This window comes from Mesorhizobium sp. CA8 (assembly GCF_020164955.1).
Classification (GTDB): Bacteria; Pseudomonadota; Alphaproteobacteria; order Rhizobiales; family Rhizobiaceae; genus Mesorhizobium.
In genome coordinates this window covers 56,993-171,062 of the sequence record NZ_JAIUHG010000012.1, presented here as the reverse complement: position 1 = coordinate 171,062, position 114,070 = coordinate 56,993, and the positions used below count along the sequence as shown (strand labels likewise).

Sequence of the window (114,070 nt, the reverse complement as noted above, 5' to 3'; positions counted from 1 at the left end):
GATCCGACTGCATGGCAAACCTGCCAAGCAGGCGAGCCTTCTTGCCTCCAATCTTGACAGGGAACATGAGAGACTAGCGGAGCTTTCTAGACGGTCCGGCTTCAGGGGCGGCTTCCTTGATCATGCTGGCGAGTTGCTTGCGGAGGGAATTGCCTTCCAGTTGCCTTCCGTCATAGCCCTCACGTCGCAACCGCTCGCGCAATCCGTATAGATCCACGATGTCTCCCGAGCGGGCGAGTTCGAATGCGCGCTCAAGGGTCGTTTTGTTCGGGTTCATTAGCCGCCAATCAACCGGGTTTCTGTGGCAATCGGCACAAGGGCTTAGCTAAGCTATTGGAAGGATGGTGGGCGTGACAAGGATTGAACTTGTGACCCCTGCAATGTCAATGCAGTGCTCTCCCGCTGAGCTACACGCCCATCCGAAGCCGCGCATACACCATTTTTGATCCGGCGCGTCAATAGCGGGAATGTGGAAAGACGGCTTCCGTTTGTTGCATCGGTGAAGTCCCTGCCGATGCGAGCCTCGATGCAGGCCACAGACGGCTCAGGCGGCCTGCAGCATCTTCTCGACCTCGTTGACGAGATCGCGCAGGTGGAAGGGCTTGGACAGCACCTTGGCGTCCTTGGGCGCCTTGGAATCGGGATTGAGCGCGACCGCGGCGAAACCGGTGATGAACATCACCTTGAGGTCCGGATCGATTTCGGTGGCCCGGCGGGCGAGCTCGATGCCATCCATCTCCGGCATGACGATGTCGGTCAAAAGCAGCGAGAAAGGCTCTTCGCGCAGCCGCTCATAGGCGCTGGCGCCATTGTCGAAATCGCTTACCTGGTAGCCGGCGCGTTCCAGCGCCTTGACAAGGAAGCGGCGCATATCGTCATCGTCTTCCGCCAGCAGAATGCGTGCCATCATATCCCGTCCGAATCACCCGCCCCAAGCCTGCCGCCGGGCAAGGCCGTTAACCATCCTGTATATGAGGTGGGGCCGGTAAACATCAAGTGAATGAAGGGCATCCAACATCCGGTTCGAAGCGCGGTTTCGCCGCCTGAAATGCTGGACATGCCAGGCGCAAGGTGGCAAGTTTTGCGTCATGATGCAGTGCTGTTTCCTGGTTCGTACAAATTGAAGACGGCAGCCGAGGATTTTTCGGTCGTTCCACCCTTCGAAATCCGATCGGGCGCCGAACAGCGTGTCCCCTTCCTGTTCAACTCACCGCATAGCGGCCGCCACTATCCGGAGCGTTTCCTGGCCATGGCGCGGCTCGACCGCAACGCCATCCGCCGGTCGGAGGACTGCTATGTTGAGGAGCTTTTCGGCGGCGCCGTGCCGCTCGGCGCGCCGCTGCTTTCGGCCAATTTTCCGCGCGCCTATCTCGACGTCAACCGCGAGCCCTGGGAACTCGATCCACGCATGTTCGCGGAGCCGGTGCCGTCCTTCTGCAACATCCGCTCGGCGCGTGTCGCCGGCGGGCTGGGCACTGTGCCGAAGCTGGTCGGCGAGGGGCTCGACATCTATCCCGGCCGGCTGCCTTTGGCCGAGGCGATCGGACGGATCGAGGCGGTGTACAAGCCTTATCACGAGACGCTGAAGCGGCTGCTGGCCAGGACGCATGCCAGGTTCGGCTATGCCGTGCTGGTCGACTGCCATTCGATGCCGGCCTCGATCCGCGTCGGCGACAATGGCGTGCGGCCCGACTTCATCATCGGCGACCGGTTCGGCATCTCGGCCTCGCCGGCGCTCACCGAAACGGCGATCGGCCTGCTTGTCGGCATGGGCTATACGGTCGCGCACAACAAGCCCTATGCCGGAGGTTTCATCACCGAGCATTATGGCAGGCCGGCTCGGCATCTGCATGCGCTGCAGATCGAGGTCAATCGCGGGCTTTACATGGACGAGCGGACGTTCCAGAAATCGGCCGGCTTCGACGCTTTGGCCGATGACCTGACCCGCTTCTCGGCCGACCTGATGTCGATGCCCGACCATCATTTCGTCGGTTTGCCGCTCGCGGCCGAATGACAGCGCGGTCGGCGGGCCGAGTTCTCATAAACGCAATTCCGGAAGGAAAACCGCGTCACACTTTCCTGGAATTGCTCGAAAAAAAGACCGCATCGTTTTCACGACACGGTCGAAGTCTAGGGAGGAAACGCCCAAGGAGGGCATGGACAGGAAAACCTGTCCGATAACAAAATTATTGTGCGTCGCACAAATGTCAATCGACATCGGGGTTTTTTAATTCAATATGATGTGGAAATTCCGCTTCGGCGGTTCAGATGTGGCATTCGGGCAACAAAAAGCGGGCGCCTGACCGGTCTTCAAAGCGCCTGTTCTGCGAGAAAGAGCGGCTGGCAAGAGCCGCGATGGGGAGAGCGACTTGGATATCAGCACCGATTTCATGCGGCGCATCGCGCATGCCGCCGCCGCGGAAACCTTGCCGCGCTTCCGCAGCGAGGGAACGGTCACCAACAAGCTTGCGGGAAGCTTCGATCCGGTCACGGAGGCCGATCGCGAAGCCGAGCGCGTGATCCGCACGCTGATCTCCTCCGAATATCCCGAGCATGGGATTCTTGGCGAAGAGCATGGCAGTCAGAACCTCACCAGCCGGCATGTTTGGGTGATCGACCCGATCGACGGCACCCGAGCCTTCATTTCCGGCATCCCGGTCTGGGGAACGCTGGTCGGGCTGACCGTCGATGGCGACGCGGTCGCCGGCATGATGTCGCAACCCTTCACCGGCGAGCTGTTCTACGCCAACGCTTCCGGATCGCATTACGAAGGCCCGGGCGGCCCGCGCCGGCTCGAGACTCGCAAGACGACCGAGCTCGCGCAAGCGACGCTGTTCACGACCACGCCGGCCCTGTTCAAGGGGGATGCGCGCAAGCGCTACGACCAGTTCGAGACAAAGGTGCAACTCGCCCGCTATGGCACCGATTGCTACGCCTTCGCCATGCTGGCGGCCGGCAGCATCGACATCGTCGCCGACCCGGGCCTGAAGCCCTACGACATCGTCGCGCTGATCCCGCTCATCGAAAAGGCCGGCGGCGTCATCACCACTTTCGAAGGCGGGCCGGCTGAGAAGGGCGGCGACATACTGGCGGCCGCGACGCCCGAGCTTCACGCGGCGGCGATGGCGGCGCTGCGCGGCTGAGCGGGCGCGCGCTCAGAGAGCGTCACCGGTGCCGGGAATGAAGGCGTCGAAGGCGGCCAGGAGCTGCTCGCGATAGATGTCCTTCTCCTGCAGGATTTCGTGCTGGGCACCGTCGATCATCAACAGCGAGCCGACGCGCAGTTTCCTGGCATAGGCTTCCACCGCCTTGGTCGAGACCACCCGGTCGGCGCCGGCGGCGACGATCAGCATCGGCACCTTGATCCTTGCCATGAAATCCGGATCGCTGATGGCTTTCGCGGCCGCGGCTGCAGCTTTCAGCCAGCGGATGGTCGGGCCGCCGAGCGCCAGCTGCGGCCAGGCCTCGTAGATGCCGACATTGCGCCGGTAGCGCGCGGGATCCGAGGTCACCTTGTTCACCTCGAAAGCCGGCGGCACTTTCGGCCGCGGACCGAGCGCGGCGTAGAGCCGGCCGAGACCCAGCGCGCAGAAGATCGCGCAGACGCGTCGCACCGTGGCGATCGAGACCGGCAGGTCCGGCACCTCCAGAAAAGGCGCCAGCAGCACCATGCGCCGCACCCGGTTGACCATGGATGGCGAGGCAAGCAGCGCAATCACGGCCCCGGTCGAGTGGGCGAGGATGTAATAGGGGCCGCGGCAGTCGGGCAGCACGATCTCCTCGAAGAATTGCTCGAGATCACGCGCATAGTCGCGGAAGCTGCGGACGTAGCCGCGCTGGCGGTCGCGCAGCAGGCGGCTGGAATCGCCCTGGCCGCGCCAGTCGAGGATGGCGACGCCGAAGCCGCGATCGGCGAGGTCGCGGATGGTCTCGAAATATTTCTCGATGCATTCGTTGCGCCCGGTCAGCAGAACCACCGTGCCCTGCAACGGACGAGCGACCGCGGCGAAGACGCCGTAGCGGATCTTCTTGCCGTCAGGCGTGGTGAAGAAGCCGCCCGCGGCATTCTGCGGCGCGGGATTGTCCTCGGTCAGATGGAAAAGATCCGTCATTCGGCGTCGTTGCTTGTTCTTTGCTCGGATGGGCGAGGCGTCAGCATGGTGATAGACGGCCAGCCGGCAAAAGCAAAGCGTTGCGAGGATTTACGCGGCAAGCCGCGAAGAGGAAGGCCGGAAGTGCCTGCGGCGCACTTCCGGCCTCGTCGATCCGGGAGGAAGGGACGTTGCACCCGGTTCGGCCTCGTCGCGGCGCAGGGAAGGCGCCGCTTGTCTCTCTGTCTTGAGGCAATTCCGGACGGAAAACCGCTTCACGCTTTTCCGGGAATTGCTCGAACTTGGACAAAGCTAGCGCTGCTTGACTGAACGGATGCCGAAGCGATGGTTCATCCACCATTCATCAACGTGGCTGCATTGCGACCGCCACGAAAGCCTTGAAATGGGTTTTTGAGCTTCCCAAATGTGGGTTGCGGCCGCCGATTGTCGGGGTCGCTGGCCTATCCGGAACGCCTTGCGAGGGTTTCGCACCGGGTCACACACAAACCATGTTGCTCAACAGGAGAACACCTGATGCGTCACGTTGATTTTTCCCCGCTTTATCGTTCGACTGTCGGCTTCGACCGGCTGTTCACCATGCTCGACTCGCTTGGCCAGCCCGAGACCGCGCAGACTTATCCGCCCTATAACATCGAGCGGACCGGCGAGAACGCCTATCGCATCTCGATGGCCGTTGCCGGCTTCTCGGAAGACGAGATCTCGATCGAAGCCCACCGCAACGTGCTGACCGTCAAGGGCGAGCGCAAGGAAGAGAACAACAGCGAGGGGTCGGAGCTGCTTTATCGCGGCATCGCCTCGCGGTCCTTCGAGCGCCGCTTCCAGCTCGCCGACCACGTCGAAGTGGAAGGCGCCACGCTGAAGAACGGCCTGCTCTTCGTCGACCTCAAGCGCAACATTCCAGAGGAGCTGAAGCCGCGCAAGATCGCGATCACCTCGTCCTCGGACAAGGCCAAGCAGATCGAGGCCAAGGCCGCCGCGTAATCCGCGGGGTCCATCCTGGACAAAGTCTCCCTCCCGAGACGAAAGAGCGGCGCCGCGAGGCGCCGCTTTTTATTGTGCCACCGGCAACGGGTCTTTCTGGCTCTTTTGAAGCATGCAGCGGCGGATCATGAAGGACCATGTCCGATTTTTCCCTGCTGTTGACGGCCACCGTCGCAATCACTTTCCTGCTCGCCGGTATAGTCAAGGGCGTTACCGGCATGGGCCTGCCGACGCTGGCCATGGGCCTCCTGGGCACGATCATGCCGCCGGTGACAGCCGCTTCGCTGCTCATCGTTCCGTCCTTCGTCACCAATGTCTGGCAGCTTTTCGCCGGCCCGAGTTTTTCCGCGATCCTGCGCCGGCTCAGGCTGATGATGGCAGGCATTCTCGCGGGCACGATCATCGGCGCCCGGCTGCTCGCGAGCGACAACGTCAAATGGACGACCGCGGGTCTCGGCGCGGCGCTCATTTTTTACGCTGCCTATACATTGCTGGCGCGGCAGCCGTCGGTTCCAGAGAGGACAGAGCGCTGGTCTTCGCCGGCCGTGGGCTTCCTCACCGGTCTGGTCACGGGCGGCACCGGCGTCTTCGTGATGCCTGCCGTTCCTTATATCCAGGCGCTCGGCTTGAGCCGCGACGATCTCATCCAGTCGCTCGGTCTTTCTTTCACCGTCTCCACCATCGCCCTGGCGCTGGGGCTCGCATCGCATGGTGCGTTCGATGCCGGACATCTGGCGATATCCTCGCTTGCGGTGCTGCCGGCCTTGCTCGGCATGTGGCTGGGGCAAATTCTGCGCCAGAAGATCAGTCCGGCTACTTTTCGCCGCTGGTTCCTGATTTTTCTGATCCTGCTCGGCGTCGAGTTGCTGCTGCGGCCCTTTCTGGCCTAGCTGCAAGGGGCCTACTGATTATTTGCCGCAAGAACGGCTTCGACATTCCGCCGGTGAACGGCTTCGTATGGCGCGAAATACTCGGTCGCCGTGGTGGCGAGAATCTCGGCGCCGAAGGTCTGCAGATCCTGCTTGGCCAGGTCGGGGTCTTGTCGGCAGGCAAGCAGCTTTCGGACATAGGTCTCGGTGGCGGCGATGAGGCTTCTGTCATAGCCGCCCGCTTCGATTACCGGAAAGGAACCGTGGTTGGGCAGGATCCGGTCGAACTGCCAGCCGGCCATGCGCTCGAGGTCGACCAGATGTTCGCCCAGGCGTTCCGGTTCCGAGACATAGGTGACGGAGTCTTCCAGCGTGTCACCCGCCAAGAGCAGGCCGGCGTCGGGCATCAGCAGCGCCGTGCCGTCATGGCTGTGGATCTCGACCTGGCGCAGTTCGATGGCGATGGCTCCCAGCGTCAAGCGGAGGCTGTCGTCGAACGTCCTGTTGGGCAGCACGAGCGGCTTGATCGGCGGATTGCCGCCTTCGATATTAGTCCGGCCGCGTTCGAGCGCCGCGGCGGTGAGGCGGTTGGCGATGATCTCGCAATCCTTAAACACCTCGTTGCCGGCGATATGGTCGTCATGCCAGTGGCTGAGCACGACGCGTATCGAGGTTACGCCCATCTCCTCGAGGGTCCGCCGGATGAAGCGGGCATGGGGCAGGGAGATGTGCGTGTCGTAGACAAGCGCCTGCGATCCGTCGACGATCGCATAGGTGCCAGATGCCGAGCATATAGGCGCCGTCGTCGAGCCAGTTCGGCTCGTCCGACCAGATGCGGACGCCATCGACGCGGCCGTCATAGAAGCCGAGCACATTCGGCGCTGGACGGACCAGCCGCATCGTCGAGCCGAGAGGCGGCCTAGTCATCGGCTTGCTCCTCGACGGCAGCAAAGTCAGGCCAGCAACCGACCGAGACGGTCGACCTCTTCCGTCGTCGTGGCGAAGCTGGCGACGAAGCGGTAGATCGCTTCCTTGTCGCCGAGATGGCCATCGAAACCCTGCGGGACGCCCCATTCGTAGAATTTGGCGCCGGCCGCCTGCAGCTTGTCGGCGGTTTCGCGGGTGAGGATCGCGAACACCTCATTGGCCTGCGGCAGCCAGGCGAGCTTGCCGACCGGCGCGTCCTCGATGGTCTCGGCCAGGTGTGCCGCCATCTGATTGGCGTGCCTCGCCATACGCAGCCACAGATCGTCCGTCAGATAGGCCTCGAACTGAGCCGAAATGAAACGAGCCTTGGAGAAGGTCTGTCCGGCGCGCTGGCGCAGCAAGCGCAGGTCCTTGCCGACGTCCGGATTGAGGATCACCACCGCGTCGGCCATCCAGCAGCCATTCTTGGTGCCGCCGAAGGAGATGATGTCGACGCCGCTCTTCCAGGTCATTTCGGCCGGGCTGACGCCGGTCGCCGCAATCGCATTGGCGAAGCGCGCGCCGTCCATGTGCAGCGGCAGCTTATGGCGGCGGCTGACCTCGGCGATCGCCTTGACATCCTCGACGCTGTAGACCGTGCCGACCTCGGTCGCCTGGGTGACGGTGACCGCCATCGGCTGGCCGGCAGGGGCCAGATCCTGCGAATAGCGCTTGATGGCCCGGTCGAGAGCCTCGGGGTTCATACGCCCCAGCGGTCCCGGCACCGGCGCCATGCGCGCGCCGCCGGTGTAGAAACCCATCGCGCCGAATTCGTCGACATTCATATGCGCCTCGGAATGGCAGAGCGCGATGCCGCCTATGCGGTTCAACGCAGCCATCGAAAGCGCGTTGGCGGCGGTGCCGGTCGCGGCGAAGAAGACCTGCACCTCACGCTCGAAGATATCGCTGAAGCGGCGATAGACGGCGCGGTCCAGATCGCCGTCGCCATAGGCGACAGCGGTGCCGGCGGCATGGCGCGACAGGTTGGCCGAAATGTCGGGGTGGACGCCGGCCCAGTTGTCGGATGCAAAGAACATCGATAGGTCCATATCGTGATTGGCAAAAGCGGCTGGACTTGACCGCTTCGGCGGTCGAAGCGCAAGGGCCAATCGCCGGCAAAGCGGTGAAGCAGCCCGTCGCCTCGAAAGACTCGGACCAAAGCTTGCGCTTCGGACGCTCGTCACGAAATTTTGTGTCGCAGCGCGCCCAAGTTTTTTGTGAATCGGTCTTGTGCGGCTCTCTGATTTCTGCCATAAAAATTTAGGACAGTAGTGCTGTCTTATTTTGTCGCACAAAACAGGCTGGACTGGCGTATCATTGCTGGCATTCCGGCCATTGTCGCGAGCGGCGGGTAGACGGCCCGGCTCTGGCCTGTACGATACCGGATGCGAACCGGGCGTATAGCCGTATGGTTCGATGGATTTCGCGAGACGTGCAGCAGGATGAAGGGGAAGCATTCTCGCTTCCCAAGGCAAACCAGCGCCCTGAGACAGTCGGGGCTAAGGTGGAGAACGGAGGATAGGACGATGACGGAACTGACGCCATCTGCGATCAACGGCCAGGCCGCGCAGACGAAAGCGGCAGCCGTTAAAAATACCGTCCCGACCAAAGAGCTGCGAACTCCCAACGGCATGACCGCGCGGGGCCTCTACGATCCGCGCAACGAGCATGACGCCTGCGGCGTCGGCTTCATCGCCAATATGAAGGGCGTGAAGTCGCACGGGATCGTCGAGGACGGTCTGGCGATGCTGGAAAACCTCACCCATCGCGGCGCCGTCGGCGCCGACCCGCTCGTCGGCGACGGCGCCGGCGTGCTGGTGCAGATCCCGGACGCTTTCTTCCGCGAAGAAATGGCGGTCGTGGGCGTCGAACTGCCGCCGGCCGGTCAATACGGCGTCGGCCACTGGTTCATGCCGCAGGACGCGGCACTTCGCGCCCATATCGAAGAGATCATCGCCGAATCGGCGCAGTCGGAAGGGCTGCCGCTCATCGGCTTCCGCGACGTGCCGGTCGACAATTCGTCGCTGTCGAAGGCGCCGGATATCGTCGCCTCCGAGCCGTTCCATCGGCAAGTGTTCATCGGCCGCACGGCCGACATTCCGGACGACGAGGAATACGAGGCGCGGCTTTATCTGCTGCGCAAGGTGATCTCGGGCCGGATCTATGCCGAGAACGACAACAAGGATGTCGGCGCCTATTGCGTGTCGCTGTCGGCGCGCACCATCGTCTACAAGGGCATGTTCCTGGCCTACCAGGTCGGCGCTTATTACAAGGACCTCAAGGATCCGCGCTTCGAAACGGCGCTGATCCTGGTTCACCAGCGCTTCTCGACCAACACCTTCCCGTCGTGGAAGCTGGCGCATCCCTATCGCATGGTCGCGCATAACGGCGAGATCAACACCGTGCGCGGCAACAACAACTGGATGGCGGCGCGCCAGGCCTCGGTCGATTCCGAGCTGTTCGGCAACAACATCTCGAAGCTGTGGCCGATTTCCTATGAGGGCCAGTCGGACACGGCGTGCTTCGACAACGCGCTCGAGTTCCTGTTCCAGGGCGGCTATTCGCTTACCCACGCCATGATGATGCTGATCCCGGAAGCCTGGGCCGGCAACAAGCTCATGGACGCCGACCGCAAGGCTTTCTACGAGTACCATGCGGCGCTTATGGAGCCGTGGGACGGGCCTGCGGCGGTGGTGTTCACCGACGGGCGCCAGATCGGCGCCACGCTCGACCGCAACGGCCTGCGCCCGGCGCGCTATATCGTCACCGACGATGACCGCGTCATCATGGCGTCGGAAGCCGGCGCGCTGCCGGTGCCGGAGGAAAAGATCGTGCAGAAGTGGCGGCTGCAGCCCGGCCGCATGCTGCTGATCGACCTCGCCAAGGGCCGCATCGTCTCCGACGAGGAGATCAAGTCGGAGATCGCGACCAGGCATCCCTACAAGACCTGGCTCGCCAACACGCAGCTCATCCTCGAAGACCTGAAGCCGGTCGAGCCGCGCGCGCTGCGCAAGGATGTCAGCCTGCTCGATCGCCAGCAGTCCTTCGGCTACACACAGGAAGACACCAAGCTTCTCATGGCGCCCATGGCCACCACTGGCCAGGAAGCGGTGGGTTCGATGGGCACCGACACGCCGATCTCGGCGATGTCGGATAAGTCGAAGCTGCTCTACACCTACTTCAAGCAGAACTTCGCCCAGGTCACCAACCCGCCGATCGACCCGATCCGCGAGGAGCTGGTGATGAGCCTGGTGTCGTTCATCGGGCCGCGGCCGAACATCTTCGACCTCGTCGGCACGTCGCGCCGCAAGCGGCTCGAAGTGCGCCAGCCGATCCTGACCAATGGCGATCTGGAAAAGATCCGCTCGATCGGCCACACCGAGGACCGTTTCGACACCAAGACGATCGACATCACCTATGGCTCGAACGAGGGCGCCGCCGGCATGCAAGGCGCCATCGACCGGCTCTGCGAGCGCGCCGAGGCGGCGGTCGCCGGCGGCTACAACATCATCATCCTGTCCGACCGCCAGGTCGGGCCGGACCGCATCGCCATTCCATCGCTGCTGGCGACGGCGGCCGTGCACCATCATCTGATCCGCAAGGGCCTGCGCACCGCGGTCGGCCTCGTGGTGGAATCCGGCGAGCCGCGCGAGGTGCATCATTTCTGCTGCCTGGCAGGCTATGGCGCCGAGGCGATCAATCCCTATCTTGCCTTCGATACGCTGCTAGACATGCACAAGCGCGGCGAGCTGCCGGAAGAGGTCGACGAATACGAGGTGGTCTCGCGCTACATCAAGTCGATCGGCAAGGGCATCCTCAAGGTGATGTCCAAGATGGGCATCTCGACCTACCAGTCCTATTGCGGCGCGCAGATCTTCGACGCCATCGGACTGAAGTCCGATTTCGTCGAGAAGTATTTCACCGGCACGGCGACGCTGATCGAAGGCGTCGGCCTGGACGAGATCGCCACCGAGACGCTCAGCCGTCACAGCGATGCCTTCGGCAGCGATCCGGTGCTGCGCAACAATCTCGAGGTCGGCGGCGAATACATGTTCCGCATGCGCGGCGAGGCGCATATGTGGTCGCCCGATGCGGTGGCCAGCCTGCAGCACGCCGTGCGGCAGGGCTCCTGGGATACGTTCAAGGAGTATTCGGCGCAGATCGACAGCGCGACAGCCAGAGCGCAGACCATCCGCGGCCTGTTCAAGATAAGAACAGCGGAAGAGACCGGCCGCAAGAAGGTCGCGCTCGAAGACGTGATGCCGGCGGCCGAGATCGTCAAGCGCTTCTCGACTGGGGCGATGTCGTTCGGCTCGATCTCCAGGGAAGCGCACACCACGCTGGCGCGCGCCATGAACGCCATCGGCGGCAAGTCCAACACCGGCGAGGGCGGCGAAGAGGCCGACCGCTATCTGCCGCTGCCTGGCGGCGGCAAGAACCCGGAACGCTCGGCGATCAAGCAGGTCGCTTCGGGCCGCTTCGGCGTCACGGCGGAATATCTGGTCAATTCCGATGTCATGCAAATCAAGGTGGCGCAGGGTGCCAAGCCCGGCGAAGGCGGTCAGTTGCCTGGACATAAGGTCGACGCGACCATCGCCAAGGTCAGGCATTCGACGCCCGGCGTCGGCCTGATCTCGCCGCCGCCGCATCACGACATCTATTCGATCGAGGATCTGGCGCAGCTGATCTACGATCTGAAGAACGTCAATCCGGCGGCTGACGTCTCGGTCAAGCTGGTGTCGGAGGTCGGCGTCGGCACGGTCGCGGCGGGCGTCGCCAAGGCGCGCGCCGACCACATCACCATCTCCGGCTATGACGGCGGCACCGGCGCTTCGCCGCTGACCTCGCTCAAGCATGCCGGCAGCCCGTGGGAAATGGGCCTTGCCGAAACGCACCAGACGCTGGTGCTCAACGGCTTGCGTTCGCGCGTCGCGCTGCAGGTCGATGGCGGCTTGCGCACCGGGCGCGACGTCATCATCGGCGCGCTGCTCGGCGCCGACGAGTTCGGCTTCTCGACCGCGCCGCTGATCGCGGCCGGCTGCATTATGATGCGCAAGTGCCACTTGAACACCTGTCCGGTGGGCGTGGCGACGCAAGACCCGGTGCTGCGCAAGCGCTTCAAGGGCACGCCCGAGCACGTCATCAACTTCTTCTTCTATGTGGCGGAAGAGGTGCGGGCGCTGCTTGCCGAAATGGGCTACACCCATCTCGACCAGATCATCGGCGACACCGATCTCCTGGAAAAGCGCGATGTCATTCAGCACTGGAAAGCGCGCGGGCTCGATTTTTCGAAGATGTTCTTCAAGCCGGACGCGCCGCATGAGGCGCTGCATTGGACCGAACGGCAGATGCATCCGATCGACGACGTGCTCGACCGCAAGCTGATCGAACTGGCGAAGCCGGCGCTGGATGCCAAGCAGCCCTTGACCATCGAGCTGCCGATCCGCAATGTCGACCGCTCTGTCGGCGCCATGCTGTCGGGTGAAGTCGCCAAGCGGTTCAAGCACAAGGGCCTGCGCGAGGACACGATCAAGGTGAAGCTCACCGGCACCGCCGGCCAGTCCTTCGGCGCCTTTCTGGCGCGCGGCGTATCGTTCGAGCTCGTCGGCGCCGGCAACGACTATGTCGGCAAGGGCCTGTCGGGCGGCCGCATCGTCATCCGCCCGCCGGAAGAAGCCAAGATCGTCGCGGCTGACTCGATCATCGTCGGCAACACGGTGCTTTACGGCGCCACCGAGGGCGAGGCCTATTTCGCCGGCGTCGCCGGCGAGCGTTTCGCGGTGCGCAATTCCGGCGTGGCCGCCGTCGTCGAAGGCGTCGGCGATCATGGCTGCGAATACATGACCGGCGGCATCGTGGTCGTGCTCGGCAAGACCGGACGCAACTTCGCGGCCGGCATGTCGGGCGGCGTCGCCTATGTGCTGGACGAGAAAGGCGACTTCGCCGAACGCTGCAACATGGCGATGGTCGAGCTCGAGCCGGTACCGGAAGAGGACGACCTGATGGAGAAGCTGCTCCATCACGGCGGCGACCTCGACCACAAGGGCCGCGTCGACGTGTCGGGCGACATGACCAGCCATGACGAGGAACGGCTCTATCAGCTGATCTCGAACCACGTGCATTTCACCGGTTCGGTGCGCGGCCGCGAGATCCTCGACAACTGGCAGAATTTCCGGCCGAAATTCCGAAAGATCATGCCGGTCGAATATCGCCGCGCGCTGATCGAGATGGAACGCATGCGCATGAGCGTGGCGGCGGAATAGGCCTTCGGGCGCGGGCCGGGCAGATGACTTCCCGGCCGGCATCCTCACCAACAATCCTGACCCCGCGAGCATGACCCCGAAGTGGGAACCGGTTTTCGGCGAAGGTCATGCTCCAACAAGGTGCGGTTGCCATGGCAGCCTTAAGGGGTTAACGGGTGCGCGACAAAAAGCGTGCCTTCGGACAGCAGGGACTGGACTATGGGCAAGGTAACAGGCTTTCTCGAGATCGACCGGCAGGTGCACAAGTATCAGCCGGCCTCTGACCGCATCCGGCATTTCCGCGAATTCACGCTGCCGATGTCGGATAAGGAGGTCGAGAAACAGGCCGCGCGCTGCATGGATTGCGGCATCCCGTACTGCCACGGGCCGACCGGCTGCCCGATACACAACCAGATCCCCGACTGGAACGATCTCGTCTACAATGGCGACTGGGACAGCGCGATCCGCAACCTGCATTCGACCAACAATTTCCCGGAATTCACCGGCCGCATCTGCCCGGCGCCGTGCGAGGAAGCCTGCACGCTCAACCTCGAAGACATTCCGGTCGCCATCAAGACGATCGAGCAGGCGATCGCCGACAAGGCCTACGAGACCGGCCACATCCGGCCTTATCCGCCGGAGAAGAAGACCGGCAAGCGTGTCGCCGTCATCGGCTCCGGTCCGGCCGGCATGGCGGCGGCGCAGCAGCTCGGCCGCGCCGGCCATGACGTGCATGTCTATGAGCGCGAAAGCCGTCCCGGCGGGCTGATGCGCTACGGCATCCCCGATTTCAAGATCGAGAAGCACTATATCGACCGACGCATCGAGCAGATGCAGGGCGAGGGCGTGACTTTCCATTGCGGTGTCAATGTCGGCGTCGACATGAAGGCGGCCGATCTCATCGAGGAATTCGACGCGGTGCTCTATTGCGGCGGCTCCGAAACGCCGCGCCCGGCCGGCATTCCGGGCAGCGACTTCAGCGGCGTCTATGACGCGATGCCCTATCTCGTGCAGCAGAACCGTCGCGTCGGCGGCGAGCCGATCCAGTCGGTGGCCTGGCCATCGCACCCGATCATCGCCGGTGGCCAGCATGTCGTCGTGGTCGGCGGCGGCGACACCGCGTCCGACTGCATCGGCACCGCTTTCCGCCAAGGCGCGGTGCGCGTGACGCAGCTCGACATCCGCCCGCAGCCGCCGGAGAAGGAAGACAAGCTGGCGGTATGGCCCTACTGGGCGACGAAGATGCGCACGTCCTCCTCGCAGGCCGAGGGGGCCGAGCGCGAATTTCAGGTGGCGACGCTCGAATTCATCGGCGAGGACGGCCAGTTGACCGGTGTGCGCTGCTGCGAGGTTGACGACAAGCGCAAACCGATTCCCGGCACCGAGTTCGTCATCCGCGCCGATCTCGCCTTCATCGCCATCGGCTTTGCCGGTCCTGCGAGCGACAGCCTGATGAAAGAGCTCGACGGTAAGATCAAGGTCATCACCGACAGCCGCCGCTCGAAGAATGTCGAGGCGAACGACCACGACTACAGGACCAGCATCGACAAGCTCTATGCGGCTGGCGACGTGCGTCGTGGCCAGTCACTTGTGGTCTGGGCGATCCGCGAGGGCCGGCAGGCGGCGCGCTCGATCGACGAGGCATTGATGGGATCGACGGTACTGCCGCGCTGAGACCGTTTAGAAATTCTACTCCTGCGGCCAGCTGATGGTGTTTTCTGCGTTTCGGTGCTCACGTGCGTGAACGTAGCTTCGCTCCGGCCTTCGCCGGCCGAAGCACTCATAAGTGTCTCCGCCCTATGAAGGCTATGGCCGGTTCTCGAAAACACCACCATCTGACCCGCAGCAGCGAATTTCAGAAACGGTGTCCGAGCCGATGAGCTACTGATTGACGCCCGCCGCCGTGCCGGGTTGAGCAGCGGCGGTCGCCGGCGGCTTCGGCGGCCAGGAAAAATCATCGGCGCGTCCGGGCGAAGCGGTCGGCGCCTTGCCTTCCAGGATCAGCTTTTCACCAGGTAGATTCGGATCGGCCCTGGCCGGCTGCGCGGCGCCTAGCAGTTCGGTGCCGCCGTCGAGCGACGGATCGCCGAGCAGCATTGGCGCGGTGCGGTCGACGATGACAGGCGCGGCAGCCGGCTTCAGCGCTTCGACCGGGGCGCCGGCCGGCGCCGACACGGTCGTGACGCTTCCCGGCGCGGCCAGGCCGAGGATCTTTGCCAGCGGTTTTTCCGTGTAGAAAGCGAGCTTGCGCTTGCCGGCCTTGGTGACGTTGATGCCGTCGTCGGAACGCAGGCGAACCGGCTGGCCGTTGATGTCCGGGCCGGAGGTGACGAAAGCGCCGTTCTCGTCGACGAAGCCGTCCCATACATCGACGAATTCGCCACCGTGTTTCTCGGCGGCCGAGTGATAGATATCGTTGAAGGCGAGCATGTCGGAGTTCATCTTCGACACGCCGAAAGCCGGCATGCCGACCCACAGGAACGGCACCTTGGTGTCTTGTATGGCCTTGCCGAGCGCATCGGTGCGGCGCTCGTATTCCTTGGTCCAGTTCTCCGAGCGCGGCTGCTCGCGCACGTCGCCGACCTTCATCTGCTGGCGGTCGTTGGAACCCAGCATAATGATCACGGCCGCCGGTTTCTCGGTTTCGATCAGCGATTTTATCTGGGCTGGCCAATTGTAGACATCGTCACGAACGAAGCCGGACGAACCGTTGGCGCGCGAGACGATCCTGACGGCGGGATTGTCGGCAAAGGCCGTGTCCAGGCCTTCGGCCAGTCCGCCCGCCAGAAAATCGCCAACCACCAGCACGACGCGGGCGTCGTTGGTCTTCTCGACGATCGGCGTTTCCGGCTCCGCGGGCGGGCTCGGCTTGGCTTTCTTCTTCGGTTTCGGCCTTGGTTTCTGAATTTCGATCGGCGGCTCGATGCGTTCGCTGCGGCGCGGGAACAGAAGGTCGCGCAGCGACCAGCCACGGCTTTCCTCCTGCGCAAACGCGGGGGCGTGGAAAGCGCCGGCGGCGGTGACGACAAGCACGGCAAGGGCGAGAATCAGGACAGGCGCCCGGCGAATGCTCTGCCTGATACGCGCAACCGAAACCAAACACCTCTCCATCCCTTGGCGCATCACCAGACAGACATGGCAAAGTCATGCGCAAGCCGAAGCGCTACAGCATCCGTGCCGTCTTTGAAAGAACGCCTGGCGCTTCCGCAGGCTCTACTGCTTGCGAAGCCATTTGAGCACTTCCAGGCTCGGATAGCCATCCTGGGTCAGGCCAACCTTTGCCTGATAGGCCATGATGGCGGCCTTCGAGCCGTCGCCGATCTTGCCGTCGAACTTGCCGTCATAGTAACCGTGCTCGGAAAGCCGCTTTTGCAACTCCTGCCGCTCCTCGAAGCTTAGCTTGGTGAAGGGCCGCTGCCAGTCCTGCACTAGGCCGGGGCCGCCGGCGATCTCGTCGGCGAGCAGGCCGACGGCCAAGGCGTATTTGTCGGCATTGTTGTAGGCTTTGATCACCGAGAAATTCCTGATCATCAGGAAGGCGGGGCCACCCCGGCCGTCCGGCACTTTCAGCGTCGCCTTGTCGGTCAGGTTCCTGAACGGCTTGCCGTTGGCCCTGACGACGCCGAGCGCCTGCCATTGGGCGATCGTCTTTGCTCCGCCGGGCAGTTTGCCGGCCGGGATAGTGACCTCATAGCCCCAGGTCTTGCCGGCCTGCCAGCCGTTCTTCTTGAGCAGATTGGCCGAGGTCGCCAGCGCGTCGGGGATCGAATTCCAGATGTCACGCCTGCCGTTGCCGTCCATGTCGACCGCATAGCGCTGATAGCTGGTCGGAATGAACTGGGTCTGACCCATCGCGCCGGCCCAGGAGCCCATCAGATGGCTCTCGTCGATGTCGCCGGTCTGCAGGATCTTCAAGGCCGCGATCAATTGGGTGCGCGCATATTTCGAGCGCTTCGCGTCGCCATAGGCGAGCGTGGAAAGCGAACGTATGACATTGCGCATGATGTCGTCGCGCTTGAGGATCTCGCCATAGTTCGATTCCATCGACCAGATCGCCAGAAGGATATTGCGGTCGACACCGAACCGCGCCTCGATCCGATCGAGCCAAGGCTTCCATTTCTTCGCCATTGCCCGGCCGTTGGCCACCGACTGGTCATGTACGCGGTTGTCGAAATAATCCCAGGCGGGGGCGGTGAATTCCGGCTGGGTGCGGGCCTTTTCCAGCACGACCGGGTCGGGCTCGATGCCTCTCATAGCCTGGTCGTAGACAGCGCCCGAAACGCCGCCGGCCACCGCGGTGCCGCGAAAACCCGCGACCCACTGACGGAACCCGGCATCGGCGAAAGCAGGACCGGCGGGCACCAACAAGGCCAGCGCGAGGCCGGCGGCCGTAGCCAATGCCGTCAGGCGCCTCGCGGTGTTGCGAACGGACATCATTTCCTCCTTCGTCAAATCAGGAAGACCATTCAACGCCGAACCGGGTTAGTATTTAGTTTACCATAGGAGCCATCGGGAACGAAAAGAGGTATCGCGGCTTTTAGCTGTTACGTTCACTGCTCGCCGTTAATCCAACATTCCGGCGTGAAAATGATTCCGTCGTGAAAATGTTTGGGGGATTGCGGAGCGTGCCGCCGAGCGGATAATTGGCCGAAACGGAAGGGGGTGTCAGCATGAAGCGCGTTCGCAAGGCAGTTTTCCCGGTCGCCGGCCTCGGCACGCGGTTTCTTCCGGCCACCAAGGCCATCCCGAAGGAAATGCTGACCGTCGTCGACCGGCCGGTCATCCAATATGTAGTCGACGAGGCGCGCGAGGCCGGCATCGAGCATTTCATCTTCGTCACCGGGCGTAACAAGGCGGTTATCGAGGACCATTTCGACGTGCAGTTCGAGCTCTATGACACGCTCGCCCAGCGCGGCAAGGACGACCAGCTCGCGCGCCTGCAGCGGCTGCAGCCGGCGCCGGGACAGACGAGCTTCACGCGCCAGCAGGTGCCGATGGGCCTCGGCCACGCCGTCTGGTGCGCCCGCGAATTGGTCGGCGATGAACCCTTCGCGCTGCTCCTGCCGGACATGATCATGCAGTCGGAAAAGAGCTGCATGAGGAGTATGGTCGAACTCTATGCCGCGACCGGCAACAACATCGTCGCCGTGCAGGAATGCGACCCGGCGGAAGCGCATAAATACGGCATTGTCGGCCGCGGCGAGGACGCGCATCACGGCTTCCGCATCACCGGCATGGTGGAGAAGCCGAAACAGGGCACTGCGCCGTCCAACCTCTACATCAACGGCCGCTACATCCTGCAGCCGGAAATCTTCGGCATCCTGGAAAGCCAGGAACGCGGCGCCGGCAACGAAATCCAGCTGACCGACGCGATGCTGAAGCTGGAAAAACAGCAGCCTTTCTTCGGCTATCACTACAAGGGTCGCACCTTCGATTGCGGCTCGCCGGAAGGTTTCGTCGAGGCCAATGTCGCCTTCGCGCTGTGGCGCAGCGACATGAACGCAAGCATGGCCGGTGTCATCCGCACGCTGCTGGACGAGGTGCGGCCGGCGGAGCGCCGCGGCGCGGCGTTCTAGCCAATGCCGAGATTCAGGTGAGGCCGGTCTGCGAACGGCAGGTTCCTGCGCTTCGGTGCTCACGTACTTTGAGTACGCTCCGCTCCGGCCTTCGCCGGCCGAAGCCCTCATAAGTGTGTCCGTTCTATAAAGGCTTCGGCCGGCAAAGGCCGGTTCTCGGAACCCGCCGGTCTCGACTCGGCCTGACCTGAATCTCGGCATAGGCTTGGGCCGTTGCCGCTCTTCAGCGCTGGACCTTCAGTCCGAGATAGACGCTGTTGGCCGTGTAGTCGCGACCAGGCAGGTTGCTGGTCAGCTTCTCGGTCCTGACGCGGGTGGTAACCCCGGCATAGCGGTTCAGCCACCAGGTCAGCCCGGCCTCGGCGCTCAGGATCATGTCGTGGCCGTCGGAGCCAGTGTAATCGCGCCAATCGAGGCCTAGCGCTGAGTTCGCCGTCAGATTGGCGCGGATCTGGCGCTCGCCGGTCAGACGTCCGGAGTAGAGGATGTCGCCGCTCTCGTTTGCCGTTGTGGTGGTCTCGACGCTGGTCTTGCCGGTGAGGCCGATGATGGTGCCGCGCTCGGGCGACCATTTGAGGTCGGCATTGATGGACGGCCCGGCGATTGCCGGCAGGCGGCTGTCGTCGATCGCCTCGCGCAACCAGCCGACGGAGAATTCGCCCGATAGCTTCTCGCCCATGTCGAGCTCGAGGCCGGCGCGCGCCCCGAGCCGCTTCGAGGAGCGCTCAAAGCCGTCGGTATCGAGACGCTGATCATAGACCCGGCGGCCGAGTTCGACTTCCGTGAAGGGCGTGAGCGCCGGCGAAATCTCATAGCCGGTGCGCAAAGTGGCAGTGTAGAGCGTATTGTTGCGATCTTTCTGCGATATCGTGGCGCCGTCGGTGAGCTCGGCATCGCCATAGACGTCATGCGAGACCGCGCCGGTCAGCGTGTAACGCATCTTGCCGACACTCTTTTCGAGACCGAGGCTGCCGTCCAGGGTCTGGCGCAACGGCTGTTGGTTGACGCCGGCGATCGCGTCCGGCGAGGAGGCTGATTCCGGTGCTGCCTCATAGCCGAGCTTGGCGATGGCGCGCAGCTCGTTGTCGAGATCGACATTGAGCTGGCCTTCGATGCGGCCCTGCGCATCGTTGATCTTTTCGCCCGAGACGGTGTTGCGGAACTGGCCGTAGCCGGTGATCAGAGCCGAATTCTCGCGCCAGTCGGAGGTCGCGGTGAAACGCAGCGCCGTCTCGGACAGAACGGCGGATTTGCCTGTGCTGCTGGAATCGGCATTAGAGGTCGCGGTGAAGCCTTGCTCGAGCGTTGGCCGGAAGACAAAGGTGCCGACCTTGATGCCGGGAGCAGCGAAGGGATCCTCCTCCGGCTTGACCTTCCGGCCTTCGATGGATGCGGTGCGCTCCTGGCCTGGGTCGAGCTTCTGCTTGTCGACGCTGTCGATGGTGGAGGCGCGGCGGTTGCTGCCGTCGTCGTCGGTCGCCGCGGTGTCGGTCTGGCCACCGGAGGCGGCGGTCGCGGCGGTGGTCGTTCTGTCGGTGGTCTCACCCGCCTTCTTCTTGGCCTTCTTCTTGTCGGCGGTCTTGGTATTCGCCTTGGCGTCGGTCTTGGTGTCCTGCGTGCGCCGATTCGCCGTCGAGGGCCGGCGCGGTTTTGCCGGCTTTGTCGTAACGGCCAACGGATCGTCTGTTGCCTGCGGCTGGTCGAAGATGCTGTCCGGCGCGCCCGCCGCCGGATCATTATCGGGAACGGCGCCGGGGCTCGACGGCTGGTATGTCGTCGGCGCCGTGTCCTGGGCGGCCGCAACCGCAGGCGGGGCCTGATCCAGCGATCCTTGCGCCCGCAACTGCCTCGCCTTGCGCTGCTGGTCGGCGAGTATGGCCGATTCGGAGACCTCGCCGCGCAGCTCGGTTTCCTGCGAAAACGCAGGCACCGGGCGCAGCAAGGCAAGCGCGCTTGCCGTCAGCAGCAGTGCTGCAACGGCAATGCCCCTTCGACCGATTTTCGTTTCAGGCTGGCCCCCGGACATCGTCACCACTGCTTGCGCGGCGCGCTTGCGCCATACTTACCGAACCGTAAATGCGGATGGTTAACGGAGGGTTGAGAGAGCCGCCTCAGAGCCCCTCCAACCGGAGGCTAAGGCAATTCTGTTGGACAGGGACGCGGCAAAGCGCTAATCGCTTCGCCCATGCATGCGGGGTCCCCAGAAAGAAAGCAGCCGGACAGGCAGGCTGCGATCGAATCGGCGCTGAGAACGGTGGCGACGGAGCAGGCCGGCGTGGCGGCGCTGGCCACCGCGCTCGCAGACGGCCTGGCCGAGCCTTTTGCCGCTGCGATCGACTTGATCTCGCGGATCGAGGGCCGTGTCATCGTTACCGGTGTCGGCAAGAGCGGCCATATCGGCTCCAAGATCGCCGCGACGCTTGCCTCAACCGGCACGCCAGCTTTTTTCGTCCATCCGGCCGAGGCCAATCACGGCGATCTCGGCATGATCGCCAAGGACGACGCCATCATCGCCATGTCGTGGTCGGGCGAGAGCAAGGAATTGATGGGCATCGTCGCCTATTCAAGGCGTTTTTCCATCCCGCTGATCGCAATCACTTCCGGCGAAAACTCGGCGCTGGCGCGGGCGGCCGATGTGGTCCTGCTCCTGCCCGCCGTGCCTGAGGCCTGTCCGCATGGGCTGGCGCCCACAACCTCCGCCTTGCTGCAACTCGTCATGGGCGATGCGCTGGCGATCGCGCTGCTCGAGGCGCGCGGTTTCACGCCGGATCATTTCCGCACCTTCCACCCGGGCGGACAGCTCGGCGCCAATCTGGCCCAGCTGCGCGAGATCATGCATGTCGGCGAAAGGCTGCCGCTGGTGTCGTCGGGCACCGGCATGCGCGAGGCGATCCTGGAATTGTCGCGCAAGGGTTTCGGCTGCGTGGCGATCACCGGCGCCGACGGCGCGCTGGTCGGCATCATCACCGATGGCGACATCCGCCGCCACATCGCGAGCGACCTTCTTTCGATGAGCGTCGATCAGGTGATGACGAAGAAGCCGAAGACCGCAAGCCCCGACACGCTGGTGGCGACGGCGCTGCAGACGATCAACACCTCCGCCATCACCAGCCTGATGGTCGTCGAGGGCGGGCGGCCCGTGGGATTGGTGCATCTTCACGACCTGCTGCGCATCGGCGCGGCGTAAGACGCACTGATATTCAGGTGAGGCTGGTTATCTGCTCAAACAGCCTCGACAGTCAGCTCCAGGTCAGTATCGGCGGCTCCCGTCACGCGCACCTGCGTGCCGGCCGGCAGATCCGGGCCTGAGACGCGCCATAGTGTGTCGCCGAGTTTGATGCGGCCACGGCCGTCCTTGATCGGTTCGGCCAGGGTCGCCATCTTGCCGATCATTTGGGCGCCGCGGCGATTGAGCAGCGGCTGGTCGGTTGGATCCTGCCGCCCGCCAACCAGCTTCGAGCCGACATAGGCTGAAACCAGCGATAGTGCGAGAAAGGCGAGAACCTGGATTTGCCAGGTCCAGAACCCGGCGTCCCAGATGAGCAGCGATACGGCGCCGATGATCAGGGCGGCAATGCCGATCCACAGCATGAAGATACCCGGCGCAACGACTTCCATCACGAGCAGGGCGATACCCAGAACCATCCAGTTCCACGGGCCCAGTTCGGAAATAATGCGGTCGAGCATATGAGTGTGCTCCTTAAGACATCAATTCTCGCTCGGGCGAACCACCGGCGGTCGGGCGGCCTGCCTTTGCGCGCCGGCGGTGCCTTCGTTCCTGAAGACCTCCTTGGCGATCTCGCCAATGCCGCCGAGAGTGCCAATCAGCGAGGAGGCCTCCAGCGGCATCAGCACGACCTTGCTGTTCGTGGCAGAGCCGATCCTGGTCAGAGCCTCGGTATATTTCTGGGCGACGAAATAGTTGAGGGCCTGGACGTCGCCCTTGGAAATCGCCTCCGACACGACTTGCGTGGCGCGGGCTTCGGCTTCGGCCGAGCGCTCGCGCGCCTCGGCATCGCGGAAGGCGGCTTCTTTGCGGCCTTCGGCCTCGAGGATCTGCGACTGCTTGAGACCTTCGGCGGCCAGGATCTGCGCGCGCTTGTTGCGCTCGGCCGTCATCTGCCGCCCCATCGATTCAATGAGATTGGCCGGCGGATTGATGTCCTTGATCTCGACGCGGGTGATCTTGATGCCCCATGGATGCGCGGCTTCATCGACGACGCGCAGCAGGCGCTCATTGATGGCGTCACGGTTGGACAGCAGCTCATCGAGATCCATCGAACCCATGACCGTGCGGATGTTGGTCATGGTGAGGTTGAGGATGGCGTTCTGCAGGCCGGAGACCTGGTAGGCAGCCTGCGCCGCATTGAGTATCTGGAAGAAGGCGATCCCATCGACGCCGACGATGGCATTGTCGCGGGTGATGATTTCCTGACTGGGAACATCGAGCACCTGCTCCATCATGTTCATCTTGGCGCCGATGCGGTCGATGAACGGAACGATGAGATTGAGGCCGGGGCTTAATGTCTTGGTATAACGGCCAAACCGCTCAACCGTATAGTTGTAGCCTTGGGGTATTGTCCGAATGCCCTTGAAAAGCACCAAAACGACAAGTGCAACAAGAACCATAATCGCAATGTCGAAACCGCTAAAGCTCATTTCGCTTCTCCCTCAAAGGCGGCGACCTCACGGAATCACTTAAGTGTGTTTCCGCAACGTTACAATCAGTTGATCGTTAGCGAAGGCTTTTGCGCACCGGTTTCAAGCCTGTCGGTGAAGCCGGTCACACCCAGCCGGCGAGCTCGCGCCGCACCAGTGCTTCGATTACAGCCATGCCCTCGGCACTGTCGTTGAGACAGGGGATGTGGGCGAAGTTCTTGCCGCCGGCCTGATGGAAGGTTTCGGCCGCTTCACGGCCGATCTCGTCCAGCGTCTCGATGCAGTCGACGGAAAAGCCCGGATTGACGATGGCGATCGATTTCATGCCGTCCTTGGCCAGTTTCTCGACCGTGATGTCGGTATAGGGCTGCAACCATTCCTGCGCGCCGAAACGCGACTGGAAGGTGGTGATGAGCTGGTTCTCGTCCCAGCCGAGCCTTGCCCGCAGCAGCCGCGTCGTCTCCAGGCAATGCGCCCGGTACGGATCGCCCTTGTCGGAATAGGGTTTCGGGATGCCGTGATAGGATGTGATCACCACCTCCGGCACGAAATCAAACGTCGCGATGTGCTTCTCGATCGAAAGCGCAAGCGCCTCGATATAGACCGGCTCGTCATAATAGGGCGGCACGCTGCGGATCGCCGGCGCGTGCCTGATCTTCATCAGCGCACGGAACAGCTGGTCGTTTGCCGTCGCCGTCGTCGTCGCCGAATATTGCGGATAGAGCGGGAAGGTCAGGATGCGCTCGCAGCCCTGCTCGACCAGTCTTTGGACGACGCTTGCCGTCGAGGGACTGCCGTAGCGCATCGCCCAATCGACCACCACATCGGGCAGGTCGGCCAGTGCGGCGGCCAGCTTCTCACCCTGCGCGCGGGTGAACGTGCGCAACGGCGACTCGTTCATCTCCCGGTTCCAGATACGGGCGTAGTTGGCGCCGGACTTCTTCGGCCGGGTTGTCAGCACCAGCCCGTAGAGGATCGGATACCAGATCGCCTTGTTGAGCTCGATAACGCGCGGGTCGGAAAGGAATTCGCGCAGGTAGCGCCACATCGGCTTGAAGTCGGTGCCGTCGGGCGTACCGAGATTGACCAGCATGATGCCGATCTTGCCTGGCCTGACCGGTGCGGCGTCGGCGGACAGCGGACCGACTGCCTTTGCGGCTTCGGCATCGGTAGGATTGGCAAGCGTCATCAACAGTCTCCGGTAGCGCCGCGAAACTAGCGATGCCCTGGCGGGTTTCAATGCCGCGTCTGGCCGCACCTTACCGCGTTACGATCTGAAAAAGGAACACCCGCCCGGTTGCCTGAGCGGGTGCCATGGGTTCCGGATGACCGGTTACTTCGCGGCCGGCGGAATGGTCAGCGTCGCGCCGAGCGGCAGGCGGCGCGGCTTATAATCCTTGTTGGCTTCGGAGATGAGCTTCCACTTGGCGGCGTCGCCATAGGCTTTCTTGGCCAGGTCCCAATAGGTATCGCCGGCGGCGATGGTGTGGCTGGTTTCTGCCGCCTTGGTTTCTGTGGGTTCGGCCGCGGGAGCAGGGGTTGCCGGGGCAGCCTCGGCAGGCTTTGCCGGTTCCGCGGCCGGCGCCGCGGGCGCCGTCTCAGCCGGCTTCGCGGTCTCGGCGGGCGCGGCCGGAGCGGTTTCAGCCGAAACGGCCGGCGGGGTGCCGGCAATGTCGCTGGAACCGGAAGGCAGAGCCGGCATCGCCGGTTCGCTGTTTGCCGGCGAAGCCTCGGCCGGTTTTGCTGCCTCGGCCGCAGGCGCCTGGGTGGCGGCGGGAGCGGTCTCGGCAGCCTTTGCCGGTTCCGCAGGCTTGGCCGGCTCGGTCGCCGCCGTGGTTGCCACAATCTCGGTGATGCGGCCGTCGAGCTTGGGCGTGTAGGGCCGATGCGCGCCGAGATAGTCGGCCACTACCTGTTCGAGGCCGGGGCCGTAGTCATAGGCATCCGTCGCTTTCTCGGCGAAGACCTTATAGCCGTCGCCGCCCTGGCGGACATAGTTGTTGGTGGCGACGAGATACTGCTTGTCGGGATTGATCGGCGCCCAGGCGCCGTTCTCCATCACTTCGACCGATTTGACGCGGCCGGCATTGGGCGCGACCGACTTGTCGAAGGAATATTTCAGCCCGGCAACCTGCGGGAAGCGGCCGGCGCCGTCCTCGACCTGGCTGAGACCGCTTTCGAGGCCCGCAACCAGGTCCTTGCCGGAAATCTTGAAGGTCGCCAGCGTGTTCTGGAAGGGCAGCACGGTCAGCACCTCGCCCATGGTCACTATGCCCTGGTCGATCGAGGCGCGCAGGCCGCCACCATTCGAAATGACGATCTCGACGCCCTGGCCCTTGGTGCGGTCGAGGATGGCGTCGGAGACGAGATTGCCCATCTCGCATTCGCGCGCGCGGCAATTCTCGCGGCTGCCGTCGATCGCCTTGGTGGTCTCGGCCACCTCCTTGTTCTTCAGCGCCTCGATCGGCGCGCCGAGCTCCTTGATGCGGGCAAGGACAGCGGGATCGGGCGTGATCGACTTGTCGAGATGGATCGGGGCGCCGCTGGCTTCCTTGACGACGCCGTTGTCGTCGAACACGACCTTGAACTCGCCGAGATATTTCGAATAGGACGCGGCCTGCACCACCGGCACCTTGGAGCCGTCGGGGTTGTCGACCATCGTCGGATAGGGACCCTCGGCCTTCGGATCGGTGTTGGACAGAAGCGTGTGGCTGTGGCCGCCGACCACCACGTCGATCCCCGGGATCTTGGCGATGACGTCGCGCTCGCGCCGGTAGCCGATATGGGTGACCGCGATGATCTTGTTGATGCCTTGCGCCTTCAGCTTCTCGACCTCGGCGGTGATCGCCTTGACGTCATCCGTGATGGCGATGTTCGGACCGGGCGAGGCGAGTTCGGGCGTGTCATTGGTGACGGCGCCGACGATGCCGATCTTCTGGCCGCCGACCTCGACGACGATCGACGGCTTGATCTTGTCCTTGGCGCCGAACTTGTCGTTGGGCACGACGTTGGCGCTGACGATGGGGAATTTCGCCTTGTCAAGGTAAGGCACCAGGGCGGTCTCGCCGTCGTCGAACTCATGATTGCCGAGCGTCACCGCGTCGGGCTTGATCTGATTGAGGAATTCCTCTTCCGCAGCACCCTTGTAGGTGGTGTAGAAGAGCGACCCCTGGAAGCTGTCGCCGGCATTGAGCAGCAGCACGTTCTGGCCTTCGAGCTTCTTGCGCTCCTCAGCGATCGCCGTGATCAGCCGGCCGGCGCCGCCGATGCATTCGCCCTTGGTCTCTTCGTCGGCCGAACAGGTCGACTCGTATTTGTTGTTGCCTTCGATGCGGCTGTGCCAATCGTTGAAATGCAGGATGTTCAGCGTGTAGTCGGCAAAAGACACGCCTGCCGACAGGCCGAGCGCCGAGGCCGACAGGGCTAGGATCGCGGCAATCTTCTTCATCTTCGTCTCCCGGATAAGCTGACTTCGAATATGCTAGGCCCTCGCTTGACTGGAAAATAACAGTCAGCCTCGGGCCATGTTCACATCGGGTCCTGGGCGATGCAAGCACAAATCAGGGAGATGTTTGCCGGCACAAAAAAGACGGCGGCTCACGCCACCGTCCCTGTCAGCGAGACATTCGCTAGCCCTCAGGCCCGGCGCGTCAGCACGAAATTCTGGCCGCTGGCACTGGTGCAGTTGAGCTGGGTGGTGGAGATCATCAGGCAGTTGAAGCTGACCGGCGTCTGGCGGATCAGCGAGGTGCCGTGGATCTCGACCGAGGTCGGTCCGGTCATGCTGTAGCTGCCTTCCGACAGTTTCTGCCCGGTGTCGGTGGCGACGGTGGTGAAATTGCCGGCCGTGAAGGTCGACAAGCCTGTGCCCTTGGCGTCGATCCAGTTGCCCTCGACGCCCTTGGGTGCGGCGGCCGGTGGTTGCGAAGGTCCGGTGGTGGTGCAGGCGGCCGCAGCCAGAAGGCTTGCCGCGGCGCCTGCCGACAGCAGTTTGCGCGCAATGGTCATTCTGAAAATCCTCTCCTCAGTCCGCCGATACTCAATCGCCCGATTTCCGGGCGATTGCAAGGCGGTGAGAGCTGTCGGGCTGGCTGCTATCGGACCAGAATGTTGCGGAACTGCCACGGGTCGTCCTTGTCCAGGTCCTCGGGGAAGAGGCCCGGCCGGCTATCCAGCGGCGTCCAGTCGGTGTAGTAGCCCCTGACCGGCCCGAGATAGGGAAGTTGCACTTCGAGGCAACGCCGGTAGTCCATCTCGTCGGCCTCGACGATGCCGGCGGTCGGGTTCTCCAGCGCCCAGACCATGCCGGCAAGCACAGCCGAGGTCACCTGCAGACCGGTGGCGTTCTGGTAGGGGGCGAGCTTGCGCGCCTCGGCCAGCGACAGCTGCGAGCCGTACCAGTAGGCGTTCTTGTCGTGGCCGTAGAGCAGCACGCCGAGCTCGTCGACGCCGTCGACCAATTCGTTCTCGTCGAGCACGTGGTGGACCGGCTGCGACTTGCCGGCGGCGCCGAACATCTCGTCCAGCGACAGCATGGCGTCGTTGCAGGGATGGTAGGCATAGTGGCAGGTCGGGCGATACTGGACCTTGCCCTTTTTCGAGCGCACGGTGAAGAAGTCGGCGATCGAGATCGACTCGTTATGCGTCACCAGCAGGCCGTATTGCGGGCCGGGCGTCGGGCACCAGCTGCGCACGCGCGTGTTGGCGCCGGGCTGCTCCAGATAGATCGCCGCCTTGGAGCCGTGCTTGTGCTTCTTGCCGTTCTTCGGCATCCAGTTTTCATGCGTGCCCCAGCCGAGCTCGGCCGGCTGCAGGCCCTCCGAAATGAAGCCTTCGACCGACCAGGTGTTCCAGAACACGTTCATCGGCTTCGGCTTCTTCGTGCGCTGGGTGTCGCGCTCGGCGATATGGATGCCCTTGATGCCGGCCTTCTTCATCAGCCTGGCCCAGGCCCCGCGATCCTCCTGCGCGGGCTCGGAAAACTCGAGGCCGAGATCGGTGGCGAGGTTGACCAGCGCCTTCTTGACGAACCACGAGACCATGCCGGGATTGGCGCCGCAGGTGGAGACCGCCGTCGGGCCGCCGGGCTTGTCTTGCTTTTCCTTGATCATCGCCTCGCGCAGCGCGTAGTTGGTGCGGCTGGCATTGTCGGCCTCGGTGTCGAAATAGAAGCCGAGCCACGGCTCGACGACGGTGTCGATGTAGAGCACGCCGAGCTTGCGGCACAATTTCATCAGGTCCACCGAGCCGGTGTCGACCGACAGGTTGACGCAAAAGCCCTGGCCGCCGCCATTGGTCAGAAGCGGCGTGAGCAGCTTCTTGTAATTCTTCTCGGTCACCGCGTCCTGCACGAAGGTGATCCCGCGCTCGTCGAGCAGCTTGCGATCGGTGTCGCGCGGGTCGATGACCGTCATGCGCGACTTGTCGAACTTGAAATGGCGCTCGATCAGCGGCAGCGTTCCCCGCCCGATCGAGCCGAAGCCGATCATCACGACGGGACCGGTGATTTCACCGTAAACGGGCCAGTTTTCATTCGCCATTTTTTCGCACACTCCTTCAAATACGCGCAAAACCGGGGCCTTTGCCCGAGGGCCAAGCGCTACAACCACAGATCATTGTCATAAACCAGCGAAAAGCACCAATCGCCGGCCAGGCCCGCCTGGAAGCTTGGTTAAGGCGTGCAGGCCATGTCGCTGAGGAATTCGACCAGCCGGTCGCGGTCGGCGGTCAGGCCCTTATAGTCGAGTTGTTGCTGGTCAAGGGCCAGGAGCTGCTCCGCGAAGGAGGCGGCCAGCGCTGCCCGGTCGGGATGGCGGATGAGCAGCTTGAGCGGGTCGAGATGGATGCGGATGGTGAAGAGGATGTCGCGCGAGACGGGAAGCTTGCGCAGCGTCTGGCGTTCGACGCGAATGAAGGCATGGGCTTTGACGTCGCCGTCGGGGAAGCGGCTCGGGCGGTTCGTTGCGCGATCAATGCGCTCGACATTGGAAAGCGGATGATAGAGCGCATCGTTGGCCTGGATCGACCAGTTGAAGCGCTCGACTGCCTGGCCCTGCAGGCCGTCGAACATGCGGTTGATGATATCTGCCGGCCGGGTGCCAGGGCCGAATCCAGGCACCGGTTCGTGGATCTCCTGCAGCGGCTTGCCGAACTTCTCCTGCAGCGACCAGGACGAAGGAAAGCAGAGCGAGCCGGCGGCGAGCCGCCAGCCGCGCTCGTCGCGGCGCATCAGGATCAGATCTTCCTGGACGAGCAGCGAGGCCTTTGCCAGCGGCGCCTCGCGCAGGGCAGGAGGCAGCCTGTCGATCGTCTCCTCGAAACCAATCGGCTCGACATCCGCTCCGCTGCGGCGGTGCGTGCCGGGGTGCGCGGCTTCGAGATGGACGACGAGCAGGTCCAGCACTTCGCGCTGAGCCTCGCTTGTGCCGTCTTCCTCGACAAAGACCTTTTCCGGGATTTCTGCATAGAGCCGTTGCTTTTCGGCCAGATGCGGCAGCAGGAATTCATCGACCTCGATCCAACAGTCAAAGTCGAGCGGCTTCAGCCCGATGGTGAAGAGTTTCGAGGACCCGTCATAGGGCGTATGGGTTGGCTGGCGGACGGTCATGCCTGTTTGGGTGTTATCCAGATTTATGTCTCCAGGGCGATCAGCCAAGGCGCGCCGGGATCAGCCCGCGCAGCGAGTTGCCGACGAAGATCGCCTTCGCCGCCTTCAGATCGTCGAAGCTGTAGATCGCTTCCACGGCGCGGCCTTCATCCAGAAGCTCGCCGCGTAATATTCCAGGCAAAAGGCCGCAGTCGAGGCGGGGCGTGGCGAGCGGGCCGTCGCCGAAATCGGCGAAGAGATTGGTGATCGTGCCCTCGCAGAGCTCGCCGCGCTCATTGGCCAGAAGCACTTCGTCGGCGCGGGTCGCGAGATACTCGCTGCGCGCCTGCGTATAGACCTGGCGCAGGCTTGTCTTGTGGCGCAGCAGCGTGTTGGCGGAATCGAGACGGATGCGCGCCAGCTGCAGCCGCCAGACCTTGTCGGTGGGCAGCGGTTCATAGGCTTGAGCGGCGGCTGCCGCTTCGCCATTGCGCTGCAAGGCAAGGCGCACGCGCAAGGCAACTCCGTGTCCGCCGACGGCGCTGGAAAGCACCTCGCCGATCCGCGCCGGATCGCAGGCGAAGCCGAGTTCGGCGGCGGACGCATAAAGCCTCGCGAGGTGGCGCTCGAAGCGCAGGAAGCCTGAGCCAGGCTCCCAGCGCATGGTCTCGATCAGCTCGAAGCCGGCACCGTTCCCGTCGCGAAGCGCGCTTTCAACAGACACTCCCGATACTCCTCTTCGGCGGTGGAATCGAAGACGACGCCGCCGCCGACATTGTAGACGGCCTCGCCGTCGGCAAAGAGCGAGATGGTGCGGATCGCCACCGAAAAACGCATCCTGCCGCCCGGCGCGATCCAGCCGATAGCGCCGCAATAGACATCTCGCGGTGCGTCTTCCAGCTCATGCAGGATTTCCATGGCACGGATTTTCGGCGCACCGGTGATCGAGCCGCAAGGGAAGAGCGCGGCGAAGACCTGGCGGATGCCGATGTCCGGCAAAAGCCTTGCCCGCACGCGGCTCACCATCTGGTGCACCGTCGGATAGGTCTCGATGCGGAACAGTTCCGGCACCTCGAGCGTGCCGACTTCGCTGATCAGCGAGATGTCGTTGCGCAGAAGGTCGACGATCATCCGGTTCTCGGCCTGGTTCTTCTCGTCGTTGCGCAGGAAGGCTTTCAGCCGGGCGTCTTCGGCCTTGGTCGCGCCGCGTGGCGCGGTGCCTTTCATCGGATGCGTCTCGATCATGCGGTCGGCATCGATCTCGAAGAACAATTCGGGCGAGCGCGACAGGACGATCGGATCGCCGAGCGAGACCAGCGCGCCATATTTCACCGGCTGGCGTTCCGTCAGCGCGTCGAACGCCGCAAGCGGATCGCCGGACCACTGCGCGCGGACCGGGAAGGTGAGGTTGCCCTGATAGCAGTCGCCCTTGCGGATGTGATTGTGAAGACGCGCGAAGCGGCCGGCATAGTCCTCGGCCGACCAGGCTGCGCGGGCATCGAAGATCGGGCCGTTGCTGGCAGGCCCGGTGTTCGGCGACACAGCCTGGTCCACAGGCGCATCGAACACGCCAAGACAGACCAACGGCGCGCGGCGGCCTTCGGGCAGCAGCGGCACCAGCTTGGGCTCGAGCAGGTAACCGGCTTCGTAGGAGAAATAGCCCGCCAGCCATTTGCCGGAATCGGAGGCTGCCTGCGCCCTTTCAAGCGCGGGCGTGAACTCTTCCGCCTCGTGCGCGACGATGATCTCACGCGGCCTATCGAAGACCAGCTGACGAGCGGTCGCGTCGTTGCGGAAGATGGCTGCGGGCAGAGACATGAACCCTTGGGTGCGGACAATTCAGTCGACCGCTCTATATGGGGGTTCGGCGAGGCGCAATCGAGGGAACGGCGCCGGGCGGCGCAAAGGCGGCTGGCCCAAAACAAAGGCGGCGCCTGTGGGGGCGCCGCCTTACGCCAACAGGCGGATTGCTCAGCTGTTGCTTGCGGTTCCCGCGCTCGGGAACTGGCGGGCGAATTCGGCCTCGTCGCCGGCGGCCAGCAATTTCGCCTGCTCAATCCATTTTTCGCGCGCGATGCGGCCGTCGAAATTGAGCACCTCCTCGATGCGTTTGACGTCGGCGTCGGTCCAGGCGGCGATCTGGGCATAGGTGGTGACCCCTAGCCCGTTAAGCAGCCTCTCATTGACCGACCCGATGCCGATGAGGCGGCGCAAATTGTCGGCCTTGCCTGTCGTCGGCGCGGCAGCTTTCTTTGCCGCGGGGGCTGCCGCTTTCTTGGGCGCAGCGGCCTTGGCAGCCGGCTTCGGCGCCGCGGTCTTCGTTGCCGCCGGCTTCTTTGCGGCGGCCGACTTCGCCGGAGCAGCGTTTGCCGCTGCCGATGCCGTAGGCGTGGACATCAGCGCCGCCGGCGCCGGCGCGGCGGCCTTAGCGGCGCCGGCCTTGGCGGCAGGGGCATCGCGCAGCCGGCTTTCGAGATCGGCGCGGGCACGGCCGCAGGCGTCGAGCTCGCCCTTCAACCGATCGCTGTCGGCGCGCAGCCTGTCGCGCTCGCCTCGCGTGCGGTCGAGATCGCCTCGCAGACTGTCGAGCTCTCCGCGCAGGCGGCCCCAGATGAACCAGCCAACCAAGATACCCACAACGAACGCCAGAAGCATGTAGAAGAAAGTGCTCATTTCCCTCTCCAGTCCGATCTGTCGGCCGAGGCCCGGAAAGGCGAGCGCACGCCAAGGATCGTCAAAGGTTCCGTGGTCGGCGGAACCACCGGCTTCAATCGAGCCATCGGCGTTCGGCCTTGTCCGGGGCCGACGGCCATCATCGCATTCGCCGTGGCACCGCGACCGGCCATCTCTGGCCTGCGCGATGCGTCCGGCTGAGCTTGAGGCCGGACGCTATCATATGGCTTGTCGAAAGCCAGTTGAAAATGCGCCGGAGAGTTATTCAAGAACAGCTATTTAGAGCTAGAATAGATTCTTGCTAATATGCAGCTCGGCTAAACTATTAGCTGCCGATGCGCCCTTCGTTGCTGTTCACTTCTCGAGTGCCTCCAACTCGTCGATCAGCGAACCGATCACCCCAAGACCGATCTGCCAGAAAGCGGGATCGGTTGCGTCGAGGCCGAAGGGCGCCAGAAGCTCTGAGTGATGCTTCGTGCCGCCGGCGCGCAGCATCTCGAAATACTTCTCCTGAAATCCGCGCTCGGCGTTCTGATAAACGGCGTAGAGCGAGTTCACCAGGCAATCGCCGAAGGCATAGGCATAGACATAGAAAGGCGAGTGGATGAAATGCGGGATGTAGGTCCAGAAGACCTCGTAGCCCTCGCGCAGCTTGATTGCCGGCCCCAGGCTCTCGGCCTGCACCCCCAGCCAGAATTCGCCCAGCCTGTCCGAGGTCAGCTCGCCGTTCTTGCGCTCGGCATGCACCTTGCGCTCGAACTCGTAGAAGGCGATCTGGCGCACGACGGTGTTGATCATGTCCTCGACCTTCTGGGCGAGCATGGCCTTGCGCTCGCGTTTGTCGCCGGTCTGCTCAAGCAGCGAACGGAAGGTCAGCATCTCGCCGAAGACGGAGGCGGTTTCGGCCAGCGTCAGCGGCGTCGAGGCCATCAGCGCGCCCTGGCCGGCGGCCAGCACCTGGTGCACGCCATGGCCGAGCTCATGCGCCAGCGTCATCACATCGCGCGGTTTGCCCATGTAGTTGAGCAGCACGTAAGGATGCACCGACGGCACCGTCGGATGGGCGAAGGCGCCGGGCGACTTGCCCGGCCTGACCGGTGCGTCGATCCATCTGCGGTCGAAAAAGCCTCGTGCGATTTCGGCCATGTCCGGCGAAAAGCGCTGGTAGGCGGAGAGCACCGTGTCCCTGGCGTCGTCCCAACTGATCACCGCCTGCGGCGTCTCCGGCAGCGGCGCGTTGCGGTCCCAGTGGTTCATCACCTCCATGCCGAGCCAGCGCGCCTTCATCGCGTAATAGCGGTGCGACAGCCGCGGATAGGCCTCGCGCACGGCCGCGGCCAGCGCATCGACCACTTCGCGCTCGACGCGGTTGGCGAGGTGGCGCGAGTCGGCAATGTCCTGGAAACCGCGCCAGCGGTCGGAGATTTCCTTGTCCTTGGCTAAGGTGTTGGTGATGAGCGTGAAGGTGCGCAGGTTCTTGCGGAACGTAGCGGCGAGCGCCTCGGAGGCGCGGCGGCGCACCTCGCCATCGGCATCCTGCAACCGGTTCAGCGCCGGCTCAAGCGTCAGCTCCTCGCCGTCGACATCGAAGCGCAGGTCGGTCATCGTCTCGTCGAACAGGCGGTTCCAGGCGCCGCGACCGGTGACCGACTTTTCGTGGAACAATTGCTCGACACGGTCCTCGAGCTGGTAGGGCTTGTCCTTCCTGAGGTCGAGCACCCAGGGCCGGTAGTGGCCGAAGGCCTTGTCGGCGACTAAAGCGCTCTCGATCGCCGCGTCGTCGATCAGGTTGAGCTCGAGCGCGAAGAACAGAAGATGGGCGCTGGCGTCCGTCATCTTTTCCTGGACGTCGCCATAGAGCTTGGCACGCTGCGGATCGGCGGTGTTGCCGGCATAGACGAGGCCGGCATAGGAGACGATGCGTCCGATCAGTTCCTCGAGCGCCTCATAGGTTTTGAACGCCTCGCCGAGCCGGCCGGCACCGCCGCGCCCGGCTTCGGCGGCAAGGGTGCCTTTCCAGCGGGTTTCGAAGGCCACGGCGTCCGCGGCCGCCTTGGCGATGTCGCGCTTCAACTCGGGCGCTTCCATGCCCGAGTAGAGATCGGCGAGATTCCATTCCGGCAGGTCACCGAGCCCCGCAGCACCTTGGCCGGATATTGGCGCCGCAAGCCGCCGACCAAACATCATGCGCATCAACGATACCTTCTTTGAACCAGGGGCCAGAATCAAAGGGAAAGGAAAAGCCGGTCAAATCCTAAGGAATTCGTTCACCGGGTTTTTTGAAACCTTATTTAGAACCCTGTGCCAAGATGATCCATGGGGATTTCCTCGGGCGGACAACTCAAACAGTCATGACAGGTTCCATACTCATAGTCGATGACGATCCGGTGCAACGCAGGCTGGTCGAAGCCGCGTTGACCAAGTTCGGCCATAGCGCGATCGTCACGGATGGCGGCGAGGCCGGCCTCGACGTGCTCGACGGGCCGAACGCGCGCGAGGTCTCCGTCGTCATTCTCGACCTTGTGATGCCCGGCCTCGACGGCATCGGCGTGCTGAAGGCGATGCGCGAGCGTGCCATCAACATTCCCGTCATCGTCCAGACGGCGCAGGGCGGCATCGAGACGGTCGTCTCGGCAATGCGGCACGGCGCCTTCGACTTCGTCGTCAAGCCGGCGTCGCCCGACAGGCTGCAGACCGCCATCTCCAACGCGCTTAAAGTGGAAGCCGTCGAGGACGAGGTGAAGCGCGCATCGCGGCGACGCTGCGGCGGCCATCTCACCTTCAAGGACATGATCACGCGCAGCCCGGCAATGGACCGGGTGATCCGCCTCGGCCAGAAGGCCGCGGCCTCCAACATCCCAATCCTGATCGAGGGCGAGTCAGGTGTCGGCAAGGAGCTGGTGGCGCGCGCCATCCAGGGCAGCGGCGATCGCCGCTCGAAGCCCTTCGTCACCGTCAATTGCGGCGCCATTCCGGACAATCTTGTCGAATCGATCCTGTTCGGCCATGAGAAGGGCTCCTTCACCGGCGCCACCGATAAGCACACCGGCAAATTCGTCGAAGCGAATTCCGGCACGCTGTTCCTCGACGAGATCGGCGATCTGCCGCTCGACGTCCAGGTCAAGCTGCTGCGCGCCGTGCAGGAGGGCGAGGTCGATCCGGTCGGCGGCCGCTCGACCGTCAAGGTCGATATAAGGCTTATCTCGGCCACGCACCGCAATCTTCTGCAGCAGGTGAAGGACGGCAAGTTCCGCGAGGACCTGTTCTACCGGCTGAACGTCTATCCCATCTTCGTGCCGCCGCTGCGCGACCGCCGCGACGACATTCCCTACCTTGTCCGACACTTCATGGAAAAGGTCGCTCCGACCGATCCGCGCCGCCGCCTTGCCGGCATATCGGCCGCGGCGCTTGCGATGCTGCAGGCCTATGACTGGCCGGGCAACATCCGCCAGCTGGAGAATGCGGTCTTCCGCGCGTCGGTGCTCGCCGAGGGCGATGTGCTGACCGAGGAGGAGTTCCCGCAAATCCGGGCGCAGGTTGAAGGAACGGTCAATCTCGGAGCGGAACCGGCATCCGCCGTCGCCGATACGGTTGCGGATGTGCCCCTGAATGAGGATGAGGTTGCCGACACGATGGGGCCCGCCTTGTCCGACGGCGAGGCGCCCGCCAAGCCGCAGCCGCGTTTTGGAACGCTTCGTGCGCTCGATGAGCGCGGCAATGTGCGGGCGCTGGCCGACGTCGAACTCGAGATGATCAGGCTCGCGATCGATCATTACAACGGCCAGATGAGCGAAGTCGCCCGGCGGTTGGGCATCGGCCGCTCGACGCTCTACCGCAAGTTGAAGGAATATGGCATTGATCCCGAAGCTGGTCGCCTCGACCGGCTTGCCTCATGAGGCGCAAGCCTCGAACGAGCTTGTCTGCCTAAAATCCGAGTCAAATTGTCGCTTTGAAGGTGAAAACGCAGGGTTCTCAGCGGTTGGCGTTGCCGAGGATCACGCATTAACGCTAACGGTAACAGATCGTGTTCTGGCCGAGACCGGATTCTTGATCTAAACCAGCGGTTTACCACGAAATGCCGTGCATTATTTTTGACGGGATATCGCCACGGTGTTACCGCATTTCGGCTTCAATAAATGATGATTAACCATTAGGATCGATATTCGGATGTGAAAACGACGCATCCGTTTGGTCAAATCCGGGGACAAACGGCAGCCTGAAAGCCATTTGATTTGAACAAAATCGAACGACACAAAGACGGGCGGCATTTTCATATGAACGTCTGGCCGAGGTGGCTGACGTTCGTGATTTTGACCGTCGGGTTCCTGTCCGCGGCGACGTCTGGCGCCCGGGCTGAAGTTCGTACACTCAAGCTCTATCACCTGCACACGCACGAAAAGGCCGAGATCGTCTACAAGCGCAATGGCCGCTACGATCCGGAAGGCCTGCGCAAGATCAACATCATCCTGCGCGACTGGCGCCGCAACGAGCCTACCAAGATGGATCCGCGGCTGCTCGACCTGGTTTGGGAAGCCTATCGCGAAAGCGGCGCTACCGACTATATCCAGGTCGTCTGCGGCTATCGTTCGCCATCGACCAACGCGATGCTGCGCTCGCGCAGCCGGGGCGTCGCCGAGAAGAGCCAGCACATGCTGGGCAAGGCGATGGACTTCTACATCCCCGGCGTGCCGCTGAAGAAGCTGCGCAACATCGGCCTCAAGATGCAGGGCGGCGGCGTCGGCTATTATCCGAGTTCCGGTTCGCCCTTCGTCCATATGGATGTCGGCAATGTGCGCCACTGGCCGGGCATCAGCCGTCAGGAGCTGGTCAGCCTGTTCCCCAACGGCAAGACGCTGCATGTGCCGAGCGACGGCAAGCCGCTGCCTGGCTATGAGCAGGCGCTGGCCGCTTATCAGGCGCGTAAGGGCGCCGGCACGCCCAATATCGAACTGGCCAGCGCCGGTGGCTCGACCAAGCGGTCCGGCGGCCTGTTTGCCTGGTTCCGTGGCGGCGGCGCCGACGAGGCCGACGACGAGGCCGACGAAAGCGCCCCGGCGCCGCAGCAGAAAGCTGTGAAGCAGGTTCAGGTCGCGAGCGCCGCCACGGCCCGCACCAGCAATCTTCCGGGTATCGCGATCGTCGCGCCGAAAGATGCCAAGCGCGCCAGCATCCCGCAGATCGCGGATGACAGCGCCGACGATTCGCAGCCGCAGCAGAATACGCCGGAGACGATTATCGCCGCTCTGCCGCCCAAGGAAATCCCGCTGCCCGATTTCGCGCCGCGTCCGAAGGCCGATGTCGGCCAGCAGACGCCGCAGAACGTGCCGTTCGCCGTGGCGGATGCCTCGGCGACGGCGGAGCAGGCGGTTTCGACCGCACAGGCGTCCGTGCCGGACAAGGTGCCGTTCGGCGCAGCCAGCGCCGCCGAAGCCGCGAGCACCGATCCGGCGCAGGTGGCGGTCAATAACATCCCGCTGCCGACATGGCGGCCCGACCGTTCGACGCCGGCCGAACCGGCGCCGAAGGACAAGAGCGTGCTTCTGGCGCTGGCCGAAACGGCTTCGCAGGACAAGAGCGCGACCGACGCGTTCTCCGTTCTGCCGACCGCACGGCCGCAGCCCGGCAAGCAGGATGAGGTCAAAGCCGTTCTCGAACAGGCCAATGCGACCGTCAAGGCCGATGGCGCCGGCGCCGAATATCAGCTCGCGTCGCTGACCGAACCGGAGCCGCGCTCCGCCTTCAACGATCCGTCAGGCGTCGATGCGGCCTCGCCGCGCAAAGCCATCGCCGCGCTGCCGGCCGGGACCGATCCCGCGCAGGCGATCGGCGGCGGTGTGAAGACCACAGCCAAGGAAGGCAGGGCGTCTGCGCAGGACCTGAAGCCAGGGCCCAAGGCCATGGTGGTGGCGGCGCCGCCCCAAGCCGCGCGTTGGGCCCTCGGCAGCGGCGTCAACATCGCCTCTGTTTCCGACCCGACGACGGGGCCGCGCTATGCCTACAACATCGTGCACACGCCGCCGAGCGAAGTGTACACGGCCGGCTTCCAGATGGATGGCCAGCTGCCGGACGCGAGCCGTTTCACGGGCAATGCGGTGAAGTTCCTCTCGGTCGCGCGCTTCCAAACGAAATAGGCAAGCGAGCGTGGCCGCCGAAAAGCCGCGTTGGCTCGCCAGCGCGGCTTTTGTTTATGGTATATGGCTCGCCTGCACTTCCCGCTTCGTCTAATGGTAGGACAGCGCCCTTTGAAGGCGTGAATCGTGGTTCGAATCCATGAGCGGGAACCAGACATGGCAATAGCTCTGTCGGCGTTCCGTGCGCGCATGTCACGTCAGGCTAAACTTCCAGCGTGGCCGCTTCGCCCTTGGCCAGGAGCCGCGCGGCGTCGCGCGCGGGCGGCAACCCGAACTGGCGCGCATATTCGCGGCTGAACTGGGAAGCGCTTTCGTAGCCGACAGCGAAAGCAACCTGCGCGGCGTTGCCCGGCTGCGCAATCAGCAGATGGCGCGCTTCCAGCAGGCGGAGCTGCTTTTGATACTGGATCGGGCTCATTGCCGTCGCCGCCTTGAAGTGCCGATGAAACGCAGCATTGCTCATATGCGACAGCTCGGCCAGTTGCGTCACATCGATCGGCTCCTTGTAATGCGCCCGGATCCAGGCCGTGGCGCGGCGGATCCGCGACAGGCGCCCGTCGGCGCGCGCGAGCTGGCGCAGCTTTTCGCCTTGCGGGCCTTGCAGAAGCCTGAACGCGATCTCCCGTTCGAGCATGGGCGCGAGAACAGGAATCTCGGCCGGCTTGTCCAGCAGCCGCAGCATCCGGTGCCACGCATCGAGCAGCAAGTCATCGGCTTGATTGGTCACGAAGCTATCGCCATCGATCGCCGGCTTGTGGTCAATGAGCAGGCCGGCGGTCAGCTCGGTATCGATCGAGAAGGCGATGGCCATGTAAGGCTGTGCGACGCTCGCATCGATCAGTTGGCTGGTGGCGGGTGTTTCAACCGCATAGACGAAATAGCTGCCGGCGCTGTAGGCAAGCCTGCGGTCGCCGATCAGCACCGTCTTGGTTCCCTGCAGGACGAACAGCGTGGTCGGCTGGCAAAGCTCGGGGAGCGGCGGCGTCGGAACCTCGCTGCGGCCGATCGTAACGCGCGGGATAGCCGTTTTCGTCCGCCGTCCGCGCGCATGCCGGCCGGCGATCGCGATCAGTTCCTGAAGCGCTTCGTTCATCCTTGCAGCATTGCCGATCCCCTGCCGCCAAGCAACCAAGCGAGGCGGCGGCGCACGAGAAGACGCGCAGCTGAGAGGATTAGGCAAGAGCATGAGAGCTTTTGGCGCGCAAAGCGGCCCGGCTCCCGCCATCTCTAGGTCACCGAACAGGAGACATGGATATGAAGACGCAAAAGAATGCGCTGGTGACCGGCGCCAACAAGGGCATCGGCCTCGAGACCGTCCGTCGGCTGGCCGCCATGGGATTCAAGGTGTGGCTCGGTGCTCGCGACGCCGGGCGCGGCGAGGCCGCGGCGCAGGCGCTGCGCGACGAAGGGCTGGACGTCGAGTGGCTCGAGCTCGACGTCGCCAGCGACGAGGGCGTCGCGGCCGCGGCCAAAGCCGTCGCGGCGAGGGCGCCCCGCCTGGACGTTCTGGTCAACAATGCCGGAATTGCATCCGGCTATGTCGATGCGCTCGGCCCAGACGGCCGCTATGAGCGGCCGCCGAGCCGCGAGAGTGTCGATGACATGAAAGCCACCTATGACGTCAACGTCTTCGGTCCGGTGCGGGTCACGCAGGCGTTCCTGCCGCTGCTCACGGCATCGTCCGCTGCGCGGATCGTCATGGTGAGCAGCTATCTCGGATCGCGGGCGCGCGCGTCCGGCAATGACCAGTCGCCCAATGTCATGGGCTATGGCAGTTCGAAGACGGCGCTCAACGCCGTGACACTGGCCTTCGCCCGGGAACTCGCGCCGCGCGGCATCATGGTCAATGCGGCCGCTCCCGGTTACACCGCGACGGACCTCAACGCGCACAGAGGTGGCCGCACGGTGCAACAGGCGGCCGAGATCATCGTGCGGCTGGCGACGCTGGCGCCAGGCGGACCGACGGGCGGCTATTTCGATGAGAATGGCGCGCTGCCCTGGTGAAAACGCTGATTACGTCTTGAGCTTGCTCGCCTCACGCGCCAGCGCTTCGATCTCATCCCACCTGCCGGCCTTGATGAGATCGTCGGGCGCCACCCAGGAGCCGCCGACGCAGATGACGTTGGGCAGGCCCAGATAATCGGCGGCGTTCCTAGCCGTGATGCCGCCGGTCGGGCAGAATTTCACGTCTGCCAGCGGCGAGGCGAAAGCCTTCAGCGAAGCGATGCCGCCGGACTGCTCGGCCGGGAAGAATTTCAGGAAGCGCAGGCCGGCTTCGCGCGCGGCCATGATCTCGCCAGGCGTGATGGCGCCGGGCAAAAGCGGCACGGGGCTGTCCTTGGCCGCGTCGAGAAGCTCTCTGGTGATGCCCGGGCTGACGATGAATTTCGAGCCGGCGGCGGCTGCCTCGTCGAACTGTTTGGCATCGAGAATGGTGCCGGCGCCGAAGACCGCGTCCTCAACCTCGGCCGCGACGCGGCGGATCGCTTCCAGCGCATCGGCGGTGCGTAAGGTGATCTCGATGGCCCGCAAACCGCCGCGCGAAAGCGCGCGGGCGAGCGGCACGGCATCTGCCACATTGGCGATCTTGAGCACCGGGATGACCGGCTGACCGTTGAGGAGCGACAGGAGCTTTTCGGTCTTGCTGGTCATGTGCTGGTCTCCATCTCGATCGTTTTAAACCGATTAGCAGAAGGGATATGCCAAGTCTACGAAGGGCGGCGTGTCGTGATGCCGCGTGGCCAGCTGCATATCGGTTGCCTTGAAACGGCTTTCAGCACGGTCTAGTGGCATGAGCATGACAACTGCCATGGAAATTCAGCCAGTCCGGGTCGCCGCGCTCTATAAATTCGCGCGCCTCGACGGATACGAAGCCTTGCGCGCGCCGCTCGCCGCCTTCTGTTGCGGGCGCGACATCAAGGGCACGCTGCTTCTGGCGCGTGAAGGCATCAACGGCACCGTTGCCGGCACCGAGGAAGCGATTGCCGCGCTTGTGGACCATCTGCAGGCCATCGAAGGCCTGGCCGGTCTGGAAGTCAAATACAGCAGCGCCGCCGAAATGCCGTTCCACCGCATGAAGGTCCGGCTGAAGCGCGAGATCGTCACCATGGGTGTCGAGGATGTCGATCCGGCAACCAGCGCCGGCACCTATGTCGCGCCGGCCGACTGGAACGCGCTGATCTCGGACACCGACACTGTCGTCATCGACACCCGCAACGCCTACGAGGTCTCGCTCGGCACCTTCAAGGGCGCGGTCGATCCAAGGACCAGCAGCTTCCGCGAGTTCCCGGCCTGGGTGGAAGAGCACCGTAAGGAGCTCGAAGGCCGCAAAGTGGCGATGTTCTGCACCGGCGGCATTCGCTGCGAGAAGGCGACCGCCTATGTGAAGTCGCTCGGTCTCAAAAATGTCTTCCATCTCAAGGGCGGCATCCTGAAATATCTGGAAGACGTGCCCGCCGAAGAGAGCCTCTGGCAAGGCGAATGTTTTGTGTTCGACGAGCGGGTGTCGGTCTCGCATGGTCTGGCCGAGGGCGAAGCCGAACTCTGCCGCGCCTGCCGTCACCCGCTGACGGTCGAGGACCGGCTGTCGCTGAAATACGTGACCGGCGTTTCATGCCCACATTGCTTCGAAGCGCGGTCCGATGCGGATCGCGTACGCTATGCCGAACGCCACCGTCAGGTCGAGCTTGCGCAAGCGCGCGGCGGCAAGCGCCATATCGGCAGTTAGGGCGGCCAGCTCCGCGACCGAAAAGTCGCCCCGTCATTGTAATGCCAAAGCGCGGAGCCTACGTCTTGCCGGTCCGAAACCCTGCCCGGGCGCGTTCAGCCGGGCCAATTCTGGAGGCATTGATGCTCGACCCCAAGAAGCTGCTCGACGACCTTCTCGGCTCGCAAGTCCCTGGGACCGGCTCGACTGTCCGCGACAAGGCGGGGCAAGCGGTGCAGATGGCGAAGGACAATCCGCTTGCCGCCGGCGCGCTTGCCGCGGTGCTGCTCGGCACCGGCACAGGACGGCAGGTCACGGGCGCTGCAATCAAGCTTGGCGGCCTGGCCGCCATCGGTGGCCTCGCCTACAAGGCCTACCAGAACTACAAGGCCGGCAAAGCGCCGGAGCAGGCGCCTTCATCCGGCGAGCCGGAGCTGCTGCCGCCGCCCGCCGACACCGCCTTCCATCCCTCGCAGGCGCCGCAAGGCGAGACCGAGTTCACGCTGACGCTGGTCAGGGCGATGATCTCGGCGGCGAAGGCCGACGGCCATGTCGACGACGAAGAGCGCAAGAAGATCGCCGACAAGCTCAAGCTCGCCGGCATCGGCCCGGAAGCGGAAAAATTCCTGCTTGCCGAGCTCGAAAGCCCGCTCGATCTCGACACGCTGGTCGCCGGCGCCAAGACCGATGCGCAGAGGCTCGAGCTCTACACCGCCTCGCGGCTTACCATCGATCCCGACACGCGCGCCGAGCGCGGTTATCTCGACCTGCTGGCCGGCCGCCTCGGCCTGCCGGACGCCCTGGTCGATCATGTCGAGGCGACGGTTTCGGCGGCCAAGGTGCCCGCCGGCAGCGCTCCAAGTTCGCCCTGGTAAGCGCCGGGGTTAGCGGCGGTTGCCGTTAATTTCTCGTTAACCCCATAAGCGCATCATTCTAATCAGTCGGACCGGCATCTCCTCCCAAGCACGGTTCAGATCGGGGGCGGTCGCCAATGGCCGCCCTTTTTGTTGGGGCTTTCTTTATTGCCAACAGCGGCTTGCCATGACCCCAGGCATTTGCGATGCCACGTCTTTCCATGCATGACCGGAGGACGGCGATGACAGCCATAGCAGAGAAGACCGCCATCGTTACCGGCGCCGGCACCGGCATCGGCAAGAGCGTCGCGACGGCGCTGCTCAAGGTAGGCTGGAACACGGTGTTCTGCGGCCGCCGCAAGACGCTGCTGGATGAGGCGATCGCAGAGGCGGGGAAGACGCAGGCCAAGGCGCTGGCCATCGCTTGCGACATCAGCAAAGCCGAGGAAGTCGACGACATGTTCGAGACCGTGCTCGAGGCCTTCGGCCGCGTCGACCTGCTCTTCAACAATGCCGGCATGGGCTACAAGTCCACGCTGATCGACGAGATCCCGGTCGAGGTCTGGAACGATGTCGTGGGCGTCAACCTCACCGGGTCGTTCCTATGCGCCCGCGCGGCTTTCGGCGCGATGCGGAGGCAGAAGCCGATGGGCGGCCGCATCATCAACAACGGTTCCGTGTCGGCCTATGCGCCGCGCCCCGGCTCGGCGCCCTATACGGCGACCAAGCACGCGATCACCGGGCTCACCAAGACGCTGGCGCTTGACGGCCGGCCCTTCGATATCGCCTGCGGCCAGATCGACATCGGCAATGCGCTGACCGAGATGGCGCAGCCGATGACCGTCGGCGTGCCGCAGGCCAACGGCTCGATCGCCGCCGAGGCGGTGATGGATGTGCAGCGCGTCGCCGACGCGGTGCTGCATATGGCGAGCCTGCCGCTCGACGCCAATGTGCTGTTCATGACCGTGATGGCGACGAAGATGCCGTTTGTCGGGCGCGGGTAAGCGCTTGACGGGTCACCTCTTCAGAAACGCCTCGATCCGCTCCAGCGCGCGCAGGATGTTCTCCTCGGAATTGGCGTAGGAAAGGCGGATATAGCCTTCGCCGAGAACGCCGAAATCGGGGCCGCCGATCAAAGCGACGCCGGCGTCCTCCAACAGCGCCGAGGCAAGCTTCTTCGCCTTCCAGCCGGTCTTCGAGACATTGGGGAAGGCATAGAAGGCGCCCTTCGGCGTGATGCAGGAAATGCCCGGCAGCGCGTTCAGCCCTTCGACCACGATCTTCCTGCGATTGTCGAAAGCGCGCATCATCTTTTCGACATCGTCCTGCGGGCCGTCGATCGCGGCGATGCCGGCATACTGGCTCGGCGCGTTGACGCAGGACCAGCAATTCACCGCCAGTTTGCGCACCTTGTCGTAGAGGTGAGCGCCCTTTTTCCCGTTCGGCCAGATCGACCAGCCCATGCGCCATCCCGTCATCGCCCAGGTCTTCGACCAGCCGTTGAGCACGATCAGCCGGTCGCGGATTTCGGGGAAATTGAGCAGCGAGCAGTGGGTCTCGCCGTCATAGGTCATGACGTCGTAGATCTCGTCCGACATGATGGCGACCTGCGGGTGCTTCTCCAAGCCCTTGACCAACTTCTCGATCTCGGCGCGCGGGGTGACGCCGCCGGTCGGATTGGCCGGCGAATTGAGAATCAGCAGCCTGGTCTTCGGCGTGATCAGCGCCAGCGTCTCGTCGGCCGAGAAGGCAAAGCCGTTCTCCTCGCGGATCGGCACCGGCACCGGCGTGGCGCCGGTGAACTCGATCATAGAGCGGTAGATCGGGAAGCCGGGATCGGGATAGAGGATTTCGGTGCCCGCCTCGCCAAACATCAGGATCGCGGCGAACATGGTCGGCTTGCCGCCGGGCAGGATCATCACATTCTCGGGCGACACCTCGACGCCGGTGGTGGTCAGCGTGCGGCGCACGACCGCCTCGCGGGTGGCCAAGAGCCCATTTGCCGGCGTGTAGCCGTGATGGCCGTCGCGCAGCGCCTTGATCGCCGCCTCGACGATATGCTGCGGCGTCTTGAAGTCGGGCTGGCCGATGCCGAGGTTGATGATGTCGCGGCCCTGATGGGCAAGCGCGGTGGCCCTGGCGAGCACCGCGAAGGCATTTTCCTCGCCGAGCCGGTCGAAGGCCGCGATCGTGTGGAGCATTTTTCCCGTCCCTGTGGTTCTTTCTGTAAGTGAGCGTTTTTGTGACCGTCCGCCGAGAAAAGTCAAACGGATTGGAATGGCCGTGTCGGAAGATCTGAAGAATTGGCAGCCGCGCCCGCGGCCGGAGCGCAAAGCGATCGAGGGACGCACCGTCAGGCTCGAGCCGCTGAGCGCAGCAGAGCATGGCGACGGCCTCTACGAGGCCTCCTCGGTTTCGGATGCCGACGGACGTTTCGCCTGGCTGCCCGACTATCCGCCGGAAACCCGCGCCGCCTTCCAGCCTTGGCTCGACAAGGCGGAAGCCAGCGAGGATCCGCTGTTCTTCACCGTCATCGACAAGGCGAGCGGCAAGATCGCCGGGCGCCAGACGCTGATGCGCATCGACGCCAACAACGGCGTCGGCGAAATCGGCAACATCTATTGGGGTCCGCTGATCTCGCGCAAGCCGGCGGCAACCGAGGCGCAGTTCCTGTTTGCGAAATATCTCTTCGACGATCTCGGCTACCGCCGCTACGAATGGAAGTGCAACAACCGCAACGAGCCCTCGAAGCGCGCCGCGGAGCGCTTCGGCTTCAAGTTCGAAGGCATCTTCCGCCAGCATCTTGTGGTCAAGGGTGAAAACCGCGATACGGCATGGTATTCGATCATCGACAAGGAATGGCCGGCCTTGCGCAAAGCCTATGAAGGCTGGCTCGATCCGGCGAATTTCGACAGCGAAGGCGGCCAGAAGCGGCGGCTTGAGGATTTTCGCGCCGACTTTGGCGCGTAGACCACGATCTCCGGAAGCGGAAAACCGCTTGCGGCAGGTCCGACAGGAGTTTCGGCAATGGCGCACGACCACGCTTCGCACGATCACGGCTCGGCCGGTCACAGCCATGCCGCCGGCCATGTGCATGGCTCGACCGACAAGAAGCGGGTGCTGATCGCGACCTGCCTGACCGCGGGCTTCATGGTCGCCGAGGCGCTCGGCGGCTGGCTGACCGGATCGCTGGCGCTGGTCGCCGATGCCGGGCACATGTTGGCCGACGCCATCGCGCTCGGTCTCGCCTGGTATGCCTTCCACCTGACAGGCCGTCCGGCCACCGGCCGTCTCACCTATGGCTTCGCCCGGGTGAAGACGCTGGTCGCCTACACCAACGGCATCGCCATCTTCGTCATCGCGCTTTGGATCGTCTACGAGGCCTGGGGGCGGCTGATGAATCCGGCGCCGGTGCTCGGCGGGCCGATGCTGGTGGTGGCGGTGGCAGGCCTCCTGGTCAACATCGCCTCCTTCTTCGTGCTGCATGGCGGCGATCGGGAAAGCCTCAACATGCGCGGCGCCATCCTGCATGTGCTGGGCGACTTGCTGGGTTCCGCGGCGGCGATCGTTGCCGCCATCATCATCGTGGCGACAGGGTGGACGCCGATCGATCCGATCCTGTCGGTGCTGGTGTCGCTGCTCATTCTTTCGACAGCATGGTCGCTGATGCGCGAGGCGGCCCACGTCCTGCTCGAAGGCGTGCCGGCAAGCCTCGACCGCGACGTTGTCGCCAAGGACATCGAAAGCGCGGTCAAAGGTGTGCGCGAGGTGCATCACATGCATGTCTGGTCGCTCGACGGGACCTCCAACATGGCGACGCTGCATGCCTGCCTGAACGACGGCGTCGATGCGCATGTGGCGGTGAGCGCCATCAAGAAGCGGCTTGCGGTCAAGCACGGCATCGAACATGCCACGGTCGAGCCCGAATTCGGACAATGCGCCGACAGCCATGACAAGCATGACCATCACCATGATCACGACCACGCGCATGGCGCGCCTGCCGATCGCCGGCATTATCATTGATCCTGCCGTGACGATGAAACCGAACAGCCTCGAAACGAGGACCTTCCGCTGATGGATCGTGACACAAAGAACGCGGCGATCGCCGCGGCGGTGATACTGCTCCTGTTCGGCCTCGCCACCTATTTCCTGCCAGCCATCATGCTGGCCGCCGGCAAGGTGTCGACGGTGCTGGCGGCCGTCATCGCCGTGGTCTTCATGGTCGGGCTGTTCGTCGTCTTGTGGCTGCGCGGACGCAGCCAACGCAAGAAAGGTCTCTGAAGATGAGAATACTGATCACGGGCGCGGCCGGCATGGTCGGTCGCAAGCTGATTGCACGGCTGGCCAAGAATGGCGCTTTGCGCGGGAGGAAAATAACGGCGCTCGACCTGCATGACATCGTGGCGCCGCAGGCGCCGGCGCTCACGGGCATCGATGTGTCGATCCACACCGGCGATCTGTCCGCGCCCGGCGCCATGGCGGCGCTCGTGGCTCCGCGCCCGGACGTGATCTTCCATCTGGCGGGCATCGTGTCGGGTGAGGCGGAAGCCAATTTCGATCTGGGCTACCGGGTCAATCTCGACGGTACGCGCGCGCTGTTCGATGCGGTGCGCCTGGCGGCCTTCGCGCCGCGCCTCGTCTTCACCTCGTCGATCGCCGTGTTCGGCGCGCCGTTCCCGGACGTCATCCCGGACGAATTCCATCCGACGCCGCTCACCTCCTACGGCACGCAGAAGCAGATGAGCGAAGCGCTGCTCGCCGATTATACGCGGCGCGGCTTCTTCGACGGTATCGGCATCCGGCTGCCGACGATCTGCGTTCGCCCCGGCAAGCCGAACAAGGCGGCGTCGAGCTTCTTCTCAGGCATCATCCGCGAGCCGCTCGCCGGCCAGGAGGCGATCCTGCCGGTGCCGCGCTCGGTGCTGCACACCCATGCCAGCCCGCGCTCGGCGGTGAATTTCCTCATCCATGCGGCCGAGATCGAAGGCGACAAGGTCGGCCCGCGCCGCAACCTCACAATGCCGGGCGTCGCCGTCACGGTCGGTGAGCAGATCGAGGCGCTGGAGCGCATTGCCGGTGTCGAGGTGGCGAAGCGGATCCGCGAGCAGCCCGACGAAACCATCTGGGCGATCGTCAAAGGCTGGCCGACGCGCTTCGAGGCGAGGCGGGCGCGGGAATTGGGGTTTGCCGCCGAAAGCAGCTTTGACGAGATCATCCGCGCGCACATCGAGGATGAGCTTGGCGGGAAGATCGCCTGACGTCTATCGATACCAAGTGATGCCGGCCTGACCCGAAGCTCAATACAACTTGGGCACTGCCTGGTCAGGCGCCGCCCGACAGGCCGGCCGACAGAAGCAGCAGGCCGACCAGGAAGATGAAGGCGGCGCCGCCGATCTCGACGATGGAATGGATGCGGTTGCCGATGCGTCCATCGCCGGCGAAATAGACCGCCCAATTTTTGGCCAGCACCGCGATCGTCGCCAGCGCCGAGACGGTGATCGCGGTGCCGATCGACATCGCCAGCACCGACAGCAGCCCTCCTACCCACAGTCCGTTGAGCAGCGCGAAGCTCAGCACGATCAGCGCGCCGGAGCAGGGGCGGATGCCGACGGCGGCCACCGCCGACCAGGCGGTCTTCCAATCGAAGCGGTCACCCGACAGCATCGCCGGATCGGGCGCATGCGAATGGCCGCAGGTCTCGCAGACTTCGCCCGGGCCATGATCGTGGTGGGCGTGATCATGCGCGGCGTGATCGTGACCGTGCGAATGGTCGTGATGAACGTGATCATGAGCGTCATGCACATGGAGGACGTGCGAATGCGTTGAGTGCGCATGAGCGTGAGAATGGCCGGCATGGGAATGCGCATGGGCATGCGAGTGGCCCCCATGCCCGCCATGCGAATGGCCGGCATGGGCAGCCGACAGGCTGTAGGCAGGCCTCCTGCCGAACAGGCGCAGGATCGACGGCCCGAGCTTGCGCCACAAAAGCCAGGCGCCGAACAGTGTCACCAGCACATAGCTCGAGATTTCCAGGAACCAGGCCGCGTCGGTCATCGAGATCGCGGTGCCGCGCAGCACGAAATAGGCGAGCATCATCACGACCACCGCCGTCAGGCCCTGCAGCAGCGCCGAGACGAAGGAGAGCATGATGCCGCGCCTGAGGGCCACTTCGTTGGCGACCATATAGGAGGAAATGACCGCCTTGCCGTGGCCGGGGCCGGCGGCGTGGAAGATGCCATAGGCGAAGGAAAGCCCGATCAGCAGCCAGAGCTTGCTGCCATCCTGGCGCATCGCCTTCATGGCGGCGGCGAGCGAATGGTAGAATTCCTGCTGCCTGAGATTGATCCACATCAGTATATGGGCAAACGGCCCGGTGGTGGTCGGCGCCATGCCGTCATTGGTGCCGATGCCCAGCGAACTTTGCGCATGCGCCACGACAGGCAAATGGGTGATCACCAGGGTGGCGGTCAACAGGCCGAGCGCTAGTCGGATATTCGTGGGATGCCCCACGAACATCCGCAGGTTCCGATCGCAAAGCCGTGAGACACCTTTGCGGAATCTGCTTGCGCGCAGCGGTGGTTTCATCACCAAATCATCCTTCCGGCGGGCAGTTCAACTCGAGCTTGGTGGCGAAGATCTTGCTCATGTTGGTGCCTGTCGGATCGTTGAAGAACGCCTCCGTCAGGGTCTTCTGGTTTTCCTTGATCGCCTCGTCAGGATCGGGCCGGATCACCTTCTTGGTGCAGGTCGAGGGCAGGCCTTCGACGGCAAGGTTGGCGTCATCGGTAAAGTCGATCGCCGTGTAGAAGGTCGGATCGTAGACGCCGATGTCGACTTTGCCGGCGAGCTTGATCGGGGTCTTCGGCTGCGACTCGAACAGGATGATCAACTGGTCGTTCTCGAAGTTCGCCATCAGATGCGGCGGCGGCACCATAGGCACGTCCTTGCCGTCCTGGGTTACGAGCTGGAAGTAATTGAACTCGGCCAGCGAGGAATGGACGGTGTCGGCCACTTCCTTGAGTTCTTTGTCGTCAAGTTTCAGATCGGAGTTCTTGTCGAACTCCATCATCACTGTACTCGAAAACAGGTCGTCGAAGCGCCAAAGGTGGCGCAGCGCCGTCACACTTTGGTGATCCTGGCTGAGGATGACGTCGAGGCGCGCTTCGGCGAAGACATGCGGGTGCACTTCGGCCTGCTCGACCGAGACGAACGTGGCGGCGAGGGCCGAAGCCAGCATGGTTGCTTGCCGTTTCAGATGCATTCCGGGCCGCGATTCCATCGACTTCGGGAGTGAGGCCCGAGAGTTAACATAAAGGGGGCGAAATTGGGACGCGGGCTATCACGCCGTGTCGCGCGTCTTGAACCACTGCACCAGGAAATCGACTAGGACCCTTACCTTGGCCGGCAGATAGCGGCGGTGCGGGTAGACGGCGAAGATGCCGGTGCCCGCCATGAGACGATCGTCGAGCGCGGTGACCAGCTTGCCGGATGCGACGTCGGGGGCGGCGATGAAATCCGGCAGCATGGCGAAGCCCAGGCCGGAGAGCGCGGCGGCTCTTGCCACGATCGGGCTGTTGACCTCGATCGGACCCGAAACGGCGACGCTGATGGAGTCCTCGGCCTCGCCCTTGAAGCGCCAGTTGGACAGCGAGCGGCCGTTCGTGTCGACGATGCAGGGCATGTTGGCGAGATCCTGCGGACGTGTCGGCTTGCCATGCTTGGCGATCAGCTCCGGCGACGCGCAAAGCCTGACCGAGAACGGCGCCAGCCGCCTGGCGATTAGCGAGGAGTTCTCCAGCCGCGAGATGCGCACGGCAAGGTCGAAACCTTCCTCGACAAGGTCAACGAAGCGATCGTCGAGATGGATGTCGAGCACGATGTCGGGATGCTGCCTGGCGAAGTCGACCAGCGACTGACCGATCGGCGCATCGGCGAAGGTGCGGGCGGCCGACAGCTTGATCCTGCCGCGGACGTCGCCGGAAGACTGGCGCACAGCCTCGGCGAGACTGTCGACCTCACGCACGATCTCGGAGGCGCGCTGATAATAGGTGTGGCCGGCTTCGGTCAGCGAGAACTGGCGCGTTGTGCGGTTCAAGAGCAGCGCGCCGAGCTCGTCTTCCAGCTCGCGCACATATTTCGACAAAAGCGCCTTGGACCGGCCGATCTTGCGCGCCGCGGCCGAAAAGCCTTCCGCCTCGACCACGTCGATGAAGGCGCGCATGCGCGTCAATGTATCCATGTTCAGACCTTTCGTGCCGCGTCGAGAATCCTGCGGCCGAGCCGTATCAGGGCAACGTCGCTGCCGGAAGGGCCGAGCAGCGAAAGACCGAAAGGCGCGCCGTCGACGGAGCCGATCGGCAAGGTGATCTGCGGAAAGCCCGAAAGACCGGAAAGGCACAAGAGATGCAGCGCCCTTTCGCGATAGGCCTGGAACTGTTCCGGCGTGCTGGCGGCGAGCGGCGCCGCGCCGGGAACGGTGGGCAGGACCAGAAAGCCGTTGTTGCCGAGCAGAGCCCCGAATTCCGCCCGGAACGCCAAGCGGCGCGCGGCTTCGGTGGCGGCAGTCGTGGCGTCGATGGTGCGGCCGAAGCCGAAACGCTCCTCGACGCCCGGGCTGAGGCGACCGCCGGCCGAGATCCAAGGGCCATGCTCGCGCCAGGCCTCGAAGGCCTGCAGGCGGCGGAAGCACCAGTAAAGCTCGTCCGGGAAAGAGGCGAAGGCGTATTCGGTCTCTACCGGCTGGCCGATGACGCCGGCCGCCAGCGCCTTCATGCGCGCGTATTCGGCGGCTTCCGCCGGGCCGGTGACGAAGGCGTCAAGCCAGCGGATCGACAGCGGGCGGTTGAGCGGGTGCTGGTGCGGATCGCGGCCGAGCAAAAGCTTGCCGACCGCCTCATAGGTCTCGATGTCGTCGGCGAACCAGCCGAACGTGTCGAAGCTCGATGCCAACTTCATCGCGCCGTCGAGCGGAATGCGGCCATGGGTGGTGCGCAGCCCGATCAGGCCGCAGAAGCTTGCCGGCGCGCGAACCGAGCCGCCGGTGTCGGAACCGGTGGCGATGTTCGCCAGCCCGCCGGCAACCGCGGCAGCCGAGCCGGAGGAGGAGCCGCCGGTGACGCGATCGGGCGCGGCGGGATTGACCGGGTAGGGGAAATGCGCGTTCTGGCCGAACAGCGAGAAGGCCAACTCGTCGGTCTGGGTCTTGCCGACGAATCGCGCGCCGGCATCGAGGATCGTCTGCACCGCTTGCGCCGTGCGCGAGGCGGCGTGCGCTTCCTCGAATTTTTGCGGATTGCCGCAGCCGGTGCGGTAGCCGGCGACGTCATAGATGTCCTTGACGGCCAGGCGCAGGCCGGCGAGCGGGCCCAATTCCGCATTCGCCACAGGCATTTGGCGCAGATCGAGGAAGGCGTTCAGCGGTCCTTGAGTTCCTGGCATCGTTCGATTTCCGGATACGGTGCGATCAACATTGTTCGATGCCAGAAATTTTACAACCTGGGCTTACGATTTTTATTGATTGTGAAACCCTTCGCTCTTATATCGCGCTTGCCCAAAGTCGCACGTGCCTGTGGGTGTCCGCCGACCCTCGAATGGTGAGGACAATCGGTAAGGTAACTGGAGCCAACCCCTCCAGTCGGTCAGTGGCCAACCACAAGACCGAGGACACCTTGAAGCAACGACGGTGCGGGCCTTTCTGGTTCTCTTCCGGTTGTCCAAAGACCGGGGTTACTAAAGAGGCACACCTTCATTGCCGGCAGTGCGGACGGGGTCTCCCATCCAAGCCAAGGCAGACAAAGCGAACCGAGGCCGGGCAAGGCCAAGGTTCACCGCCGCGAGACGGCGATTCGTGGTTCCGGGGTCTCCACCGCCTGGTTCCATGGATTTTCCGTCCCGCCTTTGTCCACCGCGAGTTCGCGAGGCTGAGCGCCCGCGTTCAGCAGCCTTTGTGCGCGCCGAAAGGCGCCAATGGAGAGACCTCGATGGCCACTCAGCGCATTCTTGATTTCCTCGCCACCCGACGTCCGAATGGCCCTTGCCTCGTCGTCGACCTCGATGTCGTGCGCGACAACTTCCGCGCCTTCGAGAAGGCGTTGCCCGATTCCAGGATCTACTATGCGGTGAAAGCAAATCCGGCGCCGGAAATCCTGCGCCTGCTTGCTGCGATGGGCTCGTCCTTCGACACCGCATCGGTCGCCGAGGTCGAGATGGCGATGGATGCCGGCGCGCCCGCCAACCGCATTTCCTTCGGCAACACCATCAAGAAGGAGCGTGACATCGCACGCGCCTACCAGCTCGGCATTCGCCTTTTCGCCGTGGACTGCGTCGAGGAGGTCGAGAAGATCGCGCGTGCCGCTCCTGGCTCGCGCGTGTTCTGTCGCGTGCTGACCGACGGCGAAGGCGCCGAGTGGCCGCTGTCGCGCAAGTTCGGCTGCGTGCCGGCGATGGCAGTCGACGTGCTGCGTCATGCCAAGGGCCTCGGCCTCGACGCCTATGGCGTGTCGTTCCATGTCGGCTCGCAGCAGACCGACCTGTCGGCCTGGGACCGCGCCCTGGGCGACGCCAAGACGGTGTTCGCGACGCTTGCCGAGGAAGGCATCGTCTTGAAGATGGTCAATATGGGCGGCGGCTTCCCGACCCGTTACCTTAAGGATGTGCCGGCGGCGCAGGCCTACGGCCAGGCAATCTTCTCGGCGCTGCGCAAGCATTTCGGCAATGCGCTGCCCGAGACGGTCATCGAGCCGGGCCGCGGCATGGTCGGCAATGCCGGCGTCATCAAGTCGGAAGTCGTGCTGATCTCGAAGAAGGCCGACAACGACAATGTGCGCTGGGTGTTCCTCGACATCGGCAAGTTCGGCGGTCTCGCCGAGACCATGGACGAGGCGATCCGCTATCCGCTGGTCACCCGCCATGACGGCTCGGAGACCGCGCCTTGCGTGCTCGCCGGCCCCACCTGCGATTCGGCCGACGTGATGTATGAGAAGACGCCTTATCCGCTGCCCTTGTCGCTGACCATCGGCGACGAGGTGCTGATCGAAGGCACCGGAGCCTATACGACCACCTATTCGGCGGTTGCCTTCAATGGCTTCGAGCCTCTCCGATCCTACGTGATCTGAGCGGTTCGCAAGAACCGCTCAGATCGATCGGGCGGGTGCCTGTCATCCGCCCGGGCTCGCTTGTGGAACAGATCTCCGCTGGTGAAGGATCGCGGACATGGACATTGCAGATTTCATCGTAGAGGGCGCAGCACGCCGGGTAATCTCCCCCCTTGAGGGGGAGGTGGCCGCGCAGCGGCCAGAGGGGGTCGTCTCACATAGATCGCCGGCGGCGTCTCTTGTCGTTGAGGGCGCCGGCGCTTCACGCGCGGCGACCCCCTCTGTCGCCTTCGGCGACATCTCCCCCTCGAGGGGGGAGATTGCGCGCGCCTTCGTGATCGTCGGCGAAGGCGTGGGCGACGCCGCGGCGCGCGAAGCGCTGCTTGACCGTGCCATGGGGCCGAAGCGCAAGAAGAAGTCCTCGGAGAAGCTGCGGCGCGGCCGCCGGCCTTCGGAAGGCCTGGCCTTTGTCGCCCGCGATGTCTCGGGCGGGGTCGTCGGCACGGTGCGGCTGTGGGATGTGAGGCTGGGCGAGGGCGGTCCGGCGGCGCTTCTGCTTGGCCCGCTCGCGGTCGAGCCAGGCTTGAAGAGCGGCGGCATCGGCTCGGCGCTGATGCGGCATGCATTCGCCGAGGCCGCGCGGCTCGGCCATGGCTCGATCCTGCTCGTCGGCGATGCGCCGTATTATGGACGGTTCGGCTTCTCGGCCGACCGAACCGGGGCGCTTGCCATGCCTGGCCCGTATGAGCGGCACCGGCTTCTGGCGCTGGAGCTGAAGGAAGGCGCGCTGGACGGCGCCAAAGGCACGATCAAGGCCGCCGGCCGCAAGATCAAGGGACAGGCGCCGGACTTCGTGGCGTGAAGACAAAAACAAGAACGCCGCCCGTCGGACGGCGTTTGTTTTGCGAAGGATCAGCCGAGCAGCTGGCTGAGCGCCATGGCGACCGTCATGTCGCCTTCGACCTTGAGCTTGCCGGCCATGAAGGCCATGGTCGGGTTGAGGTCGCCAGCGATCAGCGATTCCAGATCGTCGAGCGACAGCTTCACGGTGCAGTCGGTCGGCGCATCGGTGGTCGAGACGGTCGCGCCGTCGATGACGATGACGCCGTCGCTCCCGGTGTCGAACTTGACCGAATGCTCGAAGCCCGCGCTTGCCACGCGCGACCTGATCTTGTCGGCAATCTCCTGAACGCCCATGGCGGTTCTCCTCGTTGGTTGCGTTGACGCGCACCGGCGCTTGGCCGCTGGCGAGGTAGGCGCGCCGCACCTATGCGGTCGCCTGTCACCGGCGCATATAGCTTCGAGTTGACGTAAACGTCAACGCGGTCACCATGCGTCATATCGCTTAGGGGAACTGGCCATGTCTACCGCCGGTGGACGCGGCCAGACAGTCAATGCTCCGGCGCTGCCTGGAAAGGCTTGGTCATCGCCGCCGCGGTGTCGCCGGCATTCTTGCGACGGCGAAGCGCGTTGTCGCGGATGTCGTCCTTGGAGAGGAAGTTGACCTGATCGATCAGCACCTCGTGCACCAGCTCGACGCCGACGCGAGCGTTGATGGTGTCGCGGATCGACTTGCGGAAAGCGTCGAGATCGATCGATTCCTTCTTGGTGAAATCGATTTGAGGGTTGGAATAAAGATAGGAATAGACCTGATCGGTCATCAGCGCCTGCGCCGGGACCGACAGCTTCTTTATCTGTTCCGGCTCCACCGTGTAGACGAGCTTGGTGAGGAAATAGCCGTCGATCGTGCCGTCGCGCAGCAGCGGCACCGAGATCATGTCGGTCTTGACGTAATCGAGGCCGCCCAGCATCGGCTTCGGCGGTTCGGCCGCGCCGCGCTGGTCGGCCGCCTGGAAGGAATAGAAGACCGCGCCGAGCGTCACGGCGCAGATCCACAGCGCAGCGGCGATGAACTTTATCATGTTATGTTTGCTTCGAGCATGATCTCGTCCGAAAACCGGCTTCCACTTTTCGGGATCATGCTCGGGCCATGCCGAACTCGCCGGCCGAATAGGTGCCGTCGGCATCGGCGCGCTGGATGGCGTTCCTCAAAAGCGTGGCGACCTCGTTGACGGCGTTGAGATGGGCAAGGATCGCCGCCTCGTTCTTCGCCAGCTTTTGGCGCAGCCGCAGCAGACCTTCGCGATGCTGCTCGAGGAATTCGATCTCGTTGGCGCCCTTCAGGGCGCGGTTCAGCTCGTAGAGATACCGGCTTTTGCGCGCGTTCGAGGCCTTGAGGTCATAGGCCGTTCCGCTGCGGATGCCGGCGGTCTCCTCGTCCACGACTTCCTCGATGCGGCCGATGATAGCGGCGAGGTTGCCGGGTCGTGCGGCGGCGGGCGCCTCCATTGCATTGGTACGCGCGGGAAGGTTGGAAAGGTCCGTTTGGTCGGCCATGTAGGTCCCTAGATCTTGATGTCCGTTTTTATGGTTGTTTCGTCACCGGTCATCGACCGTGCGGCTTTGCGCTCAAGCTCCTCGATCATCGAGGTCGAAAGCCGGGTCTGCTGGTCGAGCTCGGCTTTCTGCGGTCCGCCGGCAACCGGGCCGACCGGCACTTTGTGCTTGCCGTCGAGATAATGGTCGGCAAGCATCGACCGGGCGATGCCGATGCCGCCATGCGCGGCCATGACATCGGCCACCTTTTCGGCGAGCTGCGACTTCCACATGTCGCCGGCCAGGCCCTTGCCGTAAACGCCCTCTGTGTCCTTGGGCATCATGTTCTGGATGAAGGTGGTCAGCACCATCGCCTCGAAGCGCTGGAACTTCTTCGCCGGATTGGCGGCTTCCGCCTTGTCGGCCGTTGCGCGCGACAGAATGGAGCCGGCATCGACCGTCGCGGCGGGATCGACAGAGAACGGTGCCGAGGCGCCATTCGCCCTTCTCGCGAGCGCCGCGCGCGCGGCCTCGACATCGGCCGGTTCCGCTGCGCGGGCAACGTCCATGACGATGTCGCTGGGTGGGGAAATGGCCAAGAAAGCTCTGCCTTTTGCCGGTTTTGTCAGTTTGCACAATGACTCAAGAAGCTTGTGGCAGGCTTGCGGTGATTAGCCGTCGGAGATTCGCTTCTGCATGATCAGATCGAGCCGCTCGCGGTCGGAGCGTTCGCGCTCGTCGCGGCGGCGCTCGTCCTTGTAGGCGCGCTCGACCATGTTGGTGCGCGCCGTCGCGGTGGCGATCAGCGATACTTCGTGGCGGGCATTCTCGAGGTTCCGTTCCTGACGGCCGAGCGCGTCGGTGATGCGGCGATGATAGATTTCGGGAAAGAGGGAACCCAGCGAGCTGTCGGTGTCGAAGCGCTCGATCAGCTCCTTGGCCTCCGCTTCGGCCTTGACGGCGGCGGCGAGGAAGCCGGCATGGCGGGTCTCGTGCAGCGCCTTCAACTGCTCCTGCACCTTGACCAGTTTCCTCAGGCGGTCTTTGCGCGCGGTCATGGCTACCTCGCCAGCGTGAGGTCGACGAAGCCGCCGACAAACAGCGACAGCAAGGTGCCGACAGCGAAATAGAAGATGATCATGCCGCCGGCGAGGACGAAGGGTAGCGAGATGAAATAGACCGGGATCTGCGGCGTCAGCTTGTTGACGAAACCGATCGTCAGATTGACCAGGATGGCATAGGCGACGAACGGGCTGCCGAGGCGGATGACCAGGAAGAAGGCATCCGACACCGTGTCGGTGACGTCGACCAGGGCGGCCTGCGGGTTGAAGAACACATTGACCGGAGCGACCTGGTAGGAGGCGACGAGCGCCTTGACGATCTCGTGGTCGAAGTCGAAGACGAAGAGCAGAAGCAGCGCCGAGAACGAGATGATGGCGGCGAGGGCTGCCTGCGGCTCCGGCTCCTCGATCGCCGGCCCGCCAGAGCCGCCATAGCCGATCATCATGGCGATGGCCGAGCCCATGAAGCGCAGCGCCTCCATATAGAGCCTGGTCATGGCGCCGATCAGCCCGCCGACCAGCAACTCGGAGACGATCATCGGCGCCAGGATCTGCGGTCGGGGATCGACGAACGGATAGATGCGGTCCCACAGGAAAGCGAGCAGGCCGCCGGTTGCCGCCACCGACACGAAGAGCTGGATCTGGATCGGCACCCGCGCGCTCGACAGGCCCGGCATCAGCATGAAGCAGGCGCCGATGCGGCAGAAAGCGAGGAAGGCGGCGATGACGACGTCTTGCGAGAGCGCGTTCACGAGATGGTCCCGAGCACCTTGATCTCGACGCCCTTGGCGATCTCGACATGGCTGAGAACGGGAAGCGTCGTGAACAGCCGCTCGATGATCATGCGCACATAGGGACGCGCGTCGGGCGCGGTGACGAGCACGAAGCGCTCGCCGGCCTCGAGATGCTTGCGGATCGCCTTGGTGGCGTCCTGGCCGAATTCCTCGAGCTGGCGCGGATCGATGTCGAACTCGCGCACCTCGCCCTTGGCATCGCGCTTGAGGCTCTGGTGGAAGGCGAGGTCCCAGCGGTTGCCCAGGCGCAGCACCTTGAGCATGCCGCCCTCGGAGAGATCGCCGCAGATCTGCTGCGCCATGCGGATGCGCACATGCTCGACGATCTGCTCGGTGCGGCGCACATGCGGCGCGATCTCGGCGATGGCCTCGATGATCAGATGCAGGTTGCGGATCGAGACGCGCTCGGCGAGCAGCAGCTTCAGCACGGCCTGCAGGCCGGGATAGGAAATGTGCGACGTGCAGATCTCGTCGGCGAGTTTGCGGTATTCCGGATCGAGCCGTTCCAGGAGCGCCTTCATATCCTTGTAGGACAGGAGCTGCGGCAGGTTGTTGCGGATCACCTCGGAAAGATGCGTGAGCAGCACCGACATGTTGTCGGCGAAGGTGAAGTTCTCGCGCTTCAGGTCCTCGGCGAAGGTTTCGAGCACCGAATAGGCGCGCATGCCGAAGGCCGGCTCGCGGATCTCCTCGCCGGGGATCTCCGGCACGCCGCGCGTGCCGAGCAGCACCATGATCTCGCCGACGCGCATCTGGTATTCGGCGACCACTGTGCCGTGCACCTTGATCTGATAGCTCTTCGGCGGGATGGCGAAGTCGTCGGCGACGCGCACCTCCGGCACCACGAAACCGTATTGCTGGGCGAATTTCTTGCGCATCTTCGACATGCGGAACACCAGCTCCTGATGCGCCACCATCAGCCTTGTCGAAAGCTGCTTGCCGATCAGAAGCTCGATCTCGGCGGTGACCAGCGAGGCTTTGACCGAGTTCTTCTCCTCCTCGACCTTGTTCGCCTTCTCCTGCGTCTTCAGGGCTTCCGCGGCGGCGCGTTCGCGGCTCTGGCGCAGCGGGATGATGTAGCCGAGCCCGGCCATGCCGCCGGCGAGCGCGAAGAAGGGGAAGAGCGGCAGGCCGGGCATCAGGCCGAGGATGACGAGCAGCGAGGCGGCGACGTAGAGGGCGCGCGGATGCGCGCCGAGCTGGCCGAACACCGCCTGGTTGGTCGATCCGCGCGTGCCGCCCTTGGAGACCAGCATGCCGGCGGCGAGCGAAACGATGAGGGCGGGGATCTGGGTGACGAGGCCGTCGCCGACCGACAGCTTGATGAAGACGTCGGCCGCCTGGCCGAGGCCCATGCCGTGGCGCAAATAACCGATGGCGATGCCGCCGACGATGTTGATGGCGGTGATGATCAGGCCGGCGATGGCGTCGCCGCGGACGAATTTCGAGGCGCCGTCCATCGAGCCGAAGAAGGAAGATTCCTCTTCCAACTCGCGGCGGCGCAGCTGCGCCGTCTTGTCGTCGATCATGCCGGCGGAAAGGTCGGCGTCGATCGACATCTGCTTGCCGGGGATGGCGTCGAGAGTGAAGCGCGCGCCGACTTCTGCGATACGGGTCGCGCCCTTGGTGATGACGATGAAGTTCACCACGATCAGGATCATGAAGACGATGAGGCCGATGACGAAGTCGCTCGACATCACCAGCTTCGAGAAGCCGGAGATGACATAGCCGGCCGCGTGCGTGCCCTCGTTGCCGTGCGACAGAATCATGCGGGTGGTGGCGATGTTGAGCGAGAGCCTGAGCATCGTGGCGATGAGCAGCACGGTCGGGAAGGACGAGAAGTCGAGCGGCCGCTGGATCCACAGCGCCACCATCAGGATCAGCACCGAAAGCGCAATCGAGAAGGCAAGGCCGATATCGATGAGGAAGGCCGGGATCGGCAGGAACAGCACCGCCAGGATGACGACGATGCCGAGCGCGAAGAAAACGTCGCGCCCGTTCTTGGCTACCGCGCCAGGCACAAGTGTTTCGCTGATTGCCATATCGTCCCCAAATCCAGAGCCGCCACGTAGAGGGCAGGCCCTCGACCGTAGCCCTCCAAGCTTGCGCGAAGGTGGGAGAAGAAACCTGGTGCTGCCCGGCGCTGCTCGCTGAACATTCCGGCCCCTGACTAACTCTATCTCCTTGGTCGCGGCGACAAGTTTTTCGTAACGCTAATGCGGCGCAACGCCAAAATGGCGCCATAAGCGGTCGGCATTGCGGTTGCCACACAAAGCCGCCGCGCGTATCAGGCACGGCAGCTGTTTTTCTTTCGCATACCGGCGAGCCGTCCCGTTGCCTGCCAGAAACGACCCACAAGTCTACGCCCGGCGGCTTCGCGCGGTGCTGATCAGTTCGATTCCGGTGCTCGAGGCGCGCGGCATCGTGATCGTACTGATGGCCGGCGTGGTCGGCGTGATCGCGGGCGCGGTGGTCACCGGCATGAGCGCGCTGGTGCAAGGCATGCATTACCTGCTGTTCGACGTGCAGCCGGGCGGCCGGCTCTCGGCGATGTTCTCGCTTGCCGACCCGGTACAGGCGATGTTCCCGGCGATCGGCGGCCTGCTGCTCGGGCTTTCCGTCATCTGGCTCAGAAAGCGCAAGTTCCGCACGCCGGTCGACCCGATCGAGGCCAACGCGCTCTATGGCGGGCGCATGTCGCTCACCGACACGTTCATCATCGTGGCGCAGACGATGATCTCCAGCGGCTTCGGCGCCTCGGTCGGATTGGAAGCCGGCTACACCCAGATCGGCTCCGGCATTGCGTCCCGACTTGCCCGCGCCTTCCACCTGCGCCGCAATGACGTGCGCATCCTGGTCGGTTGCGGTGCGGCCGGTGCAATCGCCGCCGCCTTCGACGCGCCGCTGACCGGCGCCTTCTACGGTTTCGAGCTGGTGATCGGCATCTACTCCGTCGCCAATGTGGCGCCAGTGATGACGGCGGCAATCTCGGCCTCGCTGACAGCGGAAGTCTTCGGCGGCGTGCCATTCCCGCTGGAACTGTCGGGCTTGCCGAATTTGACCGCCGGCGAATATGTGCCGTTCCTGCTTCTCGGGCTGTTCGGCGGGGCAGCCTCGATCGCCATCATGCATCTGGTGAGCATTGTCGAGCGCGTCTTCGTGCGGTTGTCGGTCGACGCGTCGGTCAGGCCCTTCATCGGCGGCATCTTCGTCGGCCTGCTCGGGCTGGTCACGCCGCAAGTGCTGTCCAGCGGCCATGGCGCGCTGCACCGCGAGTTCGCCATGAACTACGCGCTGCCGGTGGTGGCGAGCGTTTTCGTGATGAAGCTGGCGGCCTCGGCCATCTCCCTTGGCTCCGGCTTCCGCGGCGGCCTGTTCTTCGCCTCGCTGTTCCTGGGCGCTTTGCTCGGCAAGGTCTTTGCCGGCGTCATGACGCTGACCGCGCCATCGGCCGGCATCGACCCGGCAGTCGCCGCCGTCGTCGGCATGACCTCGCTTGCGGTCGGCGTCGTCGGCGGTCCACTGACCATGACGTTCCTGGCGCTGGAATCGACCCGCGACCTGACGCTCACCGGCGTCGTGCTGGCGGCCTCGATCATGTCGGCGATCCTGGTGCGCGAGACCTTCGGCTACTCCTTCTCGACCTGGCGCTTCCACCTGCGCGGCGAGACGATCCGCAGCGCGCATGACGTCGGTTGGATGCGCAGCCTCACCGTCGGCTCGATGATGCGCAAGGATGTCCGCACCATTCCTGCCTCGACCACGCTTTCCGAATTTCGCATGGAAGTTCCGCTCGGCTCGGGACAGCGCGTCATCGCCGTCGAGCAGGCCGACCAATATGTCGGCATGCTGCTGGTGCCGGAACTGCACAGCGATCGCTCCGATGGCGAAATGCCGGTGAGCGCGCTCGCCCAGTTCAAGGACGCGGTGCTGGTGCCGTCGATGAATGTCCAGACCGCCGCCGAGACCTTCCAGCGCACCGGGGCCGAGGAACTGGCGGTGGTCGAGGATTTCGACGAGCGCATCGTGCTTGGCCTGCTCACCGAGAGCCATCTGATGCGCCGTTATGCCGAAGAGCTCGACAAGGCGCGCCGCGATCTGTCGGGTGAGGGCTAGCCCCTCTCTTTCAACTGAAGCCCTGGCTCGGCAGCCGCGAGGATGCGGCCCGACCGCGCAACCATGCCTCTTGCCATCTGTACAGTGGCACTGTACAAGTTGTTCAGTGGAGGAACATGAATGCCCAAGGCATCTGGCAACGGTCGGGCGCAGGCGGCAAACGCCGCCGGTGCGGCCGCAACGCTTGCCCATCAGGCTCTGGGCATGCGGCTCAAGAGCCTTCGCCTTGCTCGCCGCCTTTCCTTGCGCGACCTCGCCGAGGCGACCGGAACCAGCGCCAGCTTCATCAGCCAGCTCGAGCGCGGCCTGACCGGGGCCAGCACGGCATCGCTCAATCAGATCGCTTCCGCGCTGGGAGTCAGCGTCGCGCTGCTGTTTGCGGAAAGCGCGGCTCAAAATCACCACGGCGTGCTCAGGCGCAGCGAGCGCCCAAGCCTGCCGCCCAGCGACGGCTGCCGCAAGATGCTCTTGTCGCGGCCGCCGCTCAGCGACATGGAAGTCTATGTCGGCGAGTTCGAGATCGGCGGCTCGACCGGCCCCGACCAATACACGCATGGCGACGCACATGAGATGCTGATCGTGCTGCGCGGCATTGTCGAGGTCTCGCTCGGCGAGGCGCGTCATGTCCTCGAAGAGGGCGACAGCGTCGAATACACAACGGCCACTCCGCATCGCACGGAGAACATCGGCAGCGGCCGGGCCGAAGTGATGTGGATCATCGCGCCGCCGACCTCGGTGCGCGCCGAGCTCGACCAATACACGACCTGGAAACCGCCCGCCGCCAGGTAACCGATCAAAACGCGGGCATGAATGGGAGAGTTATCGTTATGTTGAAATCGAGATATGGCATCGGCGCCGTCCTGGCGCTTGGCGTTCTGACCGGCGCGGCTTTCGCGCAGGACAAGCCCGTGGCGGGCGAGGTGAAGGAAGGCTCGCTCAAAGGCAAAACCCTGACCTTCGTCTCCTATGGCGGCATCTACCAGGACGGTCAGACGGCGGCGCTGAAGGAGTTCGTCGACAAGTCCGGCGTCAAGCTGCTCAATGACGGCCCGACCGAGATCGCCAAGCTGCAGGCGCAGGTCGAATCCGGCAATGTCACCTGGGACGTCGTCGATACCGACGACCTGCCGCCTTACGTCTATTGCGGCAAGCTGTTCCAGAAGCTCGATCTGACAAAGCTCGACGTCTCGAAAATCCCGGAAGGCCAGGTCGGCGAATGCTCGGTGCCGGCGATGAACTATGGCGTCGTGCTGATGTACAACAAGGAGAAGTACAAGGATAATCCGCCCAAGAGCTGGGCCGACTTCTTCGACACCGAAAAGTTCCCGGGCGTGCGCGGGATCGACGGCTCCGGCAGCCCGACCGGCGGCTTGCTCGAACAGGCCTTCAAATATGCAGGCGGCGATCCGAAGGCGATGACGGTGGCCGATATCGACAAGGCCATCGATGTGGTCCGCAAGCTCGGGCCCGATACCATCTTCTGGAAGACGGGCGCTGAATCGCAGCAGCTCGCCGAATCCGGCGAGGCCGACATGCTGATGATGTGGACCGGCCGCGCCATGACCGCGGTCAAGAACGGCGCCAAATACGCACCCGCATGGCAGGATTGGCTGGTGGTGATGGACCAGATGACGATCCCGGTCGGCGTCAAGGACACGGATGCAGCTTACGCGCTGCTCAACGCCTATCTCGGCAAGAATGCGCAGGAGATTCTGACCGAGAAGACCTCCTACACGCCGATCAACAGCGAGGCGCGGCCCAAGGTCGACGCTTCCGTCGCCGCCTTCCTGACCAACACGCCGGAGCGCCAGAAGCAGGGCTACAAGCAGAACTTCAAGTTCTGGGTGCCGAACTTCGCCGTGGCGCAGGAGAAGTGGTCCGCGCTGATGGCCGGCAACTGACCGGCTGAGAGAGGCGAAGTCCGTGAGCGCGCTCGAACCGACGACGCCCTCCGCCCCGCAACGGGCGGGCTGGGCATGGCGGCCTTACGCGCTCACGCTGCCGGCGCTCCTCCTGCTGGTGGCCGTGATCGGCTACCCGCTGCTGACCATCGTGCTGCGCAGCCTGTCTGAGCCGCAATGGGGCCTGCAGAACTACGCCTGGTTCTTCGGCGCGCCCGTCAACCTGACGGTGCTCCAGCGCACCTTCACCATCTCGGCCTGGGTGACCGTGGTCTGTGTGCTCTGCGCTTACCCTTACGCCTATCTGATGACCGCCGTCGGGCCGCGCGTGCGGCTCGTCCTGGTGCTTTGCGTCTTGATTCCGTTCTGGGTGAGCGGCGTGGTGCGCACGCTCTCCTGGGTGATCCTGCTGCAGGATTCCGGCGTCATCAATTCGCTGCTGAGATCAGCCGGCTTCGACGGGGTCCGGCTGATCCGCACCCAGACCGGCGTGGTGATCGGCATGGCGCAGGTGCTGCTGCCCTTCATGATCCTGCCGCTCTATTCGGTGATGAAGGGAATCGACCTCAGGCTGGTGCAAGCGGCGCGAAGCTTGGGCGCGCGGCCGTCGCGCGCCTTCTTCACGGTCTATCTGCCGCTGTCGCTGCCGGGCGTCTATGCCGGCGCGATCATCGTCTTTATCCTGGCGCTGGGTTTCTATATCACGCCGGCGCTGCTCGGCGGACCGCGCTCCACCATGCTGTCGACACTGGTGCAGACGCAGGTGCTCAGCCTGCTGCAATGGGGACGCGGCGGCGCCATGGGCGTGGTGCTCCTGATCGCGACCTTCGTTTTGCTGGCATTGGCGGCGCCTGTGATGCGGTCCAGGTATCGCGAAGCAGGGCGACGCTGATGGAGATGAAGCCGCTCACCCGCCTCATCCTCGGCCTCGTCTGCCTGCTGGTGGCGATCTGGCTTGTGGCGCCGACGCTGGTCGTCGTCCCGATGTCGTTCAACGAGAACAAGTCGCTTGCCTTTCCGCCGCAGGGCTTTTCCTGGCAGTGGTACCAGAACTTCGCCACCAATCCGGAATGGTCGACCAGCTTTCTCAACTCGCTCAAGGTCGCTTCGCTGGTGGCGGTGCTGGCGACGGTGCTCGGCACACTGGCCGCCTTCGGCCTCGACCGCATGAAGGCGCGTCCGGCCAATCTCTTGCGCATGCTGATGCTGACGCCGATGGTCGTGCCGGGCGTCGTTCTGGCCATCGGCATCTATGCCGTCTATCTCGACGCGCAGCTCGTCGGTACGCTGACGGGCTTCGTGCTCGCGCATACCATCCTTGCGCTGCCCTTCGTGCTGATCGCGGTCTCGGCCAATCTCGAGGTGTTCGACCGGCGGCTGGAGACGGCGGCGGCAAGCCTCGGCGCCGGCGCGCTGACCACGTTCCGCACGGTAACGCTGCCGCTGATCCTGCCCGGCATCCTGTCGGGCCTGTTGTTCGCCTTCGCCACCTCCTTCGATGAGATCGTGGTGTCGCTGTTCATCACCAACCCCTATCTGAAGACATTGCCGGTGCAGATATTTTCCTCGATCACGCGCGATGCCGACCCGACGGTCGCGGCCGTCGGCACCATCCTTTTGTTCGCCACCACGATCCTGATCGGCGGCGGCATGCTTCTCCTTGGCCGCGAGCGGAAGGGACGCGTATGAACCCCAGAGCGGAGAATCGCGGTGCCGCGATCGACCTCGATACGGTCAGCAAGGCCTATGGCTCCTTCAAGGCGCTGGACGGCGTCTCGCTCAGGATCGAGCCGGGCGAGTTCATGACGCTGCTGGGGCCGAGCGGCTCGGGCAAGACGACGACGCTCAACGTGATTGCCGGCTTCACCGACGTGACCAGCGGCCAGCTTCTGGTCGGGGGTAAAAGCGTCGTCGGCGTGCCGGCGCATAAGCGCAATATCGGCGTCGTCTTCCAGCACTACGCGCTGTTCCCGCACATGACGGTCGGCCGCAACGTCGCCTATCCGCTGACGTTGCGCGGCATCGCCCAGGACGAGCGCAAGAAACGCGTCGCGAAAGCGCTCGACATGGTCAAGATGGGCGACTTCGCGCATCGCTATCCGAGCGAATTGTCCGGCGGCCAGCAGCAGCGCGTGGCGCTAGCCCGCGCCATCGTCTTCGATCCGCCGCTGCTTCTGATGGACGAGCCGCTCGGCGCGCTCGACAAGAAGCTGCGTGAATGGCTGCAGCTCGAGATCAAGCGCATCCATCGCGAGCTCGGCACCACCTTCGTCTATGTCACGCATGACCAGGAAGAGGCGCTGGTGCTGTCGGACCGGATCGCCGTCTTCAATCGCGGGTGCATCGAGCAGGTCGGCACCGGCCGCCAGCTCTATGACGAGCCGGCGACTTTGTTCGTTGGCCGCTTCATCGGCGATTCCACCGTGCTGCGCGGCGAGGCGAAAAGCGATGGCACCGGCACGGCTTTGACGGTCGCCGGAGAAACAGTTATCGCGCCGCGTCGCCTCGCGGGCGAAGTCCATCCGGTGATGCTGCTGCGGCCGGAAAAACTTGCCATCCGCCGGCCGGGCCAGGATGCCGCCGGCACGAACCGGCTGTCGGGAACGATCGCCGAGGCGATCTATCTCGGTTCGGGGTCGAAATATGAAGTGAAGCTCGGCGACGGCTCGACCGCGATCGTGCGTTCGCCGCTCGCCGGCGAAAGTTTCGGGCTCGGCGAGAAGGTCGAGCTGTGCTTCGACGGCGCGGATGCGAAACTCCTGCCCGACGACAGCACGGCCGACACCACGCTTACCTGATCATCTTTGTTTAAACGCAATTCCGGACGGAAACCGTTTCACACTTTTCCTGGAATTGCTTTAGCGGAAACCATCTCATGCAAGTCAAGCGCAACGGCGACATTTCGTTCTGGTACGCGGATCTGGGTCACATCCCCGCGCCACGCGCGCCTTTGCCCAGCGACATCGAGGCGGATGTGGCGATCGTCGGGGCCGGCTATACCGGGCTGTGGACCGCCTACTATCTGAAGAAGGCGAAGCCATCGCTGCGCATCGTGCTCATCGAACGCGAGTTTGCCGGCTTCGGCGCCTCGGGACGCAATGGCGGCTGGCTGTCGGGCGGCTTCGGCTGGTCGCGCGAGAAATATCTGAAGACCTCGACACGGCAAGGCGTCACCGCGATGCAGAAGGCGATGGCCGGCTGCGTCGACGAGGTGATCCGGGTCGCGACGGAGGAAGGCATCGATGCCGATATCCGCCGCGTCGACAATCTAACGGTCGCCACCAATCCGGCGCAGCTGGAACGCGTGCGCGAAGAATGCGAGACGATCCGCTCCTGGGATGCCGATCCCGAACGCATCGAGCTGCTCGACGCCGAGGCGACCCGGGCGCGCATCAACATCCGGAATGTCATGGGCGGCTTCGTCATCCACGGCCAGGCGCGCGTGCAGCCGGCCAAGCTGGTGCGCGGGCTCGCGGCAGCCGTCGAGCGTCTCGGCGTTTCGATCTACGAGAAGACGACGGTCACTGCGATTACCAAGGGCGTTGTAACCACGGATCGCGGCACGGTGCGGGCCGAAACCATCATCCGCGCGACGGAAGGGTTCACCGCCGGCATTCCTGGCGAGGAGCGGACGTGGCTGGCGCTCAACAGCGCGCAGATCGTCACCGAACCGTTGCCGGAAGAGCTCTGGCGCAAGATCGGCTGGGAGGGGCATGAGCTGCTCGGCAATGCCGCGCATGCCTATTGCTATGCCCAGCGCACGCGCGAGGGGCGTATTACTATGGGCGGCCGCGGCGTACCTTACCGCTACGGGTCGCGCACCGACGTCAACGGCCAGACGCAACAGGCGACGATCGATCAGCTGCACACGATCCTGACGACGCTCCTGCCGCAGACGGCTGGGTGCCGCATCGACCACGCCTGGTGCGGCGTGCTCGGCGTGCCGCGCGACTGGTGCACCACAGTCGGCCTCGACCCCGCGACGCGCATCGGCTGGGCCGGCGGCTATGTCGGGCTCGGCGTGTCGAGCTCCAACCTGTCGGGGCGCACGCTGACCGACCTCGTGCTCGGCCAGAACACCGAGCTGACGCGGCTGCCCTGGGTCAACCGCAAGGTACGGCCCTGGGAGCCCGAGCCGTTCCGCTGGCTGGGCGTCCATTCGATGTACCAGCTCTACCGCATCGCTGACAGCCGCGAGGCTGCCGGGCTTGCCCATACCTCGAAGCTTGCCGCCTTGGCGGACAGCCTCACCGGTCATTGATCATGGGAGACCAGCTTGATCGATCTTTCGACTTTCCACGACCTCGCCAAGGCCGACATCGGCGCCTTTTCACCGAAACCGACCTCGATCGAAGGAGATCAGCTGGAGGCCGCGCGATCCTTCTTCCAGTCGCCGGACGGGAGCGTCGACATCGGCATCTGGGAATGCACGCCTGGCCGCTTCACCGCCGATCGCACGAACTCGTCGGAGATCTGCCACATCATCTCCGGCCGCGCCGCGGTGAGCCGCGCCGATGGCGAGATGCGTGAGCTGGGACCGGGAGACCTCCTCGTCCTGCCGCAGGGATGGAAGGGCGAGTGGCGCATCCACGAGACCACGCGCAAGCTCTACATGATCCAGAGCGCCGGCTGATCCTCGATCCTTCGGCGCATGTCGTTTGCCCGAAGCATGCTTCGCACGACGTGCGATCAGTGATCGATCGGACCTTTCGGCGAGACAAGTGTCGTGCCAGCGGTGGTCGGACGCTCGATCATGCGGCGCACGCGCGGCGGGCTATCGCCGCTGTGCAGCGCGCGGATGCGTTCGCCGACCACGGCGTCGGCGTGGGTGGCGCGCCGGTTGTGGCGGATATACTCGACCCAGGTCGGCGTGTGGTAGTGCTCGATCCACACCGACGGATTTTCGAGGTCGCGGGCCAAAGTCCAGTTGCGGGCGCCGTCACGGCGGCGGATGCGGCCGCGCTCGGCCATGGTCGCCAGGAATTCCGCCACGTCCTCCTCGCGGATGATGTATTCGATCATGATGGCGATCGGGCCGCTGCGCGGCTTGAGGTCGAGCGCCAGCATCGGTTCCTTGAAACGGTTTAGCGGATCGAGGTTGAGCACCGTCTGCCGCGGCAAGGGCAGGACGAAGCCGATGGCGCCGCCGGCGAGCATCGCGATCGCCGCCGCGGTCAGCGCGATTTCCGCGCCATGCGCATCGGCGACGACGCCCCAGATCCAGCTGCCCAGCGCTATGCCGCCGAAGGTCGCTGTCTGGTAGATCGACAGCACGCGGCCGACCACCCAGCGCGGCGTCGACATCTGCACCGTGACGTTGAAATGCGAGAGCGCGATCACCCAGCAAGCGCCTCCGATGAGCAGGCCCGCCGATGTCTGCCAGGCATTGTGGCTGACGGCCGCGTTGAGGGCGCAGAGCGCGAAGCCGCAAAAGGCCATGCGCACCATCGTCTCGCTCGACAGCAACTGCCTGAGCCGCACGCTGATCAGCGCGCCGCCCACCGCGCCGATGCCGAAGGCGCCGAGCATGATGCCGTAGGTCAGCGCATCGCCCTTGACGACGTCGCGCGCCACCAGGGGAAGAAGCGCCAGCACCGCGCCGGCGCTAAAGCCGAAGGCCGAACCGCGGACCAGCACCTTGGCGATGTTGGGCGACATCGCGACATAGCGCAGGCCGGCGCCCATCGCAGCGCCCAGCGACTCGCGCGGCAGGGTTTGCTCGGGCAGCGCCGGCTTCCAGCGGGCGAGCACGGCGATCAGGCCGATATAGCTGACGGCGTTGGCGGCGAAGGCGGCCGCGGCACCCGCGGCGGCGACGATGACGCCGCCGATGGCCGGGCCGACGCTGCGGGTGATGTTGAAGCCCAGCGAATTGAGCGCGACCGCTGCCGGCACCTTGGCGCGCGGCACCATGTCGCCGACCGAAGCCTGCCATGACGGGCTGTTCAGCGCCGTTCCGCTGTCGATCAGGAAGGTGAAGGCAAGCAGCGTCCAGGGCGTCATCCAGCCTTGCCAGGTGAACAAGGTCAGCAGCGCCGAGACGACCAGCATGAAGGTTTGCGCCACCAGCATCACCTTGCGGCGGTTGAAGCTGTCGGCGATGGCGCCGGCAACGAGCGCGAACAGCATGATCGGCAAGGTGGTCGAGGCCTGGACCAGCGCCACCTGGTAGGGCGAGGTGGCGATCATGGTCATCATCCAGGCGGCGCCCACGCCCTGGATCAGGCCGCCGAAATTCGACACAAGGCTGGCCGACCAGACGGCGCGGAAGATGCCGTGCCGGAACGGCGCCAGCGCGGAGACGCGTTCGCTTTCCGGCTCGTCGTCGATCATGGTTGGGCCTTCATCCGCTATGCAGGCTCGCCGCGCCCGAAGCGGCGGGCGACTCGCCAAAGAGTGCGGCCCAACAACAGGATGGCAAAGGCAAAAATGCGTCGGCGAAGCTTTAAACCAAGCATCTCGCCGGTCTGGACCAAGATTTCGCTAATTCGCGCCTTCAACCTCGGCCAGGCCTATCATCTCGCTGCTCACGCAAAGCCCGAGCGCATGCCGGCGAGGCGTCAGAAGCCGTGTTCGATGCGCTCGAAGATGACGTTGGTGAAGGCCGAGATCTGGCTGCCGATGAACGGGCCGGTGAGCGCTACCACGAGCATGATGGCGACGATCTTCGGCACGAAGGTGAGCGTGATTTCCTGGATCTGGGTCAGCGCCTGGATGAGCGCGATGCCGATGCCGACCACCATCGCCACAAGCACCACGGGGGCGGAAGCGGTGAGGACCGTCCACACCGCGTACTGGACGATATCGAGGGCATCTGCCTCGTTCATCGGCTGTCCCTTGTGCGAACCGGTTAGGCGGCCGGCTTGATCGACACGCCGGCGCCGACCGGAACCTGGGTGCCGTCCTGCAGCACCGCGATCAGGCCGCTGCTGGAGAGCGTCACCGAAGCCACCGTACCGGTGGTCTTGCCGTCGGCCGAGGTGATCGAGCGGCCGATCAGCGCGTCGGCCTGCGACAATGCCGAGGACTGCATGATCTGGTCAAGCTTGGTGTTGGTCTGCACCGACTGCTCGACCTGGGAAAAGGTGGCGAGCTGGGCGACATATTGCGTGGAATCCATCGGCTTGGTCGGATCCTGGTTCTTCATCTCGGCGATCAGGAGCTTCAGGAACGACTGGTAGTCCACCGCCGTCTTCGAGGTCTTCTGGGTGGCCTGATTGGCGCCAACCGGGATCGTTGTGGTCATGTCGACGGCCATCTTATTCTCCTACAGCCAGTGCGCGCGGCGTTTCGGGAATGTCGTCATTGCTTTCGAGCGCCTTGCGCTCGAGCGGATAGAGCGCGCGGATCGCCTTCAGCGCCTCATAGATCTCATCCTCGCCGACCATGCGGTCGATCTGCTTCAAGCTATTGCAGATGTCCTGGTTGTTGAAGCTCGCGATCAGCATCGGCAGCGAGCGGCGGAACATGTCGCGCGCCTCAGCGGCGCCCGTCGGGTTGATCAGCATGATCTGCACGATGAAATAAAGCTGCCTGAGCGGCGTCGAGGCCTGGTCGGCCTGGATGACGTGGCTTTCGAGCAGGAACTGCACATCGTTCATCAGCTCGATGGTGACCTTGCGGTCGACGCGGATGACCGCGCCGTTGATGTAGATCTTCTCGTTGGGCTTCAGCGAGATCTTCAGCGTGTTGGTCATTGGATGCCGTCTCGGATGATCTGGGAGACCTCGATCAATCCTTCGAAATTGTTGGTGCGGCCCTGGCGGATGTCCTCGGTCTCGCGCAGCAGCCAAAGGCCGATGGAGATCAGATTGGCGCGCAGCTCCTTGGGCAGGGCGTTGTCGCTTGAGCCGAGATCCTCGACGAAGGCGGTCCAGACGCGGTTGGTGAAGTGCAGCGCCTCCACCGCTTCCATCGAATCCGTGCCGACGGCGGCTGCCGCTGCTAGCATGTCGATCGAACGGGTGAGCAGCTGCCGCTCCCTGTCCTTGGCATCGGCGACGGAGTCGGTCTGGATGTCGGCGTAGGAGAATTGATACATCGTCGGCGCTCTGGCGTTCCGGTTTACGTGTTCAAGTCAGATAGTTGAGCAGGCTGAGCTGCTGCAGACGTGCGGTCAGGGCGAAGGACGTCTCGATATGCTGTGTCAGGTCGGCGACGCGGGTCGCGGCCTCCGAGGGATCGACGCCCTCGAGATCGACGATATGCTTCTCGAAGAGGTCGACCTGGGTCTTCATGCGGTCGCTGGCATCGGACACGCGCTGCTGGGCAATGCCTGTCTGAGCCCGTATCTGGGTGATGCCGCCGATGGCTTCGCCGACCAGCGCCTGCGCGCGGCTGACGACCGCGTTCCGGGCGGCCTCGCTGATGCTGCCGGTAAGCAGGCTGCTGACCATGGCCGACGCCATGGCGAGCTTGCGGATGCCCTGCTCGTTGGCGCTGACCGAGGTCTGGGTGGTTTCGTTGAGCGAGATGCGGCTGGTGATCTGATCGTCGGTGGCGCTCGACCAGTTGGCTTGCCAGCCGGCGCCCAGGAATTGCGGCTCGACCTTGGTGGTGATGAAGTCGTCCATCTGCGCGGCGGTGATGTTGGCTGCCGCCGGGTCGGTCTGGGCAAAGCCGAAATAGCCCGAAAAGGCGGCGTCGAAGGCGGCCTTGGCCGGCGAGCCGGCGGCATTGAAATCGTCGACCGGCTTGACGTCGGTATTGGTGCCGGCAAACAGATATTCGCCGTTGACGCTGGTGTTGAGGATGCCCGTCATCTGCTGTAGCGCCGCGGCGCCGGCGGTCTGCAGGATGCTGGTCGAGGAGTCGCCCGACACGCCGCTGGTCAGCGCCGACAGGAAGCTCTGCGCGGCACCGGCGATCTGGCCGAGCGAATCCTGGGTCGATGTCAGGCGCGCTTTGACGAGCGCGTTGGAATCGACGATGCCGTTCAGCCGGTCGAGGTCGCGCTGGAAGGTGACGGCCTGGGTCGTGCGGCTGCCAAGCGCCAGGCCGACATCGGCGACCGAACCGGTCTGCGATTCCTTGGTTGCCTTGATGAGGTCGGCCTGCATCTTTGCCTGCTGGTAACGCAGGGCGTTGGAGATGGCAGCAGAGGAAACGCCTGTCGCTTTCATGAATTATCCCACCGCGCTCATCAGGGCGTCCAGCATGTCGCTCACGGTCTTCATCATATGCGCCGAGGCCTGATAGGTGTGCTCGAGGTCGAGCAGCAGAGACATCTCCTGGTCGACATTGACCCCGGTATCGTTGGACAGCGCCTCGGCCGTGCGTGCGGCCAGCGCCTGCTTGCTGTCCGCATTGGTCGAGGCCTGCTGGCGCACGCCTTCGAACCAGCCGATGGCATTGGCCGCATAGTCGGAGACGCCGGAGCTGGCGGCGATGCCGGCGGAGCTGTCAAAGGCCATCGGCTGATCGAGTTTGTTGCCGTAGCCGATCAGAAGGTCCGCATAGGATGCGCCGCCCGTGTTGACGACATAGGCCGCACCATTGGCGCCCCCGTCGCGCAACAGCGCGGGATTGCCGCCGGCGCTCGGATCGAAGGCGGCATTGACGCTGATCGATCCGGCGAGACCGCCGACCAGGGTGCCGGCGGCCGGAATCGCCGGAGCGCCGGGCCAGGTGAACAGGCCGGCCGCATTAGGCTGCGATGGCGCGGTTTCGGCAAATGCCGTGACAAGGCCGCGCGCGATTTCGTCGAGCTGGCTTTGCATGGTCGAGGCTACGCCGTCGCGCAGCTTCAGAAGGCCCGCAAGCTTGCCGTCGGCAGTGGTGTTGTCGGCAGCGCCGGCCGAGACCGGCACATTGTCGATATAGACGGTGTTGCCGGGTGTGCCGGCCGAATAGCCGGACGACGGCGTGAAGGTCACCGAGCGCGGCACGGTCTCGAACAGCGTGGCGCCGTCCTTGGTGGTGATGACCATGTCGTTGTCGCCGCGCGTGAAGGTCGAGACCGGGACATATTCCGATATCTTCTTCAGAAGCGCGTCGCGCTGGTCGAGCGCGTCGGAGACGTCGGTGCCGGAACGGGTGCCCGAAATGACCGCCTTGTTGGCGTCCTGGAACTGGCTGAGCAGCGAGTTGAGGTCATTGACGGCGGTGGCGATCTGGCTGTCCGCCTGGGTGCGGAAATCCTGGATCGCCTGCGTGCCGCTGTTCAGCGAATTCACCACTTGCTTTGCGGCGTCGACGACGCTGGTGCCGAGGTTCTGGTTCGACGGCGTGGTGGCGTAGAGTTGCAGGGCTTTCTGCAGGTTGGCGATCGCGGTGGAGGGGGACGACGCGTTGTCGACCCCGTTGACCGACAGATCGAGCTGATCCATGCCGTTGTAAAGCGCGCTCTGGCCGCTCCATGCCGATAGCGCCGAGAGGTTCTGCCGGAACAGGAGATCATTGGCGAGGCGCTGGATTTCCACCACCCTGGCGCCGGGCGCCGTGCTGGTCACCACGGCGATGCGGCGGGTATAGTCCGGGTTCGACGCATCGGCCACATTGCGCGATACAACGCTGGTCTGCTTGGACGTGGCCAGGAGCGCCGACTGGGCAATGCTTAGTGCGGAGGAAAGTGACATGCGGATCTTTCACGGGCGGCGCCCGTCGTTTATCTCTTCAGATTGACGAGGACGTCCATCAGGTCCGAACCGGTCTGGAAGACCTTGGAGTTGGCGGTGTAGCTGCGCTGCGCCGCAATCATGTTGGTCAGTTCCTCGGCGATATCGACATTGGAGTTTTCAAGGGCGCCGGAGACGATTGAGCCGAGCTTGCCTTCATTGGCAAAGCCGATGTGGACGGCGCCGGAATCGGTGCTCTGCACATAGACGTTGCCGGGCATTGCGGTGAGGTTGTCGGGGCTCTGAACGTCCGCCAGCGGGATCTTGTAAAGCGCCTTGGTCGAGCCGTCCGCGAACTGCGCGTAAATGACGCCGTCCTGGCCAATCTGGACCTTCTGGATGGAGCTCGGGGCGTTGCCGTTGAGCTTGGCGTCGGCGACCGTGAAGCCGGTGCCGAGCTGCGTCAGCTGGGAGAGATCGAGGTCCAGCGTCGAGCCGCCCGGCACCGTGAACGAGACGCTGTCCGGCGTGCCGGCAAGCTTGCCCGTCGTGGTGTCGAAGGTGAGGTCGGCCGATCCCAGCGCACCGCCGGTATAGGGGAAAGAGGTGCCTGCGGTCGCCTTCGACTGATCGAAGACCGAGACTTCCCAGGTGCCGGCGCCGGTGTTGGTAAAATAGACGTCGAGCAGCTTCTTGTTGCCCAGGTTGTCATAGGCAACCAGCGAGGTCTTCGACGTATATTGCGCCGAAGCGCTGTTGGTGGAGGGCAGGCTGCCGGCCGCGACCGGGGTGGCGCCCGCCGGCAGGTTGCCGGAGAAGAGGCCCTCGGTGCTCGGCGTCGCCGTCATCTGCTGATCGGAGATCTGCACCGGCACGAGGCCTTCGAAGCCGTTGGCGGTCGCGGCCGGGTCGCCATTGGCGTAGCTGTAGGCCATGAGTTGGTAACCGGCGGCATTGACCAACCGGCCCTGCGCGTCCGGAACGAAGGAGCCGGCGCGGGTGAGATAGGGCGTGCCGCCGGCATCCTGGACGACGAAGAAGCCGTCGCCGTTGACGGCAAGGTCGGACACCGAGGTGGTGTAGGTCATGACGCCTTGCGTGCTGACGGCCGAGCGGATCGTCGTCGTCACGCCACCGGAATTATAAGCGCCCCCGGTGCCGGGCATAATCAGTGTCGAGAACTCTGCCGAAGAGCGCTTGTAGCCGGTGGTGTCGGAGTTGGCGATGTTGTCGGCCACCGCGGAGAGGCGGTTGGCCTGCGCGTTCATACCGGAAACGCCGGTCCGCATCATTCCGTAGAGGCTCATCGATGGATCTCCGCAGTGCCTTGGTAGCAGGCCATGAAATTAGGCCTCGTGTCTTGCGCGAGGCTGGCGCGAGACGTGCCTTGCGGCCATCAAAACACCAGCCGGTAGCCGAGGAACCTCTTGGAATCGATGGGATCGTGACCGAGCTTCTCGCGCAGTTTCTTGCGCAGCTTCGAGATGTGGCTCTCCACCACGTTCTCCTCGACCTCTTCGTCGAAGATGCCGTAGATGGCGTTGAAGACCTGCGTCTTGGTCACGCGCCGGCCGCGGTTGCTGGCCAGATATTCCAGGATGCGCCGCTCGCGCCGCGGCAGCGGCAGCGGCTCGCCGTCGATCTCCGGATCGCGGCCGTCCATGAAGATGCGCATCGACCCGACTTCGGTGTAGGCGGCCTCTTCGGAGCCGCGGCGGCGGATGGCGGTGATGCGGGCAAGAATCTCGCGGATATGGACGGGCTTGCGAACGACATCGTCGACGCCGCTTTCGAACAGCCGCAGCGTATGTTCGAGCGAGTGATGCTCGCTGAGCGCGATCACCGGCGCGCCGGTGCGGTCGCGGATCTGACGCGGCGATATCGCGCCCTCGCGGCAGTCGCCGATGAGAAAGGCCCTGACGGATCTGAGATCGGTGTCGGCGGCGGAACTCACCCATTCGCCGAATTCGCCTGGCGCGAAGCCGGCTGTGGCCACTCCCTCGCGATCGAAAAGTGAAGAGTAGCCCTCTGTCACGAGCTCCCGCTCGTCAACGATCACGATCATCGGCCCGCCCTCCGAATCAAAATCACTTGCCCCGTGCGGAAAGGGGTACCCGGCTCGGCGAATCCTGAAAAACCATCATTTCTTGTAACTATTTTCTTGGGAGTTTTTGGGGGACCGTAATAAAGGCGGTTCTGCAGGTGTTCGCGCCGAACTGCCGGCTGACGATATTGGCGCCGGCGAGTATGCCGGCGACGGTCGACCGGCGTCCGAAGTTTAGCAACTATTGATTGCAGAAAGCGCTGGCATTCGGCGTCCATTTGCCGAAGCCGGTGGCGACCATGTTGGCGATGACACGGCAGACATAGACCTTCTGCGCCGGGTCGTTGTCGGGGCCGGCATGATAGCGGGCGACGGCCATCGACCAGGTCATATGCCGGGCATGCAGCCTCACCAGGAAGCGCGCCGCGTAGTCGACATTCTGATGCGGGTCGAGCATGTCCTCGACGCTGCGGAACTGCGCGCCGTGATAGCGATGGTTGATCTGCATGCAGCCGAGGTCGATCAGCGTCTTGCCCTCGCGACGCGCATTTTCGAATGTGGCGAGCGCTTCGGTGCGGCTGTGAGGAAAGACGGCTTTTCCTTCTATATTCAAAGCGTTAGGCTGAAGGCTGCCTTTCTTTCCGGTCTCCGTCAAGCCGACCGCATAGAGGATGCCGGCCGGCACGCCGTAGCGGTCGGCGGCGCGCAGGATCTCCGGCTCGCAAGGGTTGGCGGTGGCGGCGGCCGTGCCGACGGCGAAACTAGATATATATATCGTCGTCAGCACGCTCGCGAAGAGGCGAAGCGGGACGAGCGAATTCCTGTGCGCCACTGCCGTCGTTCCTTCCCGGTTGCCGGTCGCCGCCCGCGCCGTTGCCGCCCGAGTTCTCGGGCTGGAACGAAGGCTGGTCGCGGCCTGCCGACATCGGCATGCCACCGCTTGCGTCGGCGCGGCCGGCCGCATGTGCTGCTATCGAAGGTTGCAGGATCGTAACCTTGTCGATGTCGAAGCCGAGGCTGCGCATGGACTTGACGATGGCGTCGCTGTCGGCGGTGAGACGGCGGTATGCCTCGTGTGTCTCGGGCTTCATCTCAATCGAAAGTTGCTCGCCTGAGAGCCGCAGGCTGGCGGTGACGGATCCGAGCTCCGAAGGATGGAGCTCGATCTTCAGCACATGTGTCGGAACGGCAACAGAATGGGTCGTCTGCAAGCCTGCCGAGGCGCTTGTGAAGGCTTGCTGAACGCCCCTGTCGGACGCAAGCGCTTCAACCAGCGCCGATGCCGTCTGGCCGATCGGGTTTTGCGCCGGCGCCGGGAAGCTCTGCTGGCTGACAACTTCCATGCGTGCGGCGAAAGAAGACGGCTTGCCCGGTGTCTGCTGCGTGGCCGATTGTGAAGCCTTGGAAGCGGAAGCCGGCCGCCAGCCTTGCGGCGATACCGCGCTGTCGGCCTGCGGTTCGTTCCCTTGAGCCGGCACGATTTTGCTACCAATGCGGCCCGGCATGTCGAGAGCCACGTCGGCCTTCACCGGCTTCTGCCCGAAGTCAGGCCCGTGATCTTCAGCCGCCGTCGAACGGACGGATCGCGACTGCGGCTCGGCGGAACCGTCGATCGCTGCGCGCTTGCCCGGGCGCAGCGGCAATTCGAGCGATCCGCGCTTGCCGGCGTCATCGTCACCGTCGGTGGAACCGTTGCCGCCCGCGCTCGACGACTGCGCGAAATGCTTCATGTCGCTCAGCGCCATCAGCAACGGCAGGCGGTCTCGCAGCGGCGCGGAATCATCGGCTTGCGCCGTGGAATCTTTGTCCGTCGTCGGCTTCGCTTGATGTGTCTGGGCGGTGGTCTTGGCAGACTTTCCCGCGGTTGCTTTCTGCGAGCCGGTTTTAGCCCGCGCGTCGTGATCGGGCTCCTGATTGCCGTTGTCGGCCGATGAACGCTTTGCGGGATGTGGGTCCGGCAATACGAGCCCGGTCGCCGGTTTGTCCTGTGGCCGATCGGGCTTCTCCGTCCCTTGCACCATCTCGCCGAAATTCTGATCGTTGTCCTTGCCGCCGGCGGCTTGCTGGCGGGGCTGGGTCGAAGCAAAGCCCGGCAAGGTCTGGTTGACGCTGGTCATTTGGGGGCTGCTCCGAGGAGTTGGTCGATCTGGTCGAGCTGACGGCGCGTGCTGGTCACCGCCGTATCGATCGGGTCTTGCGCTTCGGGCGCCGCCGGCGCGGATGCCTGCACCACCGGCGCGGCGTCGATCGGCGCTGGAGCGGCCGGCGGCGTTTCAGCCGATGTTTGCGCCGGCCGCGGGACGGAGGGCTGCGCGTCTTTCGCTTGATCACCCGGCGCGACCACCGGATCGGTCACTGCAACCGCCGGATCGCGTGCCGCGACCGCCGGATCGCGTGCCGCGACCGCTGGCTGGTCGGGCATCGCTCCTTCCACCGCAGGCAAGTTCGCATTGGCCGGATCGGCCGAGGCTTCCGTCGCGGATTTCGCATCCTGGCCTTTTGCGACGGTTGCCGGTGCAGCGTCGGCTTTCGGGGCCGCTTTCACCGGCGCAATCACTTCGCCCGCGACCGCCTGTGCGGCGTCGAGCAGGTCGCGGTCGCTTTGCGAAAGCTTGCCACGATCAATTTTGCCGAGCTTGGCACGCACTTCGTCGACATTGGCCGACGTCATGGTGGAGAGGCTCGAATAGAGCTGGGTGCGCGAGTCGTCCTGGTTGCCATTGCCGTTGCGGCCCAGCTCCGCCTTGGCAGAGGCGAAAGCCGAGAGCTCCGTCATGCCGTCTATCGCGGCGCGGCGCGCGATGCGCAGGTAGATCACCTTCTCGCGCTCGGGATCCATCATCGAGGTGATGTCGGCGATCTTGTCCTGACTGATCGCCATGTGCAGCGTGATGACGCCGGAAACGAAGGCGTCGGCGAACTGGCTGGCGTAGGGCGAATAGAGATAGGACGCGACATATTGGGTCGAGGCCAGCGCGAAGCGGGCGGCGTCGCCTTGCGCGGCCGCGATGCCGACGGAGCGGCGGAGCGCAGCCTCCTCGACCAGCGTGCCGGGGCTGAGCAGGCGCGCCTCGTCGAGCAGCGTCAGCGCTGCCGCCGGGTCGTCGGTCGCAAGCAGCGAACCCTTGACCAACGCCAGGAAGGCGCCGAGGTCGGCGGGCACGCCCATCGGATCGATCGGCCTCAGCATTTCGATCGCCTCGGCCGGCCGGCCGTTCAGATAGGCGACGACGCCCTTAGCAATGGCGAGGCTTTGCGGGTCGGTCGTCGCGCGCGAAGCCGCCGCCGCGACCGTCACCGGATTGCCGCCGCTCATGCCATACGCGAGCAAGGCGCGGAAATTCTTCGGCTCCTTGAAATCCTCGGCATCGGCGTTGCGCATTCGGGCGTCGATCATTTCGAGGAGCTTCGCCTGCATCGGCAACGCGGCGTGATCACCGCCGGCAATGCGGTCCTGGATCAGCTGCAGCGAACGCACCAGCTGATAGGGCTGCAGCGCGTCCTGCGCGAAGGCCGCCGGCGAGCCTGCCGCAAGCAATAGCAGCGCTACCGCGCCACCGATGACGCTCCTGCCCTTCATCCGCCGGCCGTCATCAGGATTTCGATACGCCGGTTCGCGGCCGCCATCGGATCGGAGGCGATCTTGGGCTGCCGGTCGGCGAAGCCCGCGACCTCGGCGATGCGGCTTTCGTCGACGCCGCCGCGCACCAGCATGTAATAGGCTGAATGAGCGCGCGCGGTGGACAGCCGCCAGTTGTCGTAAGTGTCGCTGCGGAACGGCCGCGCGTCGGTGTGGCCGCTGATGGTGATGGTGCCTTTCTTCTGGTTGATGATATGGCCGATCTTTTCCATCGCCAGCACCAGCTCACGGCGCGGCATGGCCGAGCCGATCTCGAACATGCCGAAATCCAGCTGATCTGTGATCGAAATGACGACACCCTTGTCGGTCGCCTCGACCGAGACGCCGTCGGCCAGCTTTTCGCCCGGCAGGAATGCCTTGGCGAGTTCCTTCTTGATATCCGCGGCTGCCTGTAGAGCGGCTTTGCTGGGCGCCTTGTCACCTTTGTCGGTGGTCTGCTCGGGTTCGGCTTTTTCCGCCTTCGCGGTTTCGGCTTTGCTGTCGGCCGCTGCAGCCTCGCGCTTGTCCGCTTCAGCTTTCCCGGTTTGGGCTTTCTCGGTCTTGCCTGCTTCGCCCGACAGCTTCCCGGCGTCGCCTTGCGCAGCTTTTGCCCCGCTCTTGGCGTTGGTCTTTTCCGGGCTTGCCAGCGGCTCCAGCGGCGCAGCCGTCAGCGCAGGAGCGGCCGAAACGGCCTTCACCTTCGGCACCGCGACGGTGGCGACCTTCTCGCCGGGCCTGACCGGATTGCCTTCGATCTTGGCGCGTTCGGCGGTGGCCTCGGCGCCGGGCGCCGCCACCTGCTGCGACCAGAAATCCGGTGCGAACGGATCGCGATAGGATTCGCCGCCGGACGCGCCAGTCGCCGGACCCGCCGCCTGGGCGCCGCCTTCGCCCTTGGCGCTGACGTTCTGCATCACGCCTGTATCGGCGGCGATCTCTGCCAGCACCGCATAGGGATCGGCAAACAGCTTTTCATCGGACAGCTGGGCATCCTGCGCCCCGGCCTTCGTCTGCCGGCGTTCGGAGGAGCCGGCGCCGCCCTTGCCGTCATCGCCCGCCTTGGTCGCGCCCTGCTGCGGGTTGTCCGCGGTCAGCCCGACCTTGCTCGGGCCGTCGCCGAGGTCTTCCAGGCCCTTGCGGCTGGAGTTGCGATCGATCAGCTCGACCGGGTTGAAATAGCTGGCGACGGCTGCCTTGGTCTGCTCGTTGGCGGCGTTGATCAGCCACATGACGAGGAAGAAGCACATCATCGCCGTCATGAAGTCGGCGAAGGCGATCTTCCACACACCACCATGGTGAGCGTCGTCATGACCGTCATGATTGCGCTTGACGATGATGATTTCGTGCCGGGGGTCGGCATGCTCGACGGCGCTCATGACAGGACCTCCGACAAGGACGCCGACCACTCGGCGATACGCGTCTCGAACACCGTTTCGTCAATGGTGACCGTCAGGTCGAAGCCCGGCGCCTCGGTGAAGTCGAGATTGGCGGCGCGGGATCCGAGCGCCTCTTTCAGCGGCTCGAACAGCGAGAGCGGTCCGCGGACACCGATACGCACGGCCTCGCTGTCGGCAACCGCGGCGCCAATCACGCGCGAAAGCGCCTGCAGCGAACGTTGCTCAAGGTCGTCGCTGAGAAGGCCGCCGACGATGCGGGCCACGGTCGCGCCGGCAAGCTCGGCAACGCGCCGCTCCATGGCTTCGATGCGCGTGGCGATGGCCGTGCCGACGTCGCCGCCGAAGCTTTCAAGGAATGCTCTCGCCGCTTCATCATTGGCCTGGCGCTCGGCGTCGAGCGCCGCCTGATGGGAAAGCGCAAGGCGTGCCTCGAGCGCTGTCTCCGCGTCGGCCACAGCCTCGGCGATCAGCGCGCCGATATCGGCCTGCGGCGCCGACGCGGCGGGCATATGCTGGACGTCGCGGTCCTTCGGCGCCTGGCTGGCTGCCGAGGTCCGCGACCCGAAATCGGGCAGGAGATCGAAGAGGGCTGCCGAAGCCATGGCCTACCCCACGGCTTCCGGGGCGGCAGCCCATTTGCGCAGGATCTGCGCGGTGCGCTCCTCGTTGAGATCGACCATGCGGGCAAGCCGCTCCTGCGGCGCCGGCCGGATTTTCTGGCGCAGGTCGTCGAGCGGGGTTGCGCCGGCGCGCGCGCCGGCTGGGGTCTCGGCGGTGATCGCGGCGACGGGTGCGTCGGGCATCGGCAGGGAACGCTGCACGTCGTCGAAGCTCGGACCGGCAATGGCAGCGGGCTTCGCCGACGCCGTCAGCGCTGCGGCCATCGGCTTCAGGCCGAAGAAGGCAACCAGGAAGACGACGACGATGAAGGCGCCGGCATTGATCAGCGTGCCGGTATAGGTGCCGATCGAGGCAAGGATGCCAGGCTGGTCGATCGGCTCTCCGTCGAGGCCGTTGATGAACTCGACCGCCGACACGTCGATGATGTCGCCGCGCTTGTCGTCGAACCCGGTCGCCGAGGCGACCATCTTCTGGATATCGGCGACGCGCTTGGCGATCTGCTCCGGGGTCGCATCCTTGCCGAGGATGGTCTTCAGGCGATCCTGGTTGACGACGACCGCGATCGACATCTTGTTGACCGTGTAGCCGTTCGAAACGGTCGCGATCTTCTTGGAATTGATCTCGTAATTGGTGATCTCTTCCTTGCGATCGTTCTGCGAGGTGGATTGTGGTCCCTCGGTGGTCGTCGTCTGCGTCTCGGGCAGGTTCTGCTCGACGCTGGTCGGGGTCGAAGCCTGCTTCTGGTTGCTGGCCTCGTTTGTCTTCACCGATTGCACCGAACGCTCGACGCGTGAGTTCGGATCGAAGATCGTCTCCTCCGTCTGGCGGCTGTCGGTGTTGACGTCGGCCTTCACGCTGGCGCGGAAATTGTCCGGACCGAGATAGGGTGTGAGGGCGCGGCGGATATTGTCGCCGATCTGCGCCTCGACCGTCTGCTCGACGCCGAGCGTGCGCGCGGCGCTCGTGTTGGAAGGATCGTCGCCGGCGGCCAGCAGGTTGCCGTTGGAATCGAGCACGGTGACCTTGTCGGCCGAGAGGCCCGGAACAGCCGCGGCGACGAGGTGGCGGATCGACATCGCGCTCTTTTCGGCATCGTTGCCGGCATAGCGGATAACCACCGAGGCGGAGGGCTGCTGCTCGTCGCGGCGGAAATTGGCGCGCTCCGACATGACGATGTGGACGCGCGCCGCCTTGACGCCGGAAATCGACTGGATGGTGCGCGCGATCTCGCCTTCAAGCGCGCGCACGCGGGTGATCTGCTGCATGAAGGAGGTGAGGCCGAGCGAGCCGACATTGTCGAACAGCTCGTAGCCGGCATTGGCGCTGGTCGGCAGGCCTTTCTCGGCAAGCAGCATGCGCGCCTGCGCGGTGGTGCCGGCCGGCACCAGCACGGATGTGCCGTCGGAGCCGACATCGAAGCCGATGCCGGCGTCGGCCAGCACCAGGCCGATCTGATTGACGTCGGAACGCTCGAGGCCGACATAGAGCGTCTCATAGGCCGGACGATTGAGATAGACCGACGCGATGCCGATGACGGCCATGACCAGGGCCGCGATGCCGCCCATGAGCGCCAGACGCCTCACGCCGAAGCTCTTCAAATTCGCGATGATGCTCTGGATCTGTTCCGGCACGATTCAACCGCTCCCAGCATGACTGTCCGCCGGAAGACTAGACCGCGAAGCTTGTGCGAGGATGATAGGCCTGCCGCCGAAGGTCCAGCAAAGCGTGCATCCGGCGTCTTATCGAGAAACGAAAAGGGCCGTGCCCGAGGCGCGGCCCTTCGCGGGTCAATATATTTCTGCCGCTTAGCCGTTCTTGAACAGCGCCAGGATCGACTGCGAGGAGCTGTTGGCGATCGACAGCGACTGGATGCCGAGCTGCTGCTGCACCTGCAGCGCCTGGAGGCGGGTCGATTCCTTGTTCATGTCGGCATCGACGAGCTGGCCGACGCCGCGGTCGATAGAGTCCATCAGGCTCTGCGTGAACGTCTTCTGCAGGTCGATCGAGCTCTTGGCGGCGCCGAGCACGGTGGCGGCGTCAGTAAGCTGACTCATGACGTTGTCGATCTTGGTGACCATCTGCGTGATGATGTCGTCGGTCACGCCCGTTGCCGTGATGTCGAGATTGAAGGCGGAGACGTTGTCGATCTTGACGGGCGTGCCCGACACAGCGCCCTGGCCCGCGGTGTTGGCGGCGATGTCGGTGGCGCCGCCGGCGATCGAGGCCGCGTAAGCGGCATCATATGCGGACTGGTCCGCGGCGGTGGAATAGATCGAAGTCTTGCGATCGAGAATGCCCTGGTTCTTGACGGCCGTCGCGAGGCCGGAATCGAACAGTTTGGTGCTCTCGACATTGATGTCGATGGTGCCGAGCGAAATGGCGCCGGACGAGGAGCGATTGAACGAGGAGACGATCTGGGCGTCGGGCTGGACGCCGTCATTGGCGGCCGCGACCTGCTTGGACGTCACCGAAAGATAATTCGAGCCGGAGAAGGTGGCGGCGTCGGCGAAGGATTTCATCTGCGCCTGCAGCGTGGTGATTTCGGTCTGCGTCTTGGCCTTGTTGGCACCCGATTGGCCGACAGCCGACAAAAGCTTGGTCTTGATCTGGCCGATCGTCGAAAGGACGTTGTTCATGCCGGTATAGGCGGTGTCGACCTTCGAGGCGCCGAGGCCGAGCGCATCCTGCACGGTCGACAGCGCCGAGTTATCGGAGCGCATGGTTGTGGCGATCGACCAGTAAGCGGCGTTGTCGGAGGCCTCGGAGACCCGGTAGCCGGTCGAGATCCGGGCCTGCGTCTGCTCAAGCGATTTGTTGGTGGCGTTGAGGCTTTGAAGTGCAGTCAACGCCGCAGCGTTCGTCATGATGCTCGCCAAGAAACTCACTCCTTCTCAAAGCCGGCATGCCACACAGGCCGGGTCTCGACCTGCCCATCGGTTGCGATCGCGCCGGTCGGGCCGATTCGACAACCTAAGTGATCGGTTAACCATAGCTAGCGCGATATGGTTAATGGCCTGTTAAAAGTGGGCTTCGGAGAGATTAAGGAACGAGGGTTGCGCGAGCCTTGAGCAAATGCAAATCGGGCCGCGCTTTTGGCGCGGCCCGATGCTTTGGTCCGGTCAGTATAGAGCGATCAGCCGCGGAAGAGCGACAGGATCGACTGCGACGAGCCGTTGGCGATCGACAGCGCCTGGACGCCGAGCTGCTGCTGAACCTGCAGCGCCTGGAGGCGGGTCGATTCCTTGTTCATGTCGGCATCGACGAGCTGGCCGACGCCGCGGTCGATGGAGTCCATCAGGCTCGAGGTGAAGGTCTTCTGCAGGTTGATCGAGCTCTTGGCGGCGCCGAGCTTGGTGGCGGCGTTGGTCATGTCCTTCAGCGCGGCGTCGACGACGTTCATCATCGCCTGGATCTGAGTGTCGCTTGCAGCGGTGGTGCCGGAGAAGATCTTCAGGCCGGCGACCGAGTAAGTGTCGGTGGCGGCGGCAGCAGCGCCCAGAGTCGGGGCCGAGGCCGTGGTGACAGCGGCGCCGGTGGTGCCGAGGCGCTCTGTGTCGAGGATGCCCTTCGCGGTCGGGGCAGCGCCCGAGTCATAAAGCTTGATGCTTTCCACGTTGACGTCGATCGTCGAGATCGAAACCGCGCCGGTGGCGCCGCGGTTGAAGGCCGATACGATCTTGACGTCCGCCGCCGTGCCCGAAGCCGTCGAGACCGACAGCATGTTGGTGCCGGAGAAGGTGGCGCCGTCGGCATAGGCCTTCAACTGGTTCTGAAGAGCGGCGATTTCGACCTGGGTCTTTTCCTTGGAAGCATCGGTCTGGCCGTAGGAAGCGGTCAGCTTCTGCTGGATCTGGTTGATGGTCGAGATCGCACTGTCCATGCCGGTGTAGGCGGTATCGACCTTCGAGGCGCCGAGGCCGAGCGCGTCCGAGACGGTGGACATGGCCTGGTTGTCGGAGCGCATCGTGGTGGCGATCGACCAGTAAGCGGCGTTGTCGGAAGCCTGCGAGACGCGATAACCCGTCGAGATGCGGGCCTGGGTGGTGTCGAGGTTCTTCTGGGTGGCGTTCAAGCTCTGCAGCGCGGTCAGCGCCGAGGCATTGGTCATGATACTGGCCATGGTTACTCGTACCTATTTTTTACACGGATTTTTTTTACATACCGGCATGTCCGGTATGACGGTGCGGCATCATGCCAATGACCGCTCAGTTGGGTCACCCGCCATCTGCGAGCGACTATGGCGGGAAGTCCCTACCAAAGACCTAAATCGGACGGTTAATCGAAAATAATGTTGGGAGACTTGCGCGCACCTTCCTCAATCCGTCCAGAGGTGACGCGACACGCCTGCGCGCGGTCCGGCAGGAACGATCAGGTGAAGGATCGCACCAGGCTGCCGACCAGAAGGTTCCAGCCGTCGATCAGTACGAAGAACAGGATCTTGAACGGCAGCGATACCACTGTCGGCGGCAGCATCATCATGCCCATGGCCATGGTGACGGTGGCAACGATCAGATCGATGACGAGGAAGGGCAGGACGATCAGGAAGCCGATCTCGAAGCCGCGCCGGATTTCCGATATCATGAAGGCCGGCACCAGTATGCGCAGGTCGACGGTCTCGCGCGAGACGGTCTGGCCGCGCTCCCGGGCGAGGTCGGCGAAGAGGTCGAAATCCTTGTCGCGCACATTGTGCAGCATGAAGTCGCGGAACGGGCCGGAGATTTTCTCGAACGCCTCGCCCTGCGTGATCTGGTTGTCCATCAGCGGCTTCACGCCGGTGTTCCAGGCCTGGTCGAAAGTCGGCGCCATGACATAGAAGGTCATGAACAGCGACAGCGAGATCAGGATCAGGTTGGCCGGCGTCGATTGCAGGCCGATGCCGGCGCGCAGGATCGAAAAGGCGATGACGAAGCGGGTGAAGCTCGTCACCATGATCAAGAGCCCGGGCGCCACCGAAAGCACGGTGAGCAGGCCGAACATCTGGATCAGGTAGCCGACAGTCGTGCCGTCGGCCTTGCCGATGCCGCCAAGATCGAGCTGCTGGGCCGCCGCGACGGAGGTGGTGACGAGGATGAGCGCCGTGGCTATGAGGAACTTTCTCATTCGAGCAGCATCGTCCTGACGAGAACCTGTTTGACGCGGCCGCCGCTGCGCAGCGCCGCGCGCTCCTCGAGATCGGCCTTGAGATGCTGATAGCCGCTGGCGCCCTCGATCTGGTGCAGCTTGAGGGTGCGCACGAATGCGAGCAGATCCTGATGGACCTGCTCGGCCATCTCCGGCGGCTGGGGAGCATCATAAAGCAGCGACGCCTCGAGCCGGATCCAGACGTCCGACGGCGAGGCGAGATTGGTGGTGATCGGGGCCAGTTGCACCAGCGTCGGTCCGGCGGCGGCCTTGCCGCCCTCGGCGGGTTTTTCGGCGGTGCCGGCGTTTTCCGGCGCCGCGGGCACCGGCGCCGGCGTTTCGCCTTGCTTGAGATAGCCGCCGGAAAGCCAGCCCATGCCGAGCGCCGCGCCCGTCATGACCAACAGCATGGCGAGCTGGATCACCACGGAAGGTCCCTTCTTGGGCTGGACTTGCTCGACATTCGCCACGGCAGCGCTCTCCCGGCCCTAGAAAGGAAGAACCTGGTCGAGGACCTGCTGGCCATAGGCCGGCTGCTGGACCTCGCTCACACGGCCACGGCCGCCATAGGAGATGCGCGCCTCCGCGATGCGCTCGTAGGGGATGGTGTTCTCCGCACCGATGTCGGACGGACGAACCATGCCCGCGATGGTCAGCACCCGAAGCTCATAATTGACGCGAACCTCCTGCGAGCCCCTGATCATCAGATTGCCGTTGGGCAGCACCTCGGTGACGACGGCCGCAACATTGAGCTCCAGGCTCTCCGAGCGTTTGATCTCGCCGTCGGCATTGGTCTCGGTGCTGGAGCTCAGGCCGGCGTCGCCCTTGCCGCTGGTGCTCCTGCCGTCCCATCCGAGCGTGACGTCATAGCCGAGCTTGCGCGCGGCGGTGCGGCTGCGATCGTTCTGGTTCTTGAAATTGGCCTTGTCGTTGAGCTTGATGTTAACGGTCAGGATGTCGCCAGCGCGCAGCGCGCGCGGATCGGTAAAGAGCCGGCTCTGGCGATCGTCCCAAAGCGAGAACTTCTTCGGCCGCGAGGCAGGCGGCTCGGGATAGTTGTAGGGGCCGGAACCGCCTTCACCGATGCCGGAACCGACCGGCGACAGAGCGGGTTCCCGGCCGATCTCCTTGAAATCGGTGCCGCAGCCGGACAGCGCCGCAACCGCGACGAGCACAAAGAATTGCAGCTTCATGACGGATCAACCCTTCGCGCCGCGCTGGCCATGATGCCGGTGAGCGTCGCCGCCGCCTTCTGGTCCATTTCGTTCAGGATCACGCCGGCCTTGCGCGAATCGAGCTTCATCAGGATGGCGGCCGCGAGCTCGGCATTGACCATCGCCAGACGTTCGGCGGCGGCGTCGGGCTTCATGCCGGCATAGATCTTGACGACGCCGTCCTCCGCGCGCGCCAGGAACACTTCGCGACGCTTCAGCCATTCCTCGTACTCGGCCCGCTTCGCCTCCAGCGCCTTCATGCGCTCGTCGATGCCGGCCTGCAGCTGCTTCAATTCCTCGGCCTGAAGAGCGTAGCGGCGGTCGCGGGCGGCATCCGCAATGTTGGAGCAGAAGCGCTGGACCTCGCTTTCGTCGGGCGCCTTCCCGGCCGCGAGCGCGGCCGGCTGCGCCGGCTTCCTCTCGCGCGTGAGTTCGGCCGGCTGGAGCGGGGCCTGCCCGCCAGGCAGAACCTGCCGAACTTCCTCAGCGCGGACGGAAGCACCGCCAACCAGCACGGCCGCTGACGCGGCGGCGATCATTGTGAGGAGGCGACGTGTTTTCGAGGAAAAAAGCGCGATCATCGGCGTGCCTATTGGAGAACCAGGTCGGCCTGCAGGGCACCGGCCGATTTGATGCCTTGCAGGATGGCGATGATGCCGTCGGGCTTCACACCGAGGCGATTGAGGCCGGAGACGAGCGTTTCGAGGTCGGGGCCGTCGAGCACGGCGACGCGCGCGTCAGGCCGGCTCGCTTCGATGGCGGTAAAAGGCTCGACAGCGGTTCGACCCCTGGAGAAGGGTTCCGGCTGGACCACCTTCGGCGCTTCGGTGATGCGCACGGTGAGCGTGCCGTGGCTGATCGCCACGCGTGAGATCCTGACATTGCTGCCGATGACGATGGTGCCGGTGCGCTCGTCGATGACGACGCGGGCAGGGGCATCGGACTCGACGACGAGGTTTTCGATCTCGGCATAGAAACGCGCGGCGGAGACATTTTTCGGTCGCCCGATCTGCACGGTGCGGGCATCGCGCTCGGCGGCGACGCGCATGCCGAAACGCTGCGAGGTATAGTCGTTGATCGCGTCGGCGATGCGGATGGCGGTCGAGAAATCCGGGTTGCGCAATTGCAGCGTCAACACGCCCTGGTCGTCGAACTCGGCCGGCACCGAGCGCTCGACGATGGCGCCGTTCGGCACGCGGCCGGCGGTGGGCACGCCCTGCGTCAGTTGTTCGGCCTGACCCTTGGCGGTGAAACCGCCGACGATCACCGATCCCTGGCCGACGGCATAGATCTCGCCATCCGCCGCCTTCAGCGGCGTCATCACCAGCGTCCCGCCGGCGAGCGAGCTGGCGTCGCCCATCGAGGAGACGTCGATGTCTATGCGAGCGCCCGACTGGACGAAGGGCGGCATGTTGGCGGTGACGATGACGGCGGCCACGTTCTTGGCGCGCGCGCTGCCGCCTTCTGTGGCGATGCCGAGATTCTCCAGCATGGCGCGGATCGACTGTTCGGTGAAGGGCGAGTTGCGCAGGCTGTCGCCGGTTCCGGCAAGGCCGATGACCAGGCCGTAGCCGACGAGCTGGTTGTCGCGCGCGCTCTGCAGCTGCGCGATATCCTTGATGCGCGCGGCGACCTGGCCGGGCGGCAGCGTGCTTGGACCGGTCGAGACCCGGAACATGCGCTGGGTGGTGGCCGGATCATATTCCGGATCGTCGTAGACGCCGCCGTTTTTCTGCGCGAGCTCGCGCTTGGCCTTGGGTGTCAGCCCATCCGCCAATGCCGGTTGAAGGCCGATGGCAGCGCTCAGCAGAAGAACAAAGGCGCGCATCACGAAGCGCCGACCTTGATGGTGCCGTCGGCCATCACCGTGCCCGAGATGATCTTGCCGCTGTCGATGTTGCGGATCTTGATCTGGTCACCGGCCGCACCTGGCTGCAACGTGACGCCGGCCGCCGAAATGGTGAGCGCGCCGGCGGTGAAATAGACCTGCACGGAAGCGCCCTGCTCGACCAGCCAGGCGTCGCGGATGGCGGTGACCGGGATGTAGCGTCCGGGCAAAAGCGTGCGCTTGGCGACCTTGCCCTGAAGCTCCTCCGAGCGCGTTGCCATGCCGTCCGGCTTGTGCTTGCCGGGGATGAGTGTCACCTGCTTGAGCGAGGCCGACTGGATGGCCTCGCCGGGATAGATGACCCGGTTGGGGATCAGCACGGCCTCGCCGACGGGCTGGCCGGCGGCGATCTGGCTTGCCGACTGGCCGGTCGCGTCCTGCGCGAAAGCCGGCGTGCCGGCAGCCACCAGGACGGTGGCCAGCGCGGCGCGACGCAGTGCGGAGGAGATCGGCCGGGCCATCATCCGTTACCTGATGTTCTTGGAGACCACGGAGGCCATGTCGTCGGCGGCCTGGATGACCTTGGAATTCATTTCGTAGGCGCGCTGCGCCGAGATCAGCTCGGTGATTTCCTTCACCGGATCGACGTTGGAGGACTCGAGATAACCCTGCTGGATCGTGGCGAAGCCCGGATCGCCGGGAACGCCGACATTGGCCGGGCCTGAGGCAGCCGTCTCCTGGAAGAGGTTGTCTCCGAGCGGCGCCAGGCCGGCCTCGTTGGCGAAGTTGACGAGCTGAAGCTGGCCGAGCAGTTGCAAATTCGTCTGACCGTCCAGGCGGGCAAAAACCTGGCCGGTCTTGTTGACGATGACTTCGACGGCGTTGGTCGGCACGGTGATGGCGGGGATGACGTTGGCGCCGTCCACGGTCACCAGTTGCCCGGTGGCATTGGTGTTGAAGGCGCCGGCGCGCGTATAGAGGGTGCCGCCGTCGGCGCCCTCGATCTGGAACCAGCCCCTGCCGGTCAAGGCCATGTCGAAACTGTTGCCGGTGCTGGCCAGCTCGCCCTGCGTGTGGACGTTGCGCACTGCCGTCGTCTTGACGCCAAGACCGATCGAGACGCCTTCCGGCACCAGCGAGGTGTTGGAGCGGTTGGGCACGCCTTGCGTGCGGTCGACCTGGTAGAGCAGATCGGAGAATTCGGCCCGCGCCCGCTTGTAGCCGGTGGTGTTGATGTTGGCGATGTTGTTGGCGATGACTTCCAGATTGGTCTGCTGGGCGTTCATGCCGGTGGCGGCGATGGCAAGGGCTTTCATGACGGTCCTAAATGCTCATGCGACTGATTTCGAGATAGGCCGAGACGACCTTGTCGCGGATGGCGATGGTGGTCTGCAACGCCTGTTGGGCGCTCAGCACCGCATCGACGACCTGGCGCGTGTCGGCATCGCCCTTCAGCGCCTGTATCGACATGTGCTCGGCGCCCTGCAGCGTGTTGACGGTTTTCGTCGCCGCCTGGCTGAGGACTTCGGCGAAGCTGCTGCCGACGCTTTCGCTTGCCTGCGTGCCGATGCCACCCTGCAGCAGATTCGGTGAAGCCTGCTCCGCTCCGTCGACCGCCGTCTTGAATTGTATTGCCCCGATACCGCCGATCATTACTGGTTCCTCATCAGGTCGATGGTCATGGAAATGAGATCGCGAGCCTGCTTGATGACCTGCAGGTTGGCTTCATAGGAGCGGTTCGCCTCGCCCATGTCGGCCATTTCGACCAGCGTGTTGACGTTGGGCATCTTGACGTACCCCTTGTCGTCGGCGGCTTCGTTGCCAGGCTGGAATTCGATCGGGAAGTCCGACGGATCGCGGGAGATCGCGCCGACTTCCACCAGCGAGCCGCCCGTTGCACGGTCGACCTCGGACTGGAAGGTGATCGTCTTGCGGCGATAGGGATCGGCGCCCGGCGTGTTGCCGGTCGACTGGGCGTTGGCAAGGTTTTCCGAGACCACGCGCAGGCGCTCCGACTGGGCGCCAAGGCCGGAGGCCGCGACTTTGAGGGCTGCGGTGAGTGCGTCCATGGTCAGCTCTTCACCACCATCGTCATCATCGAATGGAAGGCCTTGACGATCGCCGTGTTGAGCTCGAAGGAGCGGCGGACCTCGCCGGCCTTCATCAGCTCCTGTTCGAGAACCACGGTGTTCTTGGACGGCATGATCGCGCCGTCGGGGTCCTGAGGCTTGACGTTGAATCCGGCATTGGCCGTCTCGGCGCCGAGGTGGCCGGCCTGCGTGGCGGCAAGCGTCACCGCAGTCCGATCGAGGAGCTTTTCGAAGGGCTCGACGTCATTGGCCGTGTAGCCCGGCGTGTTGGCATTGGCGATGTTGGAGGCAATCGCCGACTGGCGCACGGCCAGCCATTGCGACTGCCGCGTGGCGAGATCGAAAAGATTTACGAGTTCCATGGGAATCTCCCGGGCAAGTACGCACAAGACTAGGCGGCCAGTCTTGCGCGGACCTTGCGCGGGGCGGGCTTATGCCCGGCGCGGCTATTTCGAGAGCTGGATCACCTTGTCGGTGCTGGTGACGATCACCCACTTGCCGCCGCGCTGCTCGATCGAGGCGACGCGGCTGGAATCGGGCAGGACAGAGTCGCGCTGGACGAGCCACAGACCGGTATCGTCCTCGATCATGGCGCGGCCATTGGCGACATGCACCATCTTGAATTCCGATACGGCGGCGGGGAAGGGCTGGTCCCCGGGCGGTGGCGCAGGGTCGTCCTCAACCGTTCCGGTAGCAAAGAGGTCGATATCGGCATTGGGAACGTCCTTGGCCGTCAGCGGCCCGCTGCGTTCGGCCACGACGCCGCCGCCCTCGCGTCCGGAGTTGCTGCCACTGCCGCCGAACTTGATGGCCTGAACGCCGAACTGTTCCTGGTTGAAGAAGATGTACCAGGGAAACAGCGCGCAGATCAGGCCGAGCGTGATGCCAAGCGCGGCAATGACGAAATCGCTGCGGCGGTCGGCGCTCTTGTCGGCCAGGCGCGGGAACTGGGGTTTCGGCGGCTCCGGCCACTCGGTGCGGGGGAAAAGGCCGTCGAGCAAGGAATCGCGGCTGGCCTGCGCGACATCGGCGGCCTCGGCGGTGATGCGCGCGGCCCTGTCCTTGGCAGTTCGTGCCGCGTCGGCCTCGGCCCTCTCGGCTGCCTCGGCAAGCATGTCGCGCAACATGCGCTCGGTGTATTGGAGCTCAGTCTCCTTGATCGCCATTCAGCTTCCCCTTGAGATGGCGGGCGAGGTCGGCGAACGGATCTGCCGACGCGCGGTCCCTCGGCGATTGCGTGAGCGCCTCGTAGATCAGCGGCACCTGGCGCACCGCGTTGTCGAGCTCGGCGTCGGCGCCGCTCTGGTAAGCGCCCAGCAGGCGGATGTCGCGCGTGTCCTCGAAGCGTGCGATCATCGATTTCAGCTTTGTCACCAGCATGCGCTGCTCGGCGCTCCAGGCTTTGTCGGCAAGGCGTGAGATCGACGACAGCGGATTGACCGGCGGATAGCGGCCCTGCTCGGCGAGCGCTCGGTCGAGCACGACGTGGCCGTCGAGGATGCCGCGCACCGAATCGGCGACCGGATCATTATGGTCGTCGCCGTCGACCAGCACGGAAATGATGGCGGTGATCGAGCCCTTGCCCTCGGCTCCAGGCCCGGCGCGTTCGAGCAGCTTCGGCAGGTCGGTGAAGACCGAGGCAGGATAGCCGCGCGCGACCGGCGGCTCGCCCGTTCCGGTCGCCACCTCGCGCAGCGCATGCGCGAAGCGGGTGATCGAATCCAGCACCAGCAGCACGCGATGGCCCTGGTCGCGGAAATGCTCGGCCACGCACATGGCGGTGTCGGGCGCGCGCCGGCGCATCATGGCGCTTTCGTCGCTGGTGGCGACGACGGCGACGGTCTTGACCATGCTCTCGGCGCCGATCGTATCCTCGAGGAATTCGCGCACCTCGCGGCCGCGCTCGCCGATCAGCGCCACGACCAACGTATCGAAGGCCGCGGCGCTGGCAAGCATGGCAAGCAGCGTCGACTTGCCGACGCCTGAACCGGCGAAGATGCCGAGCCGTTGGCCGAAGCAAAGCGGGGTGAAGATGTCGATCACCCTGACGCCGGTGAGAAAGCCGGTGCCGACGCGCTGGCGCGCCAGGGCGCCCGGCGTCGCGCAATGCGCGGCGGCATTCGGCCTGATCAAGGGCGGCCCGCCGTCAATGACGCGGGTCAAGGCATCGATGGCGCGCCCGCGCCAGGAGACATGCGGAGTGACCGCGAGCGGGCCGCGGCGGAAGACGGCGTCGCCGATTCCGGCATCGGCGCTGCGTTCGAAAGGCGCGACCACCACCTCGTCGCTGCCGATCTTGACGATCTCGCCGCGTCGCGCGCCGGCCTTGCCGCGCTGCTCGACGATGTCGCCGAGCCGGGCAATTCCAGACAGGCCGCGGACCTTGTAATGCGTCGGCGATATCTCAGCGATGCGGCCACCGCGCGCAAGCAGCGCCTGGGGATCGTCGAACCGCCGCCAGACGCGTTCGAGCGCGGCCAGCCTGTCGGTCCGTTCGGTATCCGGCGGGTACTCGGAAGCGCGCAGCAGGGACGAGCCGGTCGTCATGCGGTCACTTCGAGCCGAGCGTCTTGATCGCGTCGTCGGTGGAGGAATCGGTCTGCCGCATCAGCGCCGCTGTGTTTTCGAAAGCGCGCTGCACCTGGATTAGCCGGGTCATTTCCAACACCGGGTTGACGTTCGATTCTTCCAGAAATCCTTGAGCGATACCGACGTCCGAACGATCGGTGACGGGTTCGGGCGCGCGCGCCGGAATGATGCCCGAATTGCCATAGCGCACGAAATTCTCGCCGGGCTCGAAATTGTAGAGGCCGATGGCGCCGACCAGTTGGTCGTTCTGCCTGAGCGAGCCGTCGGCGCCTGCCTTGGGCGGGCCGTTGCGAGGATCGAGCTGGATCGGAGCGCCGCCGCTGTCCAGCACCGGGTAGCCTTCGATAGACATCAATTCGCCGTTCTCGTTCATCGAGAAGCGGCCGTCGCGCGTCATCACCGTGCCGGCGGGCGTGTCAATGGCGAACCAGGCGTCGCCCTGGACGGCAAAGTCGAACGGGTTGCCAGTTTCGGTCAGCGCGCCATGCGCGCCGGAAAGATAGGTCTTGCCGGAAGAGGCGAAGGAAACCGACTTCGGCCCGGTGCCCGAGACCACGTCCTCGAACTTCACGCCGGTGGCGCGAAAGCCGATGGTCGAGGCGTTGGCGACGTTGTCGGCGATGGTGTCGAGGCGACGCTCGAGCGCGATCTGAGAGGAAAGGGCGACGTAAAGACTGTCCTGCATAATCTTCTCAGAACTTCAACTGCTGCATGGCCATCATCAGGTCGGTGGATATGCCGACACTGGTCGGCTGCGCGAAGAGCACGCTGACCGATGTCACCGCCGCCGAAGTCGGGTGGTTGATCTCGTACATGCTGGTGAAGCGGGTCAGGAATTTGCTGAGCTTGTCGGGGTCGGTGAAGTCCTTGATGTCGAGCTTCTGCTCGAACAGCTGCGCCTGCTTGTCGACGTCGGCGGTGGCGAAGGAATCGGGCAGGCCGAGCGCGGTCCGCGCCACGCTGGCCAAAGCGGTGTCGGCCAGCACGTCGTACCAGCTGGTGATGTCCGGCGCCTTGCGCTGGAAATAGAGCGCCAGCCGCACGCCCTCGTTGGTCTGGCCGGCGTCCTCTTCCAAAGTCTGGCGCAGGTATTTGTCGACGGTCGGCTGCTGCGCCGGCACGTAGGTCGTGGCATTTGCGCCGTACTGCTCGAAGTTGAGGGCCGCAGCCAGCCCGGCATAGGCCTTGTTGGTCTGCTTGTTGGCGACGCTGTCTGGATCGCGCACGCCGCCCCCAAGGACCTGCTTGATCAGGTCCTTGTCTTCGGTCGCGGAGTCGAGACCGAAGGCGGCCAGCGCGTAGGTGTAGAGCCGGTCGTTCGACATCAGGTCGTCGACCGATTTCACCTTGGTGATGTTGGCGAGATAATATGTCGTCTCGCCCTTCACATAGTCCGAATCCGGGTCGAGACCGGCGATCTCAGCCTGCATTGCGTAGTTCTTCGTGACCGGCTGCTGCGCCGGATTGTAGACCGTCGCATCGGCGCCATCCGCCGCGAAGTTGAACGCGCGGACGAATTGGGCGTAGCGCTTGTCGGTCAGCTTGTTGGCGAAGCTGTTGGGATCGGAGACGCCTTCCTTGAGCGCCTTGACCATGAAGGCCTTGGCATAGTCCATGTTCTCCAGCCCGTAAGCCTTCATGGCGTATTTGAACAGGCGGTCGTTTTTGACGAAATCGTCGATCGATTTCACCTTGGTGACGTTGGCCAGATAATATTGGGTGTCGCGATCGACCGTCGGCTGCTGCTCGATGCGGGCGATAGACTTGGGGATGTCTTTGGCGATCAGCTGGTAGCTGAGGTAGGTACTAAGCAAAGGGCATGCCTCCGGCCGAAGCTATCCCCGCACAATAGCGTCACTTCCTTGCGCGAAGCTGAATCGCTTCCGCTGCCTGCGATTCAAGCCTCACACAAGGCACGGCGACTATTCCTGATCACGACGTGACGTGCGGAAGGACCTGTCGTGGGCATTCTGATTGGACTTGTGGTGACGCTCGGCTGCGTTCTCGGCGGCTTCATGGCCATGGGCGGGCATCTGCATGTATTGCTGCAGCCCTGGGAAGCAGTGGTCATCTGCGGCGCGGCGCTCGGCACTTTCCTCGTTGCCAATCCGATGAAGACGGTCAAGGACACCGGCAAGGGCATTCTCGAAGCCTTCAAGCAGGCGGTGCCGAAGGAGCGCGACTATCTCGAGACGCTGGGCGTGCTGCACAGCCTCATGCGCGAATTGCGCTCGAAGTCGCGTAGCGAGGTCGAGGCGCATATCGACAATCCGGAAGAGTCCGCAATCTTCCAGGCCTTTCCGACCGTGCTCAAGAACCATGACTTGACGCATTTCATCTGCGACTACTGCCGCATCATCATCATCGGCAATGCCCGCTCGCATGAGATCGAAGCGCTGATGGATGAGGAGATCCAGACGATCCGGACCGACAAGCTGAAGGCCTATCACGCGATGGTCGCGGTTGGTGACGGCCTGCCGGCGCTGGGCATCGTGGCGGCCGTGCTCGGCGTCGTAAAGGCGATGGGCGCGCTCGACCAGTCGCCGGAAATCCTCGGCGGCCTGATCGGCGCGGCGCTCGTCGGAACCTTCCTCGGAATCTTCCTGTCCTATGCGGTGGTCGGTCCGGTTGCCACGAAGATCAAGACGGTGCGCGAAAAGAAGAACCGCCTCTACATCATCGTCAAGCAGACGCTGCTTGCATATATGAACGGTGCCCTGCCGCAGGTGGCGATCGAATTCGGCCGCAAGACCATATCCTCCTACGAACGTCCGACGATCGATGCCGTCGAGCAGAGCACCATGAACGCCGGCACCGCCGACAAGAAGGCGGCGTGAGCATGCAGCGTCGCAGACAGGGCCGCCTGCCATCATGACCAGTCCGGCCAGTCCGTCAGAAACGCGGGCCTTGATCATCGAGCGGCTCGTCGGCGACAGCGGCGAGGCGGCGCAGGTGATCGGCGTTGGCCGCGGCATGGCCGAGCGGGCGCTGCCGTTGCTGCAGAAGGCGCTTGCCGCAGAGCTCGGCGCGCCGGTAACGGTCGATCTGCAAGTGGTCGAGGTCGGCCGCGTTCCCGAGGCGCGTCCACGCGCCGGCGATGCCTTTGCGCTGACCATCGTGTCCTCGCCGGCCTCGGCCGACGCCATGACGCTAGTGATGGATGCTCATGCGGTCGCCGTCATGGTGAGCGCACTGTTCGGCGGCGATCCCGACCAGCCGGTGGCGCCGATCGAGCGCGACCTATCGCAGATCGAGGCCGATGTCGCGACCATCGTGTTCCAGGAGGTCGCGGCGGCGCTCAACGGATCCGGCAAGCGCTCGCTCGAGCTGCGCCTGCCGGTGCCAAAGGCGACGTCGGGCGGCGAAGCGAGGCGGCGCGTGCTGCGCGACGGCGCCGCGGTCCGCATCGTGTTCGGTGTCTCCACGCCGACTGATACCGGCACCATCACGGTGATGGTTCCGCAACGCGTCCTTCTGTCTACGCGCGGCGCCACCGCCAGAACCGAAGAAGGCGAAGCCAGTGAATTCGACTGGCGGGCCCGCTTCTCCGAAGAGGTCATGCGCTCGACCGTCCGGCTCGAAGCGACGATGCCGCTCGCCCGGCTGACGCTCGGCGACCTCGCTGCGTTCGAGCCCGGCCAGGTGATCGAATTGGAGGAGAACGCCCAACTGAACGCCAGGCTCAGCGCCCGCGACAAGACACTGTTTGTCTGCGAGTTCGGCAAACTGGGGCAGAACTACACCGTCCGCGTCAGCCATCCGCACGATGCCGGACAGGATTTCATCGACGGACTGATGCCGGGCTGACGCCAGGCACGGGATTCATGGAGACGACAGATGGCAAAAACCAAGGTGGAAGCCGAACCCGATCAGCCCGACGAGCAGCTCGACCGCGCCATCGAGGAACTGCGCGGCGTGCTGCGGGAAGAGGAGAGGCGTCCGGACGCCACTCTTCAGTCGAGCGGCAATTCCTCCATCATCATGACCATTCCGGTCGACGTGCAGATCATCCTCGGCAGCACGGAGATGCCGGTGTCGGAGCTGATGGCGCTGCAGAAGGGTTCCACGGTCGCGCTCAATCGCCGTATCGGCGAGCCGGTCGACGTCGTGGTCAACGGCCGCAAGATCGCGCGCGGCGAGATCACGGTGCTGGAAAGCGATCCGACGCGCTTCGGCATCCGGCTTACCGAGATCATCGCGGCGACGAAGAGCGCCTGACAATGGTCGGCGGGCGGACCAATCGGCAGCGAGGGCAACACGCATGACGACGGCATTGGCGCTGACACGTCCGCAAAAGGCGGCAGCCATATTGGTGGCCATGGGCAAGCCCGCGGCCAGCCGCCTGCTTAAATTCTTCAAGCAGGACGAGCTGAAGGCGCTGATCGAGGGCGCGCGTCTCTTACGCACCATTCCGCAGGCCGATCTGGAGCGCATCGTCGCCGAGTTCGAAGCCGAATTCACCGAGGGCGCCGGCCTGCTCGATTCAGCCGATCGGATGGATACGATCCTGAACGAATCGCTGTCGCCCGAGGAGGTGAGCGCCATCATGGGCGAGAGGAAGTTCGAGCCGGTCCCGGAAGGACCGCCGCCGATATGGCCGGACCTCGAGAAGCTGGAGCCGTCGCGGCTCGGCAGCTTCCTTGCCGGCGAGCATCCGCAGACGTCGGCCATGGTGCTGTCGAAGCTTGCGCCGCAGACGGCCGCCAACGTGCTGCTGACGATCGAAAAGCCGATGCGCAGCCAGATCATCAAGCGCATGGTCACGATGGCCAACATCCCGGACGTGGCGTCCAGGATCGTCGAGGACCAACTGCGCGTGAGCGTGCTGTCGCAGAAGGCCAGCCGGGACACCACGGCCGGCCAGGAGCGCGTCGCCAGCATGCTCAACGAAATGGCGAAGCCCGAACTGGACGAACTCATGCATGACCTGGAGCAAGCCGGCACGCCCGATCTCGCCGGCGTCAAGTCGCGGCTGTTCGCCTTCGACGATCTGCCGCTGCTGCCGCAGAAAGCGCGCGTCCTGCTGTTCGACGGGCTGTCGACCGAACTCGTCACGCTGGCGCTGCGCGGCGCGCCACCGGAGCTCGCCGAATCGGCGCTGTCGGCGATCGGCTCGCGTTCCCGCCGCATGATCGAATCCGAACTCGGACAGGGATCGGAAGGCATTGCGCTTGCCGACATCATGGCGGCGCGCAAGAGAATATCGGTTGCCGCCATCCGGTTGTCGCGCGAAGGAGCTTTCGAGCTGCCCTCGACGCAGGCTGCCACCGCCGAAGCCGCCTGACGATAACCACCCGGTCAGAGCGCCATGGCTGAAGCGGTCGACAAGGATTCCAAAACCGAGGAAGCCACAGAAAAGAAGATCCGCGACACGATCGAACAGGGCAAGCTGCCCCATTCGCGTGAGACCGCGATCTTTGCCTCCTTCCTCGCCATACTGGTTTTCGCCGTTTTCTACGCCAAGGACGCGATCGTCGATCTCGGCATGTTCCTGTCGACGTTCCTGGAAAAGCCGGAAGCCTGGCCGATGGACACCGAGACCGACGTCATCTCGCTCTACAAGCAGGTGATGACCGAGATCGGCCGCGCCGTCGTCAGCCTGCTGGTGCTCTTGACGGTTGCCGGCATCGGCGCCTCGGTCTTCCAGAACATGCCGCAAATCGTCGGCGAGCGGATCAGGCCGCAGCTGTCGCGCATCTCGATCACCAAGGGATGGAGCCGGATGTTCGGCATGCAGGGGTGGGTCGAGTTCCTGAAGTCGCTGGCCAAGCTCGGCTTTGCCATCGCGGTGCTGAGCTTCACGCTCTCGGAAGATCATCGCAAGCTGCTTGCCGGCATGATCACCAATCCGGTCTCCTTCGGCCTCGTCATCCGGGGCATCTTCGTCGACATCCTCGTTGCGATCGTCTTCGTCATGGGGCTGATCGCGGTGGTCGACATCGTCTGGTCGCGCTTCCACTGGCGACGCGACCTGCGGATGACCAAGCAGGAGGTCAAGGACGAGTTGAAGCAGTCGGAAGGTGACCCGATCGTCAAGTCGCGGCTGCGCTCGCTGGCGCGCGACCGGGCGCGCAGACGCATGATGACGGCCGTGCCGCGCGCGACGCTGGTGATCGCCAACCCGACGCACTATTCGATCGCGCTGAAATATGTGCGTGAGGAGGATTCCGCGCCGATCGTGCTGGCCAAGGGGCAGGATTTGGTGGCGCTCAAGATCCGCGAGATCGCCAGGGAGAACAACATTCCGATTTTCGAGGATGTCGCGCTCGCGCGCTCCATGTACAAGCAAGTTTCGGTTGATAGCGTGATCCCGTCGCAATTCTACCAGGCGGTCGCCGAGTTGGTGCGGATCGTCTACTCGAAGAAGGCCGCGCGCAAAGCAACCCAATGAACGGACGCCGCTAATCCATGGACCGGCAACCACACGCCAACTCCCGCGAGCTGATCGTCGCCAGCGCCATCGAGCCCGTGGTGGGCGAATTGAGGCTCATCGACGTTGCCGACTATATCGCCTTCATCCGGCTCGAGCATCTCGCCTGTCTGTCGGACCTCGTGGATTCGGCGGTCGAGCTTTACTTCCGGCCGGGGACGCTGCGGCTCGGCCATGGCGCGGAGGCGCATGTCGACTGGAGCGGCAGCCCGCGCATCGTGCTCGATCTGGAGTTGCGGCCGCGCGGCGTGACCGTCTATTTCCAGCTCACGCTGACCGAGCGCGAGGCATCCGTGGTGGTCAACTACGTGTCATTCGAGAAGCCTGGCGAGACGCCGGAGCACAACACGGCCCTGCTCGAGGACGCGATCGAAGAGGCTCGTATCCGCAGGACCGAGACGCTGGCATTCCCCTGACGATTTGATTGCAGCGAGCCGACCTTAAGCGCGTCGCGATCTTCCAGATTCGCTCCCTGCGCTTTAGGCTTTTGATTTGCGCATGTCTTTGCCCCGAAACCGGTTCCCACTTTCGGGAGACATGCTTTAGCCGCGGCACGTTTAGCGCCGCAGGCGTGACGTCACTCGATCAGGCCAAGCCGCAAAGCCTTGGCGACGGCCTGGTTGCGGTTGACCGCGTTGAGCTTCTGCGTCGACTGGGTGAGATACTGGTTGGCGGTATGCACCGACAGCTTGAGGAGCTTGGCAATCTCCTCGCTGGTGTTGCCGTTGGCGGTCAGTTTCAGGCATTCGAGCTCGCGCTTAGAGATCGAGCGCATCCGGCCGGTGTCGCCGGGGCGGATGCGCGCGACTGCCGCGAAGAGATCGAAGGAGCGGGCGTGGATCTCGCAAAGCGTATCGTCGGACAGCGCGATCTCCGAGCCCAGGAAGACGACCAGCCCGCATTGCCCGCGATCGGCATGCACCGGCAAGGCGATGCCGTTGGTGCCTGGCGCCAGCGGCGCGGTCGGCTCGGCCCAGGCGAGCGATTGAAATGCCTGCCGCGATCCTGCGGCGCCGTCGTCGGCCCACCAGCGCGGCGCCGTCGAGAGGCGGCTGTGGCGCACCATATCCTCGCCATTGGCGCCCGAGATGAACTTGGTCGCGACCGCGGTGCCGGGATAGTCGGAATCGAAACACGCGACCAGTCGCGCGCGCTCGGGCGAGGGGCTGACGAAATAGAGGCCGAAGGCTGAGGCATTGATGTCGACGGCGATCCAGCGGCAGCGGCGCACGGCATCGGGAATCGTGACGGCGTGGTGGGTCTCCGAGCCGAGCGAGAAGGCGCCGAAGGGATTGTGCTGATCGTTGAAAAGGGCGGCTGCCGCCTCTTTGACCTGTGCGTGCTTCAAATGATGCCGCTCCTGATCGCCGTCGCGATCGCCATCGCGCGGTTGCTGGCCGCGAACTTCTGGATGGCGTGCGTGATGTAGCTGTTGACGGTGTTCGACGAGACGCCGAGGATGACGGCCACCTCATCGGTGGTCTTGCCTTCCGAGACCCAGAACAGGCATTCGCGCTCGCGGTCCGACAGCGGATCCTGCATGGATGCCGCCGCGATCAGCTGCGGAATGCTGGAAAGCGCATAGCAGCACTTGATTTGCGCCTTCATCAGGGCGGCCAGGTCGATCCTGCCCGCCTCGGCGGCCGAGAACAGCACGAACAGGCGCTGCCGGCCGACATTGAGCCGCAGCGAATAGATCTCGGCGTGGCCAAGCACGTCGAGCAGGCGGGCTTCCTCGCCGGTCAGCAATGCGCCGGCGTCGGGCGCGTGCGCGGCCACCAACGGCTTCGGGCGCACGCCCGGCGCCACGGTCAAGGGACCCAGCGCCAAATTGGCAATCAGCCTTTTGCCGATCAGCTCTATGGCGTCGAAGATCCAGTTCGAGGAGACGATGCGCGCATCGTTGCGGTCCTGGTCGTGCACGATGGCGACCAGCATGTAGCTGTCGGCGCCGATATCGGCGGCAAGCTGCATGAAGAAACTGGTGAGATCGCCGCGGGACGCCAGGCGCGAGCCTGAAGCGTCGGGTTGGAGAAGCGCGGCGGGACTGCTCATTTCAATTCTTGGATTCTTGCCGGAATCGATCCTTGTGCCCGGTGCTGGCAAAACCAACAGCCGGACCCGAAACGCGTCACGTTTACGAAGACACACTCACGGGCGCGAACGGCGCCCAACCGCGCCGAATCCTTCTAGGGAACGCGAAACCGTCAGCGTCTGGTGCCGGCCTGGTGCCGGAACTTGAGACTTTGCGTGGTCGCCGCGCCCCCCGTGGACCGGCTGATTCGGGTCTAATCTACCCGCAGATGAATCCGACATCAAACGCGATTTGACAAAATCGAATCCGATGGACTCGCATTGCGACTCAGCAGCCGGTCTTCGCGTTATTTGGCGATGGTTCAAAGCTGAATTGAGCGATGATTTCGAGGCGAGGTCGTAAAAAATACGCCCCCGGTTGCATCCGGGAGCGTATGGCCTTGAACAAGAGATGGCTTAGCGATCCTCGAAACCGGTCAGCACGCCGACAGCGTTGATGCCGATCTCTTCCACGGCGTAGCCGCCTTCCATGACGAACAAGGTCGGCAGGCCGAGCTTGGCGATGCGGCGACCGATCTTGGGATAGTCGACGCTCTTCAGCTTGAACTGGCTGATCGGGTCCTTCTCGAAAGTGTCGACGCCGAGCGAGACGATGACGACATCGGGCGCGTAGGCCGTGAGCTTGGCGCAGGCGTCCTCCAGCGAAGCGCTCCAGCCGTCCCAATCGGTGCCGAAAGGCATCGGATAATTGATGTTGAAACCTTCGCCGTCGCCTTCGCCGCGCTCGTCGGCATGGCCGAGGAAGAACGGATACTCGACCATCGGGTCGCCATGCAGGTTGAGCACCTGGACGTCGCCGCGGCGATAGAAGATCTCCTGCGTGCCGTTGCCGTGATGGTAGTCGACATCGAGGATCGAAACGCGTTTGGCGCCCTTGTCGCGGAACCATTGCGCGACGACGGCGGCGTTGTTGATGAAGCAATAGCCGCCCATGAAGGCGGCGCCGGCGTGATGGCCGGGCGGGCGGCAAAGCGCGAAGGCGGTGCGCTCGCCGTCCTTGACCAGGGCGGCGGCGGTCAGCGCGACGTCATAAGAGGACTTGATCGCCGCCCAGGTGCCCTCCACGAAGGTGGCGCCGGCGTCAAAGGAGTAATAGCCGAGCAAGGCATCGATGCGCTTCGGCGGCACATCGCCGCGCAGGCCGCGCGTCGGCCAGGTGAAACCCATGGCCGATCCCGTGAAGCCGGCGGCGATCCATTCCGGCCATACCGTCGGCAGGAAATCGATGTAGGCGGCTTCATGCACACGTTTCGCGGCGGCGAGGTCATGCTCGACCGGTCCGATGATCGGGCCGAGTTTCTCGCTCTCCACCCGCGCCTTGATGAATTCGGCCCGCGACGGCTTCTCGAAACCCGGCACGATGGCCGACGTGACCAGTTCCATCTGGCCCGAATGGCCGGCATGAAGAGGCGAATAGACAGTTTTCATGGGAACTCCCCTGGAAGTGCGAAATCGGTTGGAAGTGCGAAATCACTCGAGATTGAGATGAGGGCTCACCAGAGCGAGCCACATGGCTTCCACATCGTCCTCGATGAGGTCGTATGTCCTGCGGTCCCTCTTCAGCCCGACAAGCCGGCAGACATGGCCGACTTCCATCATCAGCACGCCGAGCCGGCTGGCGACCTTGTCTTCGAGAGCCGGATTCACATGCTGCAGCCACGCGGCGTAAAGGGCGATGATGTCTTTGTCATATTCGTCCTGGATCGGCCTCAGGTCGGCGTTGCCGGATATGGCCTCGATCACCGGCATCAGCGTGGCGTTGTCGAGATAGAGCCTGGATGTGTCGATGAAGAGCTTGCGCACTTCGCGCCGAAACTCGTCACGGTTGGTAGGCCGAGGGGCGTTGATGCGCTTCTGGATCACCTGAGGAAAAGACGACAGCCAGCGCCGGGCCAGGTCCAGAAGAATAGCTTCCTTGTTGGGAAAGTATTGATAAACCGAACCGACCGACAGGCCCGCGCGCTGCGCGATGGCGAGCGTCGTCGGCGTTCTGGTTCCTTGCTCCCGCGTCAGGATCAGGGCCGCATCGAGAATCCTGTCGACCACCTTGCTTGACCGTTGCTGCCGCGGCTGCTTGCGCGGTTCGAGCGCTATTCTGGTCTTGCGGTCGAGACTGCGCTTCACTGCTCGTCGCCCCCCCGTTCCCCGCTCGGCCCCATCATCGGCGCGCGGTGCAGTCCACTATACATTCCAAATTCCGGCTGTTGACAAACGCGAATAAACAGTCGCATTCTTTATCCACGCTGTCTTCAACGATAACAAGGGGAATTTCGAAGACGGCGCATCGGCATCGATTTTTGTCCCATGGCGCCGCCCCGGTGGAGCGGCAGCTCGTTGGACGTGCGCTGTCGATCACTCAGCAAATGTGGAGTCGCGATGTCGGTTGCGGATGGTGGTGCGGATCTGGTGGTCGTCAACGGCCGTGTGCTGACCATGGACGACGACAATCCCGTCGCCGAGGCTGTTGCCGTCAAGGACGGCGCCATCATTGCGATCGGCAGCCGCGCTTCGATCCAAGAGCTCAAAGGGCCGGCGACAAAGGTTGTCGACGCTCAGGGCGGCTCGGTCCAGCCGGGCTTCATCGAAGCGCATATGCATCTGTTCGGCGGCGCGGCCGAGCTCGACAATCTGCATCTGGCCGGAGTCCATGGCTTCGACGCGCTGCGCGACGCGATCCAGGATTTCGCGGCGAAGCGGCCGGACGCCAGGCTTCTGATCGGCGCTGGCGTCGACTACGCCATCCTGCCGGAGCCGGTGACGCGCCACGATCTCGACCGCATCATTCCCGACCGGCCCTTCGCTATGTCGGCTTCGGATCACCACACGATGTGGGCGAACACCAAGGCGCTGGAAGAGGCCGGGCTGCTCCATGGCCGGCAGGTCGGACAGGGCAATGAGGTCGTCATGGGCGCCGACGGGCTTGCCGCCGGCGAGCTGCGCGAAGGCGAGGCCTTCGGACCGGTTCTCGACCATTACGGGGCGAACCGGACACGGCTTGGCCTCGAGGGCGCCGAGCCGGATCCTTATCCTTCGGCGAAGGAGCTGGCCGCCGATCGCGACCTGATGCACCGCGGCCTTGAATGGTGCGCCAAGCACGGCATCACCTCGATCCAGAACATGGACGGCAATCTCTACCAGCTCGAGCTGCTGGCCGGGCTGGAAAAAGAGGGACGGCTGCTGTGCCGCACCAAGATCCCGTTCCACTTCAAGAATTTCATGAAGCTGGACATGCTGGATAAAGCCTCGCGGATGGCCCAGACCTATCATTCCGAATGGCTGTCGTCCGGCATGGTCAAGCTCTTCTATGACGGCGTGCTGGATTCCTGGACGGCGGTGATGGTCGACGACTATGCCGACCGGCCCGGATGGCGCGGCGAGCCGCTGTTTTCGCCGGAACATTTCGCCGAGGTGGCGGTCGAGGCCGACAGGCGCGGCCTACAAATCGCCGTGCACTCAATCGGCGACGGCGCTGTGCGGGCGGTGCTCGACGGCTACCAGGCGGCGCTGAAGAAGAACGGCCGGCGCGACAGCCGGCACCGCATCGAGCATATCGAGGTGATCACGGCCTCCGACGTGCCGCGCTTCGCCGAGCTCGGCGTTTTGGCCTCGATGCAGCCGGCGCATCCGCCGGGGGCGCTGAACTTCCCGATGGAGCCGACGATCTCGCGCATCGGTCGCGACAAGTGGCCGTTGAGCTATGCCTGGCGCACGCTGAAGAACGCCGGCGCGCGCGTCGTCTTCGCTTCCGATTGGCCGGTTTCGCCAGTCGATCCGATCCTGTCCATCCAGGCGGCAGTGATGCGCAAGCCTTGGGCAGAAGGCATGCCGGACCAGAGCTTCTCGTTGCAGGAAGCAATAGAGGGCTACACGGTCGAGGGCGCTTATGCGGAGTTCAACGAGCATCGCAAGGGTCGCCTAAAAACCGGGTGTCTCGCCGACATCGTCGTCTTGTCGGCGGATATCGAGGCGATCGCGCCGGAAGCGCTGCACACCGTGCGTCCAGTGACCACCATCTGCGGAGGGAGAATCACCTACCAAGCCTAACGATGGTATAGGAATTGCTTAATTGAATAGGGACTCGGATCGAGTCACTGCTCCGCAGTTGCCAAGCCAGCCGGCTTGTGGTGACAATCAAACAGGAACACACCTGCCGACAAGAGCAGGCGCTCTCAATGGGGTAATCGTGCCGGAACAACCGGGTAAGAACGCGATCGAAGTTCGCAGTGTTCGCAAGGTTTTCGGAACCGGCGAAAACCAGGTAGCCGCCCTCGACACGGTGTCGGTGTCGATCCGCGAGAACGAGTTTTTCACATTGCTCGGCCCCTCCGGATGCGGAAAGACGACACTGCTGAGATTGATTGCCGGCTTCGATTTCCCAACCGCCGGCGAAATTCTGCTGCACGGCCAGGACATTGCGCCGCTGCCGCCCTACAAACGCCCGGTCAACACCGTCTTCCAGAGCTACGCGCTGTTCCCGCACATGACGGTGGCGCAGAATATCGGCTTCGGGTTGGAGATGCTCGGCAAGCCGAAAGCGGAGATCGAGGCACGCGTCGCGCAGATGCTGAAGCTGGTCAAGATGGAGGCGCTCAAGGCGCGGCGCACCAGCCAGATTTCGGGCGGCCAGCAGCAGCGCGTGGCGCTGGCCCGGGCGCTAGCGCCGCAGCCGAAAGTGCTCTTGCTCGACGAGCCGCTTTCGGCGCTGGACTACAAGCTGCGCAAGGAAATGCAGATCGAGCTGAAGCGTCTGCAGCACGAGACCGGCATCACCTTCATCTTCGTCACCCATGACCAGGAAGAAGCGCTGACCATGTCCGACCGCATCGCAGTGATGTCGGCCGGCAAGATCCTGCAGGTCGGCACGCCGCGCGACATCTACGACCGGCCGGCCGAACGCTTCGTCGCCGACTTCATCGGCGAGACGAATTTCCTCGAGGGCGAGGTGAAAAGCGCGGCCGACGGGCGCGCCACCGTTAGGCTGTCGACCGGCGCGGAAATACCGGCATCGCTGCCGGAAGGTTTTACGCCGTCGGGCGGCGTTACGCTCGTGGTGCGGCCGGAGCATGCTCAGATCGGTCCGGCGGACGCCAACGCTTCGCTCAGGGGCACGGTCGAGAACGTGGTCTATCTCGGCACCGACACGCATTTCCATCTCAAGCTCGACGACGGCAGCGCCTTCATCGTGCGGCGGCAGAATAGCCGCGGCGGCGGCGAAGCGCTTGCGCCGGGCAGCCGCGTGGGCATCGCGATTGGCCCGAATGCCGCTCAGGCGCTGAAGGATTAGAGGACATGGCCAACGCAGAGGAAACTGCCCGCGCCGCCGACGCCAGGGACATTCGCGACCGCTGGCTGCTCTCGGCGCCGGCGCTCGTCATCATCCTTCTGGCCGCCACCGGGCCGCTTTTCGTGATGTTGGCTTATTCCTTCATGCTGAAGGGCGACTACGGCGATGTGCAGTTCGGCACCTTCTCGCTGGACGGATGGACATCGGTCCTGTTCCAGCGTGACATGTTCGACGACACTCTGGGCCTGGCGGACGCGCATCTGACCATCTTCTGGCGTTCGATAAGCCTGTCGTTTTACACCACCGTGCTGACGTTGCTCTTCGGCTTCCCCACAGCCTATTTCATCGCCACGCGACCGCCGAAAACACGCGAGGTCTGGGTTTTCCTCGTCACGATTCCGTTCTGGACGAATCTCCTGATCCGCACCTTCGCCATGCAACAGGTGATCCGCAACGAAGGGCTGGTCAACACGGCGCTGATGGCGCTCGGCGTCATCAAGCAGCCGCTGCAGATCATGAATACCGACACCGCCATCTTGCTCGGCATGATCTATATCTACCTGCCTCTGATGGTGCTGCCGATCTACGCCTCGATGGAGAAACTCGACTTTAGGCTGGTCGAGGCCGGATATGACCTCTACGCCGGTCGCTGGCAGGTTCTGCGTCGCATCATCTTCCCGTTGATCAAGCCCGGCGTCATCGCCGGCTCGATACTGGTCTTCATCCCCTCGCTTGGCGCCTATGTCATTCCGCGGGTGCTGGGCGGCGGCAAGAACATGATGCTCGGCAACCTGATCGAACTGCAGTTCGGCGCGGGCCGTAACTGGCCGCTGGGCGCGGCCATCTCGATTACGCTCATGGTGCTGGTGATGATCGCGCTCCTGTTCTACGTGCGCAACGCATCCGGCTCGGAAGGCGCCCATGGCTAAGCGTCCGTTCGACATCCAGGCGCAGCCCGGCTTCGGCTTCATGGCGCTTTTGACCTTCTTCGCGCTCTATCTGCCGATCGCGGCGCTGGTCGCCTATTCGTTCAACGCGGCGGATTCGCTTTCGCGCTGGGATGGCGTATCACTGCGCTGGTTTATTTCGGCCTGGCACAATTCAGCAGTGCAGGACGCCTCCGTCCGCTCGCTCGTGCTGGCGGTCTCGGCCGCCGCGCTGTCGACGATCGCCGCCACGATGGCTGCGCTGGCCACGACCCGCACGCGGCCCTATCCCGGGCTTACCTTCAAATACGCCTTCATCAACCAGCCGCTGATGGTGCCGGAGATCGTCACCGGCGTCGCGCTCTTGATCGTGTTCTCGCGCATCAAGGTCTGGACCGGTTACTCAGGACTCGGCTACCTGATCGCCGCGCACACCGCCTTCTGCATCCCGTTCGCTTACCTGCCGATCCGGGCGAGGCTGGAAAGCATGGACCTGACGCTGGAGCGCGCAGCCGCCGATCTATACGCCACGCCCTGGAAAGCCTTCCGTTTCGTGACGCTGCCGCTCTTGAGGCCTGCCATCATCGCGGGCTTCATGCTCGCTTTCGTCATTTCGCTCGACGATGTGGTCATCACCGAATTCGTCAAGTCCGGCGGGCAGGACACGCTGCCCACCTACATGCTCGGCCAGTTGCGGCGCGAAACGAGCCCGGAAATTAATGCGATCGCCACGGTATTTCTGGCGCTGTCGGTGGTGCTCGTAACCGCGTTCTACTTCGTCAATCGGCGCAAGCCATGATCAACGATTGCCAAACGGGAGAATAGCCATGAAATGGAAGACAACGGCCGCCACGGCGGTATTCGCATTGCTTGCCTTTGCGGGCAGCGCGTATGCGGAAGGCGAACTCAACATCTTCAATTGGGGCGACTATACCAGCCCTGAGATGATCAAGAAGTTCGAGGATACCTACAAGGTCAAGGTGACGATCACCGACTACGACTCCAACGACACCGCGCTGGCAAAGGTACGCGCCGGCGGTCACGGCTTCGACATTGTGGTGCCGTCGGCCAATTACGTGCCGATCTGGGTGAAGGAAGGGCTTCTGCTCGAGGCCCGGCCCGACCAGATGGAGAACTTCAAGAATGTCGACGAGCGCTGGGTGAACGTTCCCTGGGATCCGGGCCGTCACTATACGGTTCCGTGGCAGTGGGGCCTGACGGGTATCGGCGTCAACACGAAGGTCTATGGCGGCGACATCAACACCTCGGCCATCTTCCTCGATCCGCCGAAGGAACTGGTCGGCAAGATCAACGTCGCGCCGGAAATGAACGACGTACTGTTCGCCACCATCAAGTATCTGGGCGGCAACTGGTGCACGGACGACAAGGAACTGCTCAAGAAAGTGCGCGACAAGCTGGTGGAGGCCAAGCCGAAATGGCTGGCCATGGATTATAGCGTGACCGAGAAGCTGCCGGCTGGCGACTATTCGGCCGTCTATTACTGGAACGGCGCCATTATGCGCTCGCGCATCAAGAACCCCGACATCAAGTTCGGCTATCCGAAGGAGGGCTTTCCCTTCTTCATGGACAGCGTTGCCATCCTGAAGGATGCCAAGAATGTCGACAACGCCAAGCTGTTCATGAACTTCATCATGGATCCCGAGAACGCCGCCATGATCTCCGCCTTCGCCAAATATGCCAATGGCATCAAGGGCTCGAAGGCGTTCATGCCAGCCGACATGAAGGATGCGCCCGAACTGGTGGTGCCGCCAGAACTGGAGAAAGCGGGCGAGTTCCTCACTCCCTGCTCGCCCGAGGTGCAGCAACTCTACACGCGTATCTGGACGGACGTTCAGAAATAGCGGCACGCCGCCTTCTTCCCCGCGCGAGCGGGAAGAAGGCGGGTCAAGGACCGGACGAGGGGTAGCGCTGAATTCGCAGCGTTCGCGCCGCCCCTCATCTGGCCGTAGGCACTGCCCCTTCGCCATGGGGTGGGGCGTTCGTCACTCGAAAGGGCCATTCGGGGCTTTTTCGTCCGCTGTGCAGACCGCTCGTCATCCAAGTGAACGGAAGAGCGGCATGCTGCGGCAGGGAATTCTCATGCAATCCTATCGCAACTCCGATCCGCGGCCGCCAATCATGCAGGGTTCGCCGCCGAAGCTGGTGCCGCCGAAGCTCGACTGGGATCGGCCGCCCTGGAACCGCTGGGCCTTCCAGCACATCCGCGAATTGCTGCCGACCATCGAGGTTTGGCGCGGCAGCGGCCATCGCCATCGCCTCGAGAGGGCGGAGGTGGATCTCGACGATCTGCCGGTGGCCGACAGCAACGGAGCGCCGACGACTCTCGCCGGCTTGCTCGACGAAACCTATGCCGACGGCTTCCTGGTGCTGAAGGACGGCAGGATAGCCTATGAGCGCTATTTCAACGGTATGGACGAGCGCACGCTGCATCTGTCGCAGTCGATGGCGAAGTCGGTCACCGGATCGGTGTGCGGCATCCTGGTTGGCCGCGGCCTGATCGATCCGGGCAGGCTGGTCAGCGACTATCTGCCGGAGCTCGGCGAGACCGGCTGGGCCGGCGCCACCGTCCAGCATGTGCTCGACATGACGACCGGCGTGCGCTTTTCCGAGGAATATACCGACCGCTATTCCGATATCGGCCAGGTCGATGTCGCGACCGGCTGGAAGCCGATCCCGCCGGGCAGCGATCCGGACTTCGAGTGGCCGTCGCACCTGTTCGAGCTGATCCTGCGGCTGAAGGACAGAGTGCGCCCGCATGGGGAGGCGTTCGAATACCGCTCGATCGAGACCGACGTGCTCGCCTTCATCATGGAGCGGGTGAGCGGCAAGCGCCTGGCGCAGCTCGTCTCGGAAGAACTCTGGCAAAAGCTTGGCGCCGACGAGAGCGCCTGCTTCACCGTCGACAGCGCCGGCTATGCGCTGGCCGACGGCGGCTTCAACGCGACGCTGCGCGACTATGGCCGCTTCGGGCAATTGATCCTCGACAATGGCGGCGGCGTGATCCCGGCCGACTGGATCGAGGCGACTCGCAACGGCAAGCACGGGCCGAATTTCAGCCCGAGCGTTCCGGACGGCAGCTATCGCAACCAGTTCTGGATCGAGGATCCGCGCTCACGCTCGCTGATGTGCCGCGGCGTGTTCGGCCAATTGATCCATATGAGCTGGGAACACAGGATGGTCGCGGTGAAGCTTTCGACCTATCCGGATTTCGTCAACTCCGCCTATTCGGTGGCGACGCAGAAGGCGGTGCATGCCATCGCCGCCGCGCTGGCCTGAAACCGCAAAATAAGATCCGGGAGAGCATCATGAGCGGCAAGACCGCGTTCGAGGCCAAATACGGCTTTGCCCGCAAGGATGTGCGGCTTGAAACCTGGCGGCTTTCGCCGTTCAACCGATGGTCCTTCCAGAATGTTGGCGAACTGGTGCCGAGCGCGCGTGTCGCGGCGGCGCCCGGCGGCGAGAGCCAAGCGAAACCGCTCGGCGCATTGCTTGAGGAAAAGATATCGCTCGCCGGCGGCAGTGAGACCGTCGAGAACTTCC

At 64.1% G+C, this 114,070-nt stretch carries 109 protein-coding genes and 2 tRNA genes (1 of these 111 only partly in view); 43 read left to right on the top strand and 68 right to left on the bottom strand.

The annotated features are described in order from the left end of the window. Positions 1-211, top strand: a 211-nt coding sequence (locus tag LB553_RS15670; RefSeq protein ID WP_224514581.1) for a hypothetical protein, incomplete at its 5' end; no start/stop codon positions are given. A 131-nt stretch (positions 212-342) separates the two neighbouring features. Here LB553_RS15670 and LB553_RS15665 read toward each other — a convergent pair. Next, positions 343-417: transfer RNA gene (locus LB553_RS15665), tRNA-Val, on the bottom strand. A gap of 127 nt (positions 418-544) precedes the next feature. After that, complete coding sequence (gene cpdR / locus LB553_RS15660) at positions 545-907, bottom strand: cell cycle two-component system response regulator CpdR (RefSeq protein ID WP_006199474.1); 363 nt, start codon at positions 905-907, stop codon at positions 545-547. Between the two features lie 150 nt (positions 908-1,057). Between cpdR and LB553_RS15655 the strand changes: the two genes are divergently transcribed. Together LB553_RS15655 and hisN are read left to right on the top strand one after the other, a co-directional pair. Then, a complete protein-coding gene (locus tag LB553_RS15655) occupies positions 1,058-2,014 on the top strand; it encodes an N-formylglutamate amidohydrolase (protein WP_224514580.1) in 957 nt (318 codons plus the stop codon). A 355-nt stretch (positions 2,015-2,369) separates the two neighbouring features. Then, entirely contained in the window at positions 2,370-3,143 is a 774-nt protein-coding gene (gene hisN, locus LB553_RS15650) for a histidinol-phosphatase (protein ID WP_224514578.1), read from the top strand. A 12-nt stretch (positions 3,144-3,155) separates the two neighbouring features. Here the strand turns inward: hisN and LB553_RS15645 are convergent, their stop codons facing one another. Continuing rightward, positions 3,156-4,112 carry an alpha/beta fold hydrolase gene (locus LB553_RS15645; protein ID WP_224514577.1) on the bottom strand — a complete coding sequence of 319 codons (957 nt, stop codon included), beginning with the start codon at positions 4,110-4,112 and terminating at the stop codon, positions 3,156-3,158. A 513-nt stretch (positions 4,113-4,625) separates the two neighbouring features. On the opposite strand from LB553_RS15645, the gene LB553_RS15640 reads away from it, so the two are divergent. Next, positions 4,626-5,093, top strand: a complete 468-nt coding sequence (locus LB553_RS15640) for an Hsp20 family protein (RefSeq protein WP_040997220.1) — start codon at positions 4,626-4,628, stop codon at positions 5,091-5,093. Positions 5,094-5,230: 137 nt separating this feature from the next. After that, on the top strand, positions 5,231-5,983 hold the full coding sequence (locus tag LB553_RS15635) for a sulfite exporter TauE/SafE family protein (RefSeq protein ID WP_224514574.1): 753 nt from the start codon (positions 5,231-5,233) through the stop codon (positions 5,981-5,983). Between the two features lie 11 nt (positions 5,984-5,994). Here the strand turns inward: LB553_RS15635 and LB553_RS15630 are convergent, their stop codons facing one another. Both LB553_RS15630 and LB553_RS15625 read right to left on the bottom strand, forming a co-directional pair. Then, positions 5,995-6,807, bottom strand: coding sequence for an MBL fold metallo-hydrolase (locus LB553_RS15630; RefSeq protein ID WP_318011503.1), 813 nt, complete (start codon positions 6,805-6,807; stop codon positions 5,995-5,997). A gap of 108 nt (positions 6,808-6,915) precedes the next feature. Then, positions 6,916-7,965 carry a threonine aldolase family protein gene (locus LB553_RS15625; protein WP_224514573.1) on the bottom strand — a complete coding sequence of 350 codons (1,050 nt, stop codon included), beginning with the start codon at positions 7,963-7,965 and terminating at the stop codon, positions 6,916-6,918. Positions 7,966-8,454: 489 nt separating this feature from the next. On the opposite strand from LB553_RS15625, the gene gltB reads away from it, so the two are divergent. Together gltB and LB553_RS15615 are read left to right on the top strand one after the other, a co-directional pair. Continuing rightward, positions 8,455-13,191: a glutamate synthase large subunit gene (gene gltB, locus LB553_RS15620; protein WP_224514571.1), complete on the top strand. Its 4,737-nt coding sequence runs from the start codon at positions 8,455-8,457 to the stop codon at positions 13,189-13,191. 198 nt (positions 13,192-13,389) lie between these two features. Then, a complete protein-coding gene (locus LB553_RS15615) occupies positions 13,390-14,844 on the top strand; it encodes a glutamate synthase subunit beta (protein ID WP_224514569.1) in 1,455 nt (484 codons plus the stop codon). A gap of 207 nt (positions 14,845-15,051) precedes the next feature. On the opposite strand, the gene LB553_RS15610 is transcribed toward LB553_RS15615, so the two are convergent. Both LB553_RS15610 and LB553_RS15605 read right to left on the bottom strand, forming a co-directional pair. Next, positions 15,052-16,269: a DUF459 domain-containing protein gene (locus tag LB553_RS15610; protein ID WP_224514567.1), complete on the bottom strand. Its 1,218-nt coding sequence runs from the start codon at positions 16,267-16,269 to the stop codon at positions 15,052-15,054. A 114-nt stretch (positions 16,270-16,383) separates the two neighbouring features. Next, complete coding sequence (locus tag LB553_RS15605; protein ID WP_224514565.1) at positions 16,384-17,604, bottom strand: lytic murein transglycosylase; 1,221 nt, start codon at positions 17,602-17,604, stop codon at positions 16,384-16,386. Between the two features lie 236 nt (positions 17,605-17,840). Between LB553_RS15605 and galU the strand changes: the two genes are divergently transcribed. Then, entirely contained in the window at positions 17,841-18,746 is a 906-nt protein-coding gene (galU, locus tag LB553_RS15600) for a UTP--glucose-1-phosphate uridylyltransferase GalU (RefSeq protein ID WP_224514564.1), read from the top strand. 223 nt (positions 18,747-18,969) lie between these two features. On the opposite strand, the gene LB553_RS15595 is transcribed toward galU, so the two are convergent. After that, positions 18,970-20,772 carry an outer membrane beta-barrel protein gene (locus LB553_RS15595; RefSeq protein ID WP_224514562.1) on the bottom strand — a complete coding sequence of 601 codons (1,803 nt, stop codon included), beginning with the start codon at positions 20,770-20,772 and terminating at the stop codon, positions 18,970-18,972. Between the two features lie 159 nt (positions 20,773-20,931). On the opposite strand from LB553_RS15595, the gene LB553_RS15590 reads away from it, so the two are divergent. Continuing rightward, on the top strand, positions 20,932-21,933 hold the full coding sequence (locus LB553_RS15590; RefSeq protein WP_224514560.1) for a KpsF/GutQ family sugar-phosphate isomerase: 1,002 nt from the start codon (positions 20,932-20,934) through the stop codon (positions 21,931-21,933). A 35-nt stretch (positions 21,934-21,968) separates the two neighbouring features. Here the strand turns inward: LB553_RS15590 and LB553_RS15585 are convergent, their stop codons facing one another. The 11 genes from LB553_RS15585 to LB553_RS15535 form a co-directional block, all read right to left on the bottom strand. Then, positions 21,969-22,433 (bottom strand): NfeD family protein, encoded by a 465-nt coding sequence (locus LB553_RS15585; RefSeq protein ID WP_224514558.1) that lies wholly within the window; start codon positions 22,431-22,433, stop codon positions 21,969-21,971. Positions 22,434-22,454: 21 nt separating this feature from the next. Then, positions 22,455-23,405, bottom strand: a complete 951-nt coding sequence (locus LB553_RS15580) for an SPFH domain-containing protein (protein ID WP_224514556.1) — start codon at positions 23,403-23,405, stop codon at positions 22,455-22,457. Between the two features lie 124 nt (positions 23,406-23,529). Next, positions 23,530-24,594 (bottom strand): ferrochelatase, encoded by a 1,065-nt coding sequence (gene hemH / locus LB553_RS15575; RefSeq protein ID WP_224514554.1) that lies wholly within the window; start codon positions 24,592-24,594, stop codon positions 23,530-23,532. A 144-nt stretch (positions 24,595-24,738) separates the two neighbouring features. Continuing rightward, positions 24,739-26,853 carry a bifunctional metallophosphatase/5'-nucleotidase gene (locus LB553_RS15570; RefSeq protein WP_224514552.1) on the bottom strand — a complete coding sequence of 705 codons (2,115 nt, stop codon included), beginning with the start codon at positions 26,851-26,853 and terminating at the stop codon, positions 24,739-24,741. 188 nt (positions 26,854-27,041) lie between these two features. Beyond that, on the bottom strand, positions 27,042-27,413 hold the full coding sequence (locus LB553_RS15565) for a hypothetical protein (RefSeq protein ID WP_224514550.1): 372 nt from the start codon (positions 27,411-27,413) through the stop codon (positions 27,042-27,044). Between the two features lie 86 nt (positions 27,414-27,499). After that, complete coding sequence (locus LB553_RS15560; RefSeq protein ID WP_224514548.1) at positions 27,500-28,945, bottom strand: homospermidine synthase; 1,446 nt, start codon at positions 28,943-28,945, stop codon at positions 27,500-27,502. 131 nt (positions 28,946-29,076) lie between these two features. Beyond that, complete coding sequence (locus LB553_RS15555; protein ID WP_224514546.1) at positions 29,077-30,012, bottom strand: heme-dependent oxidative N-demethylase family protein; 936 nt, start codon at positions 30,010-30,012, stop codon at positions 29,077-29,079. Positions 30,013-30,052: 40 nt separating this feature from the next. After that, positions 30,053-30,715, bottom strand: a complete 663-nt coding sequence (locus LB553_RS15550) for an aminotransferase class IV family protein (RefSeq protein WP_224514545.1) — start codon at positions 30,713-30,715, stop codon at positions 30,053-30,055. Beyond that, complete coding sequence (locus tag LB553_RS15545; protein WP_224514543.1) at positions 30,664-31,809, bottom strand: aminodeoxychorismate synthase component I; 1,146 nt, start codon at positions 31,807-31,809, stop codon at positions 30,664-30,666. The genes LB553_RS15550 and LB553_RS15545 overlap by 52 nt, the downstream gene beginning before the upstream one ends. 153 nt (positions 31,810-31,962) lie before the next feature. Continuing rightward, entirely contained in the window at positions 31,963-32,664 is a 702-nt protein-coding gene (locus LB553_RS15540) for a proton-conducting membrane transporter (protein ID WP_224514541.1), read from the bottom strand. A gap of 354 nt (positions 32,665-33,018) precedes the next feature. Further along, complete coding sequence (locus tag LB553_RS15535; protein ID WP_224514540.1) at positions 33,019-34,857, bottom strand: M3 family oligoendopeptidase; 1,839 nt, start codon at positions 34,855-34,857, stop codon at positions 33,019-33,021. Between the two features lie 158 nt (positions 34,858-35,015). On the opposite strand from LB553_RS15535, the gene LB553_RS15530 reads away from it, so the two are divergent. The 3 genes from LB553_RS15530 to LB553_RS15520 all read left to right on the top strand — a co-directional run bounded on the left by LB553_RS15530 (position 35,016) and on the right by LB553_RS15520 (position 38,948). Then, positions 35,016-36,560, top strand: coding sequence for a sigma-54-dependent transcriptional regulator (locus LB553_RS15530; protein ID WP_224514539.1), 1,545 nt, complete (start codon positions 35,016-35,018; stop codon positions 36,558-36,560). Between the two features lie 378 nt (positions 36,561-36,938). Further along, positions 36,939-38,795: a DUF882 domain-containing protein gene (locus LB553_RS15525; RefSeq protein WP_224514538.1), complete on the top strand. Its 1,857-nt coding sequence runs from the start codon at positions 36,939-36,941 to the stop codon at positions 38,793-38,795. A gap of 79 nt (positions 38,796-38,874) precedes the next feature. Then, positions 38,875-38,948: transfer RNA gene (locus LB553_RS15520), tRNA-Gln, on the top strand. A 49-nt stretch (positions 38,949-38,997) separates the two neighbouring features. Here LB553_RS15520 and LB553_RS15515 read toward each other — a convergent pair. After that, positions 38,998-39,888 carry an AraC family transcriptional regulator gene (locus LB553_RS15515; protein ID WP_224514596.1) on the bottom strand — a complete coding sequence of 297 codons (891 nt, stop codon included), beginning with the start codon at positions 39,886-39,888 and terminating at the stop codon, positions 38,998-39,000. Between the two features lie 161 nt (positions 39,889-40,049). Here LB553_RS15515 and LB553_RS15510 point away from each other — a divergent pair, with 161 nt between their 5' ends. Then, complete coding sequence (locus LB553_RS15510; protein ID WP_224514537.1) at positions 40,050-40,799, top strand: SDR family oxidoreductase; 750 nt, start codon at positions 40,050-40,052, stop codon at positions 40,797-40,799. A 9-nt stretch (positions 40,800-40,808) separates the two neighbouring features. Here the strand turns inward: LB553_RS15510 and LB553_RS15505 are convergent, their stop codons facing one another. Then, entirely contained in the window at positions 40,809-41,447 is a 639-nt protein-coding gene (locus LB553_RS15505) for a 2-dehydro-3-deoxy-phosphogluconate aldolase (RefSeq protein ID WP_224514536.1), read from the bottom strand. A gap of 157 nt (positions 41,448-41,604) precedes the next feature. On the opposite strand from LB553_RS15505, the gene LB553_RS15500 reads away from it, so the two are divergent. From LB553_RS15500 to LB553_RS15490, 3 genes are all read left to right on the top strand, one after another. Next, positions 41,605-42,522 (top strand): rhodanese-related sulfurtransferase, encoded by a 918-nt coding sequence (locus LB553_RS15500; protein ID WP_224514535.1) that lies wholly within the window; start codon positions 41,605-41,607, stop codon positions 42,520-42,522. A 122-nt stretch (positions 42,523-42,644) separates the two neighbouring features. Next, on the top strand, positions 42,645-43,376 hold the full coding sequence (locus tag LB553_RS15495; protein WP_224514534.1) for a tellurite resistance TerB family protein: 732 nt from the start codon (positions 42,645-42,647) through the stop codon (positions 43,374-43,376). Between the two features lie 221 nt (positions 43,377-43,597). After that, a complete protein-coding gene (locus LB553_RS15490) occupies positions 43,598-44,359 on the top strand; it encodes an SDR family oxidoreductase (protein ID WP_224514533.1) in 762 nt (253 codons plus the stop codon). Between the two features lie 12 nt (positions 44,360-44,371). Here the strand turns inward: LB553_RS15490 and LB553_RS15485 are convergent, their stop codons facing one another. Beyond that, positions 44,372-45,556, bottom strand: a complete 1,185-nt coding sequence (locus tag LB553_RS15485; RefSeq protein WP_224514531.1) for a pyridoxal phosphate-dependent aminotransferase — start codon at positions 45,554-45,556, stop codon at positions 44,372-44,374. An 82-nt stretch (positions 45,557-45,638) separates the two neighbouring features. Between LB553_RS15485 and LB553_RS15480 the strand changes: the two genes are divergently transcribed. The 4 genes from LB553_RS15480 to denD are packed head-to-tail and all read left to right on the top strand — an operon-like array spanning position 45,639 to position 48,613. Continuing rightward, entirely contained in the window at positions 45,639-46,325 is a 687-nt protein-coding gene (locus LB553_RS15480; protein ID WP_224514529.1) for a GNAT family N-acetyltransferase, read from the top strand. 57 nt (positions 46,326-46,382) lie between these two features. Beyond that, positions 46,383-47,378 (top strand): cation diffusion facilitator family transporter, encoded by a 996-nt coding sequence (locus LB553_RS15475; RefSeq protein ID WP_224514527.1) that lies wholly within the window; start codon positions 46,383-46,385, stop codon positions 47,376-47,378. Positions 47,379-47,429: 51 nt separating this feature from the next. After that, positions 47,430-47,636, top strand: a complete 207-nt coding sequence (locus LB553_RS15470; RefSeq protein WP_224514525.1) for a hypothetical protein — start codon at positions 47,430-47,432, stop codon at positions 47,634-47,636. Between the two features lie 2 nt (positions 47,637-47,638). Further along, positions 47,639-48,613, top strand: coding sequence for a D-erythronate dehydrogenase (gene denD, locus LB553_RS15465; RefSeq protein WP_224514523.1), 975 nt, complete (start codon positions 47,639-47,641; stop codon positions 48,611-48,613). A gap of 64 nt (positions 48,614-48,677) precedes the next feature. Here denD and LB553_RS15460 read toward each other — a convergent pair whose 3' ends face one another. From LB553_RS15460 to LB553_RS15445, 4 genes are all read right to left on the bottom strand, one after another. Beyond that, the gene (locus LB553_RS15460) at positions 48,678-49,871 is read right to left on the bottom strand and encodes a nickel/cobalt transporter (protein ID WP_224514521.1); all 1,194 of its coding nucleotides are present in this window, start codon (positions 49,869-49,871) and stop codon (positions 48,678-48,680) included. A 76-nt stretch (positions 49,872-49,947) separates the two neighbouring features. Further along, a complete protein-coding gene (locus LB553_RS15455) occupies positions 49,948-50,616 on the bottom strand; it encodes a DUF1007 family protein (RefSeq protein ID WP_224514520.1) in 669 nt (222 codons plus the stop codon). Between the two features lie 78 nt (positions 50,617-50,694). Further along, positions 50,695-51,594, bottom strand: coding sequence for a LysR family transcriptional regulator (locus LB553_RS15450; RefSeq protein WP_224514518.1), 900 nt, complete (start codon positions 51,592-51,594; stop codon positions 50,695-50,697). A gap of 2 nt (positions 51,595-51,596) precedes the next feature. Then, positions 51,597-52,793 carry an amidase gene (locus tag LB553_RS15445; RefSeq protein WP_224514516.1) on the bottom strand — a complete coding sequence of 399 codons (1,197 nt, stop codon included), beginning with the start codon at positions 52,791-52,793 and terminating at the stop codon, positions 51,597-51,599. A 542-nt stretch (positions 52,794-53,335) separates the two neighbouring features. Between LB553_RS15445 and odc2 the strand changes: the two genes are divergently transcribed. Both odc2 and LB553_RS15435 read left to right on the top strand, forming a co-directional pair. Beyond that, entirely contained in the window at positions 53,336-54,469 is a 1,134-nt protein-coding gene (gene odc2, locus LB553_RS15440; protein ID WP_224514515.1) for an ornithine/lysine decarboxylase, read from the top strand. A gap of 277 nt (positions 54,470-54,746) precedes the next feature. Next, positions 54,747-55,310, top strand: a complete 564-nt coding sequence (locus LB553_RS15435; RefSeq protein WP_412033344.1) for a GNAT family N-acetyltransferase — start codon at positions 54,747-54,749, stop codon at positions 55,308-55,310. 50 nt (positions 55,311-55,360) lie between these two features. Here the strand turns inward: LB553_RS15435 and LB553_RS15430 are convergent, their stop codons facing one another. The 7 genes from LB553_RS15430 to flhA all read right to left on the bottom strand — a co-directional run bounded on the left by LB553_RS15430 (position 55,361) and on the right by flhA (position 60,721). After that, on the bottom strand, positions 55,361-55,645 hold the full coding sequence (locus LB553_RS15430; RefSeq protein WP_224514514.1) for an SCP2 sterol-binding domain-containing protein: 285 nt from the start codon (positions 55,643-55,645) through the stop codon (positions 55,361-55,363). Positions 55,646-55,839: 194 nt separating this feature from the next. Continuing rightward, positions 55,840-56,370, bottom strand: a complete 531-nt coding sequence (locus LB553_RS15425) for a hypothetical protein (RefSeq protein WP_224514513.1) — start codon at positions 56,368-56,370, stop codon at positions 55,840-55,842. 55 nt (positions 56,371-56,425) lie between these two features. Further along, positions 56,426-56,845, bottom strand: coding sequence for a hypothetical protein (locus LB553_RS15420; RefSeq protein WP_224514512.1), 420 nt, complete (start codon positions 56,843-56,845; stop codon positions 56,426-56,428). Between the two features lie 8 nt (positions 56,846-56,853). Further along, the gene (locus LB553_RS15415) at positions 56,854-57,423 is read right to left on the bottom strand and encodes a rod-binding protein (RefSeq protein ID WP_224514511.1); all 570 of its coding nucleotides are present in this window, start codon (positions 57,421-57,423) and stop codon (positions 56,854-56,856) included. Positions 57,424-57,495: 72 nt separating this feature from the next. Further along, the gene (locus LB553_RS15410) at positions 57,496-57,882 is read right to left on the bottom strand and encodes a hypothetical protein (protein ID WP_224514510.1); all 387 of its coding nucleotides are present in this window, start codon (positions 57,880-57,882) and stop codon (positions 57,496-57,498) included. Positions 57,883-57,884: 2 nt separating this feature from the next. Beyond that, a complete protein-coding gene (gene fliR / locus LB553_RS15405) occupies positions 57,885-58,637 on the bottom strand; it encodes a flagellar biosynthetic protein FliR (RefSeq protein ID WP_224514509.1) in 753 nt (250 codons plus the stop codon). Further along, on the bottom strand, positions 58,634-60,721 hold the full coding sequence (flhA, locus tag LB553_RS15400) for a flagellar biosynthesis protein FlhA (protein WP_224514506.1): 2,088 nt from the start codon (positions 60,719-60,721) through the stop codon (positions 58,634-58,636). The genes fliR and flhA overlap by 4 nt, the downstream gene beginning before the upstream one ends. Positions 60,722-61,013: 292 nt before the next feature. Here flhA and LB553_RS15395 point away from each other — a divergent pair, with 292 nt between their 5' ends. The 8 genes from LB553_RS15395 (at position 61,014) to LB553_RS15360 (ending at position 69,329) form a co-directional block, all read left to right on the top strand. Beyond that, positions 61,014-62,795 (top strand): chloride channel protein, encoded by a 1,782-nt coding sequence (locus LB553_RS15395; protein ID WP_224514504.1) that lies wholly within the window; start codon positions 61,014-61,016, stop codon positions 62,793-62,795. 120 nt (positions 62,796-62,915) lie between these two features. Further along, complete coding sequence (locus LB553_RS15390; protein ID WP_224514501.1) at positions 62,916-63,584, top strand: helix-turn-helix domain-containing protein; 669 nt, start codon at positions 62,916-62,918, stop codon at positions 63,582-63,584. 38 nt (positions 63,585-63,622) lie between these two features. Next, entirely contained in the window at positions 63,623-64,696 is a 1,074-nt protein-coding gene (locus LB553_RS15385; protein ID WP_224514499.1) for an extracellular solute-binding protein, read from the top strand. A 22-nt stretch (positions 64,697-64,718) separates the two neighbouring features. After that, positions 64,719-65,588 carry an ABC transporter permease gene (locus LB553_RS15380; protein ID WP_224514497.1) on the top strand — a complete coding sequence of 290 codons (870 nt, stop codon included), beginning with the start codon at positions 64,719-64,721 and terminating at the stop codon, positions 65,586-65,588. Then, positions 65,588-66,385: an ABC transporter permease gene (locus LB553_RS15375; protein ID WP_224514495.1), complete on the top strand. Its 798-nt coding sequence runs from the start codon at positions 65,588-65,590 to the stop codon at positions 66,383-66,385. The genes LB553_RS15380 and LB553_RS15375 overlap by 1 nt, the downstream gene beginning before the upstream one ends. Then, the gene (locus tag LB553_RS15370; RefSeq protein ID WP_224514492.1) at positions 66,382-67,494 is read left to right on the top strand and encodes an ABC transporter ATP-binding protein; all 1,113 of its coding nucleotides are present in this window, start codon (positions 66,382-66,384) and stop codon (positions 67,492-67,494) included. The genes LB553_RS15375 and LB553_RS15370 overlap by 4 nt, the downstream gene beginning before the upstream one ends. 77 nt (positions 67,495-67,571) lie before the next feature. After that, on the top strand, positions 67,572-68,957 hold the full coding sequence (locus LB553_RS15365) for an NAD(P)/FAD-dependent oxidoreductase (protein ID WP_224514490.1): 1,386 nt from the start codon (positions 67,572-67,574) through the stop codon (positions 68,955-68,957). Positions 68,958-68,972: 15 nt separating this feature from the next. Further along, positions 68,973-69,329 carry a cupin domain-containing protein gene (locus tag LB553_RS15360; protein ID WP_224514488.1) on the top strand — a complete coding sequence of 119 codons (357 nt, stop codon included), beginning with the start codon at positions 68,973-68,975 and terminating at the stop codon, positions 69,327-69,329. 56 nt (positions 69,330-69,385) lie between these two features. Here the strand turns inward: LB553_RS15360 and LB553_RS15355 are convergent, their stop codons facing one another. From LB553_RS15355 to LB553_RS15205, 31 genes are all read right to left on the bottom strand, one after another. Then, entirely contained in the window at positions 69,386-71,029 is a 1,644-nt protein-coding gene (locus LB553_RS15355) for an MFS transporter (RefSeq protein ID WP_224514486.1), read from the bottom strand. Positions 71,030-71,256: 227 nt separating this feature from the next. Further along, entirely contained in the window at positions 71,257-71,523 is a 267-nt protein-coding gene (fliQ, locus tag LB553_RS15350; protein WP_040989996.1) for a flagellar biosynthesis protein FliQ, read from the bottom strand. A 23-nt stretch (positions 71,524-71,546) separates the two neighbouring features. Further along, positions 71,547-71,954 carry a flagellar hook assembly protein FlgD gene (gene flgD, locus LB553_RS15345; RefSeq protein ID WP_224514485.1) on the bottom strand — a complete coding sequence of 136 codons (408 nt, stop codon included), beginning with the start codon at positions 71,952-71,954 and terminating at the stop codon, positions 71,547-71,549. A gap of 1 nt (position 71,955) precedes the next feature. Beyond that, complete coding sequence (flbT, locus tag LB553_RS15340) at positions 71,956-72,393, bottom strand: flagellar biosynthesis repressor FlbT (RefSeq protein ID WP_224514481.1); 438 nt, start codon at positions 72,391-72,393, stop codon at positions 71,956-71,958. Continuing rightward, positions 72,390-72,737, bottom strand: coding sequence for a flagellar biosynthesis regulator FlaF (gene flaF / locus LB553_RS15335; protein WP_140746484.1), 348 nt, complete (start codon positions 72,735-72,737; stop codon positions 72,390-72,392). Before flaF ends, flbT begins: the two co-directional genes overlap by 4 nt. 31 nt (positions 72,738-72,768) lie before the next feature. Next, entirely contained in the window at positions 72,769-73,818 is a 1,050-nt protein-coding gene (locus tag LB553_RS15330; protein ID WP_224514480.1) for a flagellar hook-associated family protein, read from the bottom strand. A gap of 3 nt (positions 73,819-73,821) precedes the next feature. Then, complete coding sequence (gene flgK / locus LB553_RS15325; RefSeq protein WP_224514479.1) at positions 73,822-75,273, bottom strand: flagellar hook-associated protein FlgK; 1,452 nt, start codon at positions 75,271-75,273, stop codon at positions 73,822-73,824. Between the two features lie 29 nt (positions 75,274-75,302). Continuing rightward, complete coding sequence (locus LB553_RS15320) at positions 75,303-76,559, bottom strand: flagellar hook protein FlgE (RefSeq protein ID WP_224514478.1); 1,257 nt, start codon at positions 76,557-76,559, stop codon at positions 75,303-75,305. Positions 76,560-76,648: 89 nt separating this feature from the next. Next, entirely contained in the window at positions 76,649-77,317 is a 669-nt protein-coding gene (locus LB553_RS15315) for a response regulator transcription factor (RefSeq protein ID WP_224514477.1), read from the bottom strand. 220 nt (positions 77,318-77,537) lie between these two features. Continuing rightward, on the bottom strand, positions 77,538-78,071 hold the full coding sequence (locus LB553_RS15310; RefSeq protein ID WP_224514593.1) for a transglycosylase SLT domain-containing protein: 534 nt from the start codon (positions 78,069-78,071) through the stop codon (positions 77,538-77,540). Then, positions 78,058-79,413: a flagellar hook-length control protein FliK gene (locus LB553_RS15305; RefSeq protein ID WP_224514476.1), complete on the bottom strand. Its 1,356-nt coding sequence runs from the start codon at positions 79,411-79,413 to the stop codon at positions 78,058-78,060. Before LB553_RS15305 ends, LB553_RS15310 begins: the two co-directional genes overlap by 14 nt. Further along, entirely contained in the window at positions 79,410-80,876 is a 1,467-nt protein-coding gene (locus LB553_RS15300; protein ID WP_224514475.1) for a chemotaxis protein MotC, read from the bottom strand. Before LB553_RS15300 ends, LB553_RS15305 begins: the two co-directional genes overlap by 4 nt. After that, positions 80,873-82,291 (bottom strand): MotB family protein, encoded by a 1,419-nt coding sequence (locus tag LB553_RS15295; protein WP_224514474.1) that lies wholly within the window; start codon positions 82,289-82,291, stop codon positions 80,873-80,875. The genes LB553_RS15300 and LB553_RS15295 overlap by 4 nt, the downstream gene beginning before the upstream one ends. Next, a complete protein-coding gene (locus LB553_RS15290; protein WP_224514473.1) occupies positions 82,288-82,914 on the bottom strand; it encodes a hypothetical protein in 627 nt (208 codons plus the stop codon). The genes LB553_RS15295 and LB553_RS15290 overlap by 4 nt, the downstream gene beginning before the upstream one ends. Before the next feature lie 3 nt (positions 82,915-82,917). After that, positions 82,918-84,564: a flagellar basal-body MS-ring/collar protein FliF gene (fliF, locus tag LB553_RS15285; RefSeq protein ID WP_224514472.1), complete on the bottom strand. Its 1,647-nt coding sequence runs from the start codon at positions 84,562-84,564 to the stop codon at positions 82,918-82,920. A gap of 174 nt (positions 84,565-84,738) precedes the next feature. Then, on the bottom strand, positions 84,739-85,809 hold the full coding sequence (locus LB553_RS15280) for a flagellin (protein ID WP_224514470.1): 1,071 nt from the start codon (positions 85,807-85,809) through the stop codon (positions 84,739-84,741). Between the two features lie 257 nt (positions 85,810-86,066). Continuing rightward, complete coding sequence (locus tag LB553_RS15275) at positions 86,067-87,053, bottom strand: flagellin (protein ID WP_224514468.1); 987 nt, start codon at positions 87,051-87,053, stop codon at positions 86,067-86,069. Between the two features lie 248 nt (positions 87,054-87,301). Beyond that, positions 87,302-88,033 carry a flagellar type III secretion system pore protein FliP gene (fliP, locus tag LB553_RS15270; protein WP_224514466.1) on the bottom strand — a complete coding sequence of 244 codons (732 nt, stop codon included), beginning with the start codon at positions 88,031-88,033 and terminating at the stop codon, positions 87,302-87,304. Beyond that, positions 88,030-88,524, bottom strand: coding sequence for a flagellar basal body-associated protein FliL (gene fliL, locus LB553_RS15265; protein ID WP_224514464.1), 495 nt, complete (start codon positions 88,522-88,524; stop codon positions 88,030-88,032). The genes fliP and fliL overlap by 4 nt, the downstream gene beginning before the upstream one ends. Before the next feature lie 18 nt (positions 88,525-88,542). Beyond that, entirely contained in the window at positions 88,543-89,247 is a 705-nt protein-coding gene (gene flgH / locus LB553_RS15260; protein WP_224514461.1) for a flagellar basal body L-ring protein FlgH, read from the bottom strand. Further along, positions 89,244-89,849 carry a MotE family protein gene (locus LB553_RS15255; protein WP_412033342.1) on the bottom strand — a complete coding sequence of 202 codons (606 nt, stop codon included), beginning with the start codon at positions 89,847-89,849 and terminating at the stop codon, positions 89,244-89,246. The genes flgH and LB553_RS15255 overlap by 4 nt, the downstream gene beginning before the upstream one ends. 8 nt (positions 89,850-89,857) lie before the next feature. After that, on the bottom strand, positions 89,858-90,946 hold the full coding sequence (locus LB553_RS15250) for a flagellar basal body P-ring protein FlgI (RefSeq protein WP_224514588.1): 1,089 nt from the start codon (positions 90,944-90,946) through the stop codon (positions 89,858-89,860). A 149-nt stretch (positions 90,947-91,095) separates the two neighbouring features. Further along, entirely contained in the window at positions 91,096-91,620 is a 525-nt protein-coding gene (gene flgA, locus LB553_RS15245) for a flagellar basal body P-ring formation chaperone FlgA (protein ID WP_412033341.1), read from the bottom strand. Between the two features lie 3 nt (positions 91,621-91,623). After that, on the bottom strand, positions 91,624-92,412 hold the full coding sequence (gene flgG / locus LB553_RS15240; protein ID WP_224514458.1) for a flagellar basal-body rod protein FlgG: 789 nt from the start codon (positions 92,410-92,412) through the stop codon (positions 91,624-91,626). Between the two features lie 7 nt (positions 92,413-92,419). Further along, on the bottom strand, positions 92,420-92,749 hold the full coding sequence (locus LB553_RS15235; RefSeq protein WP_224514457.1) for a flagellar hook-basal body complex protein FliE: 330 nt from the start codon (positions 92,747-92,749) through the stop codon (positions 92,420-92,422). Then, on the bottom strand, positions 92,749-93,165 hold the full coding sequence (flgC, locus tag LB553_RS15230) for a flagellar basal body rod protein FlgC (RefSeq protein ID WP_224514456.1): 417 nt from the start codon (positions 93,163-93,165) through the stop codon (positions 92,749-92,751). Before flgC ends, LB553_RS15235 begins: the two co-directional genes overlap by 1 nt. A 2-nt stretch (positions 93,166-93,167) precedes the next feature. Next, entirely contained in the window at positions 93,168-93,548 is a 381-nt protein-coding gene (gene flgB, locus LB553_RS15225) for a flagellar basal body rod protein FlgB (protein ID WP_224514455.1), read from the bottom strand. Between the two features lie 84 nt (positions 93,549-93,632). Then, the gene (locus LB553_RS15220; protein WP_224514454.1) at positions 93,633-94,352 is read right to left on the bottom strand and encodes a hypothetical protein; all 720 of its coding nucleotides are present in this window, start codon (positions 94,350-94,352) and stop codon (positions 93,633-93,635) included. Beyond that, positions 94,333-95,733, bottom strand: coding sequence for a flagellar protein export ATPase FliI (gene fliI / locus LB553_RS15215; protein ID WP_224514453.1), 1,401 nt, complete (start codon positions 95,731-95,733; stop codon positions 94,333-94,335). Before fliI ends, LB553_RS15220 begins: the two co-directional genes overlap by 20 nt. 4 nt (positions 95,734-95,737) lie before the next feature. Then, positions 95,738-96,460, bottom strand: coding sequence for a flagellar basal-body rod protein FlgF (gene flgF / locus LB553_RS15210; protein WP_224514452.1), 723 nt, complete (start codon positions 96,458-96,460; stop codon positions 95,738-95,740). A gap of 7 nt (positions 96,461-96,467) precedes the next feature. Further along, the gene (locus LB553_RS15205) at positions 96,468-97,589 is read right to left on the bottom strand and encodes a DUF1217 domain-containing protein (RefSeq protein ID WP_224514451.1); all 1,122 of its coding nucleotides are present in this window, start codon (positions 97,587-97,589) and stop codon (positions 96,468-96,470) included. Positions 97,590-97,736: 147 nt separating this feature from the next. On the opposite strand from LB553_RS15205, the gene motA reads away from it, so the two are divergent. The 6 genes from motA to LB553_RS15175 are packed head-to-tail and all read left to right on the top strand — an operon-like array spanning position 97,737 to position 102,621. Beyond that, complete coding sequence (gene motA / locus LB553_RS15200) at positions 97,737-98,612, top strand: flagellar motor stator protein MotA (protein ID WP_224514449.1); 876 nt, start codon at positions 97,737-97,739, stop codon at positions 98,610-98,612. Positions 98,613-98,646: 34 nt separating this feature from the next. After that, positions 98,647-99,582, top strand: coding sequence for a FliM/FliN family flagellar motor switch protein (locus LB553_RS15195; RefSeq protein ID WP_224514447.1), 936 nt, complete (start codon positions 98,647-98,649; stop codon positions 99,580-99,582). A gap of 30 nt (positions 99,583-99,612) precedes the next feature. After that, entirely contained in the window at positions 99,613-99,993 is a 381-nt protein-coding gene (gene fliN / locus LB553_RS15190; protein ID WP_224514433.1) for a flagellar motor switch protein FliN, read from the top strand. A gap of 43 nt (positions 99,994-100,036) precedes the next feature. Further along, positions 100,037-101,059 (top strand): flagellar motor switch protein FliG, encoded by a 1,023-nt coding sequence (locus tag LB553_RS15185; protein ID WP_224514432.1) that lies wholly within the window; start codon positions 100,037-100,039, stop codon positions 101,057-101,059. Positions 101,060-101,083: 24 nt separating this feature from the next. Beyond that, a complete protein-coding gene (gene flhB, locus LB553_RS15180; RefSeq protein WP_224514429.1) occupies positions 101,084-102,166 on the top strand; it encodes a flagellar biosynthesis protein FlhB in 1,083 nt (360 codons plus the stop codon). Positions 102,167-102,183: 17 nt separating this feature from the next. Continuing rightward, positions 102,184-102,621, top strand: coding sequence for a hypothetical protein (locus LB553_RS15175; RefSeq protein ID WP_224514427.1), 438 nt, complete (start codon positions 102,184-102,186; stop codon positions 102,619-102,621). 161 nt (positions 102,622-102,782) lie between these two features. Here LB553_RS15175 and LB553_RS15170 read toward each other — a convergent pair whose 3' ends face one another. From LB553_RS15170 to LB553_RS15155, 4 genes are all read right to left on the bottom strand, one after another. Next, positions 102,783-103,553, bottom strand: coding sequence for a helix-turn-helix transcriptional regulator (locus LB553_RS15170; RefSeq protein ID WP_224514425.1), 771 nt, complete (start codon positions 103,551-103,553; stop codon positions 102,783-102,785). Further along, the gene (locus LB553_RS15165; RefSeq protein WP_224514423.1) at positions 103,550-104,260 is read right to left on the bottom strand and encodes a helix-turn-helix transcriptional regulator; all 711 of its coding nucleotides are present in this window, start codon (positions 104,258-104,260) and stop codon (positions 103,550-103,552) included. Before LB553_RS15165 ends, LB553_RS15170 begins: the two co-directional genes overlap by 4 nt. Before the next feature lie 435 nt (positions 104,261-104,695). After that, positions 104,696-105,727, bottom strand: a complete 1,032-nt coding sequence (locus LB553_RS15160) for a histone deacetylase family protein (protein WP_224514420.1) — start codon at positions 105,725-105,727, stop codon at positions 104,696-104,698. A 42-nt stretch (positions 105,728-105,769) separates the two neighbouring features. Continuing rightward, positions 105,770-106,423, bottom strand: coding sequence for a TetR/AcrR family transcriptional regulator (locus LB553_RS15155; protein ID WP_224514419.1), 654 nt, complete (start codon positions 106,421-106,423; stop codon positions 105,770-105,772). A gap of 252 nt (positions 106,424-106,675) precedes the next feature. Between LB553_RS15155 and LB553_RS15150 the strand changes: the two genes are divergently transcribed. The 7 genes from LB553_RS15150 to LB553_RS15120 form a co-directional block, all read left to right on the top strand. Continuing rightward, positions 106,676-108,343, top strand: coding sequence for an amidohydrolase (locus LB553_RS15150; RefSeq protein ID WP_224514418.1), 1,668 nt, complete (start codon positions 106,676-106,678; stop codon positions 108,341-108,343). A gap of 139 nt (positions 108,344-108,482) precedes the next feature. Further along, positions 108,483-109,583, top strand: coding sequence for an ABC transporter ATP-binding protein (locus tag LB553_RS15145; RefSeq protein ID WP_224514417.1), 1,101 nt, complete (start codon positions 108,483-108,485; stop codon positions 109,581-109,583). A gap of 5 nt (positions 109,584-109,588) precedes the next feature. Beyond that, positions 109,589-110,512, top strand: a complete 924-nt coding sequence (locus tag LB553_RS15140) for an ABC transporter permease (protein WP_224514416.1) — start codon at positions 109,589-109,591, stop codon at positions 110,510-110,512. Continuing rightward, positions 110,505-111,308: an ABC transporter permease gene (locus tag LB553_RS15135; protein WP_224514415.1), complete on the top strand. Its 804-nt coding sequence runs from the start codon at positions 110,505-110,507 to the stop codon at positions 111,306-111,308. The genes LB553_RS15140 and LB553_RS15135 overlap by 8 nt, the downstream gene beginning before the upstream one ends. Before the next feature lie 28 nt (positions 111,309-111,336). Continuing rightward, positions 111,337-112,371, top strand: a complete 1,035-nt coding sequence (locus tag LB553_RS15130; RefSeq protein WP_224514414.1) for an extracellular solute-binding protein — start codon at positions 111,337-111,339, stop codon at positions 112,369-112,371. A gap of 238 nt (positions 112,372-112,609) precedes the next feature. Beyond that, the gene (locus LB553_RS15125) at positions 112,610-113,806 is read left to right on the top strand and encodes a serine hydrolase domain-containing protein (RefSeq protein WP_224514413.1); all 1,197 of its coding nucleotides are present in this window, start codon (positions 112,610-112,612) and stop codon (positions 113,804-113,806) included. Positions 113,807-113,835: 29 nt separating this feature from the next. Continuing rightward, on the top strand, positions 113,836-114,070 hold the beginning of the coding sequence (locus LB553_RS15120; RefSeq protein ID WP_224514412.1) for a serine hydrolase domain-containing protein. The gene runs 944 nt beyond the window's last position; the window shows 235 of its 1,179 coding nt (coding positions 1-235); its start codon is at positions 113,836-113,838; its stop codon lies beyond the right edge, outside the window.

Coding starts and splice junctions, on each gene's coding strand:
- fliP (WP_224514466.1), bottom strand. CDS start 88,033: ATGAGAAAGTTCCTCATAGCCACGGCGCTCATCCTCGTCACCACCTCC.
- LB553_RS15290 (WP_224514473.1), bottom strand. CDS start 82,914: ATGGCTTCGGCAGCCCTCTTCGATCTCCTGCCCGATTTCGGGTCGCGG.
- LB553_RS15640 (WP_040997220.1), top strand. CDS start 4,626: ATGCGTCACGTTGATTTTTCCCCGCTTTATCGTTCGACTGTCGGCTTC.
- fliQ (WP_040989996.1), bottom strand. CDS start 71,523: ATGAACGAGGCAGATGCCCTCGATATCGTCCAGTACGCGGTGTGGACG.
- LB553_RS15590 (WP_224514560.1), top strand. CDS start 20,932: ATGCATGCGGGGTCCCCAGAAAGAAAGCAGCCGGACAGGCAGGCTGCG.
- LB553_RS15410 (WP_224514510.1), bottom strand. CDS start 57,882: ATGACCGCGCGCAAAGACCGCCTGAGGAAACTGGTCAAGGTGCAGGAG.
- LB553_RS15515 (WP_224514596.1), bottom strand. CDS start 39,888: ATGAACGAAGCGCTTCAGGAACTGATCGCGATCGCCGGCCGGCATGCG.
- LB553_RS15630 (WP_318011503.1), bottom strand. CDS start 6,807: ATGGCGTCCGCATCTGGTCGGACGAGCCGAACTGGCTCGACGACGGCG.
- LB553_RS15615 (WP_224514569.1), top strand. CDS start 13,390: ATGGGCAAGGTAACAGGCTTTCTCGAGATCGACCGGCAGGTGCACAAG.
- LB553_RS15475 (WP_224514527.1), top strand. CDS start 46,383: ATGGCGCACGACCACGCTTCGCACGATCACGGCTCGGCCGGTCACAGC.
- flgK (WP_224514479.1), bottom strand. CDS start 75,273: ATGTCACTTTCCTCCGCACTAAGCATTGCCCAGTCGGCGCTCCTGGCC.
- LB553_RS15540 (WP_224514541.1), bottom strand. CDS start 32,664: ATGAGCACTTTCTTCTACATGCTTCTGGCGTTCGTTGTGGGTATCTTG.
- LB553_RS15450 (WP_224514518.1), bottom strand. CDS start 51,594: ATGGATACATTGACGCGCATGCGCGCCTTCATCGACGTGGTCGAGGCG.
- LB553_RS15165 (WP_224514423.1), bottom strand. CDS start 104,260: ATGAGCAGTCCCGCCGCGCTTCTCCAACCCGACGCTTCAGGCTCGCGC.
- LB553_RS15490 (WP_224514533.1), top strand. CDS start 43,598: ATGACAGCCATAGCAGAGAAGACCGCCATCGTTACCGGCGCCGGCACC.
- LB553_RS15545 (WP_224514543.1), bottom strand. CDS start 31,809: ATGTCTCTGCCCGCAGCCATCTTCCGCAACGACGCGACCGCTCGTCAG.
- LB553_RS15135 (WP_224514415.1), top strand. CDS start 110,505: ATGGCTAAGCGTCCGTTCGACATCCAGGCGCAGCCCGGCTTCGGCTTC.
- LB553_RS15255 (WP_412033342.1), bottom strand. CDS start 89,849: ATGATCGCGCTTTTTTCCTCGAAAACACGTCGCCTCCTCACAATGATC.
- fliN (WP_224514433.1), top strand. CDS start 99,613: ATGGCAAAAACCAAGGTGGAAGCCGAACCCGATCAGCCCGACGAGCAG.
- flgD (WP_224514485.1), bottom strand. CDS start 71,954: ATGGCCGTCGACATGACCACAACGATCCCGGTTGGCGCCAATCAGGCC.
- LB553_RS15495 (WP_224514534.1), top strand. CDS start 42,645: ATGCTCGACCCCAAGAAGCTGCTCGACGACCTTCTCGGCTCGCAAGTC.
- LB553_RS15295 (WP_224514474.1), bottom strand. CDS start 82,291: ATGAGCGCCGTCGAGCATGCCGACCCCCGGCACGAAATCATCATCGTC.
- LB553_RS15150 (WP_224514418.1), top strand. CDS start 106,676: ATGTCGGTTGCGGATGGTGGTGCGGATCTGGTGGTCGTCAACGGCCGT.
- LB553_RS15455 (WP_224514520.1), bottom strand. CDS start 50,616: ATGCATCTGAAACGGCAAGCAACCATGCTGGCTTCGGCCCTCGCCGCC.
- LB553_RS15420 (WP_224514512.1), bottom strand. CDS start 56,845: ATGGCCGACCAAACGGACCTTTCCAACCTTCCCGCGCGTACCAATGCA.
- flaF (WP_140746484.1), bottom strand. CDS start 72,737: ATGTATCAATTCTCCTACGCCGACATCCAGACCGACTCCGTCGCCGAT.
- LB553_RS15320 (WP_224514478.1), bottom strand. CDS start 76,559: ATGAGCCTCTACGGAATGATGCGGACCGGCGTTTCCGGTATGAACGCG.
- LB553_RS15330 (WP_224514480.1), bottom strand. CDS start 73,818: ATGAAAGCGACAGGCGTTTCCTCTGCTGCCATCTCCAACGCCCTGCGT.
- flgG (WP_224514458.1), bottom strand. CDS start 92,412: ATGAAAGCCCTTGCCATCGCCGCCACCGGCATGAACGCCCAGCAGACC.
- odc2 (WP_224514515.1), top strand. CDS start 53,336: ATGGCCACTCAGCGCATTCTTGATTTCCTCGCCACCCGACGTCCGAAT.
- flgH (WP_224514461.1), bottom strand. CDS start 89,247: ATGAAGCTGCAATTCTTTGTGCTCGTCGCGGTTGCGGCGCTGTCCGGC.
- LB553_RS15445 (WP_224514516.1), bottom strand. CDS start 52,793: ATGCCAGGAACTCAAGGACCGCTGAACGCCTTCCTCGATCTGCGCCAA.
- LB553_RS15220 (WP_224514454.1), bottom strand. CDS start 94,352: ATGGCGATCAAGGAGACTGAGCTCCAATACACCGAGCGCATGTTGCGC.
- LB553_RS15525 (WP_224514538.1), top strand. CDS start 36,939: ATGAACGTCTGGCCGAGGTGGCTGACGTTCGTGATTTTGACCGTCGGG.
- fliI (WP_224514453.1), bottom strand. CDS start 95,733: ATGACGACCGGCTCGTCCCTGCTGCGCGCTTCCGAGTACCCGCCGGAT.
- LB553_RS15425 (WP_224514513.1), bottom strand. CDS start 56,370: ATGATAAAGTTCATCGCCGCTGCGCTGTGGATCTGCGCCGTGACGCTC.
- LB553_RS15505 (WP_224514536.1), bottom strand. CDS start 41,447: ATGACCAGCAAGACCGAAAAGCTCCTGTCGCTCCTCAACGGTCAGCCG.
- flgB (WP_224514455.1), bottom strand. CDS start 93,548: ATGGAACTCGTAAATCTTTTCGATCTCGCCACGCGGCAGTCGCAATGG.
- LB553_RS15185 (WP_224514432.1), top strand. CDS start 100,037: ATGACGACGGCATTGGCGCTGACACGTCCGCAAAAGGCGGCAGCCATA.
- LB553_RS15500 (WP_224514535.1), top strand. CDS start 41,605: ATGGAAATTCAGCCAGTCCGGGTCGCCGCGCTCTATAAATTCGCGCGC.
- LB553_RS15595 (WP_224514562.1), bottom strand. CDS start 20,772: ATGTCCGGGGGCCAGCCTGAAACGAAAATCGGTCGAAGGGGCATTGCC.
- LB553_RS15530 (WP_224514539.1), top strand. CDS start 35,016: ATGACAGGTTCCATACTCATAGTCGATGACGATCCGGTGCAACGCAGG.
- LB553_RS15485 (WP_224514531.1), bottom strand. CDS start 45,556: ATGCTCCACACGATCGCGGCCTTCGACCGGCTCGGCGAGGAAAATGCC.
- flbT (WP_224514481.1), bottom strand. CDS start 72,393: ATGACCAACACGCTGAAGATCTCGCTGAAGCCCAACGAGAAGATCTAC.
- LB553_RS15560 (WP_224514548.1), bottom strand. CDS start 28,945: ATGGCGAATGAAAACTGGCCCGTTTACGGTGAAATCACCGGTCCCGTC.
- flgC (WP_224514456.1), bottom strand. CDS start 93,165: ATGGACGCACTCACCGCAGCCCTCAAAGTCGCGGCCTCCGGCCTTGGC.
- LB553_RS15470 (WP_224514525.1), top strand. CDS start 47,430: ATGGATCGTGACACAAAGAACGCGGCGATCGCCGCGGCGGTGATACTG.
- LB553_RS15430 (WP_224514514.1), bottom strand. CDS start 55,645: ATGGGCGTTCAGGAGATTGCCGACAAGATCAGGTCGCGCGTGGCAAGC.
- LB553_RS15565 (WP_224514550.1), bottom strand. CDS start 27,413: ATGACCATTGCGCGCAAACTGCTGTCGGCAGGCGCCGCGGCAAGCCTT.
- LB553_RS15645 (WP_224514577.1), bottom strand. CDS start 4,112: ATGACGGATCTTTTCCATCTGACCGAGGACAATCCCGCGCCGCAGAAT.
- LB553_RS15275 (WP_224514468.1), bottom strand. CDS start 87,053: ATGGCCAGTATCATGACCAATGCCTCGGCGCTGACCGCGCTGCAGAGC.
- LB553_RS15355 (WP_224514486.1), bottom strand. CDS start 71,029: ATGATCGACGACGAGCCGGAAAGCGAACGCGTCTCCGCGCTGGCGCCG.
- LB553_RS15655 (WP_224514580.1), top strand. CDS start 1,058: ATGCCAGGCGCAAGGTGGCAAGTTTTGCGTCATGATGCAGTGCTGTTT.
- LB553_RS15625 (WP_224514573.1), bottom strand. CDS start 7,965: ATGTTCTTTGCATCCGACAACTGGGCCGGCGTCCACCCCGACATTTCG.
- hemH (WP_224514554.1), bottom strand. CDS start 24,594: ATGACGCTTGCCAATCCTACCGATGCCGAAGCCGCAAAGGCAGTCGGT.
- denD (WP_224514523.1), top strand. CDS start 47,639: ATGAGAATACTGATCACGGGCGCGGCCGGCATGGTCGGTCGCAAGCTG.
- LB553_RS15315 (WP_224514477.1), bottom strand. CDS start 77,317: ATGATCGTGATCGTTGACGAGCGGGAGCTCGTGACAGAGGGCTACTCT.
- LB553_RS15125 (WP_224514413.1), top strand. CDS start 112,610: ATGCAATCCTATCGCAACTCCGATCCGCGGCCGCCAATCATGCAGGGT.
- LB553_RS15300 (WP_224514475.1), bottom strand. CDS start 80,876: ATGAAGGGCAGGAGCGTCATCGGTGGCGCGGTAGCGCTGCTATTGCTT.
- gltB (WP_224514571.1), top strand. CDS start 8,455: ATGACGGAACTGACGCCATCTGCGATCAACGGCCAGGCCGCGCAGACG.
- LB553_RS15160 (WP_224514420.1), bottom strand. CDS start 105,727: ATGAAAACTGTCTATTCGCCTCTTCATGCCGGCCATTCGGGCCAGATG.
- LB553_RS15235 (WP_224514457.1), bottom strand. CDS start 92,749: ATGATCGGCGGTATCGGGGCAATACAATTCAAGACGGCGGTCGACGGA.
- LB553_RS15365 (WP_224514490.1), top strand. CDS start 67,572: ATGCAAGTCAAGCGCAACGGCGACATTTCGTTCTGGTACGCGGATCTG.
- LB553_RS15250 (WP_224514588.1), bottom strand. CDS start 90,946: ATGTTCCGGGTCTCGACCGGTCCAAGCACGCTGCCGCCCGGCCAGGTC.
- LB553_RS15580 (WP_224514556.1), bottom strand. CDS start 23,405: ATGAGCTTTAGCGGTTTCGACATTGCGATTATGGTTCTTGTTGCACTT.
- LB553_RS15305 (WP_224514476.1), bottom strand. CDS start 79,413: ATGACCAGCGTCAACCAGACCTTGCCGGGCTTTGCTTCGACCCAGCCC.
- LB553_RS15535 (WP_224514540.1), bottom strand. CDS start 34,857: ATGCGCATGATGTTTGGTCGGCGGCTTGCGGCGCCAATATCCGGCCAA.
- LB553_RS15390 (WP_224514501.1), top strand. CDS start 62,916: ATGCCCAAGGCATCTGGCAACGGTCGGGCGCAGGCGGCAAACGCCGCC.
- flgF (WP_224514452.1), bottom strand. CDS start 96,460: ATGCAGGACAGTCTTTACGTCGCCCTTTCCTCTCAGATCGCGCTCGAG.
- LB553_RS15555 (WP_224514546.1), bottom strand. CDS start 30,012: ATGACCGTCCGCCAGCCAACCCATACGCCCTATGACGGGTCCTCGAAA.
- LB553_RS15195 (WP_224514447.1), top strand. CDS start 98,647: ATGACCAGTCCGGCCAGTCCGTCAGAAACGCGGGCCTTGATCATCGAG.
- LB553_RS15130 (WP_224514414.1), top strand. CDS start 111,337: ATGAAATGGAAGACAACGGCCGCCACGGCGGTATTCGCATTGCTTGCC.
- LB553_RS15375 (WP_224514495.1), top strand. CDS start 65,588: ATGGAGATGAAGCCGCTCACCCGCCTCATCCTCGGCCTCGTCTGCCTG.
- flhA (WP_224514506.1), bottom strand. CDS start 60,721: ATGGCAATCAGCGAAACACTTGTGCCTGGCGCGGTAGCCAAGAACGGG.
- LB553_RS15175 (WP_224514427.1), top strand. CDS start 102,184: ATGGACCGGCAACCACACGCCAACTCCCGCGAGCTGATCGTCGCCAGC.
- LB553_RS15635 (WP_224514574.1), top strand. CDS start 5,231: ATGTCCGATTTTTCCCTGCTGTTGACGGCCACCGTCGCAATCACTTTC.
- LB553_RS15140 (WP_224514416.1), top strand. CDS start 109,589: ATGGCCAACGCAGAGGAAACTGCCCGCGCCGCCGACGCCAGGGACATT.
- LB553_RS15370 (WP_224514492.1), top strand. CDS start 66,382: ATGAACCCCAGAGCGGAGAATCGCGGTGCCGCGATCGACCTCGATACG.
- LB553_RS15460 (WP_224514521.1), bottom strand. CDS start 49,871: ATGTTCGTGGGGCATCCCACGAATATCCGACTAGCGCTCGGCCTGTTG.
- flhB (WP_224514429.1), top strand. CDS start 101,084: ATGGCTGAAGCGGTCGACAAGGATTCCAAAACCGAGGAAGCCACAGAA.
- LB553_RS15585 (WP_224514558.1), bottom strand. CDS start 22,433: ATGCTCGACCGCATTATTTCCGAACTGGGCCCGTGGAACTGGATGGTT.
- LB553_RS15570 (WP_224514552.1), bottom strand. CDS start 26,853: ATGAAGAAGATTGCCGCGATCCTAGCCCTGTCGGCCTCGGCGCTCGGC.
- LB553_RS15385 (WP_224514499.1), top strand. CDS start 63,623: ATGTTGAAATCGAGATATGGCATCGGCGCCGTCCTGGCGCTTGGCGTT.
- galU (WP_224514564.1), top strand. CDS start 17,841: ATGAAGCGCGTTCGCAAGGCAGTTTTCCCGGTCGCCGGCCTCGGCACG.
- LB553_RS15510 (WP_224514537.1), top strand. CDS start 40,050: ATGAAGACGCAAAAGAATGCGCTGGTGACCGGCGCCAACAAGGGCATC.
- LB553_RS15605 (WP_224514565.1), bottom strand. CDS start 17,604: ATGTCCGTTCGCAACACCGCGAGGCGCCTGACGGCATTGGCTACGGCC.
- cpdR (WP_006199474.1), bottom strand. CDS start 907: ATGGCACGCATTCTGCTGGCGGAAGACGATGACGATATGCGCCGCTTC.
- flgA (WP_412033341.1), bottom strand. CDS start 91,620: ATGATGGCCCGGCCGATCTCCTCCGCACTGCGTCGCGCCGCGCTGGCC.